107 protein-coding genes, 1 tRNA gene and 1 pseudogene (2 of these 109 cut by a window edge) are annotated in these 115,343 nt (G+C 40.1%); 79 read left to right on the top strand and 30 right to left on the bottom strand.

The window, feature by feature from the left end; genetic code table 11:
* Together AAGD16_RS11775 and AAGD16_RS11770 are read left to right on the top strand one after the other, a co-directional pair.
* Positions 1-999 carry the 3' portion of an SIR2 family protein gene (locus AAGD16_RS11775; protein WP_377111909.1) on the top strand. 462 nt of this gene lie to the left of the window's left edge, so only the last 999 of its 1,461 coding nucleotides appear in the window; its start codon lies off the left edge, out of view; the stop codon is at positions 997-999.
* Complete coding sequence (locus AAGD16_RS11770) at positions 996-3,059, top strand: ATP-binding protein (RefSeq protein ID WP_377111906.1); 2,064 nt, start codon at positions 996-998, stop codon at positions 3,057-3,059. The genes AAGD16_RS11775 and AAGD16_RS11770 overlap by 4 nt, the downstream gene beginning before the upstream one ends.
* A 303-nt stretch (positions 3,060-3,362) precedes the next feature.
* Here the strand turns inward: AAGD16_RS11770 and AAGD16_RS11765 are convergent.
* A pseudogene (locus AAGD16_RS11765) lies at positions 3,363-3,770 on the bottom strand (AAA family ATPase); the annotation flags it as partial.
* Between the two features lie 50 nt (positions 3,771-3,820).
* Positions 3,821-4,045, bottom strand: a complete 225-nt coding sequence (locus AAGD16_RS11760) for a DUF1653 domain-containing protein (RefSeq protein ID WP_008110327.1) — start codon at positions 4,043-4,045, stop codon at positions 3,821-3,823.
* A gap of 61 nt (positions 4,046-4,106) precedes the next feature.
* Here AAGD16_RS11760 and AAGD16_RS11755 point away from each other — a divergent pair, with 61 nt between their 5' ends.
* From AAGD16_RS11755 to rpoS, 11 genes are all read left to right on the top strand, one after another.
* The gene (locus AAGD16_RS11755; protein WP_013465675.1) at positions 4,107-4,580 is read left to right on the top strand and encodes a DUF2947 domain-containing protein; all 474 of its coding nucleotides are present in this window, start codon (positions 4,107-4,109) and stop codon (positions 4,578-4,580) included.
* Positions 4,581-4,650: 70 nt separating this feature from the next.
* A complete protein-coding gene (locus AAGD16_RS11750; RefSeq protein ID WP_016899656.1) occupies positions 4,651-5,283 on the top strand; it encodes a hypothetical protein in 633 nt (210 codons plus the stop codon).
* A 35-nt stretch (positions 5,284-5,318) separates the two neighbouring features.
* Complete coding sequence (gene ftsB / locus AAGD16_RS11745; protein ID WP_013465673.1) at positions 5,319-5,606, top strand: cell division protein FtsB; 288 nt, start codon at positions 5,319-5,321, stop codon at positions 5,604-5,606.
* Positions 5,596-6,297, top strand: coding sequence for a 2-C-methyl-D-erythritol 4-phosphate cytidylyltransferase (gene ispD, locus AAGD16_RS11740; protein ID WP_377111901.1), 702 nt, complete (start codon positions 5,596-5,598; stop codon positions 6,295-6,297). Before ftsB ends, ispD begins: the two co-directional genes overlap by 11 nt.
* Positions 6,294-6,776, top strand: a complete 483-nt coding sequence (ispF, locus tag AAGD16_RS11735; protein ID WP_016899658.1) for a 2-C-methyl-D-erythritol 2,4-cyclodiphosphate synthase — start codon at positions 6,294-6,296, stop codon at positions 6,774-6,776. Before ispD ends, ispF begins: the two co-directional genes overlap by 4 nt.
* Complete coding sequence (gene truD / locus AAGD16_RS11730) at positions 6,773-7,822, top strand: tRNA pseudouridine(13) synthase TruD (protein ID WP_013465670.1); 1,050 nt, start codon at positions 6,773-6,775, stop codon at positions 7,820-7,822. The genes ispF and truD overlap by 4 nt, the downstream gene beginning before the upstream one ends.
* Positions 7,803-8,567 (top strand): 5'/3'-nucleotidase SurE, encoded by a 765-nt coding sequence (gene surE / locus AAGD16_RS11725; protein ID WP_028833935.1) that lies wholly within the window; start codon positions 7,803-7,805, stop codon positions 8,565-8,567. The genes truD and surE overlap by 20 nt, the downstream gene beginning before the upstream one ends.
* Positions 8,557-9,195 carry a protein-L-isoaspartate(D-aspartate) O-methyltransferase gene (locus AAGD16_RS11720; RefSeq protein WP_036953558.1) on the top strand — a complete coding sequence of 213 codons (639 nt, stop codon included), beginning with the start codon at positions 8,557-8,559 and terminating at the stop codon, positions 9,193-9,195. Before surE ends, AAGD16_RS11720 begins: the two co-directional genes overlap by 11 nt.
* Before the next feature lie 9 nt (positions 9,196-9,204).
* Positions 9,205-9,783 (top strand): YqaA family protein, encoded by a 579-nt coding sequence (locus AAGD16_RS11715; RefSeq protein ID WP_377111894.1) that lies wholly within the window; start codon positions 9,205-9,207, stop codon positions 9,781-9,783.
* Positions 9,784-9,824: 41 nt separating this feature from the next.
* Entirely contained in the window at positions 9,825-10,649 is an 825-nt protein-coding gene (locus AAGD16_RS11710; RefSeq protein ID WP_075169726.1) for a peptidoglycan DD-metalloendopeptidase family protein, read from the top strand.
* Positions 10,650-10,766: 117 nt separating this feature from the next.
* Positions 10,767-11,738 carry an RNA polymerase sigma factor RpoS gene (rpoS, locus tag AAGD16_RS11705; protein WP_028833937.1) on the top strand — a complete coding sequence of 324 codons (972 nt, stop codon included), beginning with the start codon at positions 10,767-10,769 and terminating at the stop codon, positions 11,736-11,738.
* A gap of 61 nt (positions 11,739-11,799) precedes the next feature.
* Here the strand turns inward: rpoS and mutS are convergent, their stop codons facing one another.
* Positions 11,800-14,385 carry a DNA mismatch repair protein MutS gene (gene mutS / locus AAGD16_RS11700; protein ID WP_377111891.1) on the bottom strand — a complete coding sequence of 862 codons (2,586 nt, stop codon included), beginning with the start codon at positions 14,383-14,385 and terminating at the stop codon, positions 11,800-11,802.
* Between the two features lie 21 nt (positions 14,386-14,406).
* On the opposite strand from mutS, the gene AAGD16_RS11695 reads away from it, so the two are divergent.
* On the top strand, positions 14,407-14,895 hold the full coding sequence (locus tag AAGD16_RS11695; RefSeq protein WP_377111888.1) for a CinA family protein: 489 nt from the start codon (positions 14,407-14,409) through the stop codon (positions 14,893-14,895).
* Positions 14,896-14,963: 68 nt separating this feature from the next.
* A complete protein-coding gene (recA, locus tag AAGD16_RS11690) occupies positions 14,964-16,007 on the top strand; it encodes a recombinase RecA (protein ID WP_013465663.1) in 1,044 nt (347 codons plus the stop codon).
* A gap of 127 nt (positions 16,008-16,134) precedes the next feature.
* Here the strand turns inward: recA and AAGD16_RS11685 are convergent, their stop codons facing one another.
* Together AAGD16_RS11685 and AAGD16_RS11680 are read right to left on the bottom strand one after the other, a co-directional pair.
* Positions 16,135-18,255 carry a TonB-dependent siderophore receptor gene (locus AAGD16_RS11685; protein WP_377111884.1) on the bottom strand — a complete coding sequence of 707 codons (2,121 nt, stop codon included), beginning with the start codon at positions 18,253-18,255 and terminating at the stop codon, positions 16,135-16,137.
* Positions 18,256-18,456: 201 nt separating this feature from the next.
* Entirely contained in the window at positions 18,457-19,626 is a 1,170-nt protein-coding gene (locus AAGD16_RS11680) for a DcaP family trimeric outer membrane transporter (RefSeq protein WP_058155135.1), read from the bottom strand.
* A gap of 404 nt (positions 19,627-20,030) precedes the next feature.
* Between AAGD16_RS11680 and acs the strand changes: the two genes are divergently transcribed.
* The 3 genes from acs (at position 20,031) to AAGD16_RS11665 (ending at position 24,476) form a co-directional block, all read left to right on the top strand.
* Entirely contained in the window at positions 20,031-21,971 is a 1,941-nt protein-coding gene (gene acs / locus AAGD16_RS11675; RefSeq protein WP_028833941.1) for an acetate--CoA ligase, read from the top strand.
* 92 nt (positions 21,972-22,063) lie between these two features.
* Positions 22,064-22,714 carry a response regulator transcription factor gene (locus AAGD16_RS11670; protein ID WP_013465659.1) on the top strand — a complete coding sequence of 217 codons (651 nt, stop codon included), beginning with the start codon at positions 22,064-22,066 and terminating at the stop codon, positions 22,712-22,714.
* Positions 22,715-22,868: 154 nt separating this feature from the next.
* Positions 22,869-24,476 (top strand): AbgT family transporter, encoded by a 1,608-nt coding sequence (locus tag AAGD16_RS11665; RefSeq protein WP_016899668.1) that lies wholly within the window; start codon positions 22,869-22,871, stop codon positions 24,474-24,476.
* Positions 24,477-24,548: 72 nt separating this feature from the next.
* Here the strand turns inward: AAGD16_RS11665 and purU are convergent, their stop codons facing one another.
* Positions 24,549-25,379, bottom strand: a complete 831-nt coding sequence (purU, locus tag AAGD16_RS11660) for a formyltetrahydrofolate deformylase (protein WP_013465657.1) — start codon at positions 25,377-25,379, stop codon at positions 24,549-24,551.
* A 401-nt stretch (positions 25,380-25,780) separates the two neighbouring features.
* Between purU and AAGD16_RS11655 the strand changes: the two genes are divergently transcribed.
* Both AAGD16_RS11655 and AAGD16_RS11650 read left to right on the top strand, forming a co-directional pair.
* Positions 25,781-27,448: a methyl-accepting chemotaxis protein gene (locus tag AAGD16_RS11655; protein WP_024602336.1), complete on the top strand. Its 1,668-nt coding sequence runs from the start codon at positions 25,781-25,783 to the stop codon at positions 27,446-27,448.
* 299 nt (positions 27,449-27,747) lie between these two features.
* Positions 27,748-29,100, top strand: a complete 1,353-nt coding sequence (locus AAGD16_RS11650) for a magnesium transporter (protein ID WP_016899669.1) — start codon at positions 27,748-27,750, stop codon at positions 29,098-29,100.
* A 124-nt stretch (positions 29,101-29,224) separates the two neighbouring features.
* Here the strand turns inward: AAGD16_RS11650 and AAGD16_RS11645 are convergent, their stop codons facing one another.
* The 7 genes from AAGD16_RS11645 to AAGD16_RS11615 all read right to left on the bottom strand — a co-directional run bounded on the left by AAGD16_RS11645 (position 29,225) and on the right by AAGD16_RS11615 (position 36,957).
* Entirely contained in the window at positions 29,225-30,220 is a 996-nt protein-coding gene (locus AAGD16_RS11645; protein ID WP_024602337.1) for a GGDEF domain-containing protein, read from the bottom strand.
* Positions 30,221-30,401: 181 nt separating this feature from the next.
* Entirely contained in the window at positions 30,402-30,779 is a 378-nt protein-coding gene (locus AAGD16_RS11640; protein WP_377111875.1) for a DP-EP family protein, read from the bottom strand.
* A 23-nt stretch (positions 30,780-30,802) separates the two neighbouring features.
* Positions 30,803-34,057, bottom strand: a complete 3,255-nt coding sequence (locus AAGD16_RS11635; protein ID WP_377111872.1) for a winged helix-turn-helix domain-containing protein — start codon at positions 34,055-34,057, stop codon at positions 30,803-30,805.
* A gap of 76 nt (positions 34,058-34,133) precedes the next feature.
* Positions 34,134-34,967: a mechanosensitive ion channel family protein gene (locus AAGD16_RS11630; RefSeq protein ID WP_016899673.1), complete on the bottom strand. Its 834-nt coding sequence runs from the start codon at positions 34,965-34,967 to the stop codon at positions 34,134-34,136.
* 37 nt (positions 34,968-35,004) lie between these two features.
* The gene (locus AAGD16_RS11625) at positions 35,005-35,736 is read right to left on the bottom strand and encodes an LrgB family protein (protein WP_016899674.1); all 732 of its coding nucleotides are present in this window, start codon (positions 35,734-35,736) and stop codon (positions 35,005-35,007) included.
* Positions 35,729-36,082 carry a CidA/LrgA family protein gene (locus AAGD16_RS11620; RefSeq protein ID WP_013465649.1) on the bottom strand — a complete coding sequence of 118 codons (354 nt, stop codon included), beginning with the start codon at positions 36,080-36,082 and terminating at the stop codon, positions 35,729-35,731. The genes AAGD16_RS11625 and AAGD16_RS11620 overlap by 8 nt, the downstream gene beginning before the upstream one ends.
* An 83-nt stretch (positions 36,083-36,165) precedes the next feature.
* Positions 36,166-36,957, bottom strand: coding sequence for a crotonase/enoyl-CoA hydratase family protein (locus AAGD16_RS11615; RefSeq protein WP_377111867.1), 792 nt, complete (start codon positions 36,955-36,957; stop codon positions 36,166-36,168).
* Between the two features lie 290 nt (positions 36,958-37,247).
* Between AAGD16_RS11615 and AAGD16_RS11610 the strand changes: the two genes are divergently transcribed.
* From AAGD16_RS11610 to AAGD16_RS11600, 3 genes are read left to right on the top strand one after another with little or no spacing between them, the layout of a single operon-like run.
* A complete protein-coding gene (locus AAGD16_RS11610; protein ID WP_016899676.1) occupies positions 37,248-37,568 on the top strand; it encodes an HI1450 family dsDNA-mimic protein in 321 nt (106 codons plus the stop codon).
* A gap of 46 nt (positions 37,569-37,614) precedes the next feature.
* The gene (locus tag AAGD16_RS11605) at positions 37,615-38,427 is read left to right on the top strand and encodes a DUF481 domain-containing protein (protein ID WP_013465645.1); all 813 of its coding nucleotides are present in this window, start codon (positions 37,615-37,617) and stop codon (positions 38,425-38,427) included.
* 27 nt (positions 38,428-38,454) lie between these two features.
* Positions 38,455-38,940, top strand: coding sequence for a hypothetical protein (locus tag AAGD16_RS11600; protein ID WP_368484999.1), 486 nt, complete (start codon positions 38,455-38,457; stop codon positions 38,938-38,940).
* Between the two features lie 41 nt (positions 38,941-38,981).
* On the opposite strand, the gene AAGD16_RS11595 is transcribed toward AAGD16_RS11600, so the two are convergent.
* Both AAGD16_RS11595 and AAGD16_RS11590 read right to left on the bottom strand, forming a co-directional pair.
* Positions 38,982-39,467 (bottom strand): peptidylprolyl isomerase, encoded by a 486-nt coding sequence (locus AAGD16_RS11595; RefSeq protein WP_013465643.1) that lies wholly within the window; start codon positions 39,465-39,467, stop codon positions 38,982-38,984.
* Positions 39,468-39,478: 11 nt separating this feature from the next.
* On the bottom strand, positions 39,479-40,390 hold the full coding sequence (locus AAGD16_RS11590; protein WP_016899678.1) for a folate-binding protein YgfZ: 912 nt from the start codon (positions 40,388-40,390) through the stop codon (positions 39,479-39,481).
* A gap of 152 nt (positions 40,391-40,542) precedes the next feature.
* On the opposite strand from AAGD16_RS11590, the gene AAGD16_RS11585 reads away from it, so the two are divergent.
* Positions 40,543-40,794, top strand: coding sequence for a succinate dehydrogenase assembly factor 2 (locus AAGD16_RS11585; protein ID WP_013465640.1), 252 nt, complete (start codon positions 40,543-40,545; stop codon positions 40,792-40,794).
* A gap of 55 nt (positions 40,795-40,849) precedes the next feature.
* On the top strand, positions 40,850-41,206 hold the full coding sequence (locus tag AAGD16_RS11580; RefSeq protein ID WP_377111860.1) for a hypothetical protein: 357 nt from the start codon (positions 40,850-40,852) through the stop codon (positions 41,204-41,206).
* Here AAGD16_RS11580 and nadB read toward each other — a convergent pair.
* On the bottom strand, positions 41,181-42,791 hold the full coding sequence (gene nadB / locus AAGD16_RS11575; protein ID WP_377111857.1) for an L-aspartate oxidase: 1,611 nt from the start codon (positions 42,789-42,791) through the stop codon (positions 41,181-41,183). The two genes, AAGD16_RS11580 and nadB, sit on opposite strands and share 26 nt — an antisense overlap.
* A gap of 245 nt (positions 42,792-43,036) precedes the next feature.
* On the opposite strand from nadB, the gene rpoE reads away from it, so the two are divergent.
* The 10 genes from rpoE to pdxJ all read left to right on the top strand — a co-directional run bounded on the left by rpoE (position 43,037) and on the right by pdxJ (position 51,586).
* Positions 43,037-43,618: an RNA polymerase sigma factor RpoE gene (rpoE, locus tag AAGD16_RS11570; protein ID WP_010387792.1), complete on the top strand. Its 582-nt coding sequence runs from the start codon at positions 43,037-43,039 to the stop codon at positions 43,616-43,618.
* Between the two features lies 1 nt (position 43,619).
* A complete protein-coding gene (locus tag AAGD16_RS11565; RefSeq protein WP_013465637.1) occupies positions 43,620-44,234 on the top strand; it encodes a sigma-E factor negative regulatory protein in 615 nt (204 codons plus the stop codon).
* Positions 44,235-44,238: 4 nt separating this feature from the next.
* Positions 44,239-45,192, top strand: a complete 954-nt coding sequence (locus tag AAGD16_RS11560; protein WP_016899682.1) for a MucB/RseB C-terminal domain-containing protein — start codon at positions 44,239-44,241, stop codon at positions 45,190-45,192.
* Between the two features lie 12 nt (positions 45,193-45,204).
* Positions 45,205-45,654 carry a SoxR reducing system RseC family protein gene (locus AAGD16_RS11555; protein WP_013465635.1) on the top strand — a complete coding sequence of 150 codons (450 nt, stop codon included), beginning with the start codon at positions 45,205-45,207 and terminating at the stop codon, positions 45,652-45,654.
* 122 nt (positions 45,655-45,776) lie between these two features.
* Positions 45,777-47,564, top strand: a complete 1,788-nt coding sequence (lepA, locus tag AAGD16_RS11550; RefSeq protein ID WP_013465634.1) for a translation elongation factor 4 — start codon at positions 45,777-45,779, stop codon at positions 47,562-47,564.
* Positions 47,565-47,580: 16 nt separating this feature from the next.
* Positions 47,581-48,516 carry a signal peptidase I gene (gene lepB, locus AAGD16_RS11545; RefSeq protein WP_013465633.1) on the top strand — a complete coding sequence of 312 codons (936 nt, stop codon included), beginning with the start codon at positions 47,581-47,583 and terminating at the stop codon, positions 48,514-48,516.
* 2 nt (positions 48,517-48,518) lie between these two features.
* Positions 48,519-49,196, top strand: coding sequence for a ribonuclease III (rnc, locus tag AAGD16_RS11540; RefSeq protein ID WP_008466504.1), 678 nt, complete (start codon positions 48,519-48,521; stop codon positions 49,194-49,196).
* Positions 49,186-50,118, top strand: coding sequence for a GTPase Era (era, locus tag AAGD16_RS11535; protein ID WP_013465632.1), 933 nt, complete (start codon positions 49,186-49,188; stop codon positions 50,116-50,118). The genes rnc and era overlap by 11 nt, the downstream gene beginning before the upstream one ends.
* Before the next feature lie 22 nt (positions 50,119-50,140).
* A complete protein-coding gene (recO, locus tag AAGD16_RS11530) occupies positions 50,141-50,833 on the top strand; it encodes a DNA repair protein RecO (protein WP_013465631.1) in 693 nt (230 codons plus the stop codon).
* 21 nt (positions 50,834-50,854) lie between these two features.
* On the top strand, positions 50,855-51,586 hold the full coding sequence (gene pdxJ / locus AAGD16_RS11525; RefSeq protein ID WP_013465630.1) for a pyridoxine 5'-phosphate synthase: 732 nt from the start codon (positions 50,855-50,857) through the stop codon (positions 51,584-51,586).
* A gap of 29 nt (positions 51,587-51,615) precedes the next feature.
* Here the strand turns inward: pdxJ and barA are convergent, their stop codons facing one another.
* Positions 51,616-54,390 (bottom strand): two-component sensor histidine kinase BarA, encoded by a 2,775-nt coding sequence (gene barA / locus AAGD16_RS11520; protein ID WP_377114817.1) that lies wholly within the window; start codon positions 54,388-54,390, stop codon positions 51,616-51,618.
* A 111-nt stretch (positions 54,391-54,501) separates the two neighbouring features.
* Here barA and rlmD point away from each other — a divergent pair, with 111 nt between their 5' ends.
* The 6 genes from rlmD to AAGD16_RS11490 all read left to right on the top strand — a co-directional run bounded on the left by rlmD (position 54,502) and on the right by AAGD16_RS11490 (position 63,103).
* The gene (gene rlmD, locus AAGD16_RS11515) at positions 54,502-55,827 is read left to right on the top strand and encodes a 23S rRNA (uracil(1939)-C(5))-methyltransferase RlmD (protein ID WP_377111848.1); all 1,326 of its coding nucleotides are present in this window, start codon (positions 54,502-54,504) and stop codon (positions 55,825-55,827) included.
* Between the two features lie 8 nt (positions 55,828-55,835).
* On the top strand, positions 55,836-57,992 hold the full coding sequence (gene relA / locus AAGD16_RS11510) for a GTP diphosphokinase (protein ID WP_013465627.1): 2,157 nt from the start codon (positions 55,836-55,838) through the stop codon (positions 57,990-57,992).
* Positions 57,973-58,797, top strand: coding sequence for a nucleoside triphosphate pyrophosphohydrolase (gene mazG, locus AAGD16_RS11505; protein ID WP_024602670.1), 825 nt, complete (start codon positions 57,973-57,975; stop codon positions 58,795-58,797). Before relA ends, mazG begins: the two co-directional genes overlap by 20 nt.
* A gap of 157 nt (positions 58,798-58,954) precedes the next feature.
* Complete coding sequence (locus AAGD16_RS11500; protein ID WP_013465625.1) at positions 58,955-60,589, top strand: CTP synthase; 1,635 nt, start codon at positions 58,955-58,957, stop codon at positions 60,587-60,589.
* Positions 60,590-60,685: 96 nt separating this feature from the next.
* Positions 60,686-61,984, top strand: a complete 1,299-nt coding sequence (eno, locus tag AAGD16_RS11495; RefSeq protein ID WP_013465624.1) for a phosphopyruvate hydratase — start codon at positions 60,686-60,688, stop codon at positions 61,982-61,984.
* Positions 61,985-62,128: 144 nt separating this feature from the next.
* Entirely contained in the window at positions 62,129-63,103 is a 975-nt protein-coding gene (locus AAGD16_RS11490) for a prolyl hydroxylase family protein (protein ID WP_377111842.1), read from the top strand.
* 13 nt (positions 63,104-63,116) lie between these two features.
* Here AAGD16_RS11490 and mutH read toward each other — a convergent pair whose 3' ends face one another.
* Positions 63,117-63,788, bottom strand: a complete 672-nt coding sequence (gene mutH, locus AAGD16_RS11485; RefSeq protein ID WP_377111839.1) for a DNA mismatch repair endonuclease MutH — start codon at positions 63,786-63,788, stop codon at positions 63,117-63,119.
* 531 nt (positions 63,789-64,319) lie between these two features.
* Between mutH and rppH the strand changes: the two genes are divergently transcribed.
* The 17 genes from rppH (at position 64,320) to AAGD16_RS11400 (ending at position 80,345) form a co-directional block, all read left to right on the top strand.
* On the top strand, positions 64,320-64,838 hold the full coding sequence (gene rppH, locus AAGD16_RS11480; protein ID WP_013465620.1) for an RNA pyrophosphohydrolase: 519 nt from the start codon (positions 64,320-64,322) through the stop codon (positions 64,836-64,838).
* 23 nt (positions 64,839-64,861) lie between these two features.
* Positions 64,862-67,126 carry a phosphoenolpyruvate--protein phosphotransferase gene (ptsP, locus tag AAGD16_RS11475; protein ID WP_013465619.1) on the top strand — a complete coding sequence of 755 codons (2,265 nt, stop codon included), beginning with the start codon at positions 64,862-64,864 and terminating at the stop codon, positions 67,124-67,126.
* Positions 67,127-67,191: 65 nt separating this feature from the next.
* Positions 67,192-68,001, top strand: coding sequence for a sulfite exporter TauE/SafE family protein (locus tag AAGD16_RS11470; protein WP_013465618.1), 810 nt, complete (start codon positions 67,192-67,194; stop codon positions 67,999-68,001).
* Between the two features lie 12 nt (positions 68,002-68,013).
* Positions 68,014-68,817 (top strand): prolipoprotein diacylglyceryl transferase, encoded by an 804-nt coding sequence (gene lgt, locus AAGD16_RS11465; RefSeq protein ID WP_013465617.1) that lies wholly within the window; start codon positions 68,014-68,016, stop codon positions 68,815-68,817.
* Between the two features lie 13 nt (positions 68,818-68,830).
* A complete protein-coding gene (locus AAGD16_RS11460; protein ID WP_013465616.1) occupies positions 68,831-69,682 on the top strand; it encodes a thymidylate synthase in 852 nt (283 codons plus the stop codon).
* A 17-nt stretch (positions 69,683-69,699) separates the two neighbouring features.
* The gene (gene galU / locus AAGD16_RS11455; RefSeq protein WP_013465615.1) at positions 69,700-70,578 is read left to right on the top strand and encodes a UTP--glucose-1-phosphate uridylyltransferase GalU; all 879 of its coding nucleotides are present in this window, start codon (positions 69,700-69,702) and stop codon (positions 70,576-70,578) included.
* A gap of 225 nt (positions 70,579-70,803) precedes the next feature.
* A complete protein-coding gene (locus tag AAGD16_RS11450; protein WP_377111832.1) occupies positions 70,804-71,706 on the top strand; it encodes an SPOR domain-containing protein in 903 nt (300 codons plus the stop codon).
* A gap of 70 nt (positions 71,707-71,776) precedes the next feature.
* On the top strand, positions 71,777-72,373 hold the full coding sequence (locus AAGD16_RS11445; RefSeq protein ID WP_013465613.1) for an SPOR domain-containing protein: 597 nt from the start codon (positions 71,777-71,779) through the stop codon (positions 72,371-72,373).
* 136 nt (positions 72,374-72,509) lie between these two features.
* The gene (locus AAGD16_RS11440) at positions 72,510-73,100 is read left to right on the top strand and encodes a DUF4402 domain-containing protein (RefSeq protein ID WP_013465612.1); all 591 of its coding nucleotides are present in this window, start codon (positions 72,510-72,512) and stop codon (positions 73,098-73,100) included.
* Between the two features lie 39 nt (positions 73,101-73,139).
* Positions 73,140-73,589, top strand: coding sequence for a DUF4402 domain-containing protein (locus AAGD16_RS11435; RefSeq protein WP_013465611.1), 450 nt, complete (start codon positions 73,140-73,142; stop codon positions 73,587-73,589).
* Between the two features lie 21 nt (positions 73,590-73,610).
* A complete protein-coding gene (locus AAGD16_RS11430; protein WP_215521762.1) occupies positions 73,611-74,435 on the top strand; it encodes a molecular chaperone in 825 nt (274 codons plus the stop codon).
* Positions 74,436-74,468: 33 nt separating this feature from the next.
* On the top strand, positions 74,469-77,429 hold the full coding sequence (locus tag AAGD16_RS11425) for a hypothetical protein (RefSeq protein WP_377111827.1): 2,961 nt from the start codon (positions 74,469-74,471) through the stop codon (positions 77,427-77,429).
* Positions 77,430-77,447: 18 nt separating this feature from the next.
* Positions 77,448-78,110: an SPOR domain-containing protein gene (locus AAGD16_RS11420; RefSeq protein ID WP_013465608.1), complete on the top strand. Its 663-nt coding sequence runs from the start codon at positions 77,448-77,450 to the stop codon at positions 78,108-78,110.
* Between the two features lie 67 nt (positions 78,111-78,177).
* The gene (locus AAGD16_RS11415; RefSeq protein WP_013465607.1) at positions 78,178-78,771 is read left to right on the top strand and encodes a FlgO family outer membrane protein; all 594 of its coding nucleotides are present in this window, start codon (positions 78,178-78,180) and stop codon (positions 78,769-78,771) included.
* Positions 78,772-78,783: 12 nt separating this feature from the next.
* Positions 78,784-79,461 carry a FlgO family outer membrane protein gene (locus tag AAGD16_RS11410; RefSeq protein ID WP_013465606.1) on the top strand — a complete coding sequence of 226 codons (678 nt, stop codon included), beginning with the start codon at positions 78,784-78,786 and terminating at the stop codon, positions 79,459-79,461.
* A gap of 8 nt (positions 79,462-79,469) precedes the next feature.
* Positions 79,470-80,147: a FlgO family outer membrane protein gene (locus AAGD16_RS11405; RefSeq protein ID WP_013465605.1), complete on the top strand. Its 678-nt coding sequence runs from the start codon at positions 79,470-79,472 to the stop codon at positions 80,145-80,147.
* A 123-nt stretch (positions 80,148-80,270) separates the two neighbouring features.
* Positions 80,271-80,345: transfer RNA gene (locus AAGD16_RS11400), tRNA-Arg, on the top strand.
* Between the two features lie 123 nt (positions 80,346-80,468).
* Here the strand turns inward: AAGD16_RS11400 and AAGD16_RS11395 are convergent.
* The 5 genes from AAGD16_RS11395 to AAGD16_RS11375 form a co-directional block, all read right to left on the bottom strand.
* Positions 80,469-81,233, bottom strand: a complete 765-nt coding sequence (locus AAGD16_RS11395; protein WP_377111821.1) for a hypothetical protein — start codon at positions 81,231-81,233, stop codon at positions 80,469-80,471.
* Entirely contained in the window at positions 81,234-84,161 is a 2,928-nt protein-coding gene (locus AAGD16_RS11390; RefSeq protein ID WP_377111818.1) for an AAA family ATPase, read from the bottom strand.
* A gap of 659 nt (positions 84,162-84,820) precedes the next feature.
* Positions 84,821-85,753 carry an exopolyphosphatase gene (locus tag AAGD16_RS11385; RefSeq protein WP_377111815.1) on the bottom strand — a complete coding sequence of 311 codons (933 nt, stop codon included), beginning with the start codon at positions 85,751-85,753 and terminating at the stop codon, positions 84,821-84,823.
* Between the two features lie 133 nt (positions 85,754-85,886).
* Positions 85,887-87,335 (bottom strand): dihydrolipoyl dehydrogenase, encoded by a 1,449-nt coding sequence (locus AAGD16_RS11380; protein WP_036953615.1) that lies wholly within the window; start codon positions 87,333-87,335, stop codon positions 85,887-85,889.
* A 54-nt stretch (positions 87,336-87,389) separates the two neighbouring features.
* Entirely contained in the window at positions 87,390-88,118 is a 729-nt protein-coding gene (locus AAGD16_RS11375; protein ID WP_008466566.1) for a glutathione peroxidase, read from the bottom strand.
* A 114-nt stretch (positions 88,119-88,232) separates the two neighbouring features.
* Here AAGD16_RS11375 and AAGD16_RS11370 point away from each other — a divergent pair, with 114 nt between their 5' ends.
* Positions 88,233-89,132, top strand: coding sequence for a LysR substrate-binding domain-containing protein (locus AAGD16_RS11370; RefSeq protein WP_377111810.1), 900 nt, complete (start codon positions 88,233-88,235; stop codon positions 89,130-89,132).
* 14 nt (positions 89,133-89,146) lie between these two features.
* On the opposite strand, the gene AAGD16_RS11365 is transcribed toward AAGD16_RS11370, so the two are convergent.
* On the bottom strand, positions 89,147-90,334 hold the full coding sequence (locus tag AAGD16_RS11365) for a flagellar assembly protein T N-terminal domain-containing protein (RefSeq protein WP_013465600.1): 1,188 nt from the start codon (positions 90,332-90,334) through the stop codon (positions 89,147-89,149).
* 139 nt (positions 90,335-90,473) lie between these two features.
* Between AAGD16_RS11365 and AAGD16_RS11360 the strand changes: the two genes are divergently transcribed.
* Positions 90,474-90,932: an LPP20 family lipoprotein gene (locus AAGD16_RS11360; protein WP_010387855.1), complete on the top strand. Its 459-nt coding sequence runs from the start codon at positions 90,474-90,476 to the stop codon at positions 90,930-90,932.
* A gap of 69 nt (positions 90,933-91,001) precedes the next feature.
* On the opposite strand, the gene flgN is transcribed toward AAGD16_RS11360, so the two are convergent.
* The 3 genes from flgN to flgA all read right to left on the bottom strand — a co-directional run bounded on the left by flgN (position 91,002) and on the right by flgA (position 92,529).
* Entirely contained in the window at positions 91,002-91,433 is a 432-nt protein-coding gene (gene flgN / locus AAGD16_RS11355; RefSeq protein ID WP_128583555.1) for a flagellar export chaperone FlgN, read from the bottom strand.
* On the bottom strand, positions 91,426-91,746 hold the full coding sequence (flgM, locus tag AAGD16_RS11350) for a flagellar biosynthesis anti-sigma factor FlgM (protein WP_013465598.1): 321 nt from the start codon (positions 91,744-91,746) through the stop codon (positions 91,426-91,428). The genes flgN and flgM overlap by 8 nt, the downstream gene beginning before the upstream one ends.
* Before the next feature lie 75 nt (positions 91,747-91,821).
* A complete protein-coding gene (gene flgA, locus AAGD16_RS11345; protein WP_016899218.1) occupies positions 91,822-92,529 on the bottom strand; it encodes a flagellar basal body P-ring formation chaperone FlgA in 708 nt (235 codons plus the stop codon).
* 138 nt (positions 92,530-92,667) lie between these two features.
* On the opposite strand from flgA, the gene AAGD16_RS11340 reads away from it, so the two are divergent.
* From AAGD16_RS11340 to fliD, 17 genes are all read left to right on the top strand, one after another.
* Positions 92,668-93,600 (top strand): chemotaxis protein, encoded by a 933-nt coding sequence (locus AAGD16_RS11340; protein ID WP_013465596.1) that lies wholly within the window; start codon positions 92,668-92,670, stop codon positions 93,598-93,600.
* A 20-nt stretch (positions 93,601-93,620) separates the two neighbouring features.
* The gene (locus AAGD16_RS11335) at positions 93,621-94,451 is read left to right on the top strand and encodes a protein-glutamate O-methyltransferase CheR (protein WP_013465595.1); all 831 of its coding nucleotides are present in this window, start codon (positions 93,621-93,623) and stop codon (positions 94,449-94,451) included.
* 129 nt (positions 94,452-94,580) lie between these two features.
* A complete protein-coding gene (gene flgB / locus AAGD16_RS11330; protein WP_013465594.1) occupies positions 94,581-94,991 on the top strand; it encodes a flagellar basal body rod protein FlgB in 411 nt (136 codons plus the stop codon).
* A gap of 2 nt (positions 94,992-94,993) precedes the next feature.
* The gene (flgC, locus tag AAGD16_RS11325) at positions 94,994-95,425 is read left to right on the top strand and encodes a flagellar basal body rod protein FlgC (RefSeq protein WP_013465593.1); all 432 of its coding nucleotides are present in this window, start codon (positions 94,994-94,996) and stop codon (positions 95,423-95,425) included.
* Between the two features lie 13 nt (positions 95,426-95,438).
* Positions 95,439-96,116 carry a flagellar hook assembly protein FlgD gene (locus tag AAGD16_RS11320; RefSeq protein WP_013465592.1) on the top strand — a complete coding sequence of 226 codons (678 nt, stop codon included), beginning with the start codon at positions 95,439-95,441 and terminating at the stop codon, positions 96,114-96,116.
* A gap of 58 nt (positions 96,117-96,174) precedes the next feature.
* Complete coding sequence (gene flgE, locus AAGD16_RS11315) at positions 96,175-97,497, top strand: flagellar hook protein FlgE (RefSeq protein WP_024602010.1); 1,323 nt, start codon at positions 96,175-96,177, stop codon at positions 97,495-97,497.
* Between the two features lie 133 nt (positions 97,498-97,630).
* Complete coding sequence (locus AAGD16_RS11310; protein WP_377111800.1) at positions 97,631-98,374, top strand: flagellar basal body rod protein FlgF; 744 nt, start codon at positions 97,631-97,633, stop codon at positions 98,372-98,374.
* Positions 98,375-98,395: 21 nt separating this feature from the next.
* A complete protein-coding gene (flgG, locus tag AAGD16_RS11305; RefSeq protein WP_013465589.1) occupies positions 98,396-99,184 on the top strand; it encodes a flagellar basal-body rod protein FlgG in 789 nt (262 codons plus the stop codon).
* Between the two features lie 14 nt (positions 99,185-99,198).
* Positions 99,199-99,882: a flagellar basal body L-ring protein FlgH gene (flgH, locus tag AAGD16_RS11300; RefSeq protein WP_013465588.1), complete on the top strand. Its 684-nt coding sequence runs from the start codon at positions 99,199-99,201 to the stop codon at positions 99,880-99,882.
* A gap of 12 nt (positions 99,883-99,894) precedes the next feature.
* The gene (locus tag AAGD16_RS11295) at positions 99,895-100,989 is read left to right on the top strand and encodes a flagellar basal body P-ring protein FlgI (protein WP_377111795.1); all 1,095 of its coding nucleotides are present in this window, start codon (positions 99,895-99,897) and stop codon (positions 100,987-100,989) included.
* A 254-nt stretch (positions 100,990-101,243) separates the two neighbouring features.
* The gene (gene flgJ, locus AAGD16_RS11290; protein ID WP_008113076.1) at positions 101,244-102,239 is read left to right on the top strand and encodes a flagellar assembly peptidoglycan hydrolase FlgJ; all 996 of its coding nucleotides are present in this window, start codon (positions 101,244-101,246) and stop codon (positions 102,237-102,239) included.
* 1 nt (position 102,240) lies between these two features.
* On the top strand, positions 102,241-104,247 hold the full coding sequence (flgK, locus tag AAGD16_RS11285) for a flagellar hook-associated protein FlgK (protein ID WP_377111791.1): 2,007 nt from the start codon (positions 102,241-102,243) through the stop codon (positions 104,245-104,247).
* A 2-nt stretch (positions 104,248-104,249) separates the two neighbouring features.
* Positions 104,250-105,509 carry a flagellar hook-associated protein FlgL gene (gene flgL, locus AAGD16_RS11280; RefSeq protein WP_290191477.1) on the top strand — a complete coding sequence of 420 codons (1,260 nt, stop codon included), beginning with the start codon at positions 104,250-104,252 and terminating at the stop codon, positions 105,507-105,509.
* 275 nt (positions 105,510-105,784) lie between these two features.
* Positions 105,785-107,236, top strand: a complete 1,452-nt coding sequence (locus tag AAGD16_RS11275; protein ID WP_028833978.1) for a flagellin — start codon at positions 105,785-105,787, stop codon at positions 107,234-107,236.
* A gap of 216 nt (positions 107,237-107,452) precedes the next feature.
* Positions 107,453-108,910 carry a flagellin gene (locus AAGD16_RS11270; protein WP_290172470.1) on the top strand — a complete coding sequence of 486 codons (1,458 nt, stop codon included), beginning with the start codon at positions 107,453-107,455 and terminating at the stop codon, positions 108,908-108,910.
* A 99-nt stretch (positions 108,911-109,009) separates the two neighbouring features.
* Positions 109,010-109,396 carry a flagellar protein FlaG gene (locus AAGD16_RS11265; RefSeq protein ID WP_290172471.1) on the top strand — a complete coding sequence of 129 codons (387 nt, stop codon included), beginning with the start codon at positions 109,010-109,012 and terminating at the stop codon, positions 109,394-109,396.
* A gap of 27 nt (positions 109,397-109,423) precedes the next feature.
* Positions 109,424-110,848 (top strand): flagellar filament capping protein FliD, encoded by a 1,425-nt coding sequence (fliD, locus tag AAGD16_RS11260; RefSeq protein WP_377111785.1) that lies wholly within the window; start codon positions 109,424-109,426, stop codon positions 110,846-110,848.
* A 189-nt stretch (positions 110,849-111,037) separates the two neighbouring features.
* Here fliD and AAGD16_RS11255 read toward each other — a convergent pair whose 3' ends face one another.
* Both AAGD16_RS11255 and fliS read right to left on the bottom strand, forming a co-directional pair.
* Positions 111,038-111,286 (bottom strand): hypothetical protein, encoded by a 249-nt coding sequence (locus tag AAGD16_RS11255; protein ID WP_377111782.1) that lies wholly within the window; start codon positions 111,284-111,286, stop codon positions 111,038-111,040.
* A gap of 74 nt (positions 111,287-111,360) precedes the next feature.
* Positions 111,361-111,756, bottom strand: a complete 396-nt coding sequence (gene fliS, locus AAGD16_RS11250; protein ID WP_008112168.1) for a flagellar export chaperone FliS — start codon at positions 111,754-111,756, stop codon at positions 111,361-111,363.
* Between the two features lie 367 nt (positions 111,757-112,123).
* Here fliS and AAGD16_RS11245 point away from each other — a divergent pair, with 367 nt between their 5' ends.
* The gene (locus AAGD16_RS11245) at positions 112,124-113,560 is read left to right on the top strand and encodes a sigma-54 dependent transcriptional regulator (protein ID WP_377111778.1); all 1,437 of its coding nucleotides are present in this window, start codon (positions 112,124-112,126) and stop codon (positions 113,558-113,560) included.
* 131 nt (positions 113,561-113,691) lie between these two features.
* Here the strand turns inward: AAGD16_RS11245 and AAGD16_RS11240 are convergent, their stop codons facing one another.
* Positions 113,692-114,279 carry a DNA-3-methyladenine glycosylase I gene (locus AAGD16_RS11240; RefSeq protein WP_377111775.1) on the bottom strand — a complete coding sequence of 196 codons (588 nt, stop codon included), beginning with the start codon at positions 114,277-114,279 and terminating at the stop codon, positions 113,692-113,694.
* Positions 114,280-114,408: 129 nt separating this feature from the next.
* Here AAGD16_RS11240 and AAGD16_RS11235 point away from each other — a divergent pair, with 129 nt between their 5' ends.
* Positions 114,409-115,343, top strand: the 5' portion of a protein-coding gene (locus AAGD16_RS11235) for a sensor histidine kinase (protein WP_377111772.1). Its footprint extends 178 nt past the window's final position; the window shows 935 of its 1,113 coding nt (coding positions 1-935); the start codon lies at positions 114,409-114,411; its stop codon lies beyond the right edge, outside the window.

The following is a 115,343-nucleotide window of genomic DNA, read 5'->3' as shown; positions in this document are numbered from 1 at the left end:
ATCCTAGTTTCTTTAAACCCAACTCCGATTCCGCCGCCGCCAGCCCCAAACCCTCCTTACAGATATTTCCCAACAGAGCTAACTGCGCTAAGAGAAGAACTATCAAGGTGTTTAAAGCTGTTTGCTGACTCCATAAGTAATGGTGAAAATTTAATTCGTAATGCAGAATCTGAGGCAAAAACTAAAACTTTTAACTACCTAATCAATTTTCTGATGAGTTTTTCAAGTAGAGCAGCTACTCGGGATAGATTACATATATTCACAACTAATTATGATCGAATTATTGAGATGGGTGCTGAATTAGCCGGACTCAGGTTGGTGGATCGATTTGTGGGTAATATCGCGCCAATATTCAGGTCATCGCGATTAGAGGTTGATTATCATTATAATCCCCCGGGGATTCGTGGGGAGCCCAGATATTTAGAGGGCGTAGCTCGTTTTACCAAACTACATGGTTCTTTAGATTGGTATTCTAGTGATGGAGCAATACGACGTTTTGGTTTGCCTTTCGGTGCCGCGTCAATAACTCCTTTCTTACAAGCAGAGTCTGCGGGAGCTGCTGATTATCAACAATTGATGGTTTATCCAAATTCAGTAAAGGATAGAGAAACATCTGAATATCCTTATGTTGAATTATTTAGAGATTTAGCATCGGCTACATGTCGTCCTAATAGTACCCTAGTAACATATGGCTATAGTTTTGGTGATGAGCATATAAATAGGGTTCTCTTGGATATGTTAACCATTCCCTCCACTCATATTGTAATAATTGCTTATGGAGACCCTCTTGGCAGAATAATGAACTTTATTAAAGATAGTGGGCGCAAGGCACAAATATCTCTTTTACTGGGCGATCACTTTGGGGATCTTACAACATTAGTTGATTGTTATTTACCTAAGGCTGCTATAGATAGAACGTCTATACGAATGACTGAGCTTTTAAAGGCTAGGGGCCTGTACCCTGAATCATTTCAAGATAAATCAGGTAATAAAAAATGAGTTCGCTACCTATAGAGCAAGGTGAACAATTGAGAGTTGGAACGGTAGACTTTGTTTCTCCTAATGAAATTCGAGCCGTTCTAGAAATTGATTCACCTGACTCCGTTGCCTTGAATGCAGGTACACCACGCAATTTTCCAAGGGTAAACAGCTACGTTTTAGTATCTTGTGATAGTGGATATCTAGTTGGGCAAATTGAATGGCTTTCTGTCGAGCACTCACCTTTTCCCAAGCAGAGGGACGTCCAAGATTTTGGACTGGTTAATTTACCATTCCCACAAAAGAAAATTAGTCTAAACCCAGTTGGTACTTTAAAAAGAGTTTCTAAAGCTGGTCAAGACTCTTTCAAGTTTCAGCGAGGTTCTGAGTCATTCCCATCAATTGGCTCCGCTATTTTATTGCCAACGGATTTACAGCTTAAATCTATTGTTGAATCGGGTAATAATCGACGAGTAGTTATAGGACAAAGCCCACTTGCAAATAATGCTAACGTCGCCGTTGATCCCGATCGCTTGTTTGGACGCCATATTGCAGTATTAGGGAATACAGGCAGTGGAAAATCGTGTTCTGTTGCAGGTCTAGTTAAATGGTCATTAGAAGCAGCTATGAAATCTGAGGGTAAACCAAATGCCCGTTTTGTTGTACTTGACCCAAATGGTGAATACTCAAGAGCTTTAGGTCCTGATACGAAGTTTAAAGGCCGTGTTTTTAAAGTCGAAGCTAATGCGGGTGAGAACCAACTTCAAGTACCTTCTTGGTTTTGGAATAGTGCTGAATGGGCATCGTTCACGCAAGCTAGCCCCAAAGCTCAACTTCCATTATTAAAGCGCTCTTTGCGAGCAATGAGAAATGAAGAATTTGAGCTTGAGACTGATTTAAATATAGAAATTAAGCGCTTCTTGGGTAATGTCTTAGTGACTCTAAAACACGACAAGAGTTCAGGCAGACCATTTGGTGGTTATGGCCCCGCAAAAGGTTTCAATGAGACAATGGCTAAGTGGATAGAGAGCTTTGAAGCCTATAGAGATAAGTTAGGAGATCACAAGTTAACACCTGTTGTCACCGTAATGTCTCAGTACAGAGAAAATCGGAGTGAGCAATATCCAACTTTACAAGCTACCGTACCTGAAATTGATAACATCATAGATAAAGTGAGTTTAGCTTTTCAGCAATTTGGTGGTAGTGACTATGACTTATTGCCTAAGAGTGAAGACATTCCACTTCCATTTGAAGGAGCTACTTTAGTTGCGTATTTGGAAGCATTGGCGCAGGAAAATGGAAGTGAGCAATATGTTGAATACCTAGTCGCACGCATACGCACGATGCTTTCAGATACCCGTATGAAACCTATAACAAATGATGCAGAAAAAAGAGTCGATTTAGCTAGCTGGTTAGAAAATTATATAGGAAATGATGGGAATGATGAACATGACAGTTGTATCTCTATTATCGATCTTTCTTTAGTACCAAATGAGATTACTCATCTTGTGACCGCTGTTATTTCAAGGATTATTTTTGAATCGCTGCAACGCTACAGGAGACTAAATAATAAATCGCTACCAACAGTTCTTGTAGCCGAAGAGGCCCATACATTTATAAAACGATATCGTGATGATGCTGAAAACCAAGATGTGGCCGCAGTATGTTGTCAGGTTTTTGAGAAAATAGCACGAGAAGGAAGGAAGTTTGGTCTTGGAATGGTAATATCTTCACAAAGACCCTCAGAACTGTCTCCTACCGTTTTATCTCAGTGCAATACTTTTTTATTGCATCGAATTAGTAATGATAGGGATCAGGATCAAGTACATAAAATGGTACCAGATAATTTAAGGGGGTTACTTCGTGAGCTTCCATCTTTGCCATCACAGCATGCAATCCTGATGGGATGGGCATGTGAGCTACCTGTTTTAGTTAAAATGAATAATTTAGCGAAAGGTGATCAGCCACATTCAGACGACCCCGATTTCTGGGACGTGTGGACTAGAAAAGATGAAAATGGAAAAGCGGTTGAACGAAATGTTGATTGGAAGACGATTGTCAAAGATTGGCAAAAAAATTAACAGTGCGTTACGTTTGCTCATCATAGTGACTCAGTATTGACGGAAACGGATTGCTTCTCACCGATAAGCCATGTGACTCTTTGTTACATCCGGATTAATTGGTGTGTTCTGTTTAGTGGTAGCAAGTAATTGTCAGCAAACTACTGGTGAATGTACTGAACTGATTTTAGTTAGTATTAAGAGAAAATTAATTAGTATATACAAATAGTATATATACTAAATTTTAAACCAGAGATAACCCTTTAAAAACAGTCCACTCACTCACCCGTCCATTTATTAGTATAAAAAAGGTGGCTATTATAACACTTCGAGTAGTAAATCGTTTGGAAACTCAATATCGGCTTTGTCTATTTCGTCAATAAGCAGTACTGGGCGTTTGCCGTTTAATTCAGCGTACATGAAGGCTTGCCACAGCTTACCTTTAACTATGTAGTTGCTAATATTGTGAACGCGCTCATCACCTAGCTGGCTGTCGCGCAAACGCGATACCGCATCGTACTCGTACAAACCTTGCTGCGCTTTAGTGGTTGATTTTATATGCCACTGAATAAGCTCAGTATCTAAACTTTTTGCCAGCTCTTCAGCCAACATGGTTTTACCTGTGCCCGGCTCGCCTTTAATTAAAAGCGGTTTTTGCAGCATAATAGCGGCGTTTACTGCCTGTTTTAATGCTGAGCTTGCGATGTAGTTGTCGGTTGAATTAAATTGCACGGGTCATCCTCTGGTCTGAGCAGTAATTATTATGCGTTATAATGCCATAGTTAATCGGCTTCACCAAGGTAGGCAAAACGCGCAATCGTTTTACCGTCTTTTTCTACGGTTTCAGTAAACATACTTAGTGGGCGTGCCCATATGCCGTATTCACCGTATAAGGCTTGGTAAATAACCAATTGCTCGTTGGTTTCGCTGTGAGTTGCCACATGCATAACTTTGTATTGTGGGCCTTTGTAGTGTTGATATAAACCCAGTTTTAGTGCTGTAGTCATAGTCTGTTATCTTGTATAATTTGCCTTCGCTTTTTATTATGCCAAAGAATACGCCAATACTATGAATTATATTTCTCTTGATGATTACAAAAAAGCCTGGGTATTTCGCCACAAAGATATTCCGGTTTCAGATATTGATGCAGCTAATATTAAACCGATGACCAGCGAGCGTGCTGCAGTGCTATGGACAACCATGGTGAGTCGTGAACATGATCATCCTGACTTTTTTGATAAAACCGATTGGTGCGCGCAAGAGCAAAACTTTAGCCAAGAAGTAAATTGGGAAGACGCATGGGAAAGCGAAGATCCCCAATTTCCTGACGCTATTTTAAACCACCTAGACTGGCAGGCTAACACCACCGTTTATTTTTGTATGGCGCGCGATAATATTATTGAAACGAGCTTTGATGTGTTTAAACGCAACTGGCAAAACTTTATGTTTTTAGCCGATGGCAGTTTATTAATTGGAAAAAAACGTAATACGGTTGTGCAATTTTTAGAATCAGGCATTGCGAAATTAGGCGAAAAGCCCTAACAATCGGTGCTTAAAAACTGTGCATTACTGTGTTATAAAACATCTATTAAGGTGTTTTTGAGTACAGCGATTGGTCAGTAAAAATAAGCAGTTTGACACAAACCAACAAGTTGAAATGTGGCAAACTGATGCACAAAAAGTGCTTTATGCACAATTATGTAATGCCTTTTATCAGCGTGAGGTGCAGCGCTTAGTGGCTGAACCTAATGGTGATCGTTTACGCAGGCAATTAAAAAGCCTGCCTTATTACATTGAACGTGCGGCAACACGGGTGGCTAATGCAACATCGCCTTTTACGCTCGATGCGCAAAATGGTGGGTGGCTTGAAAAGCAAAAACCAACTCCGCCAGAAGTTAATTCTTCAGCGAATGAACTTTTTTATCAAGTCTATGCCAAAGTTGGGCTGATTATTCCTGTATTATTACAAAATCACGGCCAAATTCGGGTTAGAATAGACAGCATTGATCAAGTAACTAAAACACAGGTTCATTGCAATGAGCTTGGCTGGTTTGATTTTTTAGGTCAAGGGCTTGAGCAGCAAAGTGCGCAATTACTCAAACCCAACAAAGCAACGCTTGCTGCGGCGTGTTGTGGCCACCAGTGGCAGTTTTCAAAGCGCAGTACGCCACGGGTATTATCGTTACGGGAAATGTTATTGGCTGCCAATATTAATTGGCGCAATGTTAAGCGGCCATTGGCGTAAAGCTTACAATTCAAAATTAAAATAAGGAGTGTTTAATGCGATTTTTTCAATTTGGCTTGTTGTGCTTAGCACTTTTTATTCAGTATAGACTTTGGTTTGGCCATAATGGTGTGCAAGACTACACCCGTCTAAAAAATGCGGTAGCATCGCATCAACAAACAAACGAAAAGCTGATCAAGCGTAATAAAGTATTAAAAGCGGATATAGAAGATTTAAAGCTCGGCCTTGAAGGTATTGAAGAGCGTGCCCGCAACGAATTAGGAATGATTAAACCGGACGAAACCTTTATTCGTGTTTTACCGGCTCAACACCATGACAAATAAATTTACTATTGCAGCTATTGTTCCTGCCGCAGGTGTTGGCAGCAGAATGCAACACACAACACCAAAGCAATATATTTCCTTAGCAGGGAAAACCATTTTAGAGCACACGCTCGCTAAGTTATCGCAGTTACCGCAGTTAAACTCTATAGTGGTGGCTTTGAGCGAAACCGACCCTTACTTTGACGACCTTACGCTATCTGATCCTCGCATCGTGCGTGCTATTGGCGGTAAAGAGCGTGCAGATTCAGTATTAAACAGTTTATTGTTTTTAGCTGCCAATCCACCGACTTGGGTTTTGGTGCATGATGCAGCAAGACCTTTAGTTGATATTGCTGATATAGAGCGCCTAATAGCACAGTGCATGCAGGCTGATGAAGGCGGCATTTTAGCCAGCAAAGTAAAAGACACCATAAAACGAGGGCAAAGCCATGCGCAGCAAACAGTGCCTCGTGATGATTTATGGCAAGCACTTACGCCACAGCTTTTTAAACATGACGAGCTCAAAACAGCACTGCAAAATGCGTTAGCCAATGGGGCAATTATTACTGATGAAGCCAGTGCCATGGAATGGGCAAATAAGCCGGTAAGGTTGGTGGCGGGGCGCAGTGATAATATTAAAATTACCACCCCAGAAGATTTAGACTTAGCAGGTTTTTTACTGCAAAAACAAAATAATGAGAGTGCAACATGATACGAATAGGCCATGGTTTTGACGTGCATAAGTTTGGTGGCCAAGGGCCTTTAACCATCTGCGGCGAAAAAATTGATTACCCGCAAGGCTTTTTAGCGCACTCAGATGGTGATGTAGCTATTCATGCGTTGTGTGACGCGATTTTAGGCTCATTAGCGCTGGGCGATATTGGTAAGCACTTTCCAGATACAGCCAGTGAATATGAAAATATCGATAGCCGTATTTTACTTCGCCATGTAGTGAGTCTAGCCAAGCAACAGGGCTATGTATTGGGCAATGCGGATGTCACTATTGTGGCACAAGCACCAAAAATGCTGCCGCACATTCAAGCAATGCGAACCAATCTTGCCAGTGATTTAAATGCTGAGCTCTCACAGATAAATGTTAAAGCCACAACCACTGAAAAGCTCGGGTTTGAGGGGCGAAAAGAAGGTATTTCAAGCCATGCCGTGGTCATTATGAGTAAACAAAGCGCATGAGCGAATTAAATTATTTATATGGCGCGCCGCTTTCTAAAGCCGACTTTAAAACCACCGCAGAAGACTTTATGGTTGATGAAGATCTCGGTATAGAGTTTACCGGTAGTGGCGAACATGTGTGTTTGCAAGTGGTTAAAAAGGGTGAAAACACCCAATATGTGGCTAAGCTCATTGCACAAAAAGCGGGTGTATCGCCACGTGATGTAAGTTATGCCGGTATGAAAGACCGCCATGGAGTATGCTCGCAGTGGTTTAGCGTAAAAGTACCGATTAAAAAACATATTGATTTTACTGAGCTCAACAGTGAAAGCGTGTTTGTGGTATCGCAGCAGCGCCATGAGCGAAAATTACGCACCGGTTGTCATAAAGGAAATAGATTTACTATTACCTTGCGCAATGTAACCGAGCCGCTTGATATTTTGTGCCGTATAAACGCAGTACGCGCAGGTGTACCTAACTACTTTGGTGAGCAGCGTTTTGGCCGTGATGGACACAACCTAGTGATGGCCGAAAAAATGTTTGCCGGTGAGCGCATACGCGATAAAAAGCTGCGAGGCATTATTATTTCTGCCGCGCGTTCACATGTGTTTAATCAAATTGTTAGTTTACGCGTGGCTGAGCATGGCCTTGCTAAAACCATGCACCGCGAAGTATTTATGCTTAGCGGTAGCAATGCGTTTTTTGAAGATGCGATAAGCGATGAAAATATTGCACGTCTTGCCTCTGGCGATATTATGATGTCGGCGCCCATGGTGGGCAAAAGCGAAAAAGGCCTTACCGAACAAGAAAAAACATGGTTGGCACCGTATCAAGCATGGTGTGATGGCTTAGGTGAGTTAGGGCTTAAAAACGAGCGCAGAATGCTGCGTTTAATCCCCCAAGATCTAAGTGTAGAAACACTTGATGAACGCACATTAAAACTCAGCTTTGGTTTACCCAAAGGCTGCTTTGCAACGGCTTTACTGCGCGAACTGGTTGATTATACTGACGCCAGTCCTCGCGAGCGAAAAGAAAAGGATAACGCAGATGAAGATTCTATTAAGTAATGATGATGGTGTTAATGCCAAAGGTATTGCTGTTTTATACCAAGCATTAACACAAATTGCTGAGGTAACGCTGGTTGCGCCAGATAGAAATTGCAGTGGCGCAAGTAATTCACTGACGTTAATGAATCCTTTGCGTGCAACGACACTCGACAACGGCTTTATGTCGGTTAATGGCACGCCAACGGATTGTGTGCATTTAGGTGTGAATCAATTAATGGATGAAAAGCCCGATTTAGTGGTAGCCGGTATTAACCACGGCGGCAATTTAGGTGACGATACACTTTACTCTGGTACGGTTGCTGCGGCGACCGAAGGTCGTCATCTGGGCTTACCAGCAATTGCGGTGTCTTTGTGCTCTCACCATGGTGAACACTTTGAAACGGCAGCGGCCGTTACGGTCAATATTATTAAAGGGCTTGCTTCGCATCCACTGCCTAAAGATCAGATCATCAATATTAATGTGCCAGATATTCCTTTAAGTGAGCTAAAAGGGGTTCAGGTAACTCGCTTAGGCGCGCGACACAAAGCAGAAACCATGACTAAGCAAAGCGATCCTTGGGGACGCGATATTTTTTGGTATGGTTCTTTGGGTACAGAAAGCGATGCCGGTGAAGGCACCGATTTTTATGCTGTAAATAATGGCTATGCATCAGTCACCCCATTGAGCGTTGATATGACCGCTAAAGACAGTATCAAAGCTGTGGGAGAGTGGTTAGCCGAGTTGGAGATCAACCGTGCTGGCTAATTATACCCGCAGTGCACAAGCGCTTTCAGACCTATTACAACGAGAGGGCGTAGAAGATAAGGAGGTTTTAAAGGCGATTTCGCAAATTCCTCGGCATATTTTTATTGATGATGTACTAAAGCACAAAGCGTATCAAAATACGGCGCTACCGATAGGGCAAGGACAAACTATTTCTCAGCCTTACATTGTTGCCCGCATGACCGAATTGATGCGTTTAGCTGGCGTGAAAAGTAAAGTGTTAGAAATTGGTACCGGATCCGGCTATCAAACCGCGGTACTGGCTAAAACCTTTGATAAGGTGTATTCGGTTGAGCGTATAAAAGCTTTGCAATGGCAAGCAAAGCGTCGATTACATCAGCTCGATTTATATAATGTCACTATGAAACACGGTGACGGTTGGCAAGGATGGCAATCGCAAGCGCCATTTAATGGCATTATTGTGACGGCTGCGGCAACGATTATCCCTCCAGAACTACTCGCACAACTTGCAGATGGAGGCGTATTACTTGCCCCCATTGGTGAGGCAGAACAAAAATTAACCATGGTTATTCGCCAAGGCGATAGCTTTACAGAGCATGTAATTGCGCCAGTAAGATTTGTACCTTTGGTCCCTGGCGATATTGAATAGGAATTCATTTTGAAGTTGTTTACCAAGTTATATGATATGGCCTTAGTGTGGGCTAAGCATCGCCATGCAGAACGTTATTTAGCAGGGATGAGCTTTGCCGAATCGGTTTTTTTTCCGGTGCCACCCGATGTAATGTTAGCGCCTATGTCGCTGGCACAACCGAGTAAAGCATGGCGATTTGCAAGCTTTGCTACCGTAGCTTCTGTGCTTGGCGGCGTGCTAGGTTATCTACTAGGGTTTTGGTTATTTGAACCTGTTGTAGAGCCTTTCATTGCACAAATGCAATGGCAAGATAAATTTAATACGGCACTTACATGGTTTAAAGATTATGGCGTATGGGTGGTATTTTTAGCCGGGTTTTCGCCTATTCCTTATAAGGTATTTACTATTGGTGCAGGGGTATTACAAATGGCGTTTTTACCCTTTATTGTTGCATCGGCGGTTGGACGAGGGGCGCGTTTCTTTTTAGTATCTGCTTTAATGAAATGGGGCGGAGTTAAAATGGAGCAAAAATTACGTCAATATATTGAAGTGCTTGGCTGGGTTGTTGTTGCTTTAATTGTTGTTGCGTACATTTTATTACGTTAAGTACTATATATTAATGTTATTAACGCAGAGGGCAAAACGCATTGAATAAACAAATACGCTGTTATGTTGCTTTATTTATTAGTGTTTTGCTCTGTGCATGCTCGTCTCGCCATGTTCCCGCTCCGGTAAGCAGTTTAAATAATAATATTAATGACTATCCCTCACGGATTAATATTAACGGCGGAAAATACACAGTACAAAAAGGCGATACACTTTACTCGATTGCTTTTAGTGCCGGAAAAGATTTCAGAGAGCTTGCAAAAAACAATTCAATTCCATCACCTTACACTATTGTTCCTGGTCAGGTTGTTTCTCTTTTAGAACCAAGCAAGCCAAGGGTTACAGCAAAAACGAATGAAAAACACCCAGCTAAAAAGTCATCTCATTTACAAAAAAATAACAAAAAATTAAAGAAAGAGCTTGATAAGCCGAAAAAACGAAGGTATGTTCAAAAACAAGCTAACCAAAAAATTAGCAAGTCTCAAGGTTCTACAAACAGAAAGTTGAGTTGGTTTTGGCCTGCTAAAGGTAAAATAATCCAACGCTTTTCTAACAAGGAAAATGGTTATAAAGGCCTACAGATTGCTAATAAAAAGGGGACGGCAGTATTCGCCGCTGCTCAAGGAACGGTAGTCTATGCGGGTAGTGCACTAAGAGGTTACGGTAATTTAATTATATTGAAACATAATGATGATTACCTAAGTGCTTATGCACATAACTCAAAGTTACTTGTTAAAGAAAAGCAAATAGTGAAGGCGGGACAAAAAATAGCAGAAATTGGTAATTCAGAGTCTTCAGTAACGGCACTTCGCTTTGAAATTCGTTATCGAGGAAAAGCTGTTAACCCTGCTAAATACCTACCCTGAACTAAAGGTGTTGATTGACAGTTCTGGAGAAGGCTCATGGCTAATACAGCAAAAGCTAATAAAACGACTACAGACCTTAATCATAAAGTTATTGATAGCTTGCTCAGGAGAAGTCTTATGGCTGATGTAGCAAAAGCTGAGAAAACCCCCACTGATGATAAGTTTGACGATTCAAAAGTTGAAGAGCCAACGCAACTACTTGATGACGTGGAAGATGAAGACGTATTTGTTAAAGAAGAAGTCACTAAAAACCTCGACGCCACTCAGTTATACCTAGGCGAAATTGGTTTTTCCCCTCTATTAAGTGCCGAAGAAGAAGTTTTTTTTGCACGAAAATCGCTTAAAGGCTGTGAAGCTTCCCGTAAACGCATGATTGAAAGTAACTTACGCTTGGTTGTGAAAATTGCGCGCAGGTATAACAATCGTGGGCTTGCTCTACTCGATTTAATTGAAGAAGGCAACTTAGGACTCATTAGAGCGGTTGAAAAGTTTGATCCTGAACGTGGTTTTCGATTTTCTACTTATGCTACATGGTGGATACGTCAAACCATTGAGCGGGCGATAATGAATCAAACGCGTACTATTCGTTTGCCTATTCATGTAGTTAAAGAGCTTAACGTTTATTTACGTACAGCACGTGAGCTAACGCAAAAGCTTGATCATGAGCCTACCGCAGAAGAAATTGCAGAAAGCTTAGATAGACCGGTTGAAGACGTCACCAAAATGCTACGCCTAAATGAAAAAATAGCCTCTGTAGATATGCCCATAGGTGGCGAGAATGACAGTGCATTATTAGATGTGATAGCTGATGAAAAAAATGTAGGCCCCGAAGGTGAAGTACAAAACAACGATATGAATACGCATATTATTGACTGGTTAGGTGAATTAAACCCTAAGCAACGCGAAGTACTTGCACGTCGGTTTGGTTTACTAGGCTATGAACCCTCAACCCTTGAAGATGTTGGCCGTGAAATAGGCTTAACCCGTGAGCGAGTTCGCCAAATACAGGTTGAGGCGTTACGTCGGTTAAAAGATATTTTGCAGCAAGAAGGATTAAGTACCGAAAGCTTATTTGAACAATTTGCTTAATCTAATCTAAACACACAGAAAAATGAATACAGCCCGGCTTTTTAAGCCGGGCTGTTTGCGTTTAAAGCAGTGCTTTTAATTTATAAAGCAGTTCATGCGCCTGACGCGGTGATAGGTTATCAGGGTCTATTGCGCTCATTTGTTGCTCAAGCTCACTAGGCTGAATTATTTGCGGTTCACTATCAAACGGTAAAACCTGCTGCTCTGTAGTGACTGTGGTGACACTTTGATGGTTTTCAAGCAAGCTTAGCTTTTGTTTAGCTTGGGCAATAACCGCTTTAGGCACCCCGGCCAGTGCAGCTACTTGCAAACCAAAGCTCTTACTCGCTGCGCCATCTAATACCGTATGCATAAAGGCAATGGTATCGTTGTGTTCGATGGCATCTAGGTGCACATTAACCAGCCCAGGCGTTTGCTCTGCAAGCTCTGTAAGTTCAAAGTAATGGGTTGCAAAGAGGGTTTTAGCCGCTATTTTTGAAGCGAGGTGATCAGCCGTCGCGTACGCCAGTGATAAACCATCGTAAGTACTGGTTCCTCGGCCTATTTCATCCATAAGCACCAATGATTGCGCGGTGGCATTATTTAAAATAGCCGCGGTTTCGGTCATTTCAACCATGAAGGTTGAACGCCCAGATGCTAAGTCGTCACTGGCGCCAATACGGGTAAATATTCTATCTATATTACCAATTTTAGCGCTATCGGCAGGAACGTAACAGCCAATATGTGCCATAAGCACAATAAGCGCAGTTTGGCGCATGTAGGTTGATTTACCGCCCATGTTAGGGCCGGTAATAATCAACATTTTACGCTGGTTATTGAGCTCCACAGGGTTGGCAATAAACGGGTCTTTCATTACCTGCTCTACCACAGGGTGGCGGCCTTGTTTAATGCTGATATTATCGTTATCGCAAAGCTCAGGCTTGGCATAATTAAGTGTTTGGGCACGCTCTGCTAAATTGTTCAGTACATCTAGATCGGCAATTACTGAGGCCATTATTTGTAGCTGCTCAATATGCGGAGCTATAAATTCAAATAACTGTTCGTATAATTGTTTTTCAAGGGCCAGCGCTTTTGATTGGCTGCCGAGAACTTTGTCTTCGTGTTCTTTTAGTTCTGGGATTATATAGCGTTCGTTATTTTTTAATGTTTGACGACGAATGTAATCTGCAGGCACTAAGTGCGAGTTGGCGCGACTCACTTCAATAAAAAAGCCATGCACTCGGTTATAACCAATTTTAAGTGTACTAATACCGGTGCGTTCACGTTCGCGCTGCTCTAGCTGTTCAAGCACATCGGTGGCACCTTGGCTTAAATTACGCCACTCATCGAGTTCGCTGTTATACCCTGGCGCAATAACACCGCCATCACGAATTAACACTGGCGGATTATCAATGACAGCACGTTCAAGTAATGCTTGTAGCTCAGGAAGCTCTTTAGAATGCGTAATTATATGTGAAATACGTGTATCAGTTGCATCGTTTAATAAGCTATGCAGTGGCGCCAATGCTTGAAGCGCACTGCGAAGCCGTGTTAAATCGCGTGGGCGAGCGGTATGTAATGCCAAGCGAGCAATTACACGTTCTATATCACCAATCTCTTTGAGCGCGTCATGCAGTTCACCACATAATTGTGCATCTAAAATGGCAGTAATAGCATTAAGTCGTGAGTTGAGTTCATCTTTATTACGAATAGGAGTATGAATGCGGCGTTTAAGTAATCGCGAGCCCATCGCCGTTGCTGTTTTATCAAGCACTTGGGCTAAGGTGTTTTCAAAGCCGCCGGATAAATTAACCGTTAACTCAAGGTTTTTACGGGTTGGCGCATCCAAAATAACCGCGTGTTCGTTATGCTCAAGAGTGATTGCGCGGATGTGCGGTAATGCAATACGTTGGGTATCTTTTACGTACTGCATTAAACAGCCTGCTGCCACCAAGGCGCTATGTGCTTTGTCGACGCCAAACCCCACTAAATCTTTGGTCCCAAACTGCTCGCACAGTAAGTGTTGCGCGGTATCAAGGTCAAACTCCCAATCAGGGCGACGTCTTGCCCCTTTAATGTGTTCAATTAAGTGAGTGTTTTCAAAGTGTTCGCTATACAGTAATTCAGCAGGCGCTAAGCGTTGTAGCGTTGAGCTAAATGCTTCATCAGTGTTTACTTCAACAACATTAAAGCGCCCTGAGTTGATATCAAGATACGCAATACCGTATTGGCCTTTTTTATTTTGCCAAACACTGGTTAAAAGGTTGTCTTGGCGTTCTTGCAGTAAGGCTTCGTCAGAAATGGTACCCGGAGTGACAATACGTACTACCTTGCGCTCAACAGGACCTTTGCTGGTGGCTGGGTCGCCCACTTGCTCACAAATAGCCACCGACTCGCCCATTTGTACTAAGCGGGCTAAATAGTTTTCTACTGCATGATAAGGCACGCCCGCCATAGGAATAGGATCGCCGCCGGCTTTGCCACGATGTGTTTGTGAAATATCAAGCAATTGCGCGGCGCGTTTTGCGTCGTCAAAAAAGAGTTCGTAAAAATCCCCCATCCGATAAAACAATAAAATATCGCGATGCTCTGATTTTATTTTTAGATACTGCTGCATCATAGGGGTTTGTTGTTTTATAGTGTGCGGTGCATAAAGATCAAACGACATGTATTTACCCAAAGGCTGAATATGGAATTACATCAAGAGATTAAGACACTTGCTGCGCAATTAGGCGCTATTTTAACGGATAAACGCTTATGGATCACTACCGCTGAATCATGTACTGGTGGTGGAGTGAGTTATTCGCTTACTGATACCCCCGGAAGCTCTGCATATATTGACCGCGCATTTGTCACTTATAGCAATAACGCAAAGCATGAATTACTCAATGTGAAGCGTGATACCCTTGAGGAATTTGGCGCGGTGAGCGAACAAACAGTCATTGAGATGGCAGCAGGTGCATGTAAGGCGGCTAATGCTGATATTGGCATTGCTATTTCAGGAATTGCAGGTCCCGGTGGTGCCACTGAGGGCAAACCGATAGGGCTTGTGTGGTTTGGCCTACAAATTAACGGTAAACACTGGACGTTTGAGCAAGTATTTGATGGAGATAGGGCGCAAGTTAGGCTGCAAGCTATTGTATTTTCATTGAAAAGTATAATAGAGAAGATAAAATAATAAAATTAGCTTGATACTGTGATTTCATACAGTATACTTGTCTGCATTAGCTGGATTTGGAGAGTAAAATGAACGATAACAAACAAAAAGCATTGGACGCAGCTTTATCACAAATTGAACGTCAATTTGGTAAAGGCTCAATTATGAAATTGGGTGATAACAAGGCGTTAAACATTGACGCTGTATCAACAGGCTCGCTAGGTATTGATATTGCTTTAGGCATAGGCGGCTTACCAATGGGGCGTATTGTTGAAGTATATGGCCCAGAGTCATCAGGTAAAACAACGCTAACATTGCAAGTTATCGCTGAAGCTCAAAAAGAAGGTAAAACGTGTGCCTTTGTTGATGCTGAGCATGCTCTTGATCCAATTTATGCACAAAAACTAGGCGTTAACATTGATGAGTTACTGGTATCTCAACCAGATACGGGTGAGCAAGCACTGGAAATTTGTGACATGTTAGTGCGTTCAAGCGCGGTTGATGTGGTTATTGTCGATTCGGTTGCAGCATTAACGCCAAAAGCTGAAATTGAAGGCGACATGGGTGATTCACACATGGGCTTACAAGCACGTTTAATGTCACAAGCACTACGTAAGCTGACTGGTAACATTAAGCGCTCAAACACGCTATGTATTTTCATTAACCAAATCCGTATGAAAATTGGTGTAATGTTTGGTAACCCTGAAACAACAACCGGTGGTAACGCCCTGAAATTTTACGCCTCTGTACGTATTGATATTCGTCGTATTGGTTCGGTAAAAGAAGGCGACGAGGTTGTTGGTAATGAAACGCGCGTTAAAATTGTTAAAAACAAAGTTGCACCGCCGTTTAAACAAGCTGAATTTATCATTATGTATGGTGAAGGTATTTCTAAGCAGGGTGAGCTGATTGATTTAGGTGTTAAGCACAAACTTGTTGAAAAAGCAGGTGCTTGGTATAGCTACAATGGCAACAAAGTTGGCCAAGGTAAGTCTAATTCGATTAAGTTCCTTAAAGAAAACCCTGAAATTGCAGATGAAATTGAAGGTAAACTGCGTGAAATGCTATTGCTAAAAGCAACAGTTGAGCCAGAAGATGGCGAAGACGTATTAGGTGACGAAGGCGACCTTTAAGCCAATTAGTTTTAAAAGCTTGATTTGACCCGAGCTTAAAAAAAGCGCTAACCAATTAGGTTAGCGCTTTTTTATTGCTTGCTATAAATTGACTTAAGCTCTGTTCATGAGAGCCCAGTACTCAGGTTTATAGCTGCCAGTTAACTGACAGTGAGTAGTTACGCGGTGCACCGTAGTAACCTTGAGCCCAATAGAGGCTGTTTATGTATTTTTCATCAGTGCTGTTATTAACATTGAAGGTAACACCGACGTTTTGAGTGATTTCGTAGGTGGCCATTAAATCTAGTAAGCCATAAGCACCTTGTTTTGTAGTAACCAATGCGTTGCCTGCTGGATCTTTTACTTGCACGCGGCTAATAGAGTCTTGCCAGCGGTAATTAGCACCTAAGGTTAAACCATCAATAAATGGCACCTGATAAGTGGCAGCCATTTTTAATTGGTTTTCTGGGGTGTAGTCTTTAACAAGTTCGTCACCATCAATACTTAAATTACTAAAGCTGATACTGGCACTTAAATCATCAGTTAAGCGACCGCTTAGCTCAATTTCGAATCCATCGCTATTGATACCATCTGCAGCATAATAACGCGTATCGCTAGGAAGAGAGTTTGGAAGTGCAACAGCAAGTCCATCTTGCTCGGCATCAAAGTAGGCGAGTGTAACAAATACTTGCTCACCTAAAAGCTGTGCTTTTAGGCCAACCTCAGTACTTTTGCCAATTACAGGAGCCAGTTGTTCAGCATTAATGTCTAACTCTTTTTGTGGTACAAACGTTTCGGTATAGCTAGCATACGCAGATAACGACTCGGTAAAATCGTACACTGTGCCAATATAAGGGATTAATTCTGAGTCATCACGGGTTTGTACTACATCATAAGCAATACCTTTAGTTTCCCAATCGGTATAGCGTACTCCAGCTAAAAGGCTCAATGGTTCAGCTAATTTGATGCGGGTTGATATATAAGCCGACCTTTGTGTGTTTTGTACATCACTGCCATTAGGTCTATCAACCAATGTCGCTTCTGGAATAACACCATCCCAACTTGCTAAATCAGGCATACCTGGAAAACCATTACCTGTAGTGTAGTCATAAAGCGATTGGTCATTAAAGTCCATGTTTGCTTGGCTGATGCCGAATGATAAGTCGTGCTCTAGCGAAAATAGCTCAAACTTACCGCTGGCATATAAATCATACAAATCTTGTGTGTCTTTGTAATCATAACGACTCGCATATCCCGTTAAACCTAAACCAGTTCCTTTATCTGGTGTGCCATACACATAAAACAACTCTGAATTTTGTTCATTTTTTATGTGGGCATAACGCGCTTTAGCGACCCAAGTCGCTGATAAGTTTTGCTCAAGTGTTACATAAACACGTTCAGCGCTATTATCCCAATACGACCAATCTGCAGCTGTGCTAGTTGAGTCATCATAGTTAGTTGCTGAGCCATCAGTGTAATAAAGTGGTAACGCGCCCCATAAAGGACTGTCGGCATCTTTTTGTTCGTTTACGTAGTTAATGCTCAGTAGTGTATCGTCAGTCAGCTTACCCTCATAGGCAAGGTAGGCAACGGTTTTATCGGTTTCGTAACGGTCTAGGTATGACTCTTTATCTTGCTTAGTAAATACAGCACGAACAGCGTGTTCGTCGTTAATCGGTGTGGAAACATCAATATCTACACGTTTATTATTCCACGAACCATAAGAAGCGGATGCATGAGCTTGCGTTGTGTAGGTTGGTTTTTTTAGCACCATATTAACAGTAGCCGATGGGTTACCTGCACCGGTCATCATGCCGTTGGCACCACGCACTATTTCAACGCGATCGTAAATTGCCGTATCAAGTGTACCTTGAATTGAACCTGAGCTTTGCGGCGTGCCTAAACCATCAATTAAAAAGTTAGTTATTTCAAAACCACGGGCTTTAAAGTAAGTACGATCGGTTTCTATTTGTTCCACTGTTACGCCTGGGGTGCTTTCTAATACCGCATTAATATCATCAAGTGAAAAGTCATCCATCAACGCGCGTGAGACAACAGAAATTGACTGTGGAGTTTCTTTAATTGTTAAACCTAGCTTAGTCGCTGACTGTGCTTCTTCGGTAATATAATTTTTATGATGTTGCCCATAAACGGCAATTTTTTCTAAAGGTAGGTCGTCTTGCGTGTCGTTAGCAATAGCATGCCCAGATAAAACCAGTGAAGTAAGTAGACTCAGTTTAAATGCAGAGTTTTTATGTTTGTACAGCATCTTGTTTCCCATAAGATAAAATGTGGGTGTAATTTAATCTAAATGAGAGTGATTTGCAATTGCGTTAAGTCGGTATTTTACACATCTTTGATATTTTTTAAATAAAGCGTGTGGTTGTAGTTAACCTGAGCGCTAGTTAAAAACCAAAAAAGCGGCCGAAGCCGCTCAGGAAGTAAATCAGTACTTTAATCAGTAAAGAAATTAAAATGCATATTTAACAGAGAACTGTAAGCGATCCATATCGCCATCTACGCCACTTTCAAGCTCACGTTCTGCATGTTTTAATTCAGCACCAAAGGTTAAGCGTTTAACCGGTGAGTACAGAATATTTGCGCTGTAGCTTTGGCTTGATTCTGTCGGATCACCTGAGAATGAAAGTAAGTCTGTATTGTTATCTGCTGAGAAAAACGAATATAGCAATGTAGAGCGCCATTGGCTGTTCCACTTATGTTGATAAGCAATAAAACCTGATGTTGAATCAATGGCATCTAAATCATCACCGTTGAGTACCGCACCACGTGCTACGTTTAGACCAACATAACGGCCTAACCCTTTACCTTGAGTAAGCATAAATTTAAGGTTGTCTTCACCTAGTTTAACCATACCTGATGCACTGACACCAAAAGAAGTTTCATCGGCATCAACACCGCCTACTTTATAAGTTAATTGACGAGCGAGTGCAGCAACTACAAAGTTACCCCAGTCAGCATTGTGGGTATAGCGTGCAGTAAAATCAGGTAATGAGGCATCATCTGTCACTGCCATGCCACCACCAGGTGTTGTAATTGTACTTTCTGGGTTTTCTAAAGAGAAAGACCATGCGCCCGTAGTGTATTTAATTTGAGATTGACGAACAAAGACGGTGCCTTCAGCTGGGCCAACAAAATCAAGCGCTTCTGGTAATGCACCGACGTTTTGAAAGTTTGACCATGTTTGACCAAATAACCAGCCATCATAAGAAATAAAGGCATGGCGAATACGCGGAGAATATGAATTGGACACACGCTCGTTACCGCCAGGAGCAGAAGCTAAAAAGTCTAACTCAATTTTAGTTTTAACCGTTTTGCCATTATCTAAAAGTGTAGACGTACCAAAGTTAAAGCGAGATTCACGTGCGTGCATATCAAATACAGCATCTGAGTTATTATCGCTGCCAACGGTTAATGTACTTGGTACATAAAAGTCACGGCCAACACTGGTGCCTGCAGGCGCACCTGCTGAGTAGTCACTCCACATTGCGTCGAGTTTAATGTATCCACCGTAGGTGAATTCGGTATCACCTATTTTTGCAGCTGTTGCGGCATAAGCTGTGCTAGAAAGTGCACAAAGTACAGCTGTAGCTGCCAGTGTTTTAATTGGAGTAAGTTTCATTGTTGCGTCCTTTTATAGGCTACTTGTTGTATGTTTTTTCTAACGTGTGTTACTTATATAGTACTAACAAATTGAATTTACATAGTTTTAATTTAATTTGTAAGTAAATAAGGATTGTTAATAAACAGTCAATACTTTTAAATATTTAAGCTACTGTTGTATATGTACACAATTTACTCAATCAACTATTAGTCTATTAGACTAAGGTTTAATAAATATGAGTTGTTCATATTCTTTGCTTTAATAATGTGTATTTTTATGTATATCAAGTGTAACAAAGGGGATTATAGATAAGATAATAGCTGTTTGAACCTAGATACAACTAATGTCTAATATTTAATAGTGCACCGCTGAGTAATCCTTGATGAAAAGCCTAAGGCAAGTAATATAAATTGGAGACTAATATGTCACAAAGTATCTACCCAGTTCCTGCGCATATTAAAAACGCAGCGCTCGTCGATAATGAAAAATATAATACGATGTATAAACAGTCTGTAGAAGACCCTGAAGGGTTTTGGGCTGAGCACGGTAAGCGTCTTGACTGGTTTACTCCTTATTCAAAAGTAAAAAACACTTCATTTGATAAAGGCCATATTAATATCAAATGGTATGAAGATGGCTACCTTAATGCATCTTACAACTGTATCGACCGCCACTTAAAAACAAAAGCAGATAAAGTAGCGCTTATTTGGGAAGGCGATGATCCTTCGCAAAGTGAAAATATTACCTACCAACAATTACATGACGAAGTCGCTAAATTTGCCAATGGCTTAAAAAAATTGGGTGTAAAAAAAGGTGACCGTGTTGCCATTTATATGCCAATGAGCCCACAAGCTATTTATGCAATGCAAGCTTGTGCCCGTATAGGTGCGATTCATTCTGTTATATTCGGTGGCTTTTCACCATCGGCTATTGCAGATCGCATTAATGATTCAGGCGCTAAGGTGGTGATCACATCAGATGAAGGTCGACGCGCCGGTAACTGTGTACCGCTTAAAGCCAATGTTGATGAAGCGGTGTTACAAGATTCGGTAACTACCGTTGAGCATGTAGTTGTTCATAAACTGACCTCTGGCGATGTTGATTGGCATAGCCATGATATTTGGTGGCATGACTTAGTTGCTGATGAAGCACCCGAGTGTGAGCCTGAGCGCATGAACGCTGAAGACCCATTGTTTATTTTATATACCTCAGGTTCTACGGGGCAGCCTAAAGGTGTGGTACATACCACTGGTGGTTATTTAGTGTATTCATCAATGACTCATGAATATGTTTTTGACTTACAAGAAGATGATATTTTTTGGTGTAGTGCCGATGTGGGCTGGATCACAGGTCACAGTTATATTGCTTATGGCCCGCTTGTTAATGGGTGTACGCAAGTCGTATTCGAAGGTGTGCCAACTTACCCAACAGCAGGGCGTATGGGTGAAGTTGTTGATAAACATAACGTTACTATTTTATACACCGCACCTACTGCTATTCGAGCGCTTATGGCCAAAGGTGATGAGCCAATTGCCAGTTCAAACCGAGATAGCCTGCGTATTTTAGGTTCAGTAGGAGAGCCAATTAACCCCGAAGCGTGGACGTGGTACTACGAAAAAATTGGTAAATCTAACTGCCCAATCGTTGATACCTGGTGGCAAACTGAAACTGGCGGCATTATGATTGCGCCTCTTCCAGGTGCAACTGATATGAAACCAGGCTCTGCAACTCGTCCATTTTTTGGTATTGCACCGGCGTTATTTGATGCTGAGGGTAATACATTAGAGGGCGCTGTTGAAGGAAACCTAGTTATTTTAGATAGCTGGCCTTCGCAAGCACGAACTGTTTATGGCGATCACGAGCGCTTTGAGCAAACTTATTTTAGTGCTTACCCGGGTGTTTACTTCACCGGTGACGGTTGTCGTCGTGATGAAGACGGAGATTACTGGATCACAGGGCGTGTGGATGATGTGCTTAATGTATCTGGGCATCGTTTAGGTACTGCTGAAATTGAAAGTGCTTTAGTTGCTCATGAAGCCGTAGCTGAAGCTGCAGTTGTCGGTTACCCGCACGATATTAAAGGCCAAGGCATATATGTTTACATTACACCTAACGAGGGTGTAACGGTGAGTGATGAGCTAACAAAAGAGATCCGTAATTGGGTACGTAAAGAGCTTAGCCCTATTGCATCACCCGATATGATCCAATGGTCGCCAGGGTTACCAAAAACTCGCTCAGGCAAAATTATGCGTCGTATTTTACGTAAAATTGCTGCAAATGAGTATCAACAGCTTGGTGATACGTCGACACTCGCCGATCCGTCAGTCGTTGATGAGCTAGTAGAAAATCGATTAAATCGTTAATTTCGCGTTAAAAGCTTGATTAGAAGTTGATTCTAAACGTAGTATATCGGCTGTTGTCTATCGGATAGCAGCCGAATTTTTGGGAGTGAACAATGAGTCAGTTTTTAATAGCGGACGATCATCCGTTATTTCGCGAAGCATTAAAGGGCGCTTTGAGCGCAAAATTTGCAGGTTTAGAGGTTTTTGAATCGGCCGATTTTGATAGCACATTGAAAGTGTTAAGCGAACAAGAAGATCTTGATATATTACTACTAGATTTACACATGCCAGGTAACGGTGACTTATACGGATTAATCCGTATTCGTGAAGATTATCCGAGCTTACCGATTGCGGTGGTTTCGGGGAGTGAAGATGTAAATATTGTTTCTAAGGTAATGGGTTATGGCGCTATGGGGTTTATTCCCAAATCATCTTCATCGGATGATATTGCTAATGCAATAAACCAAATACTTGAAGGCGACACTTGGCTGCCAACTGAACTAAAAAGTAAGGTAGCTGAAATAGAAGGCGAAGATAGGGAAATTGCCGCACAAGTTGCATCACTTACTCCACAGCAATACCGTGTATTGCAATATTTGCACGAAGGCCTACTGAATAAACAAATAGCTTACGAGTTGCATATTTCAGAAGCCACCGTCAAAGCACACATAACTGCCATATTTAGAAAACTCGGTGTTTATAACCGAACTCAAGCTGTTTTAATTGCTGCAAAATTACAACTAGAACCCATAGAGCAAGTTTAAACAGGTTAAATTAGAGGCGAGAGCCTCTTTTTTGCAACTCAAGCACGCGAAACCATTCAGTTACTATGACATAACAAGTCATTCATCTTTATTACATGACCTGCTGGGTAAATAATGCTAGGTTACGGGCATTTTGTAATTAAGAGAGCATGGTATGTCAGACTCAATAGACTCACCAAACACATCCCAAGATGAAAATCAGGTCGCAAAGAACGGCTGGTTTAATCGATTTTTAGCCACTGTAGAATTTTTAGGGAACATGCTTCCCCACCCAATTACGTTATTTGCATTGTTTTGTATTGCCATTATTTTATTTAGTGGTGTTGCCGATTGGTTTGGACTCAGCGCTATCGATCCACGGCCTGAGGGCTCTGCTGGGCGCGATCCAGATGGTGTTATTGAAGTAGTAAGCTTACTCAGTGCAGAAGGCTTACAACGTATTGTAACGGGGCTGGTGACCAACTTTACTAGCTTTGCGCCATTAGGGACGGTATTAGTTGCGCTATTAGGTGTGAGTGTAGCTGAGCATTCAGGGCTATTATCTGCCGCTATGCGTGGCATGGTAATGGGGGCATCAAAACGCTTAGTGACCTTTATGGTGGTGTTTGCCGCTATATTATCAAATACAGCTTCTGAGCTTGGCTATGTGGTATTGATTCCGCTAGCGGCAATGATATTTCATAGCTTAGGTCGTCATCCGCTTGCCGGTCTTGCTGCGGCATTTGCTGGGGTATCTGGTGGTTACAGTGCTAATTTATTATTGGGTACTATCGATCCGTTACTAGCCGGTATTACCACACCAGCTGCACAAATGATTGACCCAACTTACCAAGTAGGCGCAGAAGCAAACTGGTATTTCATGATGATATCGGTATTTTTAATTGCCATATTAGGCACGCTAGTTACTGAGAAAATTGTAGAGCCGCGATTAGGCAAATATAACCCAGACGAAGCCAGTGAAGATTTAGCTCAAAACAACATTGCCGGTTTAACTGACAAAGAAAAGTCGGGCTTAAAATGGGCTGGATTCTCATTACTTTTTGTTTCATTACTACTCGCGTGGACGGTTGTACCCGCAGACGGTATTTTACGTAACCCAGAAACAGGCCTAGTTGCTCACTCGCCGTTTTTAAAAGGGATTGTGGTTTTTATTTTTGTCACCTTTGGTATTCCAGGTTTTGTTTATGGCCGCGTTGTTGGCACCATGAAAAATGATAAAGACGTGATTAACGCCATGAGCAAAAGTATGAGCTCTATGGGAATGTACATTGTATTAGTTTTTTTTGCTGCGCAGTTTGTGGCATTTTTTAAGTGGACTAACTTAGGTACTATTTTAGCCATTAATGGCGCTGCATTATTACAGGCACTTAGCCTAACGGGGCCGGAAGTATTTGTGTTGTTTATTTTAATGTGTGCTTTAGTGAACTTAACGCTAGGCTCATCGTCAGCGCAGTGGGCAGTAACAGCCCCTATTTTTGTTCCTATGCTGATGCTTATAGGTTATGCCCCCGAGACAATTCAAGCAGCTTATCGTATTGGTGATTCGGTAACTAACTTAATTACCCCGATGATGAGTTACTTTGGCTTGATCCTCGCGGTTGCCACTAAATACAAAAAAGACATGGGAATAGGTACTTTGGTAGCGACTATGTTGCCATATAGTATTATTTTCTTTGTTGGTTGGGTGGTGCTGTTTTACTTATGGGTATTTGTTTTAGGTATGCCAGTAGGTCCTGGAGCACCAACGTATTACACACCCTAACTAAGTAAGGTTTAATATTTACTTATAAAAAATGCCAGCTTATTAGCTGGCATTTTTATTTAAAAGTAAAAATTATGAAAATACGACGGTTTTATTGCCATTAATAAATAGCTTATGTTCTGATGCTAGTTGCAATGCTTTACAAAACACTGTTTTTTCCACGTCTTTACCCATTTTAGCCATCATTTCAGCCGTATTAGCATGGGTTACACTCGATACGTCTTGTAAAATAATAGGGCCTTCATCTAGCTCATTATTTACAAAGTGAGCCGTGGCACCAATAATTTTTACACCGCGCTCAAACGCCTGATGATAAGGTTTAGCACCAATAAAAGCCGGTAAAAATGAGTGATGAATATTGATGATTTTACCCTCAAATCGACCAACAAACTCAGGGCTTAAAATACGCATGTATTTAGCTAATCCAATAATGTCAGGGTTATAGCTGGCAATTAAGTCACCGACTTTTTCGTCGTGCTCACTGCGCGTAAGTCCTTCATGAGAAACCACATGAAAAGGAATATCAAATCCCTTAACCAAAGGTTCTAATGTAGGATAATTGGCAATCACGGCAAGTATCTCTATGTTTAGGGTTTGTTCAAATTGCTTTAACAACATGCCGCCTAAACAGTGGGCTTCTTTTGTGGCTAATAATACGACTTTGGTTTTTTCTTCACCGTGTAGCGCCACTTTTGCACCTGCGGGTAATACTTCGCGCAGCTGTGCTAAAAACTCAGTGTGGGGTTCGCCAGTGAGTTCAGTGCGCATAAAAAAGCGCTGTGCATCTTTATCTACAAACTCGTTATTACGAATAATGTTTAAGTTATGTCGGTGACACAGCCCGGTAATTTTGGCGATTAAGCCAATATCATCGGCGCATTGGGTGGTTAGTATGTAACTCATTTTCCTCATTCTTACCCAGTAGTTAGTTGCTTCATTATTTGCGTTTTAACTCAGAAAGCAAGACCTTTGTGTGATGCCCAATATTTAATTTCATTAAAGCTAAAATAGCGTTAGTCAGGTTAATTTAGCTTTAAGGAAGTTTAACAAGCTGTGTACTGGCTATTTGAAAGGCTAAATTGGTTTTGGTTCTTTATTACTGCTTATATACTATCGTCTAGTTATAAAGTGTTTTTTAGTGTGTTTTACTATTGTAAGAGTGTATTAGATTGCTAAACGATCTCGTTTGTGCTTAATTTGTATACAGGTATGCGTTGTATAGTAATGCAAACAATGAAATTTTTTAGCTAACGGGCTACAAAATAAAAAGAGCTTGATGGCTTGTAATGTTAATTGGAGAAATAATGGGTAATTTAAGCTTAAAAAACAAATTGCTACTGTTGGCTGTTTTACCATTAATTGTATTGCTAATCAGTTTTATGGCGGGTTCATATTATTTAGAGAAGCAAAATCAGCAGCAATACTTTAATGAATTCAAAACCAAACTAATAGCAGATAAACAAACGCTGCTAAAAACAGAAATTGAAATTGGTTCTCAAATAGTGCAATACCAATTAGCACAAGGTAATGAACAAGACGCAAAAAATGCGCTAAGGGATTTAAAATTTGGCGAAGATGGCTATTATTTTATTTACGATACCGATGGCGTGAGTGTTTTTCATGCATTGTTAGGCGATGCAATTGAAGGGCAAAATAAAATAGACATGACCGACCCAAACGGTAAAAAAATAGTGGTTGGTTTACTAGAGCAAGCTCGTAAAGGGGGTGGGTCTTTTACCTATCACTTTCAAAAACCCAACACGACGGGTTTGATTGAAAAAATAGGGTATGCAGCCATGATCCCAGGTACTAACTGGATGATTGGTACGGGTACTTATATGGATGACATTGAGGCTGAACTAGTTAAATACCAAGCAACCATGGCTGAGCATTTAACTGAAAAAATGACCACCTTATTTTTAATATCACTTCTGCTACTTGGTTTAGCAGCCGTGGGTGCCTTATATGCAGCGAGTAATATGGTTAAACCAATACATCGAATGGTACAAAGTTTAGATGACATAGCCAAAGGTGAAGGTGATTTAACCAGAAGATTAGTGATTGACACCCATGATGAAATTGGTCAACTAGGTGAATCGTTTAATCTGTTTGTTAGTAAGCTGCATAGTATTATTTCGGGCGTGGTCGATGTGACGAGCGATGTTAAAACGGCCTCATCAGATATCAATACGCAAACCTTATTAATTGAAGATAAATTATTGAAACATAACCATGAAACTGAACTAGTAGTCACCGCTATTACTGAAATGTCAGCAACCTCGCATGAAGTGGCACAAAATACCACACAAGTTGCGGTATCAACGCAGGCAGCAACAAAAGAAGTGGCCAATGCGCAAGATTGTGTGGATGTTTCACTCAGTGAAGTTTCAAACTTAATGGGCGAAATTAACCAAGCCGCTGAGCAAGTAAACTCGTTAAGTGAACAGTCTAAAAAGATTAATAGCGTGTTGAGTGTTATTGGGGGTATTGCTGAGCAAACGAACTTACTGGCATTAAACGCCGCTATTGAGGCTGCACGAGCGGGTGAGCAAGGTCGTGGTTTTGCCGTTGTAGCTGATGAAGTAAGAAGCTTAGCAAGCCGTACTCAAGATAGCACATTAGAAATTAATGAAATGCTTAGCGAATTACATAACTTAGTCACTGCGGCTGTAGGAGCCATGCAAGCGAGTCAACAAAGCTGTAACCGCTCTGTAGAGTCTTCACGCGCTATATCTGAAAGTTTAGGTGCGGTTACTACATCGGTAACAACAATTAACGATATGAGTACACAAATTGCCACCGCAGCTACTGAGCAAAGTAGCGTTACAGAAGAGATAAACCGTAACGTGTATGCAATTCAAGAAATTGTGAATGAATTAACGCAATCGAGTAAAACGACTTCTTCGGTAAGTCAGCACTTAGCGGGACGAGGTCAAAACTTAGGTGATTTAGTTGGTCAGTTTAAAATATAAATAACACTTAGCTATTAATTGCTTTTGGAAGCCGTGACTTATTTAGTTACGGCTTTTTTTTGCTTTATTTTTAGCTAAAGCGCAATAGTTTATAGCCTGCTACATCCATAAATATTTAACAGCACAGCGATTTTTTAATATTTTTATTAGCGACTAATGTACACTATAAGGGTCTGTTGACCTTTTTGGATTGAAACATGTTCAACCTCGAAAGATAAACAGATCCTAGCTAATCTCATTAATAAGTACTTACTTATTACAGTAAATTTATAGTGAAACGACTATTTTAGGGTTTTTAAATGATAGAGTATCCGGTTGATCAGTTACCACAACTCATAAATGACTTATTGCAGTGTGATACCACTGAGCGCAAAAATAAATTACTTATAGATGCTCAGCAAACTTTATCAACTGAGCACTTATCTTTATTGTTTGAGGCGATCCCTAAAGAGCAGCGTCTTGAAATTTGGCATTTATTAGATGAAGACACGCAGCACGAAATTTTTGTTAATTTAAGTGAAGATAGCTGTTTATGGTTACTACAAACACTAGATGACAGTGCCGGATTTAAATTATTAGACGAAGTAAATGTTGAAGAGCTACTTGAGTTAGAAGAAGTTATTCCACAACGTTTTATTGATTACGCTAAAAAACAACTCGATGAAGCACAAACTAAGCAATACGAACTGGCTCAGCAATATACGCCAGAGCAATTAGGTCACTGGATTGGGTTTGATTTTTTAAAGGTGTCAGACAAACTCACTGCGGGTGGCGCTAAAAAGCTGCTACACAAAGGCTTACCGCAATACAGCGAAGTTATTTATTTGGTGAGCCGTAAAGGTAGCTTAATCGGTGAAGTTGCGGTTAATGATCTGATAAAAGCGCATGATAACGAGAGTTTAATGACGTTAGCTAATCATGACTTTACCTCATTGCACGCAGACCATGATTTATATGAAGCCGCTGAAGTGGTTATTCATAGCGAGAAAATGGCCATGCCAGTGGTTAATGCCGATAACAAATTAATAGGGCGTTTAACCATTGCATCAGCTTATGAATTACGTCAAGAAATAGCCGACGAAGCGGCAGCAAAGGCCGGTGGTTTACGAGAAGACGAGGACTTATTTGCCAGTGTTCGTAAAAGTGCTAAAAACCGTGGTATTTGGTTAGGTATCAACTTAGCAACGGCATTTTTAGCCTCGTGGTTTATCGGTTTGTTTGGCGCAACTATAGAGCAAGTGGTTGCACTTGCGGTATTAATGCCTGTAGTGGCGTCAATGGGCGGTATTGCCGGTAGCCAAACCTTAACGGTTATTGTACGAGGACTGGCTCTGGGTCAGGTTACTGACTCAAACCGAAACGCATTACTTAAAAAAGAGTTGCGAGTAGGGGCGGTAAATGGCTTGGTGTGGGCATTAGTGATTGGTTTGCTAACCTTTGTATGGTTTAACGATATTATGCTCAGTATAACCATTACTGTGGCAATATTACTTAACTTAGTGGCAGCATCGTTGGCGGGCGTAGTGATCCCCTCTATTTTAGATAAAATGAAAATTGACCCTGCGTTGTCGGGTTCAGTGATTTTAACCACAGTCACTGATATTGTCGGCTTTGTGACCTTTTTAGGGTTAGGTAGTTTGTTATTACTGTAATTTTTATATAAAGATTAATCTCTTATCTACAGCATTTAAAATTAATCTAAACGCCAGTAAAGTAACTCAATTTAGTGGCTTTTAGGGTAGATATAGCGCCATGGAATGGCCTTTAATTTAAACTTTAAACAACAGTACTTATTTTATTTCTACCTTCGGTTTTTGCGCGGTACAAAGCCGTGTCTGCGGCGTACAACAGCGCCTCGTAGGTACGGTATTGACTATTGTGCTCACAGGCAATCCCTTGGCTCACACTAACTTTAACCTCTGGTGGCAGGCCTATATCTGTAAATGTCATCGCATTAATTTGTTGTTGTACATGCTTGGCAACAATCGTTGCACTTTTTATATCGCAACGCGGTAAAATAATAGCAAACTCCTCACCGCCATATCTCGCTGCCAAACACTCTCTTGACGGGATACAATGCAAAAGCATTTTTGCAATTTTTTGTAAGCATTTATCACCTTTAATATGCCCATAGGTGTCGTTGAATTTTTTAAAGTGATCTACATCAATCAATATGCTGGTTAGAGGTTGTTGGCTTTGAATACTTTCTTGCCAGTATTTTTTTAGTGACTCATCTAAAGCTAAACGATTAGCGAGCCCAGTTAAGTGATCGGTTGAAGCTTGTATTTTTAAACGGTTGTACATCGCTTTATGCGTACTGAGATCATGAAGTATGCAAACGTATAATTTTTGCGCCGATGCAATACTTTTTGGCATACTAGATATTGATAAGTCTGCTTCAATAATATCACCATTCGCTTTATTTATTTTTATTTCATTTGGGCCAAAGCTAAGGGAAGTATCTTTAATGTCTATCCAATTTAATAACGTCTGTTTATATTTATCAAGGTCTGCACCGTGTAAAAACGACAGTAAATTTTCGCCTATTAGAGATTGCTGAGAGTAACCTAATAGCTGTGCTGCTTTTGGGTTTGCAAACTCAAAACCACCGTGCTCATTAAGTACAAAAATGCCTTCGGCGGTGCCGTTAAATAATTCAATTAAAGCGCCAAATTGGGTATGAGAAAAAGGACTCGATAAAGCGCAATCGAAGGGGAGTGCTTTATCGTTTTTAACCGCTGGAGTCTCTTTTTTATTAATTTGTTTAGACACGTTTTAGCCTTAGCATGATACAGACGTTTTTGATGTCTACAAATTTACATAAAAAAGTGCAATTAAACCTTTCGGTAATCTTCTGCTTTTAAGTTTTTGATTAATAGTATTTTTTATTATGCACAGGCGTTAAAGGCCTGTGCAATTTGGAAAACAAAAATTAAATATTAAGCGTTGTTTATTAATTTTTGTCTTTATTTTCAATTTGTGGGTCGGCGCTTTCATAGGCTTTACCATTGCACTCAACATTAAATATTAAACACACAGTGCCATTATTTTCATCTGTGTCTGTGATGGTGATTGATTGGCCATCATCATTGATTTCTGATTTAAAATCACCAGCACAGTCGCCTTCTTTATCAGTGATAGTGGCTCCGGTGAATAAAAAACCTTTAGCAAGTGTTGCTTCATTTAAGCTATAAATACCTGCGGTTTCAGTTCTGACAACGCCACCGCCAGAGACTTCTTTGTTATCTTTAAAGTATGTAAAATTGGCGTTGTCGTTACTGTCTAATTCAATATTTACAGTAAAGTGAATTTGCTCTTGGGTATTATCCATATTATTTCCTTTTGTATTCGTGGTTATAGTTTAAAGTGAGTAATGCCTAATTTAACTAGACTTGCTTTTATTTTGGGGATTTCGTTTGCTCTATTTAAGCAGGTGTATGCCTGTAACAGCGGGTGCGTTACGTGAACGCTTTGGTTTATTTTTACTGTTTCAGCAATGGCTTTAAGCGCATTTAAGCAAAATTGCTCTCGCTGTACGGTATTTTCAGCTAATTTAGCTTTAAGTAAATTTATATTCGTAAAGTCTACATTATCACCACTCTTTGCTTTATTAGCTATGTACTGTTGGTAGCTTGTATCATTTTCAAGGGCTGTTAAAAACTCATATGCTTTAAGTGGTGACTGTCTATCAATAAAGTACTGTATAAGGATCAATTGAGTATTAATTGCAAAGTTATTTTTAAAGTCCTGCACTTTCAAAAAGTTAATAATATCCTTAACTCGGTTATCAATGTTTTTATTAGGTGAAAGCATTAGCTGGTGGGCTAAAAAACGATAATAAGAATGTTGAATGTCTTTACTTTTTGGATCTTGCAATCGTGCGGTATTAACTGTTTTTGTGGCTTGCTGTGCTTTTTTGTAGGCTGGTTGTTTATTTGGCAGGTAGCTCAAAAGGTAGCTTTGTTGAATATAAGTATAAGCTAAACTGCTTGATAAACTGGCATCATCTGGATATTCAATTAATAAACTTTTTAACTCATTAGATGCATTTTCATACATGGTTAATGCGGCATTAAAGTTACCTAGCCTTTCTTCTGTCTTTGCCAGCCAACTGATGGTATCGGCTTTATCGCGCAGTAAGTTTTTGTTGCAGGGTTTAAGCTCAAGGGCTTCATTTTTAAGGGCGAGCGACTTTGTAAAGCGTTGTTTCGCGGCAGTGTAGTTAAATTGCTTTAAATACAAAGAGCCCAGCGAATTATGCGAATACGATAGCTCCATAATCGAGTTAAAACCATTCGGTGCTAATGAATACATTTTCTCGCTGTAGGCATGATATTTTTTAAATAATGGCTCAGTAGCAGCGTAATCACTTTTATCATAATGAAGCTGACCGAGCCAAAAGGCATTGGCACCGGCAAGCGTTAATAGCTCTAAATTATCTGGTTGTATTTTTAATAGTGCTTCAAGGCGAATGCGGGCGTTTTCAAAGGCAGTGAAGGCCTCAATGGTTTTACCGCGAGAATAGGCCACTTCGCCCATAGCCTCAAGAGTTTGTGCATATTGAAAGCGGTTGTTAAATTCGGCTTTTTGGTCGTTAAAACTAAAAAGAGAGCTGGGCTCATCTGCTTGATTGGTAAAATACTCAAGTGCTTTATTACTAATGCCATCGAGCAAATCCATACGCTTAACGCTGCGCAGTTTATCGGCAAAGTCACCGACCATAAAGCCAAGTAGGCTTTCGGCCTCTTGGCGCTTTTGCTGTGCAAGTTGCTGCGCTTGAAAACTGGTAACACTCATAAATAGGGCAACACAGGTAAGTAAGCAAAGCAGAGCGACCGTGCCGCGTTTTATTATTGTTTTTGTTTTACTGTGTTTAAGAGAGCTGGTTATAAGCGCGCGTTCGTCATTGTCTAGTTTGAATATATTGTCGTTTAATAACGTGAGCGCTTCTTGCAATGGTTTACCCGGTGTTAATAGGTAAGCGCTACTTTTATGTTCATTAAGCCACTGTTGCGTGTGGTGGTGCAAACGGCTTTTAATAGCAAGGGCGTCTTTATGATCGTTTATCCACTGTTTGGCACGTGGCCATTGGCGTAATAATGCCTCGTGGGCAAGGCTAAAGCAGGCTTCTTGGTTTTGTAAGTGCGATACAAATAAGCGACTGTCGACCATGGCTTGTACAAGCTCTTTTTGGCTGGTGTTGGTTAATGCTTGTAAGCGGGCCGCACGGCTAGTAATGGTTTTACCATCTGGGTTTAGCGTCACTAACTGCGATAATACGCTTTTTAGTTGCTGTTGTTGTTTTGCGCTCAGCCCAATAAAAACATCTTCTGCCTTTTTACCAATAGCGCCTTCAATACCGCCGAGTTTTTCATACACGCTGTGCAATAACTCATTATTTTCACTGCGCTGTAAATACAGCTCTTGCAGTGTGTATTGCAACATGGGCAGGGCATCAGGGTTGTTGGCGGTATCTGCAAAGAGTATTTCATCCAGCGGAGTTTTGGTTTGCGGGTCGTGTGAGAACGTTAAATTAGCGGTTAATGCCGGCAAGCGAATAATTTGTTGTAGTTCCTGGCGGTTGGGCGGGGTTAAATCATAATGGGCGCCGTTCGCTTTTGCGGCCATAAGGCTGGGTTGCTCTACCACTAAAGGGTAAAAGTCGTTACGACACGCACTAAATACGATCACCGCTTTAGAGGTGGCTAAACGTTCAATAATCGATAAAAAATGACTTCGGGTGTTGGGACTAAATAGTGGCGATGAAAGCAGCACCTCTAAGCGGTCTATAAACAAAAAAAACTGCGGTGTGTTTAGCTTTGTATTTGCCTTACTGATTGCAGTTTGTAACGTGTTTATCGCTTCGTCAATTGTGTGCTCTAATTGCTGCGCCAGTATTTGCGAGCTTAATCCTTCAAATACGGGGTGTTGGTTTATATCCCAATCAAGCATGGCAGAGGCTAAATCTAAATAGAGCCTAGTTTGATGCACATCTGCAAAGTCGAGCTGAGTGTATGAAACAACGCCAATACCATCATAACCACGCTCATCAAGTAGCTTTGGTAAAATACCCGCATTGACTAACGACGATTTACCCGTACCACTTGGGCCAAGTATTAAGCAAAAAGCACGGCCAGATTTTACTTGGTTTGATACGTTTTCGAGTAAGGTGGTGATGGCTTGGTTACGACCAAAAAATAAATGAGTATCGGTTGGGTTATACGCACTTAAGCCTAAAAAAGGAGAACCGCCTTGCCACGTGTTTACAGGGCTTGATGTATCTTCTGCAAATGGAAACTCAAGTTTTGCAATAATACGGTAGCCGCGTTTACGAATGGTTTCTATGTATAGCGGGGAGCTTGCCTTATCACCCAATGCTTTTCGCAGTTGTGTGATGGTTTTATGCAGTGGGTTATCGCCTACTTCAATGTTTTGCCAGCACTGATTGAGTAACTCGTCACTGGTGACCATATCGCCTTTTTGTAAGCACAGATATAATAATACATCCATTGCTTTAGGTTCTAATTGCGTTACTTTTTCAGCACATTGTATACAATTGCTGGCAGGCGTTACCTGCCAGTCGCCTAAATAAAAAGGTGATTGATGCATAAGGACTCGTTATTATTTTATTTGTAAGCACGCTTAATTAATTTAATATGATTTAAAATCATATTAAGGTTTTTATTTATTTTAGGTCGCTTTTATTAAGCGTAACAATGCGTTGTGGAAACGGAATTTCAATATTGGCATCGTTAATCGCTTTATACACACCGCCATTTATAGCGAGTTTAGTTTCAATAATTTTAGTGGTGGGCACCCAATAACGATAACTAATGGTGACGCCGCTATCAGCAAAACGTTCTATACCAATTTGTGCATTAGGGTGTTTAGCTACGAGTTCATGATTGACTAATACGTTTTCAATAAGGCTTATCGCAGTATCACTACAGGCACTGTAGGCTATGTCTATTTCACCTTTTACCAGTGAATAATTAAATGAGTTATGCAGAATTTCGCCAACAATATGTTTGTTAGGAATGGTTATTTCTACTTTTTCTTCATTAATTAATATGGTGTGCCCCAGCTCAATTACTTTTACTTGGCCACTAACGCCTTTTACTTCTATGGTATCGCCAACCACAAATGGCCGCGTAGCAATAATGGCAAGCCCCGCGCCATAATTAGAAAGCATACCTTGTAACGCTAAGCCTGCGCCTAATGAGGCGGCACCTATTGCAGCTACAAATGGGGTCACACTAATGCCAATTTTACCAAGCGCAATAATGATCACCATAATGATCAGCAGTACTTTTACAACATTACTGACAAAATTAGTCAGGGTGATATCAATGTTGTGGCGGGTCATTAAGTTTGCGACAACTTCGGCGAGCTTTTTAGCGACCCACAGGCCAACGAGTAGAATAAAAATAGCGCCCACTATTTGCATACTGTAGGTAACTAAATACTCGGTAAGCAGGGCGTAGTACTTTTCAAATTGCTGAATTTCGGAACTGATCATGCTGGGCTCTATTTTTAGCGATACTGTTATCTGCTTACTATAACAAAGTGTTAACTAAAATTGGATATAATAGTGGTACTATCACTGCGGTTAATAATGCACTGAGTGCCATAGCCACTGATGAAAATGCGCCTATTTTTGGGTGTTCGGCAATAGCTGCCGCCGTACCAATTGCATGGCACGCGGTACCGATTGCAATTCCTTGTGCCTCAAAGTTATAAATCTTAACTAATTTGAGTAACATAAAGCCAAACAAAGCCCCCAATAAACCAATAAAAATAACCATGGCAGCGGCAAGTGAGCTAATTCCTCCTAATGAGTCAGTAACCAGCAGTGTGATAGGGGTTGTTACACTGAGTGCCGCAACAGAGGCGCTCAATTGTGAGGGCACAGCAAATAAAATACTTAATACAAAAGCCACTAGTGTGGCGTTAACAATACCTATACTGCAAGTAGCGACAATTAATAGTAAGTTTTTACGTACGTGCATAAATTGCTGATAAAGCGGCAAGGCTAAAGCAACTATGGCCGGCTCTAATAGCCAACTTAGTAACTGACTATGTGAGGCAAATTGTGAATAGGGTAATTTAAGGTTGACTAACAGTAGGGCAATAATGCCAATGCTTAAAAAAACAGGGTTGGTTAATGACTTTAAAATACTCTGGTTTATTTTAAGATTAACCGCTCTTAGTGCAATAAAGAGAATAATAATAAATGGCACGGTTAACCACCATAGGCTGGGGGTTATGCTGGTGGTTAAGTTAGTCATTATTAGCTCTGCCTTTAAAATAGCCCACTAGGCTTGCCACTAAAATTAAACTACTGAGTGGGACTAATAAGATGACCGCAGTTAAGAAAGGCCAATGTGATTTAATTAGCCCTAAATGTTCTATAAAACCGACGCCTGCAGGAATAAAGAAAATAGGCATTACATTCAAAATAGGTGATGCGCAGGGAGCGAGTTGATGTTCTTTAACTATGCCCAATAACAGTAACGTTAGCAGCAAAACCATGGCGAGTAGAGGAGCAGGAAAACTTGCATCAAGAAGATGCATAATGAATTTGCTTGTTGCCAAGCACAATAAAATAATTGCGCTACTTAGTAGGTATTTCATTAATTTGGCTCACTAGAATAGAAGAGCCTAACTTTAACAAATAACGCTGTTTTATGCATTGTGCCTTAGTATTACCATCAATGTTACCAGCGCTTGGCGTTTGTAAACTCAATATCAGCTTTCCCTCTAGCTTTAGCAATGGCTTTTTTAGTATTAGGGTTGATCAGTAAGCGAATTTGGCTCCATGTTTCTTTAGCGAGTATTTTTCGAGCAGGGGCTTTATAGCTTTGTTGAGTTACACGCTTTACTGCGGCTAATGTGTCAGGTGAGCGCGCTAGCAGTGTATCAAGCATCTCTTTAGTTGCTTTATCTGTATCGTCGGTTGTTTTGGTTACTAAACCTAGTTCAAAAGCATGTTGTGCGTTTATTGGATTTGCGTGACTTGCTAACCAGAGCGCTTGGTCGCGTTTTACTAAGCCTGAAAGCATAACATTAGCGCCCATATCTGGGCATAACCCCCAGCGCGCTTCCATAATGGCGAGTTTGGCATCGTGGTGAACAATCCGGTAATCGGCACCCAGTGCTATTTGCAATCCACCCCCAAGGCAATTTCCGTTTATTTTGGCAATAACAGGCACACTCAATGATTGCCAACCAAGTACTACTTTTTGCGCTAAATTTTGATTACCAGGAAGCCATTTAAATAGGAGTTTTATAATATTCATTGGCGAGGCCATAACCGCGTTAATATCAAGCCCTGCACAAAAGTGTTCGCCTTCACCGGTTAATACAACCGCACGAATATTGGCATCTTTTTTAATATTTTTAATCACCTTGTTAAGCTCAATAAACATAGTAAAGCTTAAGGCATTTTGTTTTTCTACTCGATTTAATGTGACGGTGGCAATGCCCTGTTTTTTTTCTAGTTTTATCATCTTGCACTCCTCTGACCTGTTACTTGAGCTTATGTTTTTATTTGTGCTAAGTAAAGTGGGTGAAGATGAATAAAAAACAAAGTGAATTTTTTAATGCAATTGCGGTCTGTTATCTTTCAAGGCAAATTTAATCTTGAAAGGCCAACAGACCCTAATGCTAACCAATCCATTAATATCTATAAGTATTAGGTAAAAGCAAAAAAGTCAGTATTTAACGTGTTTTTTTTATCAAAACACTAACAACTTTTGATATTATGGCGCCAACTTAAAAGCTCAGAGGTTAACCACTCATGTCAGGTCCACGTTTATTTACGGTAGAAGAAGCAACCCATCAAGCTTATGATATTTTTTTGGAGCTGGCTCCCAACAACCTGAGTGATAAAGATGTTGAAGAATTTAACCTGCATCGTGAAGAACTTGGCTTTATTGAAGAAGATGAGCCCGATGAACAGTGGCAAGATTTTGTTGCACTAGAAATAGAGCCTGAGCATTTTATTCAAGTATTAGTTGGGCTTGAATTTGAAAGTGAAGACGTTTTATTTGCGAAAATATTAATTAGCCGTGATAAAGACGCGCCTTTTTGCCATATTTTATGGAAAGAAAGTGAATAACTTTTTCGGCCCCTTTTCATTATTACCATTTGCAAGAGAATGTATTTTGCGAAAGTACGTTGTATTACTGCTTTTATTATTTAGCTCCTACAGCTGGGCAGTGGATCCCTTTGAAGATTTTCATCAATATGGGGAGCTCTCCGATGAAGAAATTCATGAGCTACACAAAGGCGAAGTACTTTATGGTGATACCGAGTTTGGTTTTATTTTAAGTAAAGGTAATACCAACTCAACCAGTTTTAAACTCAAAGGTAATCTTTACCAAGATTTTGAAAACTGGCGTAATCAATTCAAAATAGATTCCTTATACAAACGTGACGAAAATGAAGAAACGGGCCAGTCGGATGTTACGGCTAATCGCGTGTTTGTTTCTGCGCAGGGTAACTATAAAGTTGGTGTTAAAAATTCGTCGTTCTTTATTTATGGTGATTATGAAGAGGATGAATTTAGCGGTCTGGATTTTAAAAGTACGGTGGCAACCGGCTATGGTGCACGTATTTATCAAGGGGTTAAAAACAAAGTAGATATAGATATTGGCCCTGGTTTATATCGCTCCGTTGCTGATGATGAGTCAACAATAAGCGAAGACGATAAAGACAAAATGGGTTACTTGTTACGTATTGCCATGCAATGGGAGCGATTAGTATCTAAGCGCACCCGATTTAATCAAGACATTAGTATAGAGCAGTCTTTATCTGGGCTTAACTCACGGTTAAAGTCAGAAACCGCCTTAATTAGCCAAGTGGTTGGGGCTGTATCGCTCAAGTTTGCTTATATGTACCGTTATAACTCTAAGCCTGAAGAAGATAAGCTTAAATATGATTCAGAGCTCAGCGCAACGTTAGTATACAGTTTTTAATTTTTTAACTTTTTAATTGAGAGTGTTATGTATCAGCATAAGCAGTATGCGGTATTTATATTTGTAGTATTGGCATGGATAGGTGGGTTTGTTGCACTTGCATGGAATTTAATGGGTGCCGATGTGCCGTTAATGGTATTTGCAGGTATTTTATTGCTGGTGGGTTTTTTATTTCATGGTTTAACCATTAAAGTTGATGAAGCCCATATTAGCTGGGCATTTGGTCCAGGCGTTGCGGGTCAAAAATTAGCACTAGAGGACATAGTTGACGTAAAAGCAGTACAAAACTCATACCGTCACGGTATTGGTATTCGCATTACGCATGATGGTTGGATTTATTCAGTATCAGGCTTTAGTGCCGTGCAATTAACACTTAAAGATGGCAGCCAATACCGTATAGGCACTAATGACCAAGCCGGATTAGTTGCTGCGCTTGAAGATAAAATAACCCCTGGCGAAGCACCAGCAGCAGAGCCTCAAGTTAAATTACGTACGCATAATAATATGCTATAAAAAAAGCGCCTGAGGCGCTTTTTTTATTACTGGATTAGGGTTTAGTGGTCGTGACCACAACCGCCTTCACCATGTACATGGCCATGCTCGAGCTCTTCAGCCGTTGCATCGCGTACTTCTAAAATCTCTACATCAAAATTGAGCGTAATACCAGCGAGTGGGTTGTTACCATCAACAATCACTTCTTCGTCTTGAATATCGATGATCATGACTGACTGGTCGCCGTCATCGGTGGTTGCACGAAATTGCATGCCCACTTCAATGTCCATGCCTTCAAACATTGATTTTGGCACGGCTTGCATTAGGTGATCATGACGTTCACCGTAACCTTCTTCAGGTTCAACTTTTACACTTAGTGTATCGCCAGCTTGTTTGCCTTGCAGCGCGTTTTCAAGTCCTGAGATAAGGTAACCCGTACCAACGATAAAAATTAATGGCTCACCGCCAAATGAGTTATCAATGGTATTGCCGTCATTATCTAGTACAGAGTAATGCATTTTTACCACTTTATTTGCTGCAACGATCATAGTCATTCCTATTATTCATCTTCAAGAGAGTAAGGTAGAGGCAGAATGTTTAGCTCTACCGAAGGGGTATGTTTTGCACGAAGAACCTGAGCGGTGTCAGTATCGTTTGGCAACACAACTAAGCCAGTTAAAGTGTGTGTTTTTTCATTAAAGCTTTGCGCAATAAGTTTGCCCGCGCGGCGCCAGTTTTCACCTAACTGGGTTTCGATATCGGGTGCATCGAGCAATCCTTCACTTTGCCCTGTAACGATATACATGGCACGTTTATTTTTACCTAAGTATTTCATACGTGCGACGGTTTCTTGGCCGGTGTAGCAACCCTTTTTAAAACTGATGCCATTGATGGCTTGAAGGTTAACCATTTGCGGCACATACTCATCAATTGCATCAACGCTTAACTGAGGCTCACCAGCTAGCAGTGAGGCCTGTTGCCACATAGCGTCGTTGTCGAGGGTAGATACTTCATCAGGTAAGCAAAATTGGCTATCAACCATAAGTAAAACGCGGTTTGGCGCAAGTTTAAGGGCTTTGCCGTTAGCAAAGTCGCATGCTGTGGCATCGTCACTAAAGTGAATATCAAGTTGCGTAAGCAAATCAGTTAGGTCATCACCTAATAAACCAATTAATCGCTCTGGGGCTTTATTAATTTCAACTTTTGCAAATACAGCGTATTTTTTTAACTCAGCCAGTGAGCGTTCTACTTCAGCACTTGATCCGGTTAAATAATAGTTTTGCTGGTAAGAAAATAGCTTAAATACACCCCACAGCTTACCTTTTGCGCTACAGTGACCTGTCCACAAAAAGTTGTTGTTGTTGATTTTATTGAGATCTTGAGTGATTTGTCCGTGTAGGTAAGATAATTTATCTGTGCCTGAGAGGCTAATAACCTGATGTGATAAAGGACATGCATAAACCAGAGACATAAACACCTTCTTTGCAATAACAAATGAAACCACATAATAACGTAGTTAAAGCCGATGGTACAGCCACCAACAAGCGTTGTTTTTTTATAATTTAGTGCTGTTAAATTAACGCGCATTTGTTAAACTCGAATTAATTAAATATGAGGTTTAAAATGGTTGAAATACATAGTAAAGCACGTATCCGTTGGGCTTGCCGCCGTGGCATGTTAGAACTAGATGTTTTGTTTATGCCGTTTGTTGAAGAAGCTTATGATTCGTTAGATGCTAAACAGCAGGCGACTTTTCAGCGCTTATTAACACAAGAAGACCCAGATTTATTTGCTTGGTTTATGGGCCATGAAAAATGTAAAGACGTTGAGCTAAACAGTATGGTTGAGCTAATTTTAGACCGAGTTCGTGTATAGGTTTACCGTCACAAATAATCAGACAGACCACAAACAGATTGTGGTCTTTTTTTGTGTGCTAACTTTAATATTATGCTTATTTACCACTTCTATTTTGGCAACTCTTTTTTGCATTGCGGTTAATATCGTTGCTGGCATTATCGTTTGGCGAAAAATCGTGGCTGCTCAGCCAGAGCAGGGCGTTATATTATTAGAGCCAAATCAATTTCGTTTTGAGAATGAAAAGCTTCTAATTCAAGGGGTTATTGGTAATCAAAGCCGATTAATTGGTCGCAGTGTGTGGTTGTATATTAATGGCTTTAGTGAAAACTATTGGCTGATTATCTCAGCCAATAGTGTTGATGAGCAAAGCTACGCGCGTTTAAAACGCGCAACACTTGCGGCAATTAATTGCGCTTTGGAGTCAAAATAGTTGGCGTTGGATTTTCGTTTTGCTCTGGGTAGTCAATGGTAAAGTGCAGTCCGCGACTTTCTTTACGTTCCATAGCACTTCTAATTATAAGCTCGGCTACTTGAACTAAGTTACGTAACTCAAGTAAGTTATTACTCACTCTAAAGTTCGCGTAGTAATCGTGGATTTCTTGCTGTAATAGTTCAACACGATGAAGCGCGCGTTCAAGTCGTTTGGTTGAGCGCACAATCCCAACATAGTCCCACATAAATAATCGCAGCTCATGCCAGTTATGGGTGATCACGATTTCTTCATCTGAGTTAGATACGCGGCTTTCATCCCAACTAGGTAACTCAATCAGTGCAGGAGCGGTCTCTATTTTACTCAAAATGTCTTTTGCTGCTGCATGGGCAAATACAATGCACTCTAATAATGAGTTACTTGCCATACGGTTAGCACCGTGCAGCCCAGTGTAAGCCACTTCACCTACAGCGTATAAATTAGCTAAGTCGGTTTTGCCATTAAAGTCGGTCATAACGCCGCCACAGGTATAATGCGCAGCAGGGACAACAGGAATTGCCTCCTTGGTAATATCAAGCCCTACGCTTAAACATTTGGCGTAAATCGTTGGGAAGTGTTCAATAATAAAATCTTTGTCTTTGTGGCTAATATCTAAATATAAGCAATTTGCACCAAGGCGCTTCATTTCAAAATCGATAGCGCGCGCGACTATGTCGCGCGGGGCGAGTTCTTCTCGCTCATCAAACTCTTTCATGAATCGCGTGCCATCTGGGCGTTTTAAATAGGCTCCCTCACCACGCATTGCTTCGGTAATTAAAAAGTTTTGCAACTCAGGGTGATAAAGACTGGTTGGATGAAATTGATTAAATTCCATATTAGCAACGCGACACCCTGCACGCCATGCCATGGCAATACCATCACCGCTAGAAACATCAGGGTTAGAGGTATAAAGGTATACTTTACTTGCGCCACCCGTTGCTAGGGCAACAAATTTTGCGCCAATTGTTTCTACTTTTTTGGCTTTTTTATTCCACACATACATGCCATGAACATGTGAACCCGTTTTGCCGATACTTTTATCGGTAATTAAATCAATCGCGTTGTAATGCTCTAACAAGGTGATATTGCTATGCGCTTGAACTTGGCTAATCAAGGTTGTTTGCACAGCTTTGCCTGTGGCATCGGCTGCATGCAAAATGCGTCGGTGGCTATGCCCACCTTCACGGGTTAAATGAAAGCGCTCTTTACCTTTGCTATCAAACTCCATATCAAAAGGCACGCCTTGGTCAATTAGCCATTGTAGGCAGTCATGAGCATTGCTGGCAGTGTAATGAACCGCCTCTCTGTCGCATAAACCGCCACCGGCGTCTAAGGTATCTTCAACGTGAGACTCTATACTGTCATTTTTTTTATCAAAAACAGCGGCAATTCCGCCTTGGGCATAAAGAGTAGAACCTTCGGTTAATTCACCTTTACTAATTACGGTAACGTTACAGTAATTAGCCAAAGATAAAGCAAGTGATAAGCCTGCTGCGCCGCTACCAATAATAGCGACATCGGTAATGTGATGTTTATTTTGGTTCATCTGTGAGGTACTTTGCGGTTACAATGCTCAGATAGAGCAATATTTATTTTTAATACTTATAGTTGTACCATATTTGTAGCACTACCACGAAGTGGTTTTAGCGTATAAATACGTAATTTTTTAGCTATTTTATAAAAAAACAATATGAAGCAGAACTTTTTATTCATCTAAGGGTCAGAGTAGGTGTGAACAATGGCGACACTATGAATAATAAGCAAGAATCAATCAGAGGAGTACCGGCTCGAATGAGCGAGCAGGAATTAGATTTAGCGTTAGTGAAAAGGGTTCAGCAGGGAGATAAAAACGCCTTTAACCTATTAGTTAAGAAGTATCAGAACAAGATTGCCGGTTTGATCTCACGTTATGTATCAAATCAGGGTGACATTGCTGATGTAGCACAAGAGGCGTTTATTAAAGCGTATCGTGCCCTTCCTAATTTTCGTGGTGACAGTGCTTTTTATACTTGGCTTTACCGTATCGCCGTTAATTGTGCTAAAAATTACTTAGTGGCTCAAGGGCGTAAACCGCCAGCAAATGATATAGATGCTGACGATGCCGAGTTTTATGAGGGTGCTGATTCAATGCGTTCAAACGCATCACCTGAAAATTTACTATTAAGCGAAGAAGTACGCGCTGTTATTTTTAATACGATTGATAGTTTGCCTGAAGATCTTAAAACCGCGATTACCCTTAGAGAAATTGAGGGGATGAGCTATGAAGAAATAGCCGTGGTGATGGATTGCCCAGTCGGGACGGTGCGTTCGCGTATTTTTCGTGCCCGTGAAGCAATTGATAACAAATTAAACCCATTAATAGGCGAGTCTTAGTATGACAAAAGCACACGTTAACCGCTTAGATAACGAATCGTTATCAGCATTACTTGACGGTGAGCAAGCATTAAATGATGCCGAGATTGCATCTGCTGATGTAGCTACATTTGGCCGTTACGCGTTAATCGGTGATGCAATGCGAGCTAAAGAAAACAACAAAAATATGGATTTTGATATTAGCGATCGCATTTCATTAGCACTTGATAGTGAGCCGGTTTATGCAGACTTTAGCCAGTCTGAAAGTGTGGCAAAGCCGGTAAATACTGAAGCCGATAATAAAATCGTGGCGTTTAATTGGCGCAAGCCGGTTGCGCAGTTAGCAATTGCAGCTAGCGTGGCAATGTTTACTATTGTTGGCGTGAACACCTTGCCGCAAGGTGAAGATGCTGTGCAAAACGAAATTCCTTTATTACAAACCACGCCGTTAACCGGCATGGCATCGCCAGTGAGTTATTCATCAGCACCGGCGCTAGAGAACGCAGAGCAAGGCTTACGAGAGCTTCAACAGCAACGTATTGGCGCTCTAGTACTTGAACACCAGCGTCAAGCACGTGTGGCTCATTCGTTGAAAACTGCGAAAACAGATGAAACGTCACAAGAGGAAAAAAACTAATTAGATGAAAGTAATAACTTTTGTTATGTCGTTGGTGTTAAGTTTTAATGCTTTTGCCAATGACACAAACCCCGCTAAAGATTTACTGCTTGAAATGGCCAGTGCAGTTCATACACGTAATTTTGATGCCTCTTTTGTTGTTGTTAAAGGCAAAAGTATGGAGCCCTACCGTTGGGTCCATGCTAAACAGGGGGACGTTGAGCTTGAGCATTTGAGTTTACTCAACGGTGCTGGCCTTGAAATGATCCGCATTGACAACCAAGTTACCTATTTTGAGCCACAATCAGAGCCGTATTCATTAACAACCGACTCAATTGCAGGCCCTATTCCTGAAGTGCTTTTTAAAGATATTAACCGCTTAAGTGCGCATTATGATTTTGTGCTTGGTGGTAAAGGCCGTATTGCTGGGCGTCCCGCGCAATTAGTTCGAATTGAATCTAAAAACGAAGACAAATATAACTATTGGATATGGATTGATACTGAGTCGTCGTTATTATTAAAAGCGGCGTATGTTAATCATCAAGGTGAAGCGCTTGAGCAATTACAGCTCACTCATATTAGCGTGACTGAGCAACCGGCAAACTTATTATTAGAAGTGCTTAATCGTAACTTTCCAACCCCATTACCTGCCAATTCAATTGACGAACAAACTAAAGCGAATGCCATGAACTGGACTATTGGCTGGTTACCTGAGGGGTTTGAATTACTTAAGTCAGACAGGCATAAGCTCGACTTAAATAATGAATTAACAGATTATTATTTATTTTCTGATGGGTTTGTTGAAGTATCGGTGTTTGTACAACGACCACTACCGGGTAAGCGTTTAAGCGGTGCCCTCACCTCAGGGGCAACTACGATTTATGTACACAACGGCGGAAATTTTGATGTCTCTGTGGTGGGAAACATTCCAACCATGAGTGCCAAAGCCATTGCTGAGTCTGTATCGCGGGCATTATAAAGTAACTAAACTATGATTGAACAAACGTTAACCGTCGTGGCCCTTAGTGGCCACGTTGCGCATTTAGAAGCCCAACAAAAACAGGCCTGTGAAGGCTGTAATGGACGTTGTGGCTCACAAGTGTTTAGTAAGTTATTTGGTACCGCCAAAAAAACATTACCTTATAAATTTGAAACACAGTTAGAAATAGGCCAAAAAGTAACTTTGTCATTGGATGATAGCCATGTTGTAAAGCATGCCTTTGCAGTTTACATGCTGCCTTTGTTTTTGAGTTTAATATTCGCTTTAATAGCCAGTGAATTGATATTGTTAGCCGAAGGCTGGCAAATTTTAGCCGCGATATTGGGTGGGATCACCGGCTTTTTAATTGCTAAAACATGGGTGAAATCATTAAGACATGAGATAAAAGTGATAAAAATTCATCCAATTAGCCTCCCTTTAACTCAAATAGATGGTGATTGACGCCAATTAAATGTAAAATTGCGTTTTTATGCCACAGTAACTTGAAAATACACAGCAAGTATTTTCAAGTTATTTAGGCATATGACCTTAGTCCTTTAAAATAGAAGTTTAGAATCCAGTTTATGAAGCATATCCGTAATTTTTCGATCATCGCCCACATTGACCATGGTAAATCGACCCTTTCTGACCGTTTGATCCAAGTTTGTGGTGGTTTAACCGACCGTGAAATGCAGAAGCAAGTTCTGGATTCAATGGATATTGAACGTGAACGTGGCATTACCATCAAGGCACAAAGTGTAACCTTAAATTATAAAGCGAATGATGGTGAAACTTACCAACTTAACTTTATCGACACCCCTGGGCACGTTGACTTTACCTATGAAGTATCGCGTTCGTTAGCGGCTTGTGAAGGGGCACTGCTCGTTGTTGATGCTGGTCAAGGCGTAGAAGCGCAAACATTAGCAAACTGTTACACCGCCATTGAAATGGACTTAGAAGTTATACCGGTACTTAATAAAATTGATTTACCGCAAGCTGATCCATTACGTGTAGCCGAAGAAATTGAAGACATTATTGGTATTGATGCCCTTGATGCGGTGCAATGTAGCGCCAAAACAGGTGTAGGTATTGCTGAAGTACTTGAAATGATCGTTAAAGATGTACCGCCACCAGTTGGTGATAAAGACGCGCCATTACAAGCGCTAATTATCGATTCTTGGTTTGACCCGTACCAAGGCGTTGTATCGCTAGTGCGTATCAAACATGGCGAACTTCGCGCGGGCGACAAAATTAAAATCATGTCAAACGAAAACGTACATACCGCAGATCATGTGGGGATTTTTACGCCTAAACAAACTAACACCGGTGTTTTACGCACTGGTGAAGTAGGCTTTGTTATTGCTGGTATCAAAGAAATACATGGTGCACCGGTGGGTGATACCATTACTCATCAAAAAAATGCGGCACCACTGCGCTTACCTGGTTTTCAAAAAATTAAGCCGCAAGTTTATGCGGGTATGTTCCCAATAGCCTCTGATGATTACGAGTCATTCCGCGATGCCCTTAACAAACTTAGCTTAAACGATGCCTCGTTATTCTTTGAACCAGAAAATTCAACTGCGTTAGGGTTTGGTTTCCGTTGTGGATTCTTGGGCATGTTACACATGGAAATTATCCAAGAGCGTTTAGAGCGTGAATACGACATTGATTTAATCACCACAGCACCAACGGTTATTTACGAGGTCGTAACTAAAGAGGGCACGACGCAAATTGATAACCCGTCTGATCTTCCGCCAGTTAACGATATTTTAGAGATACGTGAGCCGGTTGTAGAAGCTAATATTTTAGTTCCACAAGAGTACTTAGGCAGCGTAATCACCTTATGTGTTGATAAGCGCGGTATGCAAACTAAAATGAGTTATCACGGTAAGCAAGTTGCAGTAACGTATGAACTGCCAATGGCTGAAGTGGTAATGGACTTCTTTGATAAGCTAAAATCAACAAGCCGTGGTTTTGCCTCGCTTGATTATAACTTTAAGCATTTCCAAACTTCAGACATGGTACGTGTAGATATACTTATCAATGGCGAGCGTGTGGATGCATTGGCTATCATTGTTCACCGCGACAGCGCACAATCACGTGGTCGACAGCTTGCTGATGCGTTAAAAGAACTTATACCACGTCAAATGTTTGATATTGCGATTCAGGCAGCAATTGGTCAACATGTAATCGCCCGAACAACTGTTAAGCAACTACGTAAAAACGTAATCGCTAAATGTTACGGTGGTGACGTGAGCCGTAAGAAGAAATTACTTCAAAAACAAAAAGATGGTAAGAAGCGAATGAAGCAACTTGGTAACGTTGAAGTGCCTCAAGAAGCGTTCTTAGCCATTTTGAAAGTTGGTAAATAAAAATAAAGGATAATAAATGGCTGGCTACTTTTCAGTTTTATTGGTGTTGTTAACTTTGGGCTCAGGTCTAATATGGTTAATAGATCACTTAATGTTTGCCCCTAAAAGGCAGGAACGTTTAGCAATTGCTCAAACTTCTGCCGGTGGTCAACTTGATGAAGAAACCGCAGCATTGATTGCGCCTGAGCCAATGATTACTGAAACAGCAAAGTCGATTTTTCCGATGATTGCTGCTATCACTATTTTTAGATCATTTATTTTTGAGCCGTTTCAGATCCCATCGGGTTCAATGATGCCCACCTTATTAGTGGGTGATTTTATTTTAGTGCAAAAGTATTCTTATGGGATTAAAGACCCAGTATGGCGCAGCCAATTAGTGGATGTAAGCGAACCAGAGCGTGGCGATATTGTTGTTTTTAAATACCCGTTAGATGAGAGAGTGGACTATATTAAACGTGCTATAGGTTTACCTGGCGATAAAATTGTTTATCGTGATAAGCGTTTATATATTCAACCAAAATGCGAAGAAGGTGAAGTTCAAAAGGGCGCACTTCTTTGTAATGAATTCAATAAAATTGATTTTAAATTAATTAATGATAATGAATTTAAGCAAGGCCCAATGGATTTAGCGCGTTTAAATGAAGATTTAACCACGACTAACCATGACATTTTAATCAACCCAAAATCGCCTGAACGTAAGGGGCGTTACTACCAGCAATTGGGCACACCTGCGGATGAATGGGTGGTTCCAGCTGATCATTACTTTATGATGGGTGATAATCGCGATAACAGCCAAGATAGTCGCTTTTGGGGCTTTGTACCAAAAGAAAACTTGGTGGGTAAAGCTGTCTTTATATGGATGAGTTTTGAATTTGATAATGGCCCAGATGACATTTTACCAGGATGGGTTCCAACTGGTGTTCGTTTTGAACGCCTAGGTAATATTCAGTAACAATGAAAAAAAATGTAACAGAGTTATACAAAAGAATTGGCTACACATTTGCTGATCAAGGGTTACTTGAGCAAGCAATGACGCATCGCAGCCACAAAGGTCAACATAACGAGCGACTCGAATTTTTGGGCGACTCAATTTTGAGCTTTGTCATTGCCAATGCGCTGTACGCTAAATTTCCTAAAGCACGCGAAGGCGATTTAAGCCGCATGCGTTCGACTTTAGTTCGCGGTCAGACGTTAGCTGAATTTGGCCTTGAATTTGAGCTAGGTGATTACCTACGCTTAGGTCCTGGCGAGCTAAAAAGTGGTGGTTTTAGACGCGAGTCAACCCTAGCGGATGCAGTTGAAGCTATTATTGGCGCTGTATTTTTAGATTCAGACATAGATCGCTGCGGCGAGCTTATTTTAGCGTGGTATGAATCACGTTTAGATGCTATTTCACCAGGGCTTAACCAAAAAGATCCTAAGACCCTGCTGCAAGAGTATTTGCAAGCTCGTAAGCTATCATTACCAGGCTACACCGTAGTTGATACTAAAGGTCAGGCACACAATCAAACATTCACGGTTGAATGTATCGTTGATGGAATGGATAGCATTATTTCTGTTGGCAGCTCACGGCGTAAAGCCGAACAAAAAGCGGCCGAAAAAGCATTGAAGATACTTAAAAATGAATCTTGATACCTTAATACAGCCTCATGAAGGCGAAATAGACACATTTTGTGGCATGGTTGCGATTGTTGGCCGTCCTAATGTGGGTAAATCAACACTGCTTAATGAAATTATTGAGCAAAAAGTCAGTATTACCTCACGTAAGCCACAAACCACGCGCCACCGTATTATGGGTATTCATACTGAGGGTAAGCACCAAGCGGTGTACGTCGATACCCCAGGCCTGCACGTTGAAGAAAAGCGTGCTATTAACCGTTTAATGAACCGTGCAGCGTCTAGCTCAATTGGTGATGTTGAGCTGATCATTTTTGTGGTTGAAGGCACTCATTGGAATGCCGATGACGACATGGTACTTAACAAAGTAAGCCAAAGTGGCAAGCCGGTATTGTTAGTTATTAACAAAATTGACCAAGTGAAAGATCGCGACCTTGTACTTCCACATATGAAGTTTTTAGGCGATAAGTTTGATTTTGTCGGTATTATGCCCGTATCTGCGACTCAGGGTAAAAACATTAACCTGATCAAAGAAGAAGTGACTAAGCGCTTACCACCGTGCGAATTTTACTTTCCTGATGACTACGTAACTGACCGCTCAATGCGCTTTATGGCGGCTGAAGTTATCCGTGAAAAGCTAATGCGCTTTATGGGTGAAGAGTTACCGTATTCAGTGACTGTGGAAATAGAGCAGTTTAAATGGCAAGAAAACGGTATTTGGCATATTAATGGCCTGATACTAGTTGAGCGTGAAACGCAAAAGCGCATGGTAATTGGTAACAAAGGCGAAAAGCTAAAAGTAATCGGCCGTGAAGCGCGTAAAGACTTAGAGGAAATGCTTGAAAATAAAGTGTTTTTAGAGCTGTGGGTTAAAGTTAAATCGGGCTGGGCTGACGATGAGCGTGCCTTAAGAAGCTTAGGTTACGGTGAAGATTAACATTTTATACGCAGCATAATTTATGGACAGCGACTTCTATAAAGCTTATTTGTTACATCGGCGTCCATATAGCGACTCGCAAGTAATGCTCGATATGCTAGTAGAAGGTGTTGGCCAGCTTAGAATGCTCGCACGAGTTAGTGGTCGCCAGGCCACTAAATACAAAGCCCAACTCCAACCATTTCAAGCCTTACTCGTCCATTACAATGGCAAATACGATTTAAAGTACATCAATAAATTTGAGCTTCATGGTAATCCGTTATTTTTAACCGGTGATAAGCTTTACTGTGGCTTTTATTTAAATGAATTAACCAACCGAATTGTGCCGATTAATGAACCCATTGATCAGGTTTTTCAACTTTATAAAACTCACCTAGAAAACCTTAATAGCGGGACTGACATGCAAGCAGTGCTTCGCTCTTATGAGTTTCAATTGCTAGAGCTACTAGGCTATGGGGTTGATTTTAGTTTTGATGCGGATGGTGAGCCAATTGATGACACGCAAACGTATAGCTACTTTGCAGAAGTGGGCTTTGCTGTGCAACACGACTCGCGTTCTGGGTTTACTGGTTCACAACTCAATGCCATAGCAAATCATGACTTTAGCCAAGCGGATGTGTTATATATGGCAAAGCAATTAAGTCGTTATTTATTAAAACCATTGTTGGGCAACAAGCCATTAAAAAGTCGTGAATTATTTACGGCCTCTCAATAAACAAATTTCACAGGTACAAAAATGAAAGATATTCTTCTAGGCGTGAACGTAGATCATATTGCAACGCTTCGCCAAGCACGAGGTACTTCTTACCCTGATCCTGTCCATGCAGCCAGTGTTGCAGAGCATGCCGGTGCTGATGGCATTACTATTCATTTACGCGAAGACCGCAGACACATTCAAGACCGCGATGTGTATGTAATGGCTAAAACCATTCAAACACGTATGAACCTTGAAACCGCAGTAACCGATGAAATGATTGCTATTGCACTTGAGGTTAAGCCTGAATATGTATGCTTAGTGCCTGAAAAACGTGAAGAGCTTACTACCGAAGGGGGCTTAGATGTGGCAGGCAATATCGATAAAATAGCCGCTGCGACTAAAACATTAACACAAGCTGGAATTAAAGTATCACTGTTTATTGATGCTGATAAAGCGCAGTTAGATGCAGCAAAAGCGTGTGGTGCACCTTATGTTGAAATTCACACTGGGGCTTACGCAGATGCCACCAACGATGAAGACACCGCCAAAGAGCTCGAGCACATTCGCCAAGGCGTGAAATATGCAGCCAGTATTGGTTTAATTGTTAATGCTGGCCATGGTCTGCATTATCACAATGTAAAACCAATTGCAGCGATGCCAGAGATTTATGAGCTAAACATTGGCCACGCTATTATTGCCCGCGCAGCCATTGACGGTTTAGATAAAGCGGTTCGTGATATGAAACGCTTAATGCTTGAAGCTCGCGCGTAGAGTTATAATTAACGATATTAAAGACGAGCTTATTTATTAGTGATATCAATGTTGGCATCAACAAGTAAGTTTTCAAGCTCGTCTTGCAACTCAAATAACTCGGGCTCAATATTCTCAAGCGTACATTCATTTTTAAGTGATGTTTCGATCGTTTCAGCCAATGTTTTTAATTTTGGTACACCTGTATAGCAGCATGCGCCATGAAATTTATGGATAACGCTAAGTACTTGAGGGCAATCTTCGCTGGTTATTGCTTGATTTAGTAAGTTCAGGGTTTCGGGCACGCTTAGCAGTAACATATTAAGCATTTCATTGGCTAATTCTGCTTTACCGCCTGCACGTTGCAATGCCAGCGTCCAGTCAAGGCGAGTGCTATCAAAAGGAGCAGGGCTATGTTCAAATGTGCTTTTTGACTTATCACGACTCACTGGTAATTGCGGGCTATGATCGCAAATAATTTGGTTTAGCATATCTTCATCGATAGGCTTAGTTAAATAACCTTCAAAACCATCTTTTAATAACTGTTCTTTTTCACTATTAAGTGCATGCGCCGTCACGGCAATAATAGGCGTATCTTCATTCAAAGATGACTCTTTAATGAGTTTACAGGCTGTAATACCATCCATTATAGGCATTTGAATATCCATAAAAATCACATCATATTTATGGCTTTTGCTTAAACTATACGCTTGTGACCCATTATGTGCGGTATCAATTAATTCAACTTGCTCGTTGAGTAGGGTGTAAATTAATTTTAAATTAGCGTCATTATCATCCACCACTAACACTTTTAGTGGCAGCAGGGTTTGTTCATGCTGTTCTATATTATGTGCCGGGTGGTCGAGTCGATAAGGCGCAGCTAATAGCTCACATAGCTTTCGGTGATTAAGAGGTTTACTCAAACAGGCGTCAGCGCCGCTGCCGATGAAGGCTTCGCGCATGTTGTGCGATACGGTATTAAGCATTAAATATAAATAATCGGTTGATTCTCTAACCGCTTTTACATAGCTTTTTAAACGCTGCATATCGTCAACTGATGCCATGTGACCAATAAGACAAATATCAAAATTGATCTCTGAATTTTTTATGCACTCTAAAAATTCGGTTTCGTTATAGCAAGGAGTGACACTGACTTTCCACTCTTGTAATAATGAGGCAACAGCATGATGGGTATGCTTATGCGGCTCTAAATAAAGAACACGTTTACCAATTAATGACTGGGTAGGCAAATCGTTGATAAATACATGATTTGGTAATCTAAATACACCATTAAAGGTAAAACAAGTTCCGCTACCAGGGGCTGAATTTAAGGTAATACGGCCGCTCATTGCTTCAACGATATGTTTAGTAATAATAAGCCCTAAGCCGGTACCGCCAAATTTGCGGGTAATACTGGAGTCGGCTTGACCAAAGGCGGTGAATAGCGCGTCTTGTTTATCTGCTGGAATACCTACCCCAGTATCTGCGACTGACACCAAGACAGAGGTGCGCTCTTCATCAAGCAAACGATGGCTAATATCAACTTTTATCGCGCCTTTTTCAGTAAATTTAATCGCGTTACTTAACAAGTTAATCAGCACTTGTTTAAACCGTGTGGGGTCGCCGGTTAAGTGGTCGGGCACCTGAGGATTAATATAAATAGAAAGCTCAAGTTGTTTGTCGTGTGCGCTAGGTGCTAGTAATGTCATAACTTCGTTTACGCTATCGCGCAGTTGAAACTGAATAGACTCAAGCTCCATGGCTCCGGCTTCTAACTTGGAGAAATCTAATATGTCGCTAATAATAGTCATTAAGCTGTTAGCCGAAAGCTCTATGGTATCAAGGTAATCTTTTTGGTTTTTATTCAGAGGCGTTTTATAAAGCTGGCGGGTAAATCCAATAACCCCGTTAAGTGGGGTGCGTAACTCATGACTCATTTTAGCTAAAAAGTCAGATTTAACACGGTTAGCATCCTGCGCTTCTTTTTTAGCCATGGTGAGCTGGATATTTTGTGTTTCGTATTGTTCAAGCGTTTCGCGGTAATCGCTGGTTGCCTGATCAATATTTTTTTGCATTTCATCTTTTTGCATCACCATAGAATGCGAGATGGTATTGAGCCCCTCACGTAATAACTCAAACTCGCCATTCATGGGTTCAGTTAATCCGGTTTGTCTTTTACCTTCAATCAACCTGTCGGTAGCAAGTACTAACTTATTAAGCGGGGTCATAAATATCCGACTAAGTCTTAGCGCTAAAATAGCGGCTAATACTAAGGCGAGAATAATAATAATACCGCTGACCAATAATGCACGTTGTTGGCCAATAACAGCTTTATCGCGGTTAAGCTGAATCACAACGGTGCCCAACGAGGTTTGGAACTCAGAAGTATTCCAGTCGCTATTGGGGGTTGTATGGTTAATGATAGGGGTGAAAAAGGTTACTAAGTCTTCACTTTGCTGAACATAGGTGGCTTTAAAGCCATTTAATTGCGTTTGCTCAATTAAAGTGTCGAATGAGCGATGATAATTACTGGTTATAATAAGTTGGTTGTTATCATTAAAGATGGCAATCGATTTAATCGAAGGGGAGTGTTTGTTGTGTGTATAGCGAATGATGCGATTAAGCAGTTTTTTATTTTTTTCCAGTAAAGGTTGTTCAAGTGCAATAGCCAGAGGTTCAGCAATCGTTGTGCCTTGTTGATATAAAATTTCATCAAGCTCAATGTAACGATTTATTGTAAAATAACCACCTAGTAATAGCCCGATGATCACTGTGGGGATCAGGGTGAGTGTTAAAACAGAATCGCGCAAGCCTAGTTTGGTCATAATCTGAGCATTATTATCATTTTTATTGAATGTGAGTATATACATACTCATAGTTATTCTCAAAGTATCTAGGTAGAGACGTGATTCATCAACCTTTTAAGGTAATGCCTAATGGCACAAATATTTAAAGCAAATAAAAAACCACTTCAACAGCAATCACTTGAACTTGATATAACGGCAATGGATCACCACGGACGTGGTATTGCTAAGCATAATAATAAAGTGTGTTTTGTCAGTGGGGCATTACCTGGTGAGCGAGTAAAAGCCAAGTTAGTTGATGATAAAGCACGTTACAGCCAAGCTGACACGCTTAAAATACTCAAAGCCAGTGAATATCGCACTACACCCATTTGTGAACACTACAGCCAATGCGGTGGTTGTCAGTTACAGCATTTAGATGCCACACAACAAGTCGTTGAAAAGCAAGCAGCAGTAAATCAATTATTTGCCAAATTTGCAAAATTAACCGATTTAAACTGGCAAGCTCCGCTGCTAAGCCAAGCAACGCATTACCGACGTAGTGCCCGCATTGCCGTAATGTTCGACAAAGCAGCAAAAAAAATGCGGGTAGGCTATAGAGCACGTGGCTCTAAAAGTATTGTTAGCATTAATCATTGCCCAGTATTAAGTGACGTATTTGCAGAGGTATTTAACGTATTTGATAACATAATTAATCATAATAAGGCGCTGCACAGTATAAGTCATTTGCAGTTATGCGCTGCAGATGAGCAACACTTTATTGTTATTCGTCATACAAAAGCCATTTCGCCCACAGATAAAGCGTTTGTTGAGCAAAGTGTCTCGGCATATCATTGGCAATTAGTGTGGCAAAGTGATAGCGATACCATTGATCATGCCCATTTAGCGATGCCATTTTATAAGCTTGATCAGTTAGATATAAAATTTGAATTTGGACTAAATAACTTTATTCAGGTCAATGCGAGTGTAAATCAGGCAATGTTAATTCAAGCGGTGAGCTGGTTAGCATTACAAGGTGATGAAAATGTACTGGATTTATTTTGTGGTATTGGTAACTTCTCTTTAGTGTTAGCAAAGCAGGCTAAAACAGTAACAGGAATTGAAGGCGTTACTTCGGCGGTTGCATTAGCGACGCAAAATGCGCACACTAACTCTATTACAAATACTCAATTTCATTGTTTTGATTTAACCACGAGTATTAAAAAAGCGCCGTGGTTTAATAAAGAGTTAGATATTTTAGTACTCGACCCCTCTCGCACTGGTGCTATGGCAGTTTTAGAGCAGCTTCCATTAACGCAGTTTAAAGCGATTTTATATGTCTCTTGCGACCCTGTTACTTTAGCCCGTGACAGCGCTATTATTTCGCAAGCCGGCTTTGAACTTAATAAAATAGGGCTAATGAATATGTTCCCTCATACGGGGCATATCGAAACTATGGCGTTATTTCAACGGAGGTAAAGCGCATTATGGTAGCGACACGTCAATCTCATCAACATGACAAAGCGGGTGATTTTTTTTCACGCGTAGAATCTCTTGATTTGTCTCAGGAAAAAATTAGCTTACTCAATAAAGCGCAGCAACTTTGCCAAACTTGTGATAACAGCGAACGCCAAAATACCGCCATAGAGATGGTGGAGATTTTGGTTGAGCTAAATTTAGATGCTGACTCGTTAGCCACCGCCTATTTAACCCCTTATTATTTAAATGATGTAGTGAGCATTGACGCTGTCGAAGAGCATTTAGGAAATCATGTTGCGGTGTTATTAACGGGTGTGTCGCAAATGGCCACCATAAGTACGTTAGCTCATCAAGGCAATGGTACCGTGCAGGTCGATAATATTCGCCGTATGTTGCTTGCTATGGTGGAAGATGTGCGTGCCGTGGTGATTAAATTAGCCGAACAGGTGTGCCATTTACGCAACGTAAAAGACGCCGCTGAAGAAGAACGAGTGATTGCAGCCAAAGAGACTGCGGATATATTTGCACCGCTTGCTAATCGCCTTGGTATTGGCCAATTAAAGTGGGAGCTAGAGGATTTAGCTTTTCGCTATTTACACCCAGATATTTATAAAAATATAGCTAAACAACTTGATGATAAGCGCCTTGCCCGTGAAGCGTATATGGCTGATATGGTTGAGCAAGTAAAACAGCGCCTACATGAAGCGGGTATTAAAGCCGAGGTATACGGCAGGCCAAAACATATCTACAGCATTTATAAAAAAATGGCGAAAAAGAACTACGAGTTTGATCAGCTGTTTGACATACGCGCGATGCGAATTGTGGTTGAGCGCCTGCAAGATTGCTACGGTGCCCTAGGCATAGTGCACACTAATTGGCGCCATTTAAATAAAGAATTTGACGATTACGTTGCGACCCCAAAACAAAATGGCTATCAATCTATTCATACCGTAGTATTTGGCCCCGAAGGTAAAACTGTTGAGATTCAGATCCGAACGCACGACATGCATCAAGATGCAGAGCTGGGCGTTGCCGCACATTGGATGTACAAAGAAGGTGCGTTACCAGGGCGTGGTTCAGGCTATGAGCAAAAAATTAGCTGGTTGCGTAAGTTACTGCAATGGCAAGAAGAAGTGGTTGATGGCAGCGATTTAGCGCAAGAGCTTAAAAACCAAGTGGTTGAAGACCGCGTCTATGTGTTTACTCCACGTGGAGATATTTTTGACTTACCGCTAGGGGCAACGCCTCTTGATTTTGCTTACTACATTCACTCCAATGTAGGGCATCGGTGTATTGGTGCAAAAATATTTGGCAAAATAGTGCCGTTTACTCATCAATTAAGTACCGGCGATCAGGTTGAAATACTGACCCAAAAGCAGCCAAATCCAAGTCGTGATTGGCTAAATCCGTCGTTAGGTTACATTAAGTCTTCTCGCGCTAGAGCCAAAATCCACCATTGGTTTAAACAGCTCGACCGCGATAAAAATTTAAGCGCGGGTAAAGAAATCCTTGATAACGAATTACAAAAGTTAGAGTTAACTTACAAAGATTTAGACCCAGCGATAAAGCGCTTTAACTTTAGAGAGCTTGATGACTTAATGGTCGCCATTGGTGCAGGCGATATTCGCCTTAACCAAATGCTCAACTTTATTACCGATAGAACGGAGCACGAGCCGGTTATTCGCTTTAAATCGCCCAGTAAAGTGACTGGCGATAAAAACGGTATTGTGGTTGATGGAGTAGGCAGTTTAATGAGCCATGTTGCTCGCTGTTGCCGCCCTGTACCTGGGGATGAAATTATTGGGTATATTACCCAAGGCCGTGGCATTGCCGTGCATCGTGAGGATTGTGACTCGTTTAGTAATTTAAAAAACAAGCACCCAGAGCGCGTTATTTCAGTAAGTTGGTCAGATGATATTAGCAGCTCCTACGCGTTAACTATTCGTATTGAAGCCAGCGATCGGTCTGGTTTAATTCGTGATATTAGTTCTGCTTTGGCGAATGAAAAAGTCAATGTGCTCAATATGAATGTCAACACGGTTGATAGCACTCAAACGGCTATTTTTGTGATGCAAATAGAAGTGCATGACTTACAAGGCACAAATAAAGTGCTTTCTAAGTTACACCAGATAGAAGGGGTGCACAGTGCAAAACGAGGGCAGTAATCAGGCTAATAATGAGGCTATAAGCCAACTGCTGGAAATAATGCAAACACTGAGAAACCCTGAGGGCGGATGCCCTTGGGATCTCAAGCAAACGTTTGCGTCAATCGTGCCGCATACTCTTGAAGAAGCCTATGAAGTGGCTGATTGTATTGAAACGAATAATTTAAGCGATTTAAAAAATGAGTTAGGCGACTTACTTTTTCAAATCGTGTTTTATGCGCAACTAGCACAAGAGCAGCAATTATTTAATTTTAACGATGTAGTGGCACAGTTAAATGAAAAGTTGGTGCGTCGTCATCCGCATGTATTTTCAGCGCAAGACACACCTAAAACCGATGCCGAATTAGCTGCGCAGTGGCAAGCAATAAAAGCACAAGAGCGTGCGGCTAAACCCCAAGGCCAAAGCTCAGTACTTTGGCAAGATATACCAAACAGTTTACCTAGCTTAACAAAAGCTAAAAAAATTCAGCAACGGGTCGCTGCGTTAGGGTTTGATTGGCCGACTTATCACGGTGCTATTGATAAAGTGAGTGAAGAGGTTGAAGAAGTGAAAGAAGCCTTAGCTCATGACCCATACTCAGATCATACAGCAGAAGAGCTAGGTGATTTGCTGTTTGCTACTGTTAATGTAGCGCGCCATGTTAAACGCGACCCCGAACAACTGCTTCGCAGTGCCAACGATAAGTTTTCTGCACGGTTTGAAAAGGTACAAAACTACTTAATTGCACAGGGTAAATGTATTGATTCTGCGTCTTTAGAGGAAATGGATGCAGCATGGGATGCGATAAAAAAACTAAATAAATAGGGACATAAAAAATGTTTGTTTTTTGTGCACAGATTTACCAATTTTAGCTGGATTGCTTAGCTATGTTTTGGTACAATTTCGCCCCGTCTTGTTTATATTCCAAAATCACTTGTTTGGGTATTATATTCCTTTTAATTCCTGATATTCTAGGGTTCGCATGAGTACAAAATTTATCTTCGTTACTGGCGGAGTTGTTTCTTCGTTGGGTAAAGGTATTGCAGCAGCATCGTTGGCCGCTATTTTAGAGGCCCGTGGCTTAGATGTTACCATTTTAAAGCTGGATCCTTACATCAACGTTGACCCAGGCACAATGAGCCCAATTCAACACGGTGAAGTATACGTTACCGAAGACGGCGCAGAAACGGACCTTGATTTAGGTCACTACGAACGTTTTATTCGCACCAAAATGACCAGCCGTAATAACTTTACGCAAGGGCGCGTATATGAAGATGTACTACGTCGTGAAAGACGTGGCGAATATCTTGGCGCAACAATTCAAGTTATTCCTCATATCACTAATGATATTAAGCAACGTGTTTATGATGGCGCAGAAGGCCATGATATAGCAATCGTTGAAATTGGTGGTACGGTAGGCGATATTGAGTCACAACCATTTATCGAAGCTATTCGTCAAATGGGCACAGAGATTGGTCGTGAACGTGCGCTATTTATTCACTTAACGCTAGTGCCATTCTTAGGCCCTGCCGGTGAAGTGAAAACAAAACCAACTCAGCACTCAGTTAAAGAGTTACGCTCAGTCGGTATTCAACCAGATATTCTTATTTGTCGCTCAGACCGTAAGCTGCCAAATAACGAGCGTGCAAAAATTGCATTGTTCACAAACGTTGAAGAAAAAGCCGTTATTTCACTGCCTGATGTAGACAGTATTTATAAAATCCCTGCGTTATTAAAGTCGCAAGAGTTAGACAACTTTGTATGTCGTCGTTTCCATTTAGACGCGCCTGAGGCTGATTTAGCTGAGTGGGAACAAGTATTGTATCAAGAGTCTAACCCAACGGGTGAAGTGACAATTGGTATGGTTGGTAAATACATTGAATTACCGGATGCATACAAATCAGTAAACGAAGCATTAAAACATGCGGGACTAAAAAATCGTTTAACTATCAATATTCAATACGTTGATTCACAAGACTTAGAAACTAAAGGAACGGATATTCTTTCTCGCTTAGATGCTATTTTAGTGCCAGGTGGTTTTGGTGGTCGTGGTGTTGAAGGTAAGATTCTAGCGGCTAAATATGCTCGTGAAAACAAAGTGCCTTACTTAGGTATTTGTTTAGGTATGCAGGTTGCGCTAATTGAATACGCACGAAATGTTGCCGGTTTAGTTGATGCAAACTCAACGGAATTTAATGCAAACTCAGAGGCTCCAGTGGTTGGTTTAATCACTGAGTGGCTAGACGCTGAGGGTAACGTAGAAGTACGTGATGAAAAGTCTGATTTAGGTGGCACAATGCGTTTAGGCGCACAAAAATGCCATTTAACGCCTGGCTCTAAAGTACACGAAGTGTATGGCAGCGACGAAATTGTTGAACGTCACCGTCACCGTTACGAAGTTAATAACAACTTCGTTGCACAGCTTGAACAAGCAGGTTTAAGCTTTACTGGTTTATCTGAAGATAAAAAGCTAGTAGAGATTATTGAAAATAAAGATCACCCTTGGTTTATTGCAGCGCAATTCCACCCGGAATTCACTTCAACGCCACGCGATGGTCATCCGCTATTTGAAGGGTTTGTAGCTGCGGCTCATACCTACCAAAAAGCGTCTTCGTAATTTAAAAAAGGCTGTGCATATTGCGCGGCCTTTTTTGTTTCTAAGGCTGGCCTAGGTTAGCCGTACTCACCATTTTGGGAATATAGAGGAATCAAGATGTCAGAAATCGTAAAAGTAATCGGTCGTGAAATTATGGACTCGCGTGGTAACCCAACTGTAGAAGCTGAGGTATATTTAGCTGATGGTTCATGGGGCCGTGCTGCTGCACCATCAGGTGCATCTACAGGAACTCGCGAAGCATTAGAATTACGTGATGGTGATAAAACTCGTTATTTAGGTAAAGGCGTATTAAAAGCGGTAGGTTTCATTAATAATGAAATTGCAGCGGCTTTAAAAGGTCAAAATGCACTTGCTCAAAGTGATGTAGACCAAGTAATGCTTGATTTAGATGGTACTGAAAATAAAGAAAAACTAGGTGCTAATGCTATTTTAGCGGTTTCACTTGCTAACGCAAAAGCGGCTGCACAATCTAAAAAAGTAGAGCTATACGAGCACATTGCTGACTTAAATGGCACGCCAGGTGTTTACTCTATGCCACTACCAATGATGAACATCATCAACGGCGGTGAGCACGCTGATAACTCAGTAGATATTCAAGAATTTATGGTTCAGCCAGTTGGTGCTGCTAATTTCCGTGAAGCATTGCGTATGGGTGCTGAAGTATTTCACAGCCTTGCAAAAGTGCTTAAAGCAGATGGTCATTCAACAGCTGTTGGTGACGAAGGCGGTTTTGCACCAAACCTTGCATCAAACGAAGCAGCACTTGCAGCAATTAAAGTGGCTGTTGCAAATGCCGGTTATGAGCTTGGTAAAGATATTACCCTTGCACTTGATTGTGCTGCCTCTGAGTTTTATGACAAAGAAGCAAATATCTACGACCTTAAAGGTGAAGGTAAAAAGTTTACCTCTGAAGAGTTTAACTACTTCTTAAAAGACTTAACTGAGCAATACCCAATTGTATCAATTGAAGATGGCTTAGATGAGTCTGATTGGGATGGCTTTGCTCATCAAACTAAACTAATGGGCGATAAAGTTCAATTAGTGGGTGATGACTTATTCGTAACCAATACTAAGATTTTAAAACGTGGTATCGACAATGGTATTGCTAACTCAATCTTAATTAAATTTAACCAAATTGGTTCACTAACAGAAACGTTAGCGGCAATCAAAATGGCGAAAGATGCTGGTTTTACAGTGGTTATTTCTCATCGCTCTGGTGAAACTGAAGATGCAACCATTGCTGATTTAGCGGTAGGTACTGCTGCAGGCCAGATCAAAACAGGTTCATTAAGCCGTTCAGACCGTGTTGCTAAGTACAACCAATTGCTTCGTATTGAAGAGCAATTAGGCGCTAAAGCACCGTACAATGGTTTAAAAGAAGTTAAAGGCCAGTAATTCTTTAATTTGTTTAAAATTATAAAAATCCTCGCTTATGCGGGGATTTTTAATCATAAATGCAAATATAACAGGTGGGTGGTTTATTGTTTGTAAATTTATTGTTACTTTAGGAGCGTATTAAAAAATAACAATAAAATGATTATGAAAAAGAACTATGTTACTCACCTCATAAATGCCAAATATCATGGCACGCTTCCTCCAAAACAAGAAATAGTGTCTTTTGCGCTAACAGCTCCTGAATTTGTTCACTATTGGTTATGTCATGCGGTTTCATCATCAACTTCTTCTCAGGAGCTAGCCATTGTTTTATGCTTAGCTAAGTATCATAAAATTGAAGCTCTTAAGGTTTTATCTCACTTTTGGCCAATCCGAACAGCTGATCCGCAAGTAACAATTAACTTTGAAAAACATATATCAGGCCTTCCTAAGACTATACAGCAGGGTATTGAAACCGATTTAATAGGGTTGTGGAGTAGCTTAATTATGCCATTGAATATTCAATCCTCTGAACAATCATTACCTGTGACAACATTAGAAACGCAACTAACGAATGAATTAGCGCAGGAGATTATAAAGCTTGCTAATAATAATTTAAATTTAGCTGGGGTGTATGCTGAAAACTCTACAAGACAAAAAGTTATAGACATCAGAGACAATGAGCAGCTTATAACACAATTACCAGTCGATAATATTTTAATAGCTATATTACAGCGCATCATATGTTCAGACGACTATGCTGACTTAGCATATGCTGAGCCTATGATTATTTATCGTTATACTCAAGGTCAGCAATACAAATGGCACTATGATTTTATTACACCTTCAAATGAAAATGCTAAAAAAGAACTTAATTTTTTTGGTCAAAGACGGCGAACACGTATTATAAATTTAAATGACGGATTTGAAGGTGGAGAAACCGCCTTTAAAGACTGGAATGTAAGTGTTAAAGCCAAGCAAGGACAAGTAATTAAATTTAATAATATGATTGGTAATCAGGTAGATAAAAACTCAGTACATAGTGGAAAACCCGTATTATTAGGTGAAAAGTGGATTTGTACGCTTTGGATGCGAGAAAAACCTTTTTGGTTACGCGAATCTATTTGGTGCAAAAATTAATACCGACAAATAATTACAACTGAAACTGCTGTTTTAATATCTCTTTTGTAAAACTGGTTTTTAAGTAAAAGCCACGCGGCAGGGTTTTAATTATTTTCCCGTTTGGGCCTATGGCATCGGTAACAATATGGCTATTAGCGGCTTTTGGTCGTATTTGCATAGCGTCACCTAAATGCCCTGATATTTCATCTACCCGACCAAGCGCTATAAGCTCCATTTGCTCTTCCCAGTCACGCTGTAATTGCACATCTTGCGCGGGGGAAGGTTGCCACAAAAAGCCACTGCCTATGGTTCTATCAAAAGGGGCGATATCGCGCTCACTTAAAATAGGTAACCATAAAACATGATTCAACTTTTTACGTACGCTACTTGTGTGCCACGTCATACCGGTTACATTCATTAACGGGGTGACCGACACAAAGGTAGTTTCTAGCGGTTTACCTCTATATGAAATAGGCAATGTTTTAAGCTCTATGCCTAAATCTTCAAAGTCGGGTAGCGGTTTTGACCCAGCTGTTGCGCCTAATACATACTCAATCAGTTGACCTGTCCAGCCTTTTTCACGCAATAAATCATCTGGCGTTTTAAAGTGGTACTGCTGTGCTAGTTGTCCAAGTGTGAGCCCTGCAATAGCATTGACACGTTGCATTAATTGATTGATTGAATGAGGTTTTAAAGGTTGCATACTGTTTATTTTAGTTGAATAAATACCAGCGCCATGATAGCAAATTAGTGTGTTAGTGGATATCTTTAGCGGTTGGTTGAATTTTGTTCGTACTGTATGTGATGCAATTTTATGCGCTGTTTTAAAACGCTAAATTTAACTAAGTAACTGAACTGCATTGTTTTTTTTGTTTTAAGTGTTCAGTTTTAATTAAGGTCTATAATTGTTGTAAGGATAAATACAGATGTATAAACATGTTTATCCACAGATTCTGTGGAGAACATCACTTTTTAGATCTTGTATTGTGGATTTGTTTGCTAAATGAGCGTGTTTTACAAAAGTTATGCACAAGCTGTGAGTAACCAGCACAAACAGTGTGGTTTTTATGTATTTACACTCATGGCAGTGTTGTTTGTTATTCACATGCAATGGATTTTGCCATTAATTTGCCTTAACCGAGGATGTTAAAGAGGCTTGCACGTAATAGTATTTGCCGTATTGCAGCTAATGTGGAACAATCATAAAAAATCGACTTACAAATGAGGCACTAAGGTGATTGATGCCGAAGGTTTTCGTGCCAATGTCGGAATTGTAATTTGCAATAATCAGGGGCAAGTGTTTTGGGCCAGACGCTATGGTCAACATTCTTGGCAATTTCCCCAAGGTGGTGTTGATGATGGTGAAACACCAGAACAAACTATGTACCGTGAATTACACGAAGAAGTAGGTTTGCGACCAGAAGATGTAGAAATAGTTGCAAGCTCAAAACATTGGTTACGCTATAAATTACCCAAACGATTAATCCGCCGCGACTCAAGTCCGGTGTGTATTGGGCAAAAACAAAAATGGTTTTTACTGAAGTTACGCTGTAAAGATGAAGATGTAAATTTACTAAAAACGCACCATCCTGAATTTGATGATTGGCGGTGGGTGAGTTATTGGTATCCAGTAAGGCAGGTAGTATCGTTTAAACGGGATGTTTATCGACGTGTTATGAAAGAGTTTGCTCCTTTTGCTATGCCCTTCAATAAGCGAGAGCAACAAAAAGACAATTGGCGAAGCAAAAGGTAGTTTTACATAAAAAGGAGCAGTGTATGCTGGCAACACTCAGATCGATAGCTGAGTCTGTTTCGCAACAAGCGAATTTAGACGATGCGTTAGTGTGCTTTGTGAAAATGGTAAAAGATGCCATGAATACCCAGTGCTGCTCCATTTATTTTGCCGATTACAGTCAAGATAACTTTGTACTAATGGCCAGCGAAGGGTTAAACCCCGATGCGGTGGGTAAATTTAGAATTGGCTTTACTGAAGGACTTGTTGGGCTAGTTGCTCAGCGCGAAGAGGCGATTAACATTGCGTTTGCTAAATCGCATCCTCGCTTTAAACTCTCCCCAGAAGTGAACGAAGAAGGCTACAACGCTTTTTTGTCTGTGCCTGTTGTTCATCAAAAAAAGGTATTAGGCGTTATTGTTGTGCAACAGAAAATGGCTCGAGTATTTTCTCAAGATGAAGAGTCGTTTTTAATTACACTCTCAGCGCAGTTAGCTTCACAGCTTGCGCATGCCGAAATAAAAGAAGTATTGCGCCAAGATGAGTCGTCTCATCAAACATCGGTTTTAAAAGGGGTGTCTAGTGCGCCAGGCATTAGTATTGGTAAAGCCTTTGTTGTTATTCCTAAACTTAATTTTAAGTCCATAGAGCTTACTAAAAATAGTGATGTGAATGAACAACGCCGTTTATTCACGCAAGCGGTTGCTGCAACGCGCAAGGAATTTAGCACTTTATCGATGACATTAAGCGATACCATACCGCAAGAGGCGTTGGCGGTGTTTGATGTGTATCAGCAATTATTGGATGCTAAAAGCTTAGGTCATAATGTAGAGGCACAATTACAAGAAGGTTGGTGTGCAAAAAGTGCATTAAAAATTGTGATTGAACGTTTAGTTGCACAGTTTAATGAAATGCAAGACCCTTATATTAAAGAGCGTGCGGTTGATGTTAAAGACATTGGCTTACGGGTGCTTCATCACTTAGTGAACACTGAGCATGCAATAAAAGACTACCCTGAAAACACAATCCTCATCGCTCACACATTAACTCCTGCGATGTTAGCCGAAGTGCCAAATGAGCGTTTAGCAGGTGTGGTAAGCATTAATGGTTCAGCTAATAGCCATGCCTCTATTTTAACGCGAGCAATGGGGGTGCCTGCAATTTGGGGTATTGAAGATTTACCGTTACTGCAGTTTGATAACAAAGAAATGATTTTAGATGCTTTTGCTGGGCGTTTATATATTTCGCCTTCGCAAATGCTTATTGATGAGTATACCGAGTTACAACATCAAGATAACTTACTCAACAATCGTTTTTTAGAAGAGCAATCACTGCCTGCAATTACCTTGGACGGGGAGCATATTAGTTTATTGCTCAACGCAGGGCTTGAACTTAATACGCAACAAAATAGTGCCCATATTTGTGATGGTGTTGGTCTTTACAGAACCGAAGCGTGGTTTATGCAAAAAGGGCAGTTTCCATCGCAACAAGAACAAGAAAAATGGTATCGCGAAGTACTCAGTAGCTATTATCCTAACCCCGTAGTTATGCGAACGTTAGATATTGGTGGCGACAAAGTTTTAGATTATTTTAATATTACCGAAGAAAACCCGTTTTTAGGATGGCGTGGTATTAGAATTAGCCTAGATCATCCTGAGCTTTTTTTAGATCAGCTCAAAGCCATGCTCAAAGCGAATATTGGCTTAGGTAATTTAAAAATAATGCTGCCTATGATCAGTGGCACTGATGAAGTTGAAGAGTCGCTGGCATTGTATAACCAAGCCTATTATGAGTTAAGCGAAACATTTCCTGAGCAATTAATAGAAAAGCCAGATATTGGCATTATGCTTGAGGTACCTTCAAGTGTATTTATGCTGCCAGAGTGGTCTAGAAAAGTCGATTTTTGCTCAGTGGGTAGTAACGATTTAACTCAGTATTTATTAGCGGTAGATAGAGCAAATGCCCGTGTGGCCGATTTATTCAATCCTTATCATCCAGCTGTGTTACGTGTATTAAATAATATTGCCAGCGAATGTGAGCACTATGAATTGCCCTTTAGTTTATGTGGTGAGCTTGGCGGCGATCCCGAGGGAGCAATATTACTCATTGCCATGGGCTATAGACGTTTAAGTATGAACTTATCGTCGTTAAATAAAGTGAAATGGGTGCTTAGGCGCTTAAATGTTAGTGACATGGAACAATTACTGAGCGAGTGTTTAGCACAGCCCAATGCTAAACAAGTGTTGCGTTTAACCCGTAATTTTATGATAGAGCATCAGCTAGGTAATTTATTTTATACACCTAAATGATAGAGCTGTTATTGTTTATATAATCAATTAAAATATACATATTCTTAAATGTATTAGAGATAACTATGTATGAACTAGGACTTCTAGTTGCAAGTTGTGCGTTATTAGGTTGCATTGTTGGTTTTTTAGCAGGACTTCTAGGCATAGGCGGTGGTTTAATCATTGTGCCGGTGCTAACGAGCTTGTTACTGGGTTTTAATGTGGCCGCTGCCGATCATGTATTGGTTATCGCTATTGCGACATCTTTAGCCTCTATTTTATTTACCTCGACTTCTTCAGCGTTAGCTCATCATAAAAATGATAATGTGCCTTGGAAAATTGCCCCTTGGGTAATGTCGGGTGTGGCCATTGGCGCCTTGATTAGCGGCTTTGCTGCCAGCTTTATACCTGAGAAAATGTTACGAACCGTGTTTGCGGTGAGTGTGGTTTTTATTGCTATGAGAATGGTGCTTTCTGCCCGTAATAAAGTGAGCGTAGGTCACCCGATGCCTGCAGGCCCCGTGCTAGGAAGTATTAGTGCGATAATGGGGGCACTATCTGGGTTGATTGGGATTGGCGGTGGCGCACTACTTGTGCCTATGTTGCACTATTTTTCGGTTGATATTAAAAAGGCAATTGGTTGCGCTGCTGCATGTGGTATTGTAATTGCCTTTTTTGGCTCTATTGGTTATGTCAGCGCCGGTTGGCAAGTAACTGACTTAGCGCATGGTTTTATGGGATTTGTTTATTTACCTGCATTGTTAGGGATTGTTGTTACCTCATGGTTTATAGCGCCAATAGGCGCCAAAGCAACGCATTACTTACCTGTGAATACAATTAAGAAAGTTTTCGCGATGTTACTTGTTATCATCGCTATTAAAATGGTTTTTAGCTAAAGGTTTATTTTTATGGCACTGGAGTTTCCTCAAATTGATCCAATAATTTTTTCTATTGGGCCACTTAGCGTTCGTTGGTATGGATTAATGTACTTAATTGGTTTTGCGTTTGCGATGTGGTTTGCTAATCGTCAAGCTAATAAGTCCGGTTCAGGTTGGACTAAAGACGAAGTCAGCGATTTACTCTTTTACGGCATGCTGGGCGTTATATTAGGTGGGCGTATTGGTTATGTTCTGTTTTATCAATTTAGCTATTTTATCGAAAACCCCTTATATTTGTTTAGAATAGACCAAGGTGGCATGTCGTTTCATGGTGGAACACTGGGGGTGATCACTGCAATTGCTATTTTTGCTTACAAGCGTAAAAAATCGTTATTACAAGTCGGTGATTTTGTAGCACCTTTAGTGCCTGTTGGTTTACTGGCTGGGCGTATAGGTAACTTTATTAACGGCGAATTATGGGGGCGTACCACTGATGTTCCGTGGGCAATGGTGTTTCCAACCGGAGGCCCGCTTGCACGCCACCCTTCACAACTTTACGAAGCTTTTTTTGAAGGGCTTGTATTGTTTGTCATATTATTGTGGTTTATTAAGCGTCCACGTCCTGCGGGAAGTGTGTCGGGTTTGTTTTTACTGGGTTACGGCGTATTTAGATTTTGTATTGAATATTTTCGCCAACCAGATGCGCAATTGGGGCTATTTGCTGATTTCATTTCTATGGGGCAAATTCTATCGTTACCAATGATAATTGGCGGGTTAGGCTTACTTATTTGGGCCTATAAACAACCACTATCAAAAACAGCGGCAAAAGCTTAAAAGAAGAAGTTAGATGAAACAATATTTAGAATTATGTCAGCGCATTGTTGACCAAGGACAATGGATTGAAAACAAGCGTACCGGTACACGTTGTTTAACGGTTATAAACGCTGATTTAGAATACGATGTGGCTAATAATCAGTTCCCAATGATCACTACGCGAAAAAGCTATTACAAAGCGGCTATTGCTGAATTATTAGGTTATTTAAGAGGCTATGACAGTGCTGAGCAGTTTCGCAATATAGGTTGTAAAACCTGGGATGCTAACGCCAATGAAAATAGTGCCTGGCTCAATAATCCTAATCGTAAAGGTGAGGATGATATGGGGCGCGTTTATGGCGTGCAAGGACGAGGCTGGCAACGCCCTGATGGTTCAACACTGGATCAACTTGCAAAGGTCATCAATAATTTAAAAAATGGCATTGATGATCGCGGCGAAATTATTACTTTTTACAACCCAGGTGAGTTTGAGCTTGGCTGCTTGCGCCCATGCATGCATACGCATACCTTTTCATTACTAGGCGATACCCTGTATTTAACCTCGTACCAACGAAGTTGTGATGTACCGTTAGGGCTAAACTTTAATCAAATTCAATGTTTTGTTTTATTGGCACTGGTTGCACAAATTACTGGCCACAAAGCCGGTAAGGCATATCATAAAATCACCAATGCCCACATTTACGAAAATCAGCTAGATTTAATGCGAGATGTGCAATTAAAGCGCGAGCCATTTGCTTCTCCTCAATTAAAAATTAATCCAGAGATTAAGTCACTCGAAGATATAGAAACATGGGTAACACGTGATGATTTTGAGGTGGTTGGTTATCAATGCCACGAGGCTATTCAATACCCATTTTCAGTTTAAAAAATAAGGAGAGCATAATGAAAGCAGTGATCCCCGTAGCCGGCCTTGGAACACGTATGTTACCGGCAACTAAAGCAATTCCAAAAGAAATGCTGCCCGTTGTAGACCGTCCACTCATTCAATACGTTGTTAGCGAAGCGGTTGCCGCTGGTATCAAAGAGATAGTGCTAGTAACGCATTCGAGTAAAAACTCGATTGAAAACCATTTTGATACCAGCTTTGAACTAGAGGCAACGTTAGAGAAACGTGTAAAGCGGCAATTACTTGCCGAAATACAGTCTATTTGCCCTAAAGATGTGACCATTATTCATGTACGTCAAGGTGAAGCAAAAGGCCTAGGTCATGCTATTAACTGTGCCGCTCCTATTATTGGCAATGAACCTTTTGTGGTTATTTTACCCGACGTTATTATTGATGATGTAGAAAGTGACCTAACAAAAGACAACTTAGCTGAAATGATTACTCGCTTTGAGCAAACTAAACACAGTCAAATTATGGTTGAGCCAGTCCCTAAAGATGACGTAGATAAATTTGGTGTTGTGGATTTAGGTGATGTTGAGTTAAACCAAGGTGAAAGCTCACCCATTCAAAGCATGGTAGAAAAACCACCCGTTGACGAGGCACCTTCAAACCTTGCTGTGGTTGGTCGTTACGTGTTGAGTAAAAATATTTGGCCATTACTGGCTAAAACCCCTCAAGGTGCCGGTGATGAAATTCAGCTAACAGATGCAATAGCCATGCTTATGCAAGATGAAAAAGTAGATGCCTACGCAATGAAAGGCCGAAGCCATGATTGTGGCAGTAAAATTGGTTATTTAAAAGCAACCATTGAATTTGCTCTTCGTCGTGATGAATTCGCCGGTGAGCTTAAAACGTTTATTAAAACGTTAATATAAATAAACTTATCATTATTAGAAGCGCCTATATGGCGCTTTTTTTGATTGTAAAATAGCTTTTTTAGTATTTTAAATTATCACTATTTTTGCAGTTATACAGACATATTTAACATTGTGTTGTAATCTTTATGTTAACCCAAGTTGTTTTGTTGTTAACGTGCTTTGTTGATTCAATTGAAAATTGACTTAATTGAGCGGTCTAAACTATTGAAAGAGAAACAATCAATGTGTGAATACAGCAAAAAGTATCACCGATATCTGTTAGTCGTATTACTGTTGTTATTAAGTACTGGTTGTACGATATCGCCTTATAAAACATCATTAAATGAAAAAGTTAAAGATTCACCTGAATATGTAACCATCACAGCGCTCGAGCTTGCTCAACTAAAAGATGCCGCCTTGCAATGGCAGCAAGCGCGCTCTGGCATAGAGCGGCTATTAAAGTTAGAACGTGAGCTCACATATTTAGTTGATCACCTAGATATTATTAACAGTAAAGCAATAGCGCAATCTAATCAGGCTGTTAGCAATCGTTATGCTCGCTCAGTAATAAACACAAAGGCGCCGCCAAATCTTAGATATGGTAATAATTACGCAAGCACCTCAGATAAAGTTGAACGACCAAGGCAAAGGTATAGTAATCGCTACGCAAAATCCTCTAAAGGGGACGCTCCATACAATCAGCGACATAGTAGTCGCTATGCTAGCGTGCCTACAAAAATGATTACAGCCCCTTCAAAAAGCTACAGTAAGCGCGCTGTTAGTTTGCCTGCGAAAGCAACGAACTCAATCGTGAAGAAAAAAGTATTCCCTCAAACATCGAAGCTAACAAAAGTGGCAATGGTTGATACCAACAAAAAAGTATTTGCATTGCAGGTTGCGTCACTCGATTCACAAGAGAGTGTTGCCAAAGAATGGAAGCAAATTAACAAAAAAGCAGCGCCTTTGTTTAAGGACAAAATCACGACAAATATTGAAAAAGCAAAGGTTAATAACAAAATCTATTATCGACTAAAATTAGGTGAGTATTTTAACTTTAAAAGTGCAGAGGATGATTGCGAGGTATTTAAATTTTATAAAGTTGACTGTTTTGTGAGTAACTACACTGACGGACCAATCAGGTTATAAAACAATATTACTTGGCGCTTTTATTGCATAATAGCTTTAGATAGCTAGTCTTTTGTAATGGGTGCCTAAAGTGAAACTTTATTTAATAACATTATTAATACCATTTGCATTAGCTGGTTGCAGCAACCAGCTAATGCCTTCAGATTCACAAAGCGATAAGCTTGTACGTGAAAAAGATATAAAACCTTACCTAGAGCAATGGGATAACAACAAAGAGCAAATAGCGCGCTTAAGCACCATGGAAGAAGACTTATCGTTATTGATTCAAGCGCTTTCTGCACAAACAGATATTGATACCGTACCAGAGCCGATGAAAGAGAAAGTTAAACGTGTTGAGTATGGCTCTAAGCAATCGTTACAACCCTCATCAGAAACCGCTTTAGCTGATAACACTACCAGTACAAACAAAGCAATGTACGGTGTGCAAATTGGACGTTATTTAATTTCTAACGGAGCCAAAAGGCAAGTGGAGCGACTAAAAGAGCAATACCCTCAATTAAACAGTATTTTGCAATACCGCATTAATGAGCAACAAAAAGAATCAAGTACCTTTTATAGTGTTGTAGCAGGCCCGCTAAAAAATCAACAACAGGCGGCGCAGTTGTGTTTGTTTTTTTATAAGATGGGTAATAAATGTACCTTAGCGGCATTTTCAGAGGATGTTTAAGGTTTTTTTCGCTTATTTTTGCATCCTGTTATTATAAATCAAAATAAAGTAAATATTTTCTAACTTTTTAGTGATTTTGGCCGATACTTAAATTAACCTGAACAAAAGGTTAACAACTTATATCTAAGGGAAAACTATGAACAAAATATTTACTAAAGCAGCGTTTGCTGCATCAATGACTGTTCTTTCTTTCGGTGCGGCTGCAGAAACTGCTTCTTTTCAAGCGGGTGTTACAGTTCAAAACGCATTCACCTTTACGAATGATGCACCACTAGATTTTGGTACAATCAGGGCTTCAGGTGATTTAACGGGGACGGAGACTGCAACACTAGTATTAGCCGCAAACCCTGCTACTGCTCCTACAACGGCTTCTACAGATGCAACCGCAGCTGAAATTGCAATTTTAGTAGCAGGTACACCAGCTTCTTTTTCTGTTTCTGGTGTTTCTCCTTTTGGTACATTGACCATTACAAATCCGACTGAAACTGCGATTGCGCCTGATACAGCACCTGCGGGCACTGCTGCATTTACTTTGGGCACTCCAACGTATTATGTGTTAACCGGTGCTACGCCTAATAGCGCAGCTACAACGACCATTCAGGTTGATTCAAATGGTGAAGCAACTTTTAATTTTGGTGCAACATTAACCACAACAGGGGTTGCTGCAACTAGTGATTATATCGATGGATCATACAGTGGCACGTTTACATTAGAATTAAATTACTAATGGGCAAAGCCTGCTTTATTGTATAAAGCAGGCTACTTTATGAAATTATTTTTACTCATACTAGCAGCTTTCTTAACTACGGATTTATACGCACAAGTTACACCGCTTGAGCAATTGAATTTTGGTAAAATTGTTATCATTGATAATCAAAGTGTTAGCTCTATGACCTTGTTGCCCAGTAACACAAATACCTTAACCAATAAGATATATTTACTTGAAAAAGGCCATGCAGCCGAATTGTTGCTTGAAGGATACCCTGCACGTATCCAGGTAAACGTGAGTGACTTTGTAAGTGATCAGCCCCTAAATAACATTTTTGGTGGCGCGCCACTGATTTTAAATCAACTCATTTATAATACGACCATTACAACCGATACCACAGGAACTGCTTTATTGAGAGTAGGGGGGCAATTAAGTACCTCGGGTGACGGAAATACTTATAAAGATGGTATCTTTGATACTACAATTGAAGTGACGCTAAATTATTAGACAACTAGAGATGTTGATTAAATGACAATAATAAAAACTTTTTTTATCTTAGTAAGCTTTATCTTAACTAGCTTCCATTCTTATGCAAACTTACTTATCTCGCCAACAAGAATCAATTTTGATGAGCGTCAACGTGTTGCTAAAGTTATTGTTGTTAATAACTCTAATGAAGCAAAAACTTATAGGTTGGAGTGGCAAGACAAAGTTGCACTAGCTGGCGGTGGGTATGCTAATTTAGCGGCTGATCAAGAAAGTTCATCTTCACTTAAAAATATGGTTAGGATCAGCCCATCGCAAGTTAGATTAGCACCAGGAGAAAGGCAGATTGTTAAGCTTGCTATTCGAAAGCCAAAAGGTTTAATAGAACAGGAATACCGTTCTCACTTAGCATTTAAAGCACTCCCTAATGAAACTCAAATCCAGCAACAAAGACTTGGTATTAATTTGAAATTACTATTAAGTTACACTATCCCTGTTATTTTGCGAAAAGGCGCTGAAAAACCTAATGTTAATATTAGCAATTTACAGCTTATACATAGCCCAGAAAAAAAAGCGCTTGAGATTGAAATTAAGCGAGAGGGGGGCTTTAGCTCTTTTGGCAAGTTAGAAGTTTTCTTTAAGCAAAAAGGAACGGATACAGAGAAAAAGATCGCTATGTTAAACGATTTTAGTATTTACCCTGAGCTAAAAACAACAACGGCGACGATACCAATTTTTGCAGATCAAAATATCCCGAAAAATGGTCAAATTCGCGTAATTTATACAGGGCTTAAAGAATATCGCGATACTATTTTTAGTGAAAAGGTTGCGCCAATTAATAATGCAATTATCGGTAACTTGAAATAGGCGATGTATTACTTTAAGCGCTCAAAGTGGTTGTTGATCATTTTTTTATCAATTGACCCCTTATTAGCAGCAGAGCCTGACACTCAGGCCATTCTTGCTAGCATAAAAAAAATAGATAAAAAATGGCAGCAATACAACACTGATCAAGCTGTAAATGAAAGAACAGAGCCTGAGCTTAATGTGCAGCAAGGTGAGGGCATCCCCGAAGGGGAGTTATTATTTTTTTCATCGTTCGTGAAAAAAAATTACCTGGGTGAAATGCTCGGGGTGAAAAGTAAAACCGGTGTATTAATAGATTTATTAAGTTTTTCAGAAAGCCTGGATTTTGCTATCGATATAAATAGCGATGACCTTATTGCTCAAGGCTGGTTTATTCGTGAAGATAATCAGTTTTATCTAGACCTAAATACAAATACAGTACAAATTAACGGCGTTAGATATTCATTTAACAGCCAACAAGCTTATGCTGAGAACGGCGATATGTTTGTTGATAGTAACTTGTTAGCGCAGTGGTTTTCGTTAGATATTGATATTGAATATTCAGCACTTGAGCTAAATGTAAGCTCCCCTACCAAATTGCCTATAGAATTAAAACGCGAAAGAGAGCAGCGAGAAACTGTAACTAATAGAGAGTCACGTCAAGCAATCTTACCTTGGAAGGGCAGTCCATACAGCGCAATTTCATCGCCTCTTGCTGATGTGCAGCTTAGTGCAACTAAGAGTAATACGGATTCAGCGATAGGGTACTCTGTATTAGGATCAAATGACTTGGCCTATTTTAATACTCAGTATTTTTTTGCAGGACGAAAACAAGATTTACTATCTGATTCAAGATTATCATTTAGCCGTCAAAGTAAAGATGCACGCCTATTAGGTCCTTTAAATGCGACAACGGTTCAACTTGGAGATGTATTAGCAACTCAAGTCGGTAAACGATTTAATGGTAGTTACGCCAGAGGAGTAAAAGTTGATAACAAACCACTTTTTAAACAGGTTAATAGTAATCAAATTAACTTAACGGGTGCCATTCAACCAGGGTGGGATGTTGAGTTATATAGAAATGATGTACTGCTAGCGCAGCAGTTTAGCTTAGCTGATGGGCGCTATCTATTTGAAGACATTGATTTATTATTTGGCGCTAATAATTTTGAGCTGATTTTTTATGGTCCACAAGGACAAGTAGAGCGAAAAACAGAGCAATATTTTATAGATGGTAATAGTTTGTCAGCAGATGAATCATTTTATGAGTTGTCAATTACTGAGCAAGGTGAGCAGTTATTCAATCAGTCACTTTATTCGACACAAGGCAAAGGTTGGCAGCTAGCGGGTCGTTATGAAACGGGATTAACTGATTATTTATCGGTTTATGCTGGTACATCAATATTAAATAGCAATTCGGGTGATAATGTTAACAATTATGCCTTTGGTTCAAACCTGAGTATATTTGATAAGGTATTACTTAATCTAGATTATGAAAAAAATAATAACGATGAAGATAAGCTAGAGGTCGCAGCTAGAGGTGAATTAGTTGGTCAATCGGTACGTTTAAGCCTGTCTCAAAACAATGAAAAAATAGTTGGTGATACAGATACAGCGAAAACTGAAAGTTATCAACTATACACGGCAGGAAAGTTATTTGATGAATCATTTGGAAGCTTGAGCTATCAAAATACGCTCGCCTATAACAACAGAGAATTTAGTGACTCATATTTAAGTGTTGATAATACCTTATCGTATAATTTAGGTGGTACCGTTGTTAGTAACAATTTAATTTGGCGAAAATTTGATTCTTTAGATGATGCAACAACACTTGGCAGTATGCGTCTTCAACATCGATTTGGTAAAACATACACTCGTTTTAGTGTTGACTACAGCGCAGACTCTGGTTCGACTATACTGGGTTACCAAGCAGAATTAAGCCGTAATTTATCTCAGAATTTGCAATCTGAATTCACACTAAGAAACTCTCGTATAAACGATTTAGTTTCTATGGAGTTGGGTCTAAATTGGCAAAGCGATAGTTTTAGCTTAAATAGCACAATGAGCTACGATGACGATGATAATTGGCGACTAGGTTTATTTAGTCGCTTTAGTATCGGTTTTGATACGAACACTGACGAGTACTTTTTAAGTAAAAGAAGCCTCGTAAATTCAGGGACTTTAATGGTTCGAGTTTTTCTTGATTCAAATAATAACAATATTCAAGATGATGGGGAAAAGGGAATTGAAGGCGTTAAGGTAAAAGGAGTTCAAAATTATCGCCGAGCTGTAACTAACGAAAATGGCTTAGCGATACTTAAAGGTATGCCGGCGAATAGAACAACCGACATAGTGATTGATCCTGCTAGTATTAGCGAGCCTTTTTTAGTTGCCGCCAACGATGGCTTTTCAATTACACCGCGTGCCGGTTTTGTTGAATATATGGAAATACCGCTTAATCACAGTAGTGAATTGGAGGGAACTGTTTACAAACAAGATGAGCAAGGCAGCAGTGAAGTACAGCCTTTTGCTACCGTAAAATTACTCGACAAACAAGGTAAGCAAGTGGCGCAAACGCAAGCTGCCTATGATGGCTATTATTTGTTTACCGATTTACGCCCTGGCGAATATAAAGCGGTTATAGATGATGAGTTTAAGCAACGTAAATCCTTAAAAGATACGCAACAGGTGGTGGTTAAATTACCAGCACAAGGTGAAGTGGTAATGGGCGTTGACTTTGAGCTTAAAGAAAAAACACAAACGCCAGCGTATATTGCTAATGCGGGTGGGTTTTCATCATTGCCGATTATGAAAGCGTATTATCAATTAATTAAGCGCCATCTAAATGAGCAATCAAAGCGTGATGCTTTTTATATTAAAGACGATAAACAAAAACGGTATATTTTAGCCGTCGCTTATGCCGAGTCTGCCCAAGGAGAGCTTGAACAAGTATGCGCAGAATTAAAAGTGAAGGGCTTGAACTGCCAAGTCCAAGCGCAACTTATTAGCCACTAATAACAATAAGGTTTAACCATGCAACATGCTAATTTATATAAACGCTATTCAATACTCATCGCCTGTATTGGTGCTCTTTTTATATCTGGATGCAGCAGTCCCAAAACAGCAGTGGAATCGCCTAAGCCTAAACAAGCCAGTGCAAGCCTTTCTGACGAGGAGTTAGCGCAGCTAAAAGCATCGTCTCAGCAGTGGCAAGCAGCCAAAGCAGGTGTTGAGCGTCTACTAGTGATTGAACAAGACTTAAAGCTATTAATAAGCCAATTAAATGCGGTGGCAAATCAAGACACCGCATCAACAAATACGCCTGTAGTACCAACAGCTAAAGCTTCAGCTGAAACGGTATCACCAAAAGTAGCACAAAAAGCTCAAGTGGCAACGAATGCAGCAGCTGATGAAAAACAAGCCGTTAAAGCGCTGTTTGCCCTCCAAGTTGCAGCCGTTACCGACAAAGACCGACTTAGCCAAAGTTTAAATCAAATAAAAGCCAGCGCATCTTCGTTATTTGAGGGGGAGTTTGTGGCGAATGTAGAAACTATCAACGTGAGTGGCATGACCTACTACCGTTTAAAGCTTGGGGCTTATCAGGAACAAGCGAATGCGGCTGCTGATTGCGATAAACTTAAACAGCGCCAAATCAACTGCATTGTGAGTCATTACACCCAGCAGCCTTTAAAATAAATATGTGACAAGGGTATTCGGCATAATAATTGCTTTGTTGTTATTATGTTTTTAGAGGATGGCAACTATGCGCCTTTTGTTACCCTTACTATTATTAAATTTAGCGGGCTGTAGTTTAACACCTCAGCCAAAGCCGAGTATAAGCACTGATGCGCCTAAAGCGGTTATGGCACCTTATACGGTGAACCAGTACGTAAGTAGCTTAAGTGCCCAGCTTAGCCATATTAAAGAGCCTTTTAAAAGCACTGCTTCAATTGCGGTCAGTAGCTTTTATTTAGCAGATGCCCTAGATTCTCACGTTGCTCAAGGACAGGGGGCAGGGCTTAGCCAGCAGATTCAGGAAAGCTTAATAACCCAATTCACCCAATTAGGTTATAACACGGTTGAATATCGGCTTGAAAACCAACTTAACTTATCAGCGAGTGCAGACTCAGTACTTAGCCGCAATACTGGCAACTTAAAGCAGCGTCAGATTATTGACTTTGTCATCACCGGTACTTTAACTCGCCAAGAGCATGCTTATATTGTTAATGCACGAATGGTAAATATGCAAACCAACCAAGTTGTATCTGCCGGCAGTACTGAAATTCCCATCAATGTGATGTGGAGCAATGAAAAAATACAGCAGCGCGGTGACTATATTTACCGCAGTGAATATTAATTAGGAGCACACATGAAACGCCTACTATTAACTTTATGTTTGCCACTAGGCTTTGGTTGTTCACAAATGACAAACCATAGTGACACACAAATTACCGACGATGCGCCTATGTTTTTTGAGCAACGCCCTGTAGCCGCACCTACACAAAGCGACTCGCTGTATCAAAATAAAACAGCAGTGATGAATAAAAACAAACAAGTTAACACGCCAACACGTAAAAATATTAATCATTATGTGCGTGGCATCATGCAAGACATGGCTGAAAATTTACAGTACGTAAATACTAAAACGCCATTAGCGGTATCAAGCTTTGTTTTTTTAGACCGTGACTACAACAATGCTGACTTAGTGGGTAATCAAATAGCAGAGAGCTTTATGCATGAGCTGCATAATTTTGGTGTACCGGTAATCGATTTTAAAACCACCGATTATATGCGTGTAACACCTGGCGGCGATTTTGTTTTTAGTCGCGACTACTTAGAGCTTAACCAAGAACAAAATTTTAGTTACGTATTAGCCGGCACGCTAGTAAACCACCAAGGTGGCATACTAGTAAACGCACGTATTGTTGGTTTAGCGAGTAAAGCGGTTGTAGGCTCTGCACAGGGCTTTATTCCGCAATCAGTGATCGACGCGTTAAATAGCAGTAACAGTGCTGATGGCATCATGCTAAAACAAGCGAGTAAGTGAGGTTTATCATGGCTAACTTAGCTAAGCGCTCAGCTATAATTAGCATAAGTGCATTATTAATATTACTTTCAGGCTGTAATTTACTTGGTGAATCTAGCATGGCCGAACCCGCTAAGGCTGAGCCTGAACAAACGGTGGTAAGTAACCTTGATTTTAACCAAATCATGGCGCAAATGCAGCGCAATGACGAGCAAGAGCAATATGCTGATACAACGCAATTTAACCCAAATAAGCACCACAAAAGCTTAGTTAACTACGTAGAGCAAATGGCACTTGATTTAACCGACACTATGCAAGTTGCCCCGCAAGATGCAGCGATTGCAGTTACGTCGTTCGTTGATTTAGACGCAAGTTTAACTACAGCAAGCCAGTTAGGTAATCAGTTATCAGAAACCTTTATACATCAGCTACAAAAGTTTGGTTATAGCGCCGTTGATTTTAAAACAGCCAATTTAATTACCGTAAATAAGCAAGGCGACTTTGCCTTTACACGAAACACTCGCAAACTTGCTGGTACCAGTATAGCCAGCCATGTATTGTCAGGCACCCTTATTTATAGAGAGGACGGGGTAGAAATAAACGCACGCGTTATTGATATTCAAAGCAAACGCTTAGCAGCCAGCAGCCGAACATTTATACCGCTTTACGTATTAAATAAAGAAGATATATATTTATCAAGCAATTAACTTAATTTGATGCTTGATATAAAAAACCAGATGCCGTTATAATTTTTGTAAGCTGTAAGCTGTAAGCTGTAAGCTGTAAGCTGTAAGCTGTAAGCTGTAAGCTGTAAGCTGTAAGCTCGATGTGGCCTCTTAGTTAAATGGATATAACGGCCCCCTCCTAAGGGGCAGTTGCAGGTTCGATTCCTGCAGGGGCTACCAATAAAATCAATGAGTTACATCTGCCATTATTTATCTTGCAGTTTCTGTGTAGCATATATGTAGCTAGCTATGATAGATTCTGCAGCAATATTCACGCAATCTTAAGTTACAATAGTTCTTAAATTACGGTAATAGATTTTTAAACTGATTATTTATTATAAACTTGAAAAAGCCATAATTGGTCAGTTTTTTTTCCTTAATTTCAGCACGCATCTTAGTAATATCTTTATCTATATAAGCAAGAATAAAGGGTTCAAATTTGATTAAATGACTATGAAGTAGGTTAATGCGCAAGTTTTTTACATTTTCATTAGAATGCCCATTAATATCACATTCCCCAATTTTGAATAATTCAATTGTAGTTTTTGCTTGCTCATAAAAATAACCATCTTTATGTTTAGGAGCAAGCTCTAGCACTTTCCTTCCACTCTCCATTTGCCTCAAAATTACCACAAAAAGCTCTAATAGCTTATCTAAAATCGGGTTTACTATTAAAGGGCGTTCATTAATAATTTCTGCATTATTTTTTGCACGAATGCTGGTATCCCCAAAAAGAGGAAATTCACATCCTTTATAGATATTATTACATTCTGAACACATTAAAATATAATTCTCAGGAGTGAGCATCAGAAAACTATAATACTTCTGAGGTCTATAATGGTCCACTGTAGCCTTTATTTCTGTTATTCTGCTGTTACTACTGCCACTTAATCTAGTTAATAACTCCTCATCCTTTAGTGAGCATTCACATATAGGACATTTATGATTTGTTAACTTTAAATGAATGTCTTTAAATTCAGACCACTTTTTTATTTTTGAGCTTTTATTGAATTTTTCTAATGCATCTGGATATTCTTCATGAACATATAATTTAGACATATCTATCATTTAAATATCTCCAAATTCACTTAGAAATTCTTCCATTTCTTCGTCAGTAGCTTTCTCATAAGTATCTAACTCAATTTTCTTTTCCACTTTTAAGAATTTTAGAAACTGAAAATACTTTTTATTATATATAATATCGCCAGCTAAACTTTCCTCTAATGTTGATTTTAAAGTTTTAATTTCATTTTTTTCATCATATGTAAGGTTATCTTCATTTAATTTTAATTCAGTGAACCTTTTAATGTCTTTCTGCATTTTATTACCAATTAATGATGAAAGCTGGAAGTGATCAAGTAGTATAGATGAAATGTCAAGGTATTTAGTGCCTCTAGAGCGCTTTTGAACTTTTTCATTATTTAATTCTATTATACCAATTTCATCTTGTTCTCTATTTAATAAAATTAGCGGATTGTGTGTAGCAATTATAATTTGTATGTTTGGGTTTAACTCTTTTATTTTATCAATAAAAACTGCCTGCCATTCTACATGCAAAGATGTTTCTGGTTCATCCATAAGTAATATGAACGGAGAGTTTTTTTGTAAAATAACAGTTAAAAATATTATTAAGAGTTGTTTTTCACCAGAAGATAAGTCAGTTATTTTTATATTATATGTTTCTTCTTTATTTTCAATTTCAAACATTATGGGAGCAGACTCATGATCAAATACTATTGATTTTCCAGTTTTATCAAAAAAGCTATCAATTATAGTCGTGAACTTGAGTAGTGGAGCATTGATTTCTTCGGTTACTTTATTAATTTCAGATGTGATTTTTTGTAAGTTTATAAAATCTTCACTTGTAGAAGAATCAAGGTTCTTTATCATAGAATCCCTTACCTTCATTTTTTCGCCAACTCTTTTGTTGACAGCTTGAACCAAGTTTCTTTGGAACTCTCCAAATTTTGCCATTAATTGTTGTAATTGTTTATCTAAACTAAGAACTTCTCCTGATTTTTGTTCATCTTTATTGTCAAATGTATTCACCATTTTAACATTTATATTTATAGGTGATTTACTATGACTTATTACTGATTCTTGGGTTTCACCGTTATCAAAAGTCTTGAGAAGCGTTAATTCGATGTATGGGGAGTTAAAACTTTCAAGCACCTCTTTATCATTTTGAAGGCAAGCATAGATTAGCTTTAAAACTGTTGACTTACCGCAACCATTTTTACCAATCAATATACTTGTGTCATCTCCCAACGTCCATTCTAGGTTTTTATAACCAAATATTTTTTTAATAGACAGGTGTGTGATTTCTGTTTTTATTGCCGTTTTAAGTTCTAGAGCCCCTGCAGTTATTAATAGCTTCTTAATATCTTCTTTGAATGAATTAAAAGCTTCTTCATTTTCTTCTGATGGTAAAAATACATTAAGTATTTGCCCTGATATAAAATCTTGACGTTCCTTATTAGAGCCAACGCCTCTTTTTTCAAAAGCTTGCTGCCATAAATGTTCCTTGTGAATGATAAGATTGAAAAAGATATAATTAATCAATTCTTGAGAGAATTTTTGTTTAATTATATTTTGACTATCTAATACTTCAGAAGATAAATCATTTCTTTGCAAAAAATGACTTATCTCTCGCATAATAGACATTAATATCCAGCTCACTGGCTTTAAGTGTTTATATTCGACTTCGAAGTTATAAAGTCTCCTCGATAGTGCCTTTATTACGGTCCAATGTTCACAGTTTATTTGGCTTTGAATGTTTTTTACTAAATCTTTATTACTAAAATCTTTAAGCAGCAAATCAAAATCATACTCCAAAGGGACGGTGTTAGTCTCGCTTGATTTATTAATGCTTCTTAATAGGTTTTGAATTGATTTCTTAGAGTCATCATTAATATTTCTATCATTAAGAGCATTTAATTTGTAGGTATCTTTGTTTTCAACCGTGAATTCAATTTGATCTTTTTTTAATGCATTACGTAGATTATTTAAACTTCGCCTAAAGTATGCATTTTGGTCAGACTGTTCGAGTTTATCTACTTTAGAAAATACTAACCGAAGCTTTTTCTCGTATCCATTTAAAAAAATACCTTCAATTGCCCCATGACCACCAGCTGCAAATGGATCATTTGCATCGTCAACCAATACAACATTATTGCAGTAGTTAAAATAATCATAATGTCTGGCTGAAAGTGTATCTCTTTTTTCACCTAACGAATGTCCAATCCCCTCACCGTCAATAAGTACAAATTCAAAATCTTCGCTTAACCAGTTAGCTAATAAATCTCCTTCAATACGAATGTATTCAGCTAGGATAGAGATAGAGCCAAAATCATGGCTGAGGAGCTTCTTACATTTTATGATAAATTCATCTTTGCTTTCTATATTTTCTATGATTATAGGCTCATCACTGAATAACTTGTGATCCTTCCCACAAGCTAGTTTAAAGCTTTCTTCTATCTCATTTAATATTTCTTCAGTTATTTTATTTATAGATTTCTTAATCTCACTCTCAGATAATAAAGTCTCATCATTTAAGTTTTTACCCTCTATAGCAGGTAGTATTCTATGAATGACTTCATGAGCTATTGTCGAGAATGTTTTATTCTTAACCATCTGGTTGAGCTTAAAGCGCTCATCTGGAGACTGCTCTAATTCATATATAACATCTTCAACTTCACAGTTACCTTGCTTAGCTTTTAAAATTGCACTTTGAATTAACTCTTCAATTGCAATTTCAACGTCTTTCTTTTGCTTAAGAATTATAGTTGCTTTGAAAGGTCTGTCTTTTTGAATAACATACTCAGTTGGTGCTACAGTAGTTCTTCGATGAGATGTAACTGGGAATTCATATTTTTTTGTGTCAATTATATGTTGTACTAAAGATGTCTTTCCTGCTCCTGTGCAACCAATCAGGTAGATTTTTTTTATATTTGGTGGTGTGCCTAAAATATCTTGTAGTTGTTTAAAGCTTCTCATGGTTACACTCTTCCTGTGGTGCTGATTCAATACTTTATTGATTTGATCTTAATATTAATTTTTTAAGATGTCACTTAGTTTGAAAAATATGCTCTTTGTCATAAGGCTAACATTGGATAATATTTCCTATATTTACAATTCAGCTTCGTTAATGAAAATATGTACTTTTTTGTTTAGCTCAGTATAGTTATTTACAGAACTCCAAGTAAGAGCCTTTTTGCCATTTTGCCAATGGTAAGATAAAGGCTATTTTTGCTTAATCTGGTTTTTGATATGAGCTAAAGCTTAGTTAAGAGCTTTAGCTATTTGAAAAGTCGTGCTTAACTGCAATTTTATCTAAAAGTGATAGCTTTAGCTAACTCGCTTCAGCTCTAGGTTATGCTTTTTCTACTTTCCATGAGTAGTGCCTTGTGATTATGGCTTTACCAGCTATGAGTTCACCATTGTAATAGCTTTGCAAGCACTCGCCAGTTTCTTCTCATTTATAAAATCTTTTCTAATTACAAATAATAAAGCGAGTAACATAAATTTACTCGCTTTATTATTTTGATAGCTGATAGCTGATAGCTGATAGCTGATAGCTGATAGCTGATAGCTGATAGCTGATAGCTGATAGCTGATAGCTGATAGCTGATAGCTGATAGCTAGTTAGCTAGTTCTTAACCATCACTGGTAATCGTAGCAATCAGCTCGCTCAATACTTGCTCAGCTTTGCCTGTTTCTACTTGGCAAGTGCCGGCATTTAAATGGCCGCCGCCGCCGTATTTAAGGCATAACTCGCCAACATTAGTATTTGAGCTGCGATTGGTGATTGATTTACCAATGGCGTACACCACATTTTGCTTTTTAAGCCCCCACATTTTATGAATTGAAATATTACACTCGGGGAACATGGCATAAATAACAAAGCGATTAGTGGCGAATATGGTTTCTTCTTCGGTTAAATTGAGTACCACTAAGTTGTCGTGTATTGATGAACAGCGGTCTATTTGCTCTTTAGCTTGTGCGTTGTGCTCGTGGTATAACGCAACACGCTCGGCAACATCTTCCATAGCTAGTATTTGTTCTATGCTGTGATCTTTACAGGCGTCAATTAACTTCATCATTAACTGGTAATTAGAAATTTTGAATTCACGAAAACGGCCAAGTCCTGTGCGCGCATCCATAATAAAGTTCATCAGTACCCAGTCTGTTGGGTTTAAAATTTCGTCTTTTGAAAATTGTGCAGAATCCCCTTTATCGACCGCTTCCATCATGTCAGTTGAAATATTAGGGAATTTCTCTGCACCGCCATAATAGTCGTATACAACGCGTGCTGCAGAGGGCGCATCTGGGTCAATAATGTGGTTTTTTATATCGCTTGCGTTACGAACGGTTTCACTCAAGTGATGATCAAATGCAATATGACAACCGGCAACATAGGGGAGGTTAGTGGTAATGTCGTTGCTGGTAATGGCTATTTTACCGTCTTGCATGTCTTTTGGATGCACAAATAAAATATCGTCGATTAAGTCTAAATCTTTAAGTAATACGGCACACACTAGGCCGTCAAAATCGCTTCGAGTGACAAGTCTATATTTATTATTGCTCATTTTCGGTCCATTTTTGTTTGTTTATTAATCTGAGTGTAGCAGTTTAAACTCCATTTTATATACCAGTTTTTAACATAAAAAAAGCCAAAACAATGGTTTTGGCTTTGAGTAGCAAGTGTGTATTAGTGATGTGTTATGCGCCTGGGCCACATTCCATACAATGGTTAAGAATGTCTGGGCCAAATTTTAATTTAGCGTTTAAATCACGCAGTGCAGTGCGTAGACCTTCTTCAATAACAGGGTGATAAAAAGGCATATCTAGCATTTGCGGTACAGTCATTTTGTTTTGTACAGCCCATGCAAGTAAGTGTGCTATGTGCTCTGCTTGTGGGCCAATAAATTCAGCACCTAAAAATAAGCCGGTACCGTGCTCGGCATATACGCGCATGTGCCCTTTGTTTTTTAGCATAACGCGGCTACGGCCTTGGTTTTCAAAGCTAACTTCGCCTATCTCAAAGCAATCACAACTTCCTAAACGTTGGCTAATTTCTTTAAAGCTTTCACCAACCATGGCAATTTGTGGGTCGCTGAAAACGGCAGCTATTTTAGCGCGGCGTAAGCCTGCGCGCACACTTGGATAACGGCCTGCGTTTTGTCCGGCAATTGTCCCTTGATCGGATGCTTCGTGAAGCAGCGGCAGCATGTTACTGGCATCACCAGCTATAAATATGTGTGAGTCGCCACATTGCATAGTATGGGCATCGGCCGTTGGTACGCCACGTTCATCAAGCTCTATGCCGGTGTTTTCTAACCCTAGCTTATCGGTGTTTGGTACTCGCCCAGTTGCAGCCAGTACATAGTCAAACTGCTCAGTATGTTTAACACCTTGCTTGTCGGTATAGGTTAGCTCTGCTTTATTACCTACTTTTTTCATGTCTGATACGTTTGAGTCGGTATCAACATAAAACTCTTCTGCAAATACAGTGTTAGCGTAATCTTTAACCACGGGATCGGTTAATGGGCCTATGGCACCACCTACGCCAAATAGTTTTACCTTTACACCCAATCTGTGTAACGCTTGGCCAATTTCAAGGCCTATAACGCCAGGGCCAAATACGGCCACTGATTCTGGTAAATCATCCCAGTCGAATACATCGTCATTTATAATCAGTCGGTCGCCAAAGTTATTAAATACGCCTGGGTAAGAAGGGCGTGAACCCGTTGCAATTACAAAGCGTTTGGCAGTAATAATGGTGTGGTCGTCTATTTGTACGCGGTTGGCGTCTAAAAATTGTGCATAGCCACGAATTTTATCTTCGCTAGGTATTTCATCTACCGCTTCTACTACGAATCCTGCAAAGCGATCGCGTTCACTTTTTACTCGTGCCATAACGGCTTTACCGTCAATAACCGGTTTTGAGCTGTGAACACCAAAGGCAGGGGCCATTACTATTGAATGGGCGGCTTCTGCTGCGGCAATCAATAATTTACTTGGCATGCAACCAACACGTGCGCAGGTTGTACCGTATGGGCCAGATTCAATCATAAGTACGTTTTGAGTAAATTGTTTAGCATTACGATAGGCACTTAAACCAGCGGTACCTGCACCTATAACAACAACGTCGGTTTGCAATTCTTTCATAGTGTTTTTCCTTTAGTAAACAGGGGCGTTGCAGCCCCTGTTTTATTTACTTAATTAAGCAAAGTATTTTTCTAGGTCGTCTGAGCCACCAATGTGCTTACCGCCAATAAATACTTGTGGCACGGTTTCACGGCCCGATACCGCTTTAAGGCTGGTAAGTGATGCGCCAGCGCCCATTACGATTTCTTCAAATGCAAAGCCTTTAGCTGTAAGTAGCTCTTTTGCTTTTTTACAGAAAGGACAGCCAGGCTTAGTAAATAGAGTAACTGCTTCTGGTTTTACTTGAGTTGGGTTGATGTAATCAAGCATAGTGTCAGCGTCTGATACTTCAAATGGGTCGCCTGGTAAATCTGGCTCAATAAACATTTTCTCTACTACGCCATCTTTAACCAGCATAGAGTATCTCCAGCTGCGTTTGCCAAAACCTAAATCGTTTTTATCAACTAACATGCCCATGCCGTCGGTAAATTCACCGTTACCATCTGGTAGTAAGGTAATGTTTTGCGCTTCTTGATGTTCAGCCCATGCGTTCATTACAAACGTATCGTTTACTGATACACAAACAATGTCATCAACGCCATTTTGCTTAAGTACGCCAGCTAGTTCGTTATAGCGTGGTAAGTGCGTTGATGAACACGTAGGTGTAAATGCACCTGGTAGTGAAAATACAACAACCGTTTTACCTTTAAAAATGTCGTCTGTAGTCACTGATTTCCATTCGTCGTTTTGACGCGTCGCGAATGTTACGTTTGGGATTGTTTGACCTTCAATATTGTTTAACATGTTTTTTAGTTCCTCTTGATTTGTTGATAGCCATTATGGCGAGTATTTAAATATAGTTCCAATCGTTTGTTTGTATTAAACTGATAGATGTAAACTATCAGGTTGAGTGTGAATATGAACTTAAAAGATTTAGAGTATGTCAAAGCGGTTGCCCACTATAAGCATTTTCGTAAAGCGGCCGATGCCTGTTTTGTAAGCCAGCCTACCTTAAGCGGGCAAATTAAAAAGCTTGAGCAAGAATTGGGTGTTATTATTTTTGATCGCTCTACCAAGCACGTTACCTTAACTGCCAAAGGTGAACGTTTATTGACACAAATAGCTGTCGTTTTAGAGCAAACACAAATATTAAAAGAGCTGGCAGCAACATCTAATGAACCACTGCAGGGCAAGCTTACCATTGGTATTATTCCAACGATTGCGCCTTATTTATTACCTACGCTACTAACATCAATGAAAGCAGCGTTTATAAATAGCCAGTTTTCGTTTATTGAAATGCAAACAACCACTATTTTAGCTGCGCTAGAAAGTGGTGAAGTCGACTTTGCAATTTTAGCGGATGTACCTGAACTTAAAAGTTACCATACCATTGATTTATATAAAGAAGACTTTTTAGTTGCCGTATCAAGCGATAACGCATTGTGTAAGCATAAAAAAGTGGCACTGCAAGACCTGCAAGGTTGCAACCTATTAATGTTAAGTGATGGCCATTGCTTTAAAGATCAAGCCCAGCAGTTTTGTTTTTCGGCAGGAGTCGATGTTTCCAGCCAGTATCAAGGAAATAGCCTTGAGACTTTATTAGCGCTGGTGGCGATGGATGATGGAATTACATTTGTGCCAAAACTTGCAGCAATACCACGAGTGGGTATTCATTATTTGCCTATTTTTCCTAATCAACAACGTAATATTGTGTTTGCATGCAGAAAGCATTACCCGCACTTATCTGGGGTTGAGCAATTGGCTCAGTGGTTAAGCGCCCACTCTAATTTAAAGACTAAACTAAGCGAGGCGCTTTAGCATTTTACATGCGGCTATTGCTCGGCAATCTCTACAATGTCATTAATTTGTACGCCTGGCAAAGGCTGATCATTAATACTAACGGCAATAGCGCTGTGCTGATAAAGCTGCTCAATTCGTATACGGTTAAGTGTAGTGATGGTATGCGGCATAGTGTTGCCTTGTGCGTCGGTTAAATAATTATGATGGGCAATACTCAGTTGTTGGCCTTTTTCTAAGCCATGAGCCTTACCTAAATTAATCACTAATTTATTGTTTTCCATATGCATTATTTTACCTTGAGTAGGTAGACAGGCCATGGCAGCTTGTAGGTCGTAACTTAAGGTTTGGTTTATATCACTAATGCTTTGGCCAAAAGGTGATTGCCAAAACCGATTACTATTTACATCAATAATGGCTGTTTTTTCAAATGGCCAAATTGCTTGGCTTTGATAGCTATTTTGCCATAAAGGCTCATAAGTGGTGCCATTAAATAAGCTAAACTCTATTTGGTAGTGGCGCTGATAGCTTTCATCTTGCCAAAACGCATAATCGCTATTGAGTTTATCGCTGGTAGATAAACTGGTTATTTGACTTAACAGCACATATTGCGCGTTGCTGCGTGATGAAATTTCTTCTAACTGACTGTTTGAATAGTCATGCTGCTGATTAAAGTAGGTATCAACCTTTATAGCTTTGTTGAAATAGGCAACGGGTATTGCACTCATTTTTGATTTTTGCAACGAGGTATAAATGTTTTTACTGACTGCTTTGTTAATGTCAAATATTTGACCCATTCTCGCTTGTTCACGATTTGTTAATTGGCTTTGCGTGACGGCTATAAACTTATTAAAGTTACTTTGTGGACATTGCTCTGTTTGCGCAAAGATATCTAAGCGTAAGGTAATTGCAAACTCATCACTACTGCGGTTTTCACTGACAAGCTCTATTTTTTGAATTTCGCCTTGGCTACTTATTTTTAGCTGATCTTGGGTTAAAACACCATCAACAAGCGTTTGCACCGAGCTCACCCGCGCACCAGAGAATACAAGGGCTTGGGTAATCGCATCTTTTATTGCAGCGGCCTTTGCACCGGGAATGTCGCTATTTTGAATAACCGCATGGCCTGTAGACTCATACCACTGAGCGTGGGTAAAAGGTGAAAACGTTAATACAGCAGTGGTGCTTAATCCTGCCAATACTGCTTTTAAAAACGACTTCATACTCTTACTCCAATTAAACGTTAGCGTTAATGAGTCTCAGCAAGTAATGTACCACTATTATTTGTTGTTACAGAATATATGTATCACTGGCATTAAACGTGCATAACTGAGTTTAATTAGTTTTTAAAGGGCCTGTATGATGCGAGTAATGCCATTAATGATCACATTAGGCTGCTTAACGTTAAGCGGTTGTAGCAATATATTTGATAAGCACGTTGAATATAAATATGTTGAGCCAAATAATTACCCTGTATTAAAAGCAATAGGGTACGCGCCCATTAGTTTGCAGTCGGGAAGTAATGACACTCAAAAACAGCTTATGGCAATTAAAGCCTCTAAGCTAGAAGCATACCGCGAACTAACGGAACAAGTGTACGGGCAAAAAATTACCGCAGGCACAACCGTCGCAGGCTCTGTTGCCCAAGATGATTATTTACAGAGTAAAGTGCAAGGTATTATAAAAGGCGCGCAAATTATAAAAACTTATGCCGTTAATGATATGTATATTACTGAGCTTGAGCTTAATATGAAGCGCGTACACGACTTGTACATCGGTGAGATAAAACCACGGGAAGTGAAAAAAGTCACTTATTACTAAGCGACAAGTTATTACTCATAAAAAACGCCTAAACGAATAATCGTTTAGGCGTTTTTTTATGAGTATTCTTTAGGCTTTTAGGTTACGCACAATACTGTTGTCAGTATTAACTACGCTACCGGCTTGATCGTAGGTCATAGACGAAGGTGCGCCAATTAAAATACCCTTTAATTGCTTTACACTTAACTGCGCTTGATGCGCTGCATGAGCGTTAACTTCATTTTGTTTTTGACACTGCTCAAGCTTTTCTCGAGTTAGCTTTATTAAGTCAGCGTTTTCATCTGTTTGCTGATCATTACTGGCAATAAGTTTGCTAAGTTCTTTATCAAGGGTGCTTACACTGGTTAAAAAAGACATTTTTTGTTGGGCAATTTCTTTTAAACCTTCACCTCTTCGAGATGCAATCGCAGTAAGCTCCTGAGTGAGTAACTCGCTCAGTTTTGTTAAGCAAGTAATTTGCTCATTTAGTTTAATTGTAATTAAACTATTGTGATCAGCCATAAACGTTAAACTCAAAGTCTGCTAGATTTTTGGCAAGCTTCTCACTGTCGATTTGATAATTACCTTCAGTAATCGCTTTTTTAAGCTCAGCAACTTTGTTGCTATCAAAACCAGAAGACTGCTGCGCTTTCTCTTGTAACGATTTTAATTGCTTAGCTTGCGGTGTTAAGCTCACCGAATCGCTGGCAGCTTTAGGTGAAGGCGTTTGTGCCGCCTGTGTATTTGCATTATCTCTTTTTAAATCAACTTTTTGCTGTTGAGTGTTTGTTAAAACACTCGGTTGTTGATTTGATTTATTTACTTGACCGACCATAATAAAAATCCGTATATTGCCCAACTGATGCCTTTATATCGGCATTTATTAAAGATACTTTAGCATAAATTTATATTAAATATTTACTTGCACAGACTCTACACCATCTACACGCGCATTTAAAACTTTACCTGTCTTTTTGTTTTCTACTCTTACTTGCTCGCCCAAGGTGCCATCCTCTAATGCAATACCCGTCGTTTTTACTCTTAACCCTTTGATATTAGCATAAATTGTAACAGAATCACCTTTGCACACCATACATATTTGATTTAGTAAAACGGGCATTCCTTCACGGATGTTGCGTTTGCTACGACTACCAATAAGAGCCGTTGGATCTTCAAGGTACTGCGCTCTGATAAAGTGTGCAGGGCGCATATCAATACTTAAATGGGATGGAGTAATCACTTCACCTCGTGCTAAATTGGTAGTTGCAACTACAACAGGTGCTGATTCAGTGATTCTGACATGAACGTACTGTGCCCAGTTGTCACTATCGTTACATTTTATTTGAATAGTGACTTGGCGATTAAAGGGAGGCTCACTTGGCGTTATTAGCTCAGGCTCAGAATTACATTGGCGATCGGGAATGCGGCTATCTAGCGGTAATGCGCTAAACTGTATTTTGTTATCATTTGTAGTCACTGCTTTTTGAGCAACATAAGATACAGCCATTTCTTGCAATAACTCTTTACTAAATACTTGTGCCTTTAGTGGCAAAGCGAAGCAGAGGCTAGCAAGAAAATAAAAAACACTGTATCTTCTGGTTTTTTTTAACAAACTCATAATGTTTCGACTATGCTTATGGTTGCAAACAGGGTATAAATATTTTGCGTCAGAATTTAGACGCCCCCGTTGTGTTATGACGCTTTATTAATTGAAAGCAATTATCGTTCCTTATATTTGTTTTCTTAGGAGATTTAAATGGCAGGTATTTTAGACTCAGTAAACCAACGTACACAGTTGGTTGGGCAAAACCGCTTGGAATTATTGTTATTTAAGCTTAATGGGCGTCAGCGCTTTGGTATTAATGTGTTCAAGGTAAGAGAAGTTCTTCAATGCCCTCCATTGACTAGCATGCCGAAATCTAACACTTATATCCGTGGCGTAGCACATATTCGTGGGCAAACTATTTCGGTAATTGACTTATCTATGGCTGTAGGTGGGCGCCCAATAAAAAGCATAGAAGATGGCTTTATAATAATTGCTGAGTATAACCGTACAGTGCAAGGATTCTTAGTGGGTGGTGTTGAACGTATAGTTAACATGAACTGGGAAAAAATAATGCCACCGCCGTCAGGAGCGGGTCGTTATTCTTATTTAACAGCCGTCACTGAAATTGAAAATGAGCTCGTTGAGATACTCGACGTAGAAAAAATCTTAAACGAAATCTGCCCAGTTAATACTACCGTGAGCGATGATGTTGCCTCGCAAGGTAATATACAAAAAGATTTAGGCGAGAGAATAGTATTTATTGCTGATGATTCGGCTGTTGCGCGAAATCAAGTAAAACGAGCATTGGAACCATTAGGTGTAACAACTGAGTTGGCTAAAAATGGTAAAGAAGCTTTAATAAGATTAAAAGAAATTGCAGAGCTCGATTGCGTAAATGATATTACAGAGCGAGTAGGGCTACTCATTTCTGATGTAGAAATGCCAGAAATGGATGGTTACACGCTGACTGCAGAAATCAAAGCTAATCCTAAACTTGCGCCACTACATGTGATTTTACACACATCATTGAGTGGTGTTTTCAATCAAGCGATGATTGAAAAAGTAGGAGCAGATGATTTTATTGCAAAATTTAACCCAGACGAGCTTGCAACAGCCGTTAATAAATGGGTTCATCGTGATTAATAAACATAGGTGTTATTGATTTGACTAATAAAGATTTGCAGCAAAACGAATACGATCAATTTCGCTTATTTTTAGAACAACAGTGCGGTATTGTTTTAGGTGAAAATAAGCAGTATTTAGTAAAGAGCCGTTTGGCACCATTAATGTCTCGATTTAATGTTGAATCGTTGTCTGAATTGGTAAGTAAAACTCTCGGTGTGCATGAGCGCCAGTTGCGCGCAGCCGTTGTTGATGCCATGACAACCAATGAGACATTGTGGTTTAGAGATCAGTATCCGTTTGAGTTACTTAAAACCAGATTATTCCCTGAGTTTAAAACGTTAAACAGGCCATTAAAAATATGGTCTGCGGCGAGCTCATCAGGACAAGAACCCTACTCAATAGCGATGTCGGTTGCTGAGTTTCAATCCAGCAGCCCTGGTGTTTTAAAAATGGGTGCACAAATAATTGGTACAGATATATCAAATACCATGCTTGATATGTGTAAACATGCTGAATATGATGCATTGGCATTGGCTCGCGGACTCTCTGCTGAACGTCGTAAAAAGTTTTTTAAAGACAGCGGCAATGGTATGGCACAAGTGGTTGATTCATTGAAAAAGCAAGTGAGCTTTAGGCATTTAAATTTGCTCGATTCGTACGCTTTAATGGGTAAGTTCGATATTATATTTTGCCGTAATGTTTTAATTTACTTTTCACCTGAGGTGAAAGCCAAAATAATTGCACAATTCTCTCAAGCACTTAACCCTAAGGGGTATTTATTTTTAGGTGCGTCGGAGTCTATGTCTGGTTTAAGTACTGACTTTGATATGGTGCGTTGTAACCCTGGTATCATTTATCAAAAGAAATGACCTTCATTAATATATTATCCCTCCTCTAAACGACGCCTATTGCGTCGTTTTTTGTTTTTATCATCACTATTTTCACTGCTGGCTCATTTATTGCTTTATCGGTACTGAGTCAATTTTTTGGAGGTAGTTATGGCTATCAGTTTTGATAAAGCATTAGGCGTGCATCCGCATGCGATGTTGATCCGTTCGCAAAGAGCAGAAATGCTCGCTACTAATATCGCAAATGCTGATACGCCCGGCTATAAAGCAAAAGATATCGACTTTGCCTCAGCATTAAAAACGGCAAAGTCCAACCAACTAAGCGGCAATACCATGGTAAGAACCAATGAAAAACACATTGCCGGTGGTACCCGTAGTGTAGGTAGTAATGAACTATTTCGTACGCCAAATCAAACAGATACAGGTGATGGCAACTCTGTTGATATACAAGTGGAACGGAACTTGTATACACAGAATGCTATGGAGTATCAGGCCAGTGTCCAGTTTCTTAATGGTAAATTTAAAGGCCTGAAAAAAGCCCTCGGTAGTCAAGGAGCCTAATTATGAGTTTATATAATGTGTTTGATATTGCTGGTTCTGGTATGAGCGCGCAAAACGTGCGATTAAATACCACGGCAAGTAATATCTCTAATGCCAATACAATTAGCTCTTCACAAAATGAGACGTACCGAGCGCGACAACCTGTATTTGCTGCGGAGCTAACAAAAGCGTCAGCGTCAGCAAGCAACCCACAGGGCTCTGCCGTTGGTGTAAAAGTGTTAGGAGTGGTTGAAAGTAATAAACCACTACAAATCGAATATAACCCAAATCACCCGAGTGCGGATGAAAATGGATATATTTACAAACCCAACGTGAATGTTGTTGAGGAGATGGCAAATATGATTTCTGCTTCTCGCTCTTATCAGACAAATGTTCAAGTTGCTGATGCAGCTAAGCAAATGTTAAGTAAAACACTGCTGTTAGGTCAGCGGTAACTGAGGGTAGCTCATGAGTAACGATATTAGTACTTCTTCATCCTACATGGACTCTTTACGTTGGCAAGATAAGCAAGTGCCAAAAAAAGAAGAGAGTGACGCGTTAACCCAAGAAGATTTCTTTTCGTTGTTAACACAGCAGTTGTCATATCAAGATCCCAGCAAACCAGCTGATAACGATCAGATGATTGCACAAATGACAAACTTTACTATGGCTGAAGGGATCTCAAATTTAAACTCTAACTTTGAGTCTTTAGCTGCGTCGATGACATCAAATTCAGCATTGCAAGCATCAACACTGGTTGGTAAGCAAGCGCTGCTGGAGTCTGACACACTTGAGCTTAATGAGTCGGGTGAGGTAAAGGGAGCGATTGTTGCTGAAAAGCCGGTAGACAATTTAACGCTTCGTATTGAAGATGCATCAGGGCAATTAGTTAAAACTATTGATTTAGGCACGCAGCCTGCAGGTGCGGTTCGCTTTGCATGGGATGGTAAAAACGAAGCGGGTGAACGACTTCCTCCTGGTGAATACAATGTTAAAGCTGAAGGCAGTACGGATGGCGAATTCTCTAGCTTACCAATTGCCTCATTCAAAAATATTGAGAGTGTTAATATTAATGGCTCAAGCGGCATTATTATTAATACCAAAGAAGGTGCGGTTAGGCTGACTGATGTCGCAGAAATCGCGTAATAGATTTTATGTATTTTTTAGCCAATAGGCTAAATATTTTTTAGGTTAGAGGTTAATTATGAGCTTCAATATTGCATTAACAGGCCTTGCTGCCGCACAAAAAGATTTAGATGTTACCGCCAATAATATTGCCAACGTAAATACCACGGGCTTTAAAGAGTCTCGCGCTGAATTTGCTGATGTATACGCATCATCAGTATTTAGCGCCGGTAAAACGAAAAATGGTGATGGTGTACAAACCACTATGGTTGCCCAGCAGTTTCATCAGGGCTCGCTGCAGTTTACTAATAATTCACTGGATTTAGCGATCACAGGTGAGGGGTATTTTGCTACCAGTCAAGACTTAGGCGCACAAGACTTTACCTACACGCGTGCGGGTGCATTTAAGCTTAATAAAGATAACTTTGTTGTAGATGCTAAAGGTAATTTTTTACAAAGCTTCCCAGTTGATGAAGTTAGTGGTGATACGACCTCTGTAAGTCTTAGTACTTCATCTGCTTTACAAATACCAGATTCTTCGGGCTCTCCGCGCTCTACTTCAAACGTTTATACATCATTTAACGTCGATTCTCGAGAAGATGTAATAGCTGTCCCTTTTGATGCAACAGACAGTACTACTTATAACTCTTCGACATCGACCACAATGTATGACTCACTTGGTGAGCCACATGTTCTACAATTCTTTTTTGTAAAAACAGCGCCTAATGAATGGCAAGTACATGGTACGCTTGATAAAACTCCCTTTGATGCAACTGGTGCCGCGACAGCAACACCAAGCCCGCTAAGTACCTTTGGGTTTGATGCTAGCGGTTTGCCTGCAACGACTAATGGTGCTCCAAATGTTGGTCCAACCTTTACTGATGTTAATTTAACCGGAGCTAATTTATCGGGTATTTTATCTAATGGCGCCCAATTTGATGATATTGCGATTAATTGGCGCGATGAGGCCGGTACTGCAAATAGAACGCCTACTCAATATGCGAGTCGCTTTGAGGTGAAAGCACTAGAGCAAGATGGTGCGACAGTAGGTCGCTTAGCGGGTATTGATATTGGTACAGATGGAAAAGTTGTTGCATCTTACAGTAATGGTGATTCAACTTACTTAGGTCAAGTTGCCATGGTGCGCTTTTCAAACTCACAAGGTTTGCAGCAAGTAGGTGACACTTCATGGAAAAAAAGTTTGACCTCGGGGGAACCAATTGCGGGTGAGCCAGGTTCAGGCACACTAGGCAACATTAATTCGTCAGCTCTTGAGCAGTCTAACGTAAACTTAACCAATGAGCTGGTTGATTTGATTAGTGCGCAGCGTAACTTCCAAGCAAACTCTCGTGCGCTTGAGGTTAACTCAACTATTCAACAGAACATCCTTCAGATCAGATAATCATATTTTGATTTACTAAGGCTGCTTAGTGCAGCCTTTTTTATTCCTCTCCTAAAATCTTATTCACACTTAAATTTAATTTGGCACTTATATTGCATTTACTCATACATAGATTTCTTAATGAGTCGATGTTATGGATAAAATGGTCTACATAGCGGCATCTGGCGCTAAACAAAGCATGCAAGGGCTTGCTCTTAAAGCCAATAATTTGGCAAATGCGAATACCACTGGGTTTAAATCTGATTTTGCGCAAGCACGGTCAATGCAGGCTTTCGGTGAAGGTTTGCCGACTCGTGTTTTTGCTATGCAGGAGCGCCCAGGATCTAACATGACATCGGGCGGTGTTGTCGAAACAGGTCGCAGCCTTGATATTGCTATGAGTGATAATGCATGGCTGAGTGTTCAGGATGCCTCCGGTAATGAAGCCTATACAAAAGTGGGTTCGTTAAATATAACGGCTGAAGGAATGTTGACTACCAGCGACGGTCGTCAAGTTATTGGCGAAGGTGGGCCAGTCATATTACCTGTACCGATTGAAAAAATTGAATTTAGCAAAGATGGCACTATTCAAGTTCGCCCTCAAGGTGCACCGGCTAACTTTTTAGAAGAAGTTGATCGGCTAAAAGTAGTTGATGCAAACAACGCTACACTCGAGAAGGGGAACGATGGCTTATTTAGAGCTAAATCAGGCCAAATAGTCGAAACATCAGCCAATGTACAAGTATTAGGTGGCACATTAGAAAAATCGAATGTAAATCCTGTGCATGAAATGGTCGATATGATCAGTCATCAACGCCAATTTGAATTACAAGTAAAACTGATGAAAACAGCTGAAGAGATTGACGAACGTCAAGAACAGCTGATGCGCATCGTTTAACTATAACGTGAGGATATTATTATGAATCCAGCATTATGGATAAGTAAAACAGGGCTTGACGCTCAACAAACAGATATATCGGTTATATCAAATAACTTAGCGAATGCCAGTACAGTGGGTTACAAAAAAAGCCGCGCTATTTTTGAAGACTTACTCTATCAAAATATTAATCAACCAGGCGGTCGCTCATCGCAAGACACCGAAATGCCGTCGGGCTTAATGCTGGGCGCGGGTACGAAAGTGGTCGCTAATCAGAAAAACTTTTCCCAAGGTAACATGCTCACCACTGAAAATTCATTAGATTGGATGATTTCTGGTCCTGGATTTTTTGAGGTTTTACAGCCTGATGGCAATATTGCCTATTCGCGTAACGGCCAGTTTACCACCGACGGTGAGGGGCGAGTTGTAACTTCGGGTGCCGGTTACGTTGTTCAGCCTGAAATGAATGTGCCTGATGATGCACAGTCAATCACCGTATCTCAAGATGGTGAAGTGTCAGTTCGCATTAAAGGTCAAGCCGAAAACGTGGTTATTGGTCAAATTACTATTAGTGATTTTATCAATCCGTCGGGCCTTGAGCCTATAGGGCAAAACCTTTATACCGAAACTGCAGTAAGTGGTGCACCTGTTCAAGGTAACCCGGGGGTTGAGGGCTTAGGTACAATTATTCAAGGTTCACTTGAAACATCAAATGTAAATGTGACCGAAGAGTTGGTTAATTTGATTGAAACTCAGCGAGTTTACGAAATGAACTCAAAGGTAATTTCAGCGGTTGATGAAATGATGAGCTACATCAATCAACAATTATAGTCTTGGGGGATTGTATGCGTAATATCATGTTATTTGCAGTAGGGACTTTACTGTTAAGCGGTTGTGTATCTACACAAAATAATGAAGTAGTGCAGGACGATCCCTACTATGCACCTATGTATCCTGAGCCTAATATGGAGCCAGTGGTAGCAACTGGCTCTTTATTCAGTACTCAGTTATCGAATGACTTATATGCCGATAAGAAAGCACTTAGAACAGGCGATATCATTACGGTTAAATTGCAAGAGTCAACCCAAGCCACAAAAGCGGCTAAAACAGAAACAGATAAACAAACAGATGCTAGCCTCGATCCTGTTATTGGTTTAGGTGGTTTACCGGTTAATATTGGTGGCGATAGTATTCAATTTGGGGTTGGTAGTGATGCGTCGTTTAAAGGTGACTCAAAATCAAATCAATCAAACAGCCTAGTTGGCGATATTTCGGTTAACGTGATGCGAGTATTACCAAATGGTAATTTAGTGATTCGCGGTGAAAAATGGCTAACGCTAAATACCGGTGAAGAATTTATTCGCTTAGAGGGGTTAGTGCGTCCACAAGATGTTAATGCTGATAATACCGTTGAGTCTAATCGTATTGCGAATGCGCGTATTCAGTATTCAGGTAAGGGTCAAACTCAAGAGGCACAAAGCCCGGGTTGGTTAACGCGTTTCTTTAGTAGCTCATTGTTTCCCTTTTAGAGGACATTCAACATGAATGGTTTTAAAGTTTTTTGTTTTATGGTGCTACTAGGCTGGCAATTAACTGCCAGTGCTGAGCGAATTAAAGATGTGTCTATGGTTGAAGGGGTGCGCTCAAACCAATTAGTGGGCTATGGGTTGGTTGTTGGTTTACCTGGTACCGGTGAGCAAAGCCGTTTTACCGAGCAAAGCTTCAAAGGTATGCTTAATAGTTTTGGTATTACGTTACCAACAAGCCTAAAGCCAAAAATTAAAAATGTTGCCGCAGTCGCGGTTCATGCAGAACTTCCCCCATTTAGAAAACCAGGGCAAACCATCGATATTACCGTTTCATCAATTGGTAGTGCGGGAAGTTTGCGTGGCGGTACGTTATTACAAACATTTTTAAAAGGGGTTGATGGCAATGTATACGCTATTGCACAAGGCAGCTTAATTGTTGGTGGCTTAGGTGCTGAAGGCCTAGATGGCAGCCGAGTCGTTATTAATACGCCAACCGTAGGGCGCGTGCCAAACGGTGCCACTGTTGAACGTGCCGTTAAAAGCCCATTTATGCAAAACGATTATATAACCTTTAATTTAAATCGTCCGGACTTTACAACCGCAAAACGTTTAGAGAAAACCATTAATGATTTAATCGGCCCAAATAGCGCACAAGCACTCGATGCCGCCTCTATTCGGGTAGTTGCTCCACGAGATGCTTCACAGCGCGTATCGTATTTATCAACTCTTGAAAACTTAGAGTTTAAGCCTGCGGATACTTCGGCTAAAATAATTGTTAACTCGCGTACCGGCACTATAGTTATTGGCAAAAATGTTAAATTACAACCTGCTGCTATCACCCATGGTGGCCTTACTGTGACCATTGCTGAGCAACAAAATGTGGCGCAGCCAAATCCTCTAGCAGAGGGTGAAACAGTGGTTACCCAGCAAAGTATTATTGACGTTAATCAGGATGATTCACGTGCTTTTGTATTTGACCCAGGTGTGAGTCTTGATGATTTAGTTCGCGCAATTAATGAAGTTGGCGCTGCTCCAGGTGATTTGATGGCTATTCTTGAAGCACTTAAAGAAGCCGGCGCCATTAATGGTCAGCTTGTTGTAATTTAGTTTTATAAGACCCTATTTAGGGTCTTTAACATTTAACCTAAAAAAGACGCGGCATAAAGCCGCTGCTACCACAGCAATAAACACTGAATTTAACCCTACACAATAAGTAGTAGCGAGTTTACCTCGCGTCTCTCACTTAGTTTAATCTCTGCCTAGAACCTAGAACCTAGAACCTAGAACCTAGAACCTTTCACTTCGCTTGGCTCAATTATTGCATGGCATTAAGTATTATTAATTATTGTGTCAAAAAGCTGATGGAAACAAATCATCTAGATAAACAAAACTTTTTTGATTTAGGCAACTTAGACTCTTTGCGTCGAGATGCTTTAAACAGCGGTGATGCATCAACCGATGCATCTAAAGCGGCGTTAAAAAAAGCGGCGGCACAATTTGAAGCTATCTTCACCCAAATGCTACTTAAAAGTATGCGTAAAGCCAATGAGGCTTTTGAAGACAAAGAAAGCCCATTTAATGCAAGTGGCGTGAAGTTTTTTGAAGAAATGCACGACCAACAGATGGCTACAGAGCTTTCATCAAATGGCTCTTTAGGTCTTGCAGATTTAATTGTGCAGCAACTATCGCCAGATGGAAAAAACTTTATGCCAGGCTCTGTTCTTCGTACAACGTCAGATTTCTTTAGTGACCAACGTGCGGGTAGCACCTTACCTCATCAAGAAAACCAAAAGGTCACTGAAAAAGTGCCGCTCGTTGATTCAACTGAAAAAAGCGAACAAAACATAGCGTCTGGCACATTTGAAAATGCTGAGGAATTTGTAAGTACAGTGTGGGAGCATGCAAAAACAGCGGCTAAGAAAATTGGTTTAAATCCGGCGGTTATGGTTGCGCAAGCAGCATTAGAGACTGGTTGGGGTAAACATATTATCAGTAAAGGTGATGGCAATAGCTCAAATAATTTATTCAATATAAAGTCAGATAAAAGTTGGCAGGGCGAAAAAGCCAGTAAGGTCACTTTAGAGTTTGAGCAAGGCGCTGCAGTTAAAAAGCAAGCAAGCTTTAGAGCGTATGACTCAATAAAAGATAGCGTGAATGATTTTGTGGATTTTTTAACGCAGAACCCTCGCTATCAAGATGCATTAAACAATACAGCAAAACCGCACAAATTTTTAGACTCTTTACAGCAAGCCGGTTATGCAACCGACCCTAACTATGCAGACAAAATAAAAAGAGTGCTTAACAGTAACGAGTTAAAGAATATCGCCACAAGCGTTATCCGCCAAGGAGTAGAGTAACATGTCGTTTAATTTATTAAACATTGCTAATTCAGGAATAAGAGCAAACTCTGAGTTATTGCAAACGACAAGTAAAAACATCGCAAACGTTAATACTGAAGGGTATGTACGAGAGCGCACTGAATTTACTACTATGATTGATAATCAGGTGGGCCGCGGTCAAACGTACCGGTTATTAAATGAGTTTGCACAAAAGCAATTAAACCGAGATACCTCAAATAAAAGCTTTTTTGATCAATTTGTTAGCGAGGCGAGTCGGGTTGATCAAATTTTTTCAGAAAAATCAAACAGCTTATCAACTAGTATCAACTCGATGTTTAACAACGTACAAGAAGCACTTAACCAACCTTCATCTACGGTTGCTCGTTCATTAGTGATGAGTGATGCGCAAAATCTGATTGATCAAATGGACCGGCTTGCAGGTATTGTTTCAGAGCAAAAAGCAGTGGTTAATGAGCAATTAGAAATATTTTCTGAAGAGGCGAATACGTTAATCGAAAGTATTAGTTCGTTAAATCAAGAAATTGCGGGTGTTCATGGCACTAAAAACGAAGCAGATGCTAGCTCAGCTTACAATGAGCGTGATAAAGCAATACGTGATTTATCAAAACTAATTGATATAGAAACACTCGATGGCCCTAATGGTGAAAAACAAGTATTTATGGGCACAGGTGAAGCGGTTGTTATGCAAAATGGTTCATTTAACTTATTTTCGATTAGTGGCGATCCCGATGCCAATTTTAAAGAGTTACGCTTAGATGTAAATGGTGGCCAAGCCGTTCCACTAGAAATAGATCCCACTAAACTCAAAGGTAAAATTGGTGGCTTATTGGCATTTAGAGACGATATTTTGGTGCCTGCACAAAATCAAATAGGTCAGATGGGCATTGCGCTTGCTGATTCGTTTAATCAGCAAAACCGTTTAGGAATGGATGCAAACGGTGAGCTTGGAGGCGATATTTTTGATATCCCAACGGTCAGTGCTTTTGTTTATCAAGCAAATACCGGAACAGCTAATATGTCAGCAACCGTTGAAGCTGGTAAAGGCAGTGAACTACCAGCGAGTGATTTTGTGATCACCTATACGGGGAACCCTAACGAAGTAAGTATTCAGCCAATAGATAATAAAGGCGAGCCTTTAGGCAGTGCATCGTTAGCTGTTATTCCACCGAGTGGCATTATTGACTCTGCGGCAATCACCAGCGGGGAGTCGTTTGGTTTAGAGCTAAACGTAACCGGAGCCGGTAATGCCGGTGACCAATTTCAGGTAAAACTTAATAGTGTCGCGGCAGGCAATATATCGCTGACAACAGGTCGGGGAGAAGACATTGCATTGGCCTCTCCAATTAGAACAGCAGACGGGCTTGATAATACAGGCACTGGGACTATTTCACCGGGTGATGTGAGCGATGTAACTACCGGCAGTTTTACAAACCCTTTAGGCTTAGCAAATGGTCCTATTAACATTGTTAAAACTGCTAATGCTAACGAATATCAACTTACTGATGGTAATGGTACAACCACGTTTACGGTTACACCGCCTGCTAACAATATTTTGGCGCAAGCGGGGCCTCCTTATGATGGCTATGGTTTTGACTTTAATATTGAAGGGGTACCGGCTACAGGTGATACCTTTAATTTAGAATTTAATGAAGGCGGTTTTGATGATAACCGTAATGGTCAAAAACTCGCTGACTTACAAAATAGCGACTTAGTACGTCAAAATGTGGTAGCAAGTGCCTCAGCCGATAATCATAAAACCTTGAACCAGGCCTATGCTGGATTAGTAACCGATGTTGGTGTAGTAACCAGTCAAGCAAAAACCAACGGGGCGGCATTTGATGCTTTAGCACAGCAATCAGAAGCCTGGTATGAATCGTTATCCGGCGTAAATTTAGATGAAGAGGCAGCTAATTTGCTGCGTTTTCAGCAATCTTATGCTGCATCGGCTCAAGTACTGTCTGCAGCACGTTCTATTTTTGACACTTTACTGAGTGCGGCGAGGTAATTATGCGTTTATCAAATAATTTAATGTATCAAAATAACATTAATAAAATACTTGAGAATCAACAAAATGTAGCTGGTGCGCAGGAGCGCGTTACGACAGGTCAAAAATATTTGAGTACCTCAGAAAACCCTGCTGCTATTTCGCAGGGTATGTTGTACACCAATAAAATAGAAACTAATGAGCAGCTGACGAAGAATATTAACCAGCTAAAAGGGCGTTTAGAAACCGAAGAAAGTTTATTACAAGGTATGAACGACACTATTTTAGAAGCGCAAATGTTAACTATACGAGCGGGCAATGGTTCGTTAGATAAAGGTGATTTGGCTTCGGTTGCCAGTGAACTAAAAGAGTTACAAAAATCGCTGCTTAACTTAATGAATAGTCAATCTGAAGGGGGGAAATACCTTTTCTCTGGCTATCAAGACGATATTCAAACTTATACATTTAATAGCACTAATGGCAAATACGAATACCAAGGCGATCAAGGCCAGCACGAAGTAACCATTGCAAAAGGCGTTGAGATCAAATCAAGCGATAATGGCTTTAATGTATTTGAACGAGTTGATGCACGTCTTGATGTGGTATCGAATGATGGAGCGCCATCAGGCGGTATTACCGCTGGAACTGTTTATGTTCAAAATCAAGGTGAGTTTGATCGTTTTCATAAAGATAATTATAACTCAGACCCAGATCCGCTTATTTCTCCAACGATCAATACCTATAACGTTAATGTGATCCCTGGTGCGACCCCTTCATCGCCTGATCAGTATGAGATATTACGTGATGGTAATCCTCTTGTACCACCTGTGACTGGTGAAGTAACTGATGAGCCGATTGAATTTGCCGGTATGGAAATTCAACTTGAAGGTGTAGCACCGGGGCAGCTTGATTTTACCCTTGAGAAACCAAGCAAAGAAAATGTATTGAATACACTAGAAGATTTGATCATTAGCCTAAATGACGAACAACTTGATGAAGCGCAAATTAACCAAGCATTATCGGATGGTTTAATTCAGCTTAAAAATGCTAGTGAACAGATTGTATTTACACAAGCTGGTTTAGGTGGACGGATGAATGTGGTTGAGCGTGTGACCGATTCAAACAGTGCACTGGATATTAATAATCAAGAAAATAGATCCAGCCTGATTGAGATTGATGCCGCTGAAGCCATCAGCGATCTTACTAAACATGAGTCTGGTTTACAGGCTTCACAAGCGACTTTTGGTCGCTTGGCTAAACTTTCATTATTCGATTATTTATAAATACCATCCAAGGCAGGTTATTACTTTACGAGAAAAGTAGGTAATAACTTGCCTTAACGAAGCGGCAAAAAACTGTCACCCCCTTTTTATCTTCTGTCAAAAAATCGCTAACTTCTAATTTAAAGCCGCAACAAGTGTTATTTAGTTGTTTTAAAACATAAGGTTAATCTTTTTTTACTAGTTGGCACAACTAATGCATTTAGCTAGTTATAGAAAGTGTGGTTTTTGCTTAAATATTTTGAACCACATTCTGATTGAAACTAGGAGATGGTAAAATGGCTTTAAGCGTAAATACAAATGTTGCATCACTTAATGGGCAACGCAATCTATCTAAATCTAGCATGGCACTTGAAACCTCAATGCAGAGACTATCATCTGGTTTGCGTATTAATAGCGCAAAAGACGATGCTGCAGGTTTACAAATTGCCAACCGACTAACGTCTCAGGTTAATGGCCTAACGGTTGCTCAGCGTAATGCCAATGATGGTATTTCCATGGCGCAAACGGCTGAAGGTGCGATGCAAGAGTCTGCAAACATCTTACAACGTATGCGTGACTTATCACTGCAATCAGCGAATGGTTCAAACAGTGCGGTTGACCGTGCATCACTGCAAAAAGAAGTAGCAGCCCTGCAACAAGAGCTTACTCGAATTGCAGACACCACCAAATTTGGTGGAACCAGCTTACTTGACGGTACATTTGGTACAAAACAATTCCAAGTAGGTGCAAATGCGAATGAAACCATTAATGTAAGCTTACGTAATGTTGCTGCAAACGCTATTGGTGCATATGAAGTAAAAGGAAACAGTACGTTACTGGGTGCTGTTGCAACACAAACAGCACCGCTTGCTACGGCAACAGGTGCAGTTGCTACGGCAGGACTAAATATTAATGGTGTTGCAATCCCTGATGCAGGTGTTACGGGTAAAGGCGCTGCTGAAATAGCGGATACCATTAATAAAGAAGCAACAGGGGTTACTGCCACTGCAAAATTAGATGTTACTATTGCTGGGCTAACATCAGCGGATAACAGTGACTTAACTCTTCGCAAAGCTGGCGCTGCGGTTGATACGTATAAACTATCAGAATTTGGTGGTGATCTTGATCGTCTTGCTGAAAAGCTGCAAGCCGATGGCTATGATGCAATCGTAGACGATGGTTCGTTAACACTAAAAGCTGAAGGCGTTGATGGTATTCAAATGACAGGTACTGCCGGTACAGCTACTATTGCTAACAATGCAACAGGTGGTACGCCAGTGGCTGGTGGCGCTACCAATAATGATATCAGTGTTTCATCATCACTGACCTTATCTTCGTCAGAAAAAATTGGCATATCGGGTACTGATGTAGATGATATTCTAGGCGGTACAAATATTTCAGCTACCGGTGGTTCTGGTGAATTAACATCTGTTGAAAGTGTTGATATATCAGGTACGACTAGTGCGGGTGCGCAATCTGCGATTAACACTATAGATGCGGCGCTTGCGCAAATTGACGCCCAGCGTGCAGACTTAGGTGCGGTACAAAACCGTTTTGGTTTTACCATTGCCAACCTTGCTAACGTATCTGAGAATGTGTCAGCTTCTCGCAGTCGTATTCAAGATACTGATTACGCGCTTGAAACCGCAACACTAACTAAAAACCAAATAATGCAACAAGCAGGTACCACTATTTTGTCTCAGGCAAACCAGTTGCCACAGGCAGCATTAAGTCTTTTAGGTGGCTAATATCCGCTAACTATAAAAAGCCAAGCAAATATGCTTGGCTTTTTTGTCTGTATTTCAATCAATTAAAAGTTTTTACTGTTTTTTTTAAAAAAAAGCTAAAGGTAATTTTATAACGGCCGTTAACTTAATTAGAACGGAGCTTGAACAGATTTTTATTGTGATGGCTCTTGGTTAAAATCAATTAGTTACATTACGAAAGTAATCAGGAGTTATAACATGGCTTTATCAGTAAATACTAACGTTGCATCACTAAATGCACAAAGAAACTTATCAAAATCTAGCGATGCATTAGGTACATCAATGCAACGTCTTTCATCTGGTATGAAAATCAACAGCGCGAAAGATGATGCGGCAGGTCTACAAATAGCTAACCGTCTTTCTTCACAAATTAATGGTTTAGGTGTTGCTCAGCGTAACGCTAACGATGGTATCTCAATGTCGCAAACCGCTGAAGGTGCAATGCAAGAGTCATCAAACATCTTACAACGTATGCGTGACCTATCTTTACAATCAGCTAATGGTTCAAACGATGCTAACGCTCGTGCAGCACTACAAAAAGAAGTGGGCGCATTACAGCAAGAGCTTACTCGTATCGCTGAAACGACCAAATTTGGTGGTACAAGCTTACTAGATGGTTCGTTCGGCACTAAACAGTTCCAAGTAGGTTCAAACGCAAACGAAACAATCAATGTAAGTCTACGTGATGTGTCTGCTGATGCAATTGGCGCATATGAAGTAAAAGGTATTGCTACTGGTCTCGGGTCACCTACAACACAAACTGCAGTTTTATCTACAGCAGTTGGAGCGGTTGCGACTGCAGACTTAAACATTAACGGTGTTGCTATTCCCAATGCAGGAGTAACTGGCAAAGGTGCTGCTGATATTGCCGATGCGATAAATAATGAGGCTACAGGTGTAACTGCTACAGCTAAGTTAGATGTGTCTCTTGCTGGCTTAACATCTGCAGATGATAGTGTTATATCGTTACAGAAAGGTGGTAATGTTGTTGATGATTACAAACTAGCTGAGTTTGGCGGAGACATAGATCGTTTAGCTTCAGAGATGCAAGCTGATGGTTATGATGCTGTTGTTGAAGATGGTACATTAAGACTGAAAGCGCAGGATGTTGACGGTATACAAATGACAGGTACTGCAGGGACTGCAACACTTAAAAGCAATGTTACAGGTGGTGCAGCAGTTGCTGGTGGTGCAACGAATAATGATATTAGCATCACTTCAACATTAACATTGTCATCACCAAATCAAATAGGCATTTCAGGTTCAGATGTTGACGATATATTAGGTGGCACAGCTACTAATGCTATTGCAGCTACTGGTGGTAAAGGTACATTAACATCTATTGAAAGTGTTGATATCTCTGGTACAACTAGTGATGGTGCGCAAGCAGCTATCAATACTATCGATGCGGCGCTTGCGCAAATTGATGCACAACGTGCTGACTTAGGTGCGGTACAAAACCGTTTTGGTTTCACTATTGCTAACCTTGCAAACGTATCAGAAAACGTATCAGCTTCTAAAAGCCGTATCGAAGATACAGATTACGCTGCAGAAACGGCTAAACTAACTAAGAACCAGATTATGCAACAGGCTGGTACAACAATCTTAGCTCAGTCTAACCAGTTACCACAGGCAGCACTTAGCTTATTAGGTTAATTTAATAATAAGCTCTATACTTAACTACTAAGGAAGGGGCAACCCTTCCTTTCTTGTATAGGTATAAAGCTTTATATCGCTTTATAGTAGGAGCGAATTATGGAAACGCAAAGTTTAAATCTAAATATCAGCTCAACGCAAAAAGGTGAGGTTAGCTCAAGTTACCAAGCCCCATCACAAGTTAAGCAAAACGCCGATGAGCAAAAGAATACACCCATCACCACCACGGCAAGTAATAGTGAAGTTTCTGAAACTGAGTTGTCACCTGAAAAACTAGAGAAGGTGGTACAGCAATTGCAGGACTTTATGGGCGAAATGAATCGTAGCCTACAGTTTAAAGTAGATGAAGATTCTGGCCGTAATGTTATTAAGGTAATTGATAAAGAAAGCGGTGATTTAGTTAAGCAATATCCCTCTGAAGAAGTATTAGGTATTGTTGCTAAATTAGCAGAAGCCACTGGCGTGTTAGTTGATTTTAAAGTTTAGTTTGAGCAATTTAAGAGGGTAAGTATTATGGCTATTTCATTTACAGGTATAGGTTCAGGACTTCAAGTTAATGAAATTGTAACCGCTTTAGTCAATGCTGAAAAAGCCCCTTATCAAGCACGGGTAACACAACAGCAAGCAAATTTTACTACGGACATTTCTGCGGTAGGGACCTTAAAAGCGTCTTTAGAAGAGCTTAATGGTTCTCTAGAATCATTGGGGGACATCGAAAATTTTCAAAAGCGTACTATCAGTGGTAGCGATGAATTTGTCTCTTTAAGCTCTGAAAAAAACGCGCAAACTAACAACTATTCTATAAAAGTAAACAGCTTAGCTGAAAACCACAAGTTAACCTCAAGTGCCATAGCAGGTGATGAGGCTGTGGGTGAGGGTAAGCTAACTATTAGTTCAGGTAGTAATAATTTTAATATTGATGTGTCAGATACAGCAACCCTTGCAGATATTCGTGATGCTATTAATAATTCTACCGATAACGACTCAGTTAATGCCACTATTATTACTGATGATACGGGGCAGCGATTGGTATTATCAAGTAAGGAAACTGGCGCAGAAAACGCAATAAAGATTGTGGTTGATGATGTTGGTGATGCTAATAATACTGATTTGTCTGGCTTATCACGACTAGCTTATGACAGCGATGCTGCATCTGCAACCTATGCTGAAAATTTAAATGAAGTAACGGCAGCGACCGATGCCTCAATTACGATTGATGGGACGCTTGTTGCGACAAGCAGTACAAATGAGTTTAAAGATGTCATTGAGGGTGTCACCATTAATGCCAAAAAAACGCACAACGCAGATGATGATTTAAGTAAAGCAACGATAACAGAAAACAATAACAATATTGCGGCTGGATTAAAATCGTTTGTAGAAAAGTTTAATGCGTTTATTGATTTATCAAATCAGTTAGGTCGATCTAGCGCTGAAGAGGGCGTTGGTGCACTTGCGGGTGATTCATTACTTAGAGGTTCAGTAAACCAAGTACGCTCGATGTTAACATCTGAATTTAGCACGGGTAATGGTAATACCGACTTTTTAGCTAACTTTGGTATTAGAACTGAGCGCTCAGGTAAGTTAAGTATTGATTCTGATGCACTTAAAGCTGCGGTAGAAAGTGATCCACAAGCTATCCAAACGTTTTTTGTTGGCGAAAATGACGGTGATGGTTTTGTTGGCCAGTTAGATACTGTTATTAAAGGTTATACGGCCTCTGATGGTATTATTAGCTCTCGTATAGAAGGTCGCGAATCACAAATTTCTAAACTAGAAACTGACGTAGAAAAGTTTAATACCCGTATGGCTAAATATGAAGAGCGATTATATAGCCAGTACAACGCAATGGATTTGCTCGTTGCTAACCTAAACTCGACAGGGAGTTACTTGCAACAGCAATTAGCTAACCTACCTGGTGTGGTTAAAAAGTCTAGCTAAACAATTAACCTTGTTTAGCAAATAAAGCCTGGCTTATGAGTCAGGTTTTTTTATGTTTGTTCGATTGTTAGTAACTAACTGTGTTGTTTTATAGTGAGGTTTGAGGAAATAAAAATACAGAGTGAAAAATCTGCTTAATCACTCTGTAAAGGGGAATAAAATAGGGGGGAGCTAAAGTAAATAATATTTTTAAATATTAGATTTATACTTATTCACCGCGCCTTTGCTTTTTTGTTTCTTTATAATTTCTATCGCTAGCTTTTGTTTTTCGCTATCAAATAGTGTTGAAAGCTGTGCCACAAATGCGATTAAAAACTCAAGCTCAGATTCAGAATAAAAACCGTCGTCATGCTTTAAAGATTCATTCATGTAACTGTCTAACCGGCTATGAATATTCAGTGCTTGCTCAATATCCCAATCCTGAGAGTCAGTAATCAAACTAACCAGCTCATTGCAGTAGTCTCTGGTCTTACTATCAGTAATTTGTGAGCTCGTAACCTGCTTCAAAGTCATTACAGTTGTGGTTCTCTTTGTTCGAATGGAATTGCTTCCCAGCCTGACTTAATCTCTTTAATTAAGGTAATTACTTCATCAATTTTATCAATGTTGTTTTCAAGGTTTGCAGTTAATAAGCAACGCTGACAGTAATCGTACAAAGAGTCTAAGTTAGTTGATACTTCATTATTGTCTTCAAAATTTAACACTTGCTGCAACGCACCAAGTAGCACAATACAATCAGAGATTGCGTTGCCTTTTTTTTCTAACTCTTTACGTTCAATAAATCCTTTTGCAGCAGAGAGCTTGCCAACAATATTAACAAATACCAGTTTAACTTGGTCGTAAGGCGTCATTTCTTTAACACTGCTAACTGTTATTTGACGGTATTTATTGATTGATGCATGAGCCATAGGTAATTCCTCAAATTTTAATTACATGTTCAGAACTCTAAGCAAGTTTAGTTCCAACATAAGTTTGACTATTACTTTATCGGCAAAAACAGTCGCACCTTTAAATAATAATAGCAGTTTTTATGAGTTTTTTCTGTGTGAAATCGTATCATTGAAAATCGCATTATATGTCGTTTAATTCATCCTAAGTATGTATGTCACTAAAACTACCCAGGCAATTAATAGTTATAAAGTATTGACTTTGTGCGGCCAGTGTCTGTTTTTTGGCGTTAATGTCAAAAAATCGCCGCTATTGCTTGCATCCAAACCCAACTGGCTTACAATTTGATTAATAAAATAAATTAGTGAAATAAATGGCTCGCTAAAGATGATCTTAATTTTAGATAATAATAACAATCGCTCTATTGGATTATACGCATCGCTTACTTTTATTGGTGAGGCGGTACAGTTGCAAACAGAAGCTGACTTTGAACAGGCATGCAGCCACTATCAAAACAAAGAATGTATTGTGGTATTAGGTGCTTTGCAGTCTTTAGATCACGAAAGTTTAATTAAACGATACCCAACATTTCCTTTTTTACTCATTGGTGAAACGCTTAAACCTTTGTTGAGTTTGGCTAATGTTGTGGGGTTGATATGTGAGCCATTTACTCATGAAATAACCACACAGCTGTTACACGACTGTCAGCAATATCAGCGCATGTTGCCGCATGAACATAAAAATAATAAAGAGAAAAGCACCTTTGATGGTCTTGTTGGTGAAACCAAAGCGGTAAAAGATTTACGCTTTTTAATCACGCAGGTTGCAAAAACCGATGCCAATGTACTTATTTTGGGTGAGTCGGGCACAGGTAAAGAAGTGGTCGCCCGTAACGTGCATTTGCTTTCTAAACGTAATAAAGGCCCTTTTGTTCCGGTAAACTGTGGGGCTATTCCTGCTGAGCTATTAGAAAGTGAACTATTTGGTCATGAAAAAGGCGCGTTTACTGGGGCTATTTCAGCACGAAAAGGCCGTTTTGAGTTAGCGCAAGGTGGCACGCTATTTTTAGATGAAATAGGGGATATGCCACTGCAAATGCAGGTTAAGCTATTGCGAGTACTACAAGAGCGTAGCTATGAGCGCGTTGGCGGTACCAAAGCGATTCAAGCCGATGTACGTGTTATTGCTGCAACCCACCGTGACCTTGAAAACATGATTGAAAAAGGTTCATTCCGAGAGGATTTATATTACCGCTTAAATGTTTTTCCTATTGAGAGCCCATCTCTTGCTCAACGTGCGGAAGACATCCCTTTGCTACTTAAAGAGCTTATGCGCCGTGTAAATGAACAAAGCGGTACTACGGCTAAGTTTACAGAGCGTGCTATTGATAGTTTAAAAGAACATTCTTGGCCGGGTAATATTCGTGAGCTGGCGAACCTTGTTGAACGAATGGTTATTATGTTTCCAGATAAGGTGGTGGATGTTCCTGATTTACCCAATAAATACCGCTACATTGAAGTTGAAGCCTATGAGCCACAGTACCCAGAAGAGCTGATGGAGCGTGATGCCTTTAATGATATTTTTAGTGGCGGATTTAGCGAAGATGAAATAGATCTAGAAGATGATTTTGTTCAGGCTGCACCTGGTTTATTGCCCGATGAAGGTATTGAGCTCAAAGAGTACTTAGCTGAGCTTGAAATTAACTTAATCACCCAGGCATTAGAGCGCTTTGATTACGTTGTTGCCCGTGCTGCTGAAGTGCTAGGTGTAAGGCGAACCACACTGGTCGAAAAAATGAAAAAATATAACTTGTCTAGGGATTAAGAGCAAAGTGCAGGTGTTATATTTTAGGTTTTAGGTTAGAAAAACTAAACACCGCGTTTAATGCAAACTCGGCGCTATACTTGTCAGCGGGTTAACCCCGCGTCTCGTAACCCGTAACCCGTAACCCCCACCTAGCCTAGCTTTTTAACTTCTTCTTTTCTAAAGCAATTATTACTATGATCGTTAACCATTCCACAGGCCTGCATGTAGGCATACACTGTGGTTGGGCCTAAAAACTTAAAACCGCGCTTTTTTAAATCTTTTGCAAATAACGTTGATGCTTCAGTAACTGCAGGGTAATCCGCAAGCGTCTCTAAATCGTTTACCTGAGGTTTATTGCCAACAAACCGCCACTGGTAATCACTAAAGCTGCCAAACTCTTTTTGAATAGCAATGAAGCACTTTGCATTATTAATTGTTGCGGCTATTTTTAAGCGATTGCGAACAATTCCCTCATTTTGCATTAATTTTTCTAGGTCCTGCTCAGTAAAGGCCGCTACTTTATTTACGTCAAAGTTTGCAAAGGCGTTTTTATAATTAGCGCGCTTTTTTAATATGGTGTACCAACTTAATCCTGCTTGTGCCGATTCTAACGTTAAAAACTCAAAAAGTAGGTGATCGTCATACACAGGTACGCCCCATTCATGGTCATGGTAATCCACGTAGTCGGGCTTTGAGGTATCTAACCATGGGCAGCGGCACTGAGTCTCTTTATTCATGCTTATTCCTTAGCGCGTCATTTTTACGGCACGTATTTTAACTATTTAAATTGTTGATATTATTATGAAATAATTTTGGTACATATTGTGCATTAGCCAGTGTATCTACATTATTTTAGAGAGTTGATTATGGCCCTTGCAAGTGTGCTAAAACCCCAGTTTATTTCTGCTAATCAGTATAACCCATGTTTACTGCAAGAGGAGTATGTTGGTGAGTTGAGTGATTTGCGTCAACAAGCAAGTTGGCTCTCTCATCTGGTTGATACCATGCCTGCGGGCGTGATTGTACTCGATGGTAAAGGAATGATCGCTAAGGCAAACCAAATAGCTATCGATATGCTCGGCGAGCCATTAGAAGGAGAGAAGTGGTTTAGCGTTATTCAGCGCTCATTTCGTCCTCATCAAGATGATGGTCATGAAGTGTCGTTAAAAGATGGACGCTTAATAAAGCTCGATATTACTGCACTCGCGCCTGAGCCTGGGCAACTTATACTAATGACCGATTTAACCGAAACCCGACGCTTACAAAAGCGAGTCGCGCATATGCAGCGTTTAAGTGCCTTAGGTAAAATGGTGGCGTCTTTAGCTCATCAAGTACGCACACCGTTATCAGCGGCTATGTTGTATGCCGCAAATTTAGGCTCAAAACGCTTACCCGAAGCGTCTCGCGGCAGTTTTCATACTAAATTAATGTCACGTTTAAAAGATTTAGAAACCCAAGTAAACGACATGCTGTTATTTGCTAAAAGTGGTGATCAGCAAGTTGTTGAGCAAGTATCGATGCAACAGCTACTCAGTGAAGTTAAAGCCGGTGCCGATGCTATGGTAGCGCTCAATGATAGCGAATTAAATGTGAGCTTACCTGAGCCTGATATTGAAATTATGGGTAACAAAACAGCATTGGCAAGCGCAATTCAAAACCTAATTCATAATAGTATTCAAGTCATTGGCAGTGGTGCACAAGTACATCTTAGTGCTTTGCGTGATATGCAAGCCCCTGATTATGTCCGCATTAGTGTTAGTGATAATGGCCCTGGGCTTGATTTAGCACAAACTGAAAAAAT

Origin of the sequence: Pseudoalteromonas sp. M58 (assembly GCF_042604605.1) — a bacterium.
GTDB lineage: Bacteria > Pseudomonadota > Gammaproteobacteria > Enterobacterales > Alteromonadaceae > Pseudoalteromonas > Pseudoalteromonas tetraodonis.
This window is presented reverse-complemented; position numbering and strand designations above follow the sequence as displayed.

Excerpts from the sequence above, each read along its gene's own strand:
- AAGD16_RS11770 (WP_377111906.1), top strand. The coding sequence starts at position 996 with ATGAGTTCGCTACCTATAGAGCAAGGTGAACAATTGAGAGTTGGAACG.
- AAGD16_RS11760 (WP_008110327.1), bottom strand. The coding sequence starts at position 4,045 with ATGACTACAGCACTAAAACTGGGTTTATATCAACACTACAAAGGCCCA.
- AAGD16_RS11755 (WP_013465675.1), top strand. The coding sequence starts at position 4,107 with ATGAATTATATTTCTCTTGATGATTACAAAAAAGCCTGGGTATTTCGC.
- ftsB (WP_013465673.1), top strand. The coding sequence starts at position 5,319 with ATGCGATTTTTTCAATTTGGCTTGTTGTGCTTAGCACTTTTTATTCAG.
- ispD (WP_377111901.1), top strand. The coding sequence starts at position 5,596 with ATGACAAATAAATTTACTATTGCAGCTATTGTTCCTGCCGCAGGTGTT.
- ispF (WP_016899658.1), top strand. The coding sequence starts at position 6,294 with ATGATACGAATAGGCCATGGTTTTGACGTGCATAAGTTTGGTGGCCAA.
- truD (WP_013465670.1), top strand. The coding sequence starts at position 6,773 with ATGAGCGAATTAAATTATTTATATGGCGCGCCGCTTTCTAAAGCCGAC.
- surE (WP_028833935.1), top strand. The coding sequence starts at position 7,803 with ATGAAGATTCTATTAAGTAATGATGATGGTGTTAATGCCAAAGGTATT.
- rpoS (WP_028833937.1), top strand. The coding sequence starts at position 10,767 with ATGGCTGATGTAGCAAAAGCTGAGAAAACCCCCACTGATGATAAGTTT.
- mutS (WP_377111891.1), bottom strand. The coding sequence starts at position 14,385 with ATGTCGTTTGATCTTTATGCACCGCACACTATAAAACAACAAACCCCT.
- AAGD16_RS11695 (WP_377111888.1), top strand. The coding sequence starts at position 14,407 with ATGGAATTACATCAAGAGATTAAGACACTTGCTGCGCAATTAGGCGCT.
- recA (WP_013465663.1), top strand. The coding sequence starts at position 14,964 with ATGAACGATAACAAACAAAAAGCATTGGACGCAGCTTTATCACAAATT.
- AAGD16_RS11685 (WP_377111884.1), bottom strand. The coding sequence starts at position 18,255 with ATGCTGTACAAACATAAAAACTCTGCATTTAAACTGAGTCTACTTACT.
- AAGD16_RS11680 (WP_058155135.1), bottom strand. The coding sequence starts at position 19,626 with ATGAAACTTACTCCAATTAAAACACTGGCAGCTACAGCTGTACTTTGT.
- acs (WP_028833941.1), top strand. The coding sequence starts at position 20,031 with ATGTCACAAAGTATCTACCCAGTTCCTGCGCATATTAAAAACGCAGCG.
- AAGD16_RS11670 (WP_013465659.1), top strand. The coding sequence starts at position 22,064 with ATGAGTCAGTTTTTAATAGCGGACGATCATCCGTTATTTCGCGAAGCA.
- AAGD16_RS11665 (WP_016899668.1), top strand. The coding sequence starts at position 22,869 with ATGTCAGACTCAATAGACTCACCAAACACATCCCAAGATGAAAATCAG.
- purU (WP_013465657.1), bottom strand. The coding sequence starts at position 25,379 with ATGAGTTACATACTAACCACCCAATGCGCCGATGATATTGGCTTAATC.
- AAGD16_RS11655 (WP_024602336.1), top strand. The coding sequence starts at position 25,781 with ATGGGTAATTTAAGCTTAAAAAACAAATTGCTACTGTTGGCTGTTTTA.
- AAGD16_RS11650 (WP_016899669.1), top strand. The coding sequence starts at position 27,748 with ATGATAGAGTATCCGGTTGATCAGTTACCACAACTCATAAATGACTTA.
- AAGD16_RS11640 (WP_377111875.1), bottom strand. The coding sequence starts at position 30,779 with ATGGATAATACCCAAGAGCAAATTCACTTTACTGTAAATATTGAATTA.
- AAGD16_RS11635 (WP_377111872.1), bottom strand. The coding sequence starts at position 34,057 with ATGCATCAATCACCTTTTTATTTAGGCGACTGGCAGGTAACGCCTGCC.
- AAGD16_RS11630 (WP_016899673.1), bottom strand. The coding sequence starts at position 34,967 with ATGATCAGTTCCGAAATTCAGCAATTTGAAAAGTACTACGCCCTGCTT.
- AAGD16_RS11625 (WP_016899674.1), bottom strand. The coding sequence starts at position 35,736 with ATGACTAACTTAACCACCAGCATAACCCCCAGCCTATGGTGGTTAACC.
- AAGD16_RS11620 (WP_013465649.1), bottom strand. The coding sequence starts at position 36,082 with ATGAAATACCTACTAAGTAGCGCAATTATTTTATTGTGCTTGGCAACA.
- AAGD16_RS11615 (WP_377111867.1), bottom strand. The coding sequence starts at position 36,957 with ATGATAAAACTAGAAAAAAAACAGGGCATTGCCACCGTCACATTAAAT.
- AAGD16_RS11610 (WP_016899676.1), top strand. The coding sequence starts at position 37,248 with ATGTCAGGTCCACGTTTATTTACGGTAGAAGAAGCAACCCATCAAGCT.
- AAGD16_RS11600 (WP_368484999.1), top strand. The coding sequence starts at position 38,455 with ATGTATCAGCATAAGCAGTATGCGGTATTTATATTTGTAGTATTGGCA.
- AAGD16_RS11595 (WP_013465643.1), bottom strand. The coding sequence starts at position 39,467 with ATGATCGTTGCAGCAAATAAAGTGGTAAAAATGCATTACTCTGTACTA.
- AAGD16_RS11590 (WP_016899678.1), bottom strand. The coding sequence starts at position 40,390 with ATGTCTCTGGTTTATGCATGTCCTTTATCACATCAGGTTATTAGCCTC.
- AAGD16_RS11585 (WP_013465640.1), top strand. The coding sequence starts at position 40,543 with ATGGTTGAAATACATAGTAAAGCACGTATCCGTTGGGCTTGCCGCCGT.
- nadB (WP_377111857.1), bottom strand. The coding sequence starts at position 42,791 with ATGAACCAAAATAAACATCACATTACCGATGTCGCTATTATTGGTAGC.
- rpoE (WP_010387792.1), top strand. The coding sequence starts at position 43,037 with ATGAGCGAGCAGGAATTAGATTTAGCGTTAGTGAAAAGGGTTCAGCAG.
- AAGD16_RS11565 (WP_013465637.1), top strand. The coding sequence starts at position 43,620 with ATGACAAAAGCACACGTTAACCGCTTAGATAACGAATCGTTATCAGCA.
- AAGD16_RS11560 (WP_016899682.1), top strand. The coding sequence starts at position 44,239 with ATGAAAGTAATAACTTTTGTTATGTCGTTGGTGTTAAGTTTTAATGCT.
- AAGD16_RS11555 (WP_013465635.1), top strand. The coding sequence starts at position 45,205 with ATGATTGAACAAACGTTAACCGTCGTGGCCCTTAGTGGCCACGTTGCG.
- lepA (WP_013465634.1), top strand. The coding sequence starts at position 45,777 with ATGAAGCATATCCGTAATTTTTCGATCATCGCCCACATTGACCATGGT.
- lepB (WP_013465633.1), top strand. The coding sequence starts at position 47,581 with ATGGCTGGCTACTTTTCAGTTTTATTGGTGTTGTTAACTTTGGGCTCA.
- rnc (WP_008466504.1), top strand. The coding sequence starts at position 48,519 with ATGAAAAAAAATGTAACAGAGTTATACAAAAGAATTGGCTACACATTT.
- era (WP_013465632.1), top strand. The coding sequence starts at position 49,186 with ATGAATCTTGATACCTTAATACAGCCTCATGAAGGCGAAATAGACACA.
- recO (WP_013465631.1), top strand. The coding sequence starts at position 50,141 with ATGGACAGCGACTTCTATAAAGCTTATTTGTTACATCGGCGTCCATAT.
- pdxJ (WP_013465630.1), top strand. The coding sequence starts at position 50,855 with ATGAAAGATATTCTTCTAGGCGTGAACGTAGATCATATTGCAACGCTT.
- barA (WP_377114817.1), bottom strand. The coding sequence starts at position 54,390 with ATGACCAAACTAGGCTTGCGCGATTCTGTTTTAACACTCACCCTGATC.
- rlmD (WP_377111848.1), top strand. The coding sequence starts at position 54,502 with ATGGCACAAATATTTAAAGCAAATAAAAAACCACTTCAACAGCAATCA.
- relA (WP_013465627.1), top strand. The coding sequence starts at position 55,836 with ATGGTAGCGACACGTCAATCTCATCAACATGACAAAGCGGGTGATTTT.
- AAGD16_RS11500 (WP_013465625.1), top strand. The coding sequence starts at position 58,955 with ATGAGTACAAAATTTATCTTCGTTACTGGCGGAGTTGTTTCTTCGTTG.
- eno (WP_013465624.1), top strand. The coding sequence starts at position 60,686 with ATGTCAGAAATCGTAAAAGTAATCGGTCGTGAAATTATGGACTCGCGT.
- AAGD16_RS11490 (WP_377111842.1), top strand. The coding sequence starts at position 62,129 with ATGAAAAAGAACTATGTTACTCACCTCATAAATGCCAAATATCATGGC.
- mutH (WP_377111839.1), bottom strand. The coding sequence starts at position 63,788 with ATGCAACCTTTAAAACCTCATTCAATCAATCAATTAATGCAACGTGTC.
- ptsP (WP_013465619.1), top strand. The coding sequence starts at position 64,862 with ATGCTGGCAACACTCAGATCGATAGCTGAGTCTGTTTCGCAACAAGCG.
- AAGD16_RS11470 (WP_013465618.1), top strand. The coding sequence starts at position 67,192 with ATGTATGAACTAGGACTTCTAGTTGCAAGTTGTGCGTTATTAGGTTGC.
- lgt (WP_013465617.1), top strand. The coding sequence starts at position 68,014 with ATGGCACTGGAGTTTCCTCAAATTGATCCAATAATTTTTTCTATTGGG.
- AAGD16_RS11460 (WP_013465616.1), top strand. The coding sequence starts at position 68,831 with ATGAAACAATATTTAGAATTATGTCAGCGCATTGTTGACCAAGGACAA.
- galU (WP_013465615.1), top strand. The coding sequence starts at position 69,700 with ATGAAAGCAGTGATCCCCGTAGCCGGCCTTGGAACACGTATGTTACCG.
- AAGD16_RS11450 (WP_377111832.1), top strand. The coding sequence starts at position 70,804 with ATGTGTGAATACAGCAAAAAGTATCACCGATATCTGTTAGTCGTATTA.
- AAGD16_RS11440 (WP_013465612.1), top strand. The coding sequence starts at position 72,510 with ATGAACAAAATATTTACTAAAGCAGCGTTTGCTGCATCAATGACTGTT.
- AAGD16_RS11435 (WP_013465611.1), top strand. The coding sequence starts at position 73,140 with ATGAAATTATTTTTACTCATACTAGCAGCTTTCTTAACTACGGATTTA.
- AAGD16_RS11430 (WP_215521762.1), top strand. The coding sequence starts at position 73,611 with ATGACAATAATAAAAACTTTTTTTATCTTAGTAAGCTTTATCTTAACT.
- AAGD16_RS11420 (WP_013465608.1), top strand. The coding sequence starts at position 77,448 with ATGCAACATGCTAATTTATATAAACGCTATTCAATACTCATCGCCTGT.
- AAGD16_RS11415 (WP_013465607.1), top strand. The coding sequence starts at position 78,178 with ATGCGCCTTTTGTTACCCTTACTATTATTAAATTTAGCGGGCTGTAGT.
- AAGD16_RS11410 (WP_013465606.1), top strand. The coding sequence starts at position 78,784 with ATGAAACGCCTACTATTAACTTTATGTTTGCCACTAGGCTTTGGTTGT.
- AAGD16_RS11405 (WP_013465605.1), top strand. The coding sequence starts at position 79,470 with ATGGCTAACTTAGCTAAGCGCTCAGCTATAATTAGCATAAGTGCATTA.
- AAGD16_RS11395 (WP_377111821.1), bottom strand. The coding sequence starts at position 81,233 with ATGATAGATATGTCTAAATTATATGTTCATGAAGAATATCCAGATGCA.
- AAGD16_RS11390 (WP_377111818.1), bottom strand. The coding sequence starts at position 84,161 with ATGAGAAGCTTTAAACAACTACAAGATATTTTAGGCACACCACCAAAT.
- AAGD16_RS11385 (WP_377111815.1), bottom strand. The coding sequence starts at position 85,753 with ATGAGCAATAATAAATATAGACTTGTCACTCGAAGCGATTTTGACGGC.
- AAGD16_RS11380 (WP_036953615.1), bottom strand. The coding sequence starts at position 87,335 with ATGAAAGAATTGCAAACCGACGTTGTTGTTATAGGTGCAGGTACCGCT.
- AAGD16_RS11375 (WP_008466566.1), bottom strand. The coding sequence starts at position 88,118 with ATGTTAAACAATATTGAAGGTCAAACAATCCCAAACGTAACATTCGCG.
- AAGD16_RS11370 (WP_377111810.1), top strand. The coding sequence starts at position 88,233 with ATGAACTTAAAAGATTTAGAGTATGTCAAAGCGGTTGCCCACTATAAG.
- AAGD16_RS11365 (WP_013465600.1), bottom strand. The coding sequence starts at position 90,334 with ATGAAGTCGTTTTTAAAAGCAGTATTGGCAGGATTAAGCACCACTGCT.
- AAGD16_RS11360 (WP_010387855.1), top strand. The coding sequence starts at position 90,474 with ATGCGAGTAATGCCATTAATGATCACATTAGGCTGCTTAACGTTAAGC.
- flgN (WP_128583555.1), bottom strand. The coding sequence starts at position 91,433 with ATGGCTGATCACAATAGTTTAATTACAATTAAACTAAATGAGCAAATT.
- flgM (WP_013465598.1), bottom strand. The coding sequence starts at position 91,746 with ATGGTCGGTCAAGTAAATAAATCAAATCAACAACCGAGTGTTTTAACA.
- flgA (WP_016899218.1), bottom strand. The coding sequence starts at position 92,529 with ATGAGTTTGTTAAAAAAAACCAGAAGATACAGTGTTTTTTATTTTCTT.
- AAGD16_RS11340 (WP_013465596.1), top strand. The coding sequence starts at position 92,668 with ATGGCAGGTATTTTAGACTCAGTAAACCAACGTACACAGTTGGTTGGG.
- flgB (WP_013465594.1), top strand. The coding sequence starts at position 94,581 with ATGGCTATCAGTTTTGATAAAGCATTAGGCGTGCATCCGCATGCGATG.
- flgC (WP_013465593.1), top strand. The coding sequence starts at position 94,994 with ATGAGTTTATATAATGTGTTTGATATTGCTGGTTCTGGTATGAGCGCG.
- AAGD16_RS11320 (WP_013465592.1), top strand. The coding sequence starts at position 95,439 with ATGAGTAACGATATTAGTACTTCTTCATCCTACATGGACTCTTTACGT.
- flgE (WP_024602010.1), top strand. The coding sequence starts at position 96,175 with ATGAGCTTCAATATTGCATTAACAGGCCTTGCTGCCGCACAAAAAGAT.
- AAGD16_RS11310 (WP_377111800.1), top strand. The coding sequence starts at position 97,631 with ATGGATAAAATGGTCTACATAGCGGCATCTGGCGCTAAACAAAGCATG.
- flgG (WP_013465589.1), top strand. The coding sequence starts at position 98,396 with ATGAATCCAGCATTATGGATAAGTAAAACAGGGCTTGACGCTCAACAA.
- flgH (WP_013465588.1), top strand. The coding sequence starts at position 99,199 with ATGCGTAATATCATGTTATTTGCAGTAGGGACTTTACTGTTAAGCGGT.
- AAGD16_RS11295 (WP_377111795.1), top strand. The coding sequence starts at position 99,895 with ATGAATGGTTTTAAAGTTTTTTGTTTTATGGTGCTACTAGGCTGGCAA.
- flgJ (WP_008113076.1), top strand. The coding sequence starts at position 101,244 with ATGGAAACAAATCATCTAGATAAACAAAACTTTTTTGATTTAGGCAAC.
- flgK (WP_377111791.1), top strand. The coding sequence starts at position 102,241 with ATGTCGTTTAATTTATTAAACATTGCTAATTCAGGAATAAGAGCAAAC.
- flgL (WP_290191477.1), top strand. The coding sequence starts at position 104,250 with ATGCGTTTATCAAATAATTTAATGTATCAAAATAACATTAATAAAATA.
- AAGD16_RS11275 (WP_028833978.1), top strand. The coding sequence starts at position 105,785 with ATGGCTTTAAGCGTAAATACAAATGTTGCATCACTTAATGGGCAACGC.
- AAGD16_RS11270 (WP_290172470.1), top strand. The coding sequence starts at position 107,453 with ATGGCTTTATCAGTAAATACTAACGTTGCATCACTAAATGCACAAAGA.
- AAGD16_RS11265 (WP_290172471.1), top strand. The coding sequence starts at position 109,010 with ATGGAAACGCAAAGTTTAAATCTAAATATCAGCTCAACGCAAAAAGGT.
- fliD (WP_377111785.1), top strand. The coding sequence starts at position 109,424 with ATGGCTATTTCATTTACAGGTATAGGTTCAGGACTTCAAGTTAATGAA.
- fliS (WP_008112168.1), bottom strand. The coding sequence starts at position 111,756 with ATGGCTCATGCATCAATCAATAAATACCGTCAAATAACAGTTAGCAGT.
- AAGD16_RS11245 (WP_377111778.1), top strand. The coding sequence starts at position 112,124 with ATGATCTTAATTTTAGATAATAATAACAATCGCTCTATTGGATTATAC.
- AAGD16_RS11240 (WP_377111775.1), bottom strand. The coding sequence starts at position 114,279 with ATGAATAAAGAGACTCAGTGCCGCTGCCCATGGTTAGATACCTCAAAG.